Origin of the sequence: Streptomyces caniscabiei, assembly GCF_014930365.1 — a bacterium.
Classification (GTDB): domain Bacteria; phylum Actinomycetota; class Actinomycetes; order Streptomycetales; family Streptomycetaceae; genus Streptomyces; species Streptomyces caniscabiei.
In genome coordinates this window covers 47,044-162,386 of sequence record NZ_JABXWI010000012.1, presented here as the reverse complement: position 1 = coordinate 162,386, position 115,343 = coordinate 47,044, and the positions used below count along the sequence as shown (strand labels likewise).

Annotated in this window: 93 protein-coding genes and 1 pseudogene (1 of these 94 running past the window's edge); 52 read left to right on the top strand and 42 right to left on the bottom strand. The window is 71.9% G+C overall.

Going from position 1 to position 115,343, the window contains the following annotated elements:
- Positions 1-424, bottom strand: the 5' portion of a protein-coding gene (locus HW837_RS31035) for an SIS domain-containing protein (protein WP_193380425.1). It extends 338 nt beyond the left edge of the window; the window shows 424 of its 762 coding nt (coding positions 1-424); it begins with the start codon at positions 422-424; its stop codon lies beyond the left edge, outside the window.
- Between the two features lie 152 nt (positions 425-576).
- Positions 577-738, bottom strand: a complete 162-nt coding sequence (locus tag HW837_RS31030; RefSeq protein WP_159040871.1) for a hypothetical protein — start codon at positions 736-738, stop codon at positions 577-579.
- A 2-nt stretch (positions 739-740) separates the two neighbouring features.
- On the opposite strand from HW837_RS31030, the gene HW837_RS31025 reads away from it, so the two are divergent.
- Both HW837_RS31025 and HW837_RS31020 read left to right on the top strand, forming a co-directional pair.
- Complete coding sequence (locus HW837_RS31025; RefSeq protein WP_033525889.1) at positions 741-1,433, top strand: iron-dependent transcriptional repressor DtxR; 693 nt, start codon at positions 741-743, stop codon at positions 1,431-1,433.
- A gap of 1,027 nt (positions 1,434-2,460) precedes the next feature.
- A complete protein-coding gene (locus HW837_RS31020) occupies positions 2,461-3,333 on the top strand; it encodes an alpha/beta fold hydrolase (protein ID WP_045556079.1) in 873 nt (290 codons plus the stop codon).
- A 258-nt stretch (positions 3,334-3,591) separates the two neighbouring features.
- Here HW837_RS31020 and HW837_RS31015 read toward each other — a convergent pair whose 3' ends face one another.
- Positions 3,592-4,275 carry a bifunctional DNA primase/polymerase gene (locus HW837_RS31015; RefSeq protein WP_045556080.1) on the bottom strand — a complete coding sequence of 228 codons (684 nt, stop codon included), beginning with the start codon at positions 4,273-4,275 and terminating at the stop codon, positions 3,592-3,594.
- A gap of 304 nt (positions 4,276-4,579) precedes the next feature.
- Between HW837_RS31015 and HW837_RS31010 the strand changes: the two genes are divergently transcribed.
- Positions 4,580-5,962, top strand: coding sequence for an NsdA family TPR-like regulatory protein (locus tag HW837_RS31010; RefSeq protein WP_045556081.1), 1,383 nt, complete (start codon positions 4,580-4,582; stop codon positions 5,960-5,962).
- Positions 5,963-6,149: 187 nt separating this feature from the next.
- Entirely contained in the window at positions 6,150-7,952 is a 1,803-nt protein-coding gene (locus HW837_RS31005) for a hypothetical protein (RefSeq protein ID WP_193380396.1), read from the top strand.
- A gap of 305 nt (positions 7,953-8,257) precedes the next feature.
- On the opposite strand, the gene HW837_RS31000 is transcribed toward HW837_RS31005, so the two are convergent.
- Complete coding sequence (locus HW837_RS31000; RefSeq protein ID WP_078853313.1) at positions 8,258-9,562, bottom strand: ABC transporter substrate-binding protein; 1,305 nt, start codon at positions 9,560-9,562, stop codon at positions 8,258-8,260.
- Between the two features lie 128 nt (positions 9,563-9,690).
- On the opposite strand from HW837_RS31000, the gene HW837_RS30995 reads away from it, so the two are divergent.
- Positions 9,691-10,191, top strand: coding sequence for an SCO4402 family protein (locus tag HW837_RS30995; RefSeq protein ID WP_045556084.1), 501 nt, complete (start codon positions 9,691-9,693; stop codon positions 10,189-10,191).
- Between the two features lie 91 nt (positions 10,192-10,282).
- The gene (gene purU, locus HW837_RS30990; RefSeq protein ID WP_045556085.1) at positions 10,283-11,164 is read left to right on the top strand and encodes a formyltetrahydrofolate deformylase; all 882 of its coding nucleotides are present in this window, start codon (positions 10,283-10,285) and stop codon (positions 11,162-11,164) included.
- A gap of 203 nt (positions 11,165-11,367) precedes the next feature.
- Here the strand turns inward: purU and HW837_RS30985 are convergent, their stop codons facing one another.
- Positions 11,368-12,735, bottom strand: coding sequence for a zf-HC2 domain-containing protein (locus tag HW837_RS30985; RefSeq protein WP_237270466.1), 1,368 nt, complete (start codon positions 12,733-12,735; stop codon positions 11,368-11,370).
- Between the two features lie 482 nt (positions 12,736-13,217).
- The gene (locus HW837_RS30980; RefSeq protein ID WP_045556087.1) at positions 13,218-13,799 is read right to left on the bottom strand and encodes a sigma-70 family RNA polymerase sigma factor; all 582 of its coding nucleotides are present in this window, start codon (positions 13,797-13,799) and stop codon (positions 13,218-13,220) included.
- 582 nt (positions 13,800-14,381) lie between these two features.
- On the opposite strand from HW837_RS30980, the gene HW837_RS30975 reads away from it, so the two are divergent.
- The gene (locus tag HW837_RS30975) at positions 14,382-14,789 is read left to right on the top strand and encodes an STAS domain-containing protein (protein ID WP_045556397.1); all 408 of its coding nucleotides are present in this window, start codon (positions 14,382-14,384) and stop codon (positions 14,787-14,789) included.
- 203 nt (positions 14,790-14,992) lie between these two features.
- The gene (locus tag HW837_RS30970; RefSeq protein ID WP_045556088.1) at positions 14,993-15,505 is read left to right on the top strand and encodes an EF-hand domain-containing protein; all 513 of its coding nucleotides are present in this window, start codon (positions 14,993-14,995) and stop codon (positions 15,503-15,505) included.
- A gap of 211 nt (positions 15,506-15,716) precedes the next feature.
- On the opposite strand, the gene HW837_RS30965 is transcribed toward HW837_RS30970, so the two are convergent.
- Positions 15,717-17,216, bottom strand: a complete 1,500-nt coding sequence (locus tag HW837_RS30965; protein ID WP_193380394.1) for a class I adenylate-forming enzyme family protein — start codon at positions 17,214-17,216, stop codon at positions 15,717-15,719.
- A gap of 150 nt (positions 17,217-17,366) precedes the next feature.
- Between HW837_RS30965 and HW837_RS30960 the strand changes: the two genes are divergently transcribed.
- From HW837_RS30960 to HW837_RS30945, 4 genes are all read left to right on the top strand, one after another.
- Positions 17,367-18,572, top strand: coding sequence for an amidohydrolase family protein (locus HW837_RS30960; RefSeq protein WP_045556090.1), 1,206 nt, complete (start codon positions 17,367-17,369; stop codon positions 18,570-18,572).
- Between the two features lie 12 nt (positions 18,573-18,584).
- The gene (locus HW837_RS30955) at positions 18,585-19,736 is read left to right on the top strand and encodes an acyl-CoA dehydrogenase family protein (protein ID WP_193380393.1); all 1,152 of its coding nucleotides are present in this window, start codon (positions 18,585-18,587) and stop codon (positions 19,734-19,736) included.
- A 139-nt stretch (positions 19,737-19,875) separates the two neighbouring features.
- The gene (locus HW837_RS30950) at positions 19,876-20,763 is read left to right on the top strand and encodes an acyl-CoA dehydrogenase family protein (RefSeq protein ID WP_045556092.1); all 888 of its coding nucleotides are present in this window, start codon (positions 19,876-19,878) and stop codon (positions 20,761-20,763) included.
- A 529-nt stretch (positions 20,764-21,292) separates the two neighbouring features.
- Entirely contained in the window at positions 21,293-21,856 is a 564-nt protein-coding gene (locus HW837_RS30945) for an ATP-binding protein (protein WP_045556093.1), read from the top strand.
- 556 nt (positions 21,857-22,412) lie between these two features.
- Here the strand turns inward: HW837_RS30945 and HW837_RS30940 are convergent.
- Positions 22,413-23,354 carry a cyclase family protein gene (locus tag HW837_RS30940; protein ID WP_045556094.1) on the bottom strand — a complete coding sequence of 314 codons (942 nt, stop codon included), beginning with the start codon at positions 23,352-23,354 and terminating at the stop codon, positions 22,413-22,415.
- A 165-nt stretch (positions 23,355-23,519) separates the two neighbouring features.
- Between HW837_RS30940 and HW837_RS30935 the strand changes: the two genes are divergently transcribed.
- The 3 genes from HW837_RS30935 to HW837_RS30925 all read left to right on the top strand — a co-directional run bounded on the left by HW837_RS30935 (position 23,520) and on the right by HW837_RS30925 (position 26,853).
- Entirely contained in the window at positions 23,520-24,431 is a 912-nt protein-coding gene (locus HW837_RS30935; RefSeq protein WP_045556095.1) for an SDR family NAD(P)-dependent oxidoreductase, read from the top strand.
- A 198-nt stretch (positions 24,432-24,629) separates the two neighbouring features.
- Positions 24,630-25,784 (top strand): acyl-CoA dehydrogenase family protein, encoded by a 1,155-nt coding sequence (locus HW837_RS30930; protein WP_193380392.1) that lies wholly within the window; start codon positions 24,630-24,632, stop codon positions 25,782-25,784.
- 19 nt (positions 25,785-25,803) lie between these two features.
- Positions 25,804-26,853 (top strand): Zn-dependent alcohol dehydrogenase, encoded by a 1,050-nt coding sequence (locus HW837_RS30925; RefSeq protein ID WP_193380391.1) that lies wholly within the window; start codon positions 25,804-25,806, stop codon positions 26,851-26,853.
- Here HW837_RS30925 and HW837_RS30920 read toward each other — a convergent pair.
- Positions 26,775-27,986: a GlxA family transcriptional regulator gene (locus HW837_RS30920; RefSeq protein WP_237270452.1), complete on the bottom strand. Its 1,212-nt coding sequence runs from the start codon at positions 27,984-27,986 to the stop codon at positions 26,775-26,777. The two genes, HW837_RS30925 and HW837_RS30920, sit on opposite strands and share 79 nt — an antisense overlap.
- A 71-nt stretch (positions 27,987-28,057) precedes the next feature.
- On the opposite strand from HW837_RS30920, the gene HW837_RS30915 reads away from it, so the two are divergent.
- Together HW837_RS30915 and HW837_RS30910 are read left to right on the top strand one after the other, a co-directional pair.
- The gene (locus HW837_RS30915; RefSeq protein WP_234442440.1) at positions 28,058-29,500 is read left to right on the top strand and encodes an MFS transporter; all 1,443 of its coding nucleotides are present in this window, start codon (positions 28,058-28,060) and stop codon (positions 29,498-29,500) included.
- A gap of 76 nt (positions 29,501-29,576) precedes the next feature.
- The gene (locus HW837_RS30910; protein WP_234442441.1) at positions 29,577-30,134 is read left to right on the top strand and encodes a hypothetical protein; all 558 of its coding nucleotides are present in this window, start codon (positions 29,577-29,579) and stop codon (positions 30,132-30,134) included.
- On the opposite strand, the gene HW837_RS30905 is transcribed toward HW837_RS30910, so the two are convergent.
- The 5 genes from HW837_RS30905 to pglX form a co-directional block, all read right to left on the bottom strand.
- Complete coding sequence (locus tag HW837_RS30905) at positions 30,131-30,838, bottom strand: flavin reductase family protein (RefSeq protein ID WP_237270451.1); 708 nt, start codon at positions 30,836-30,838, stop codon at positions 30,131-30,133. The two genes, HW837_RS30910 and HW837_RS30905, sit on opposite strands and share 4 nt — an antisense overlap.
- Positions 30,839-30,904: 66 nt before the next feature.
- Complete coding sequence (locus HW837_RS30900) at positions 30,905-31,753, bottom strand: enoyl-CoA hydratase/isomerase family protein (RefSeq protein ID WP_193380390.1); 849 nt, start codon at positions 31,751-31,753, stop codon at positions 30,905-30,907.
- Between the two features lie 73 nt (positions 31,754-31,826).
- On the bottom strand, positions 31,827-34,115 hold the full coding sequence (locus HW837_RS30895) for an acetate--CoA ligase family protein (protein ID WP_193380389.1): 2,289 nt from the start codon (positions 34,113-34,115) through the stop codon (positions 31,827-31,829).
- A gap of 232 nt (positions 34,116-34,347) precedes the next feature.
- Positions 34,348-35,571 (bottom strand): flavin-containing monooxygenase, encoded by a 1,224-nt coding sequence (locus HW837_RS30890; protein WP_045556101.1) that lies wholly within the window; start codon positions 35,569-35,571, stop codon positions 34,348-34,350.
- A gap of 186 nt (positions 35,572-35,757) precedes the next feature.
- Entirely contained in the window at positions 35,758-39,324 is a 3,567-nt protein-coding gene (gene pglX / locus HW837_RS30885) for a BREX-2 system adenine-specific DNA-methyltransferase PglX (protein WP_045556102.1), read from the bottom strand.
- A gap of 197 nt (positions 39,325-39,521) precedes the next feature.
- On the opposite strand from pglX, the gene HW837_RS30880 reads away from it, so the two are divergent.
- The 6 genes from HW837_RS30880 (at position 39,522) to HW837_RS30855 (ending at position 43,763) form a co-directional block, all read left to right on the top strand.
- On the top strand, positions 39,522-39,728 hold the full coding sequence (locus HW837_RS30880) for a hypothetical protein (RefSeq protein ID WP_143110715.1): 207 nt from the start codon (positions 39,522-39,524) through the stop codon (positions 39,726-39,728).
- 180 nt (positions 39,729-39,908) lie between these two features.
- Positions 39,909-41,300, top strand: a complete 1,392-nt coding sequence (locus tag HW837_RS30875; RefSeq protein WP_237270465.1) for an AAA family ATPase — start codon at positions 39,909-39,911, stop codon at positions 41,298-41,300.
- Positions 41,301-41,461: 161 nt separating this feature from the next.
- Positions 41,462-41,911 carry a hypothetical protein gene (locus tag HW837_RS30870; protein WP_045556105.1) on the top strand — a complete coding sequence of 150 codons (450 nt, stop codon included), beginning with the start codon at positions 41,462-41,464 and terminating at the stop codon, positions 41,909-41,911.
- Complete coding sequence (locus HW837_RS30865; protein ID WP_045556106.1) at positions 41,911-42,327, top strand: Zn-ribbon domain-containing OB-fold protein; 417 nt, start codon at positions 41,911-41,913, stop codon at positions 42,325-42,327. The genes HW837_RS30870 and HW837_RS30865 overlap by 1 nt, the downstream gene beginning before the upstream one ends.
- A 24-nt stretch (positions 42,328-42,351) precedes the next feature.
- Entirely contained in the window at positions 42,352-42,978 is a 627-nt protein-coding gene (locus HW837_RS30860; RefSeq protein WP_045556107.1) for a GNAT family N-acetyltransferase, read from the top strand.
- Positions 42,975-43,763 (top strand): class I SAM-dependent DNA methyltransferase, encoded by a 789-nt coding sequence (locus tag HW837_RS30855; RefSeq protein ID WP_193380388.1) that lies wholly within the window; start codon positions 42,975-42,977, stop codon positions 43,761-43,763. Before HW837_RS30860 ends, HW837_RS30855 begins: the two co-directional genes overlap by 4 nt.
- 25 nt (positions 43,764-43,788) lie before the next feature.
- On the opposite strand, the gene HW837_RS30850 is transcribed toward HW837_RS30855, so the two are convergent.
- The 3 genes from HW837_RS30850 to HW837_RS30840 all read right to left on the bottom strand — a co-directional run bounded on the left by HW837_RS30850 (position 43,789) and on the right by HW837_RS30840 (position 46,365).
- A complete protein-coding gene (locus HW837_RS30850; protein WP_193380387.1) occupies positions 43,789-44,553 on the bottom strand; it encodes a pyridoxine/pyridoxamine 5'-phosphate oxidase in 765 nt (254 codons plus the stop codon).
- 13 nt (positions 44,554-44,566) lie between these two features.
- Positions 44,567-44,992, bottom strand: coding sequence for a pyridoxamine 5'-phosphate oxidase family protein (locus HW837_RS30845; RefSeq protein ID WP_045556110.1), 426 nt, complete (start codon positions 44,990-44,992; stop codon positions 44,567-44,569).
- 134 nt (positions 44,993-45,126) lie between these two features.
- Positions 45,127-46,365 carry a thiolase C-terminal domain-containing protein gene (locus HW837_RS30840; protein WP_234442442.1) on the bottom strand — a complete coding sequence of 413 codons (1,239 nt, stop codon included), beginning with the start codon at positions 46,363-46,365 and terminating at the stop codon, positions 45,127-45,129.
- Between the two features lie 146 nt (positions 46,366-46,511).
- Between HW837_RS30840 and HW837_RS30835 the strand changes: the two genes are divergently transcribed.
- Both HW837_RS30835 and HW837_RS30830 read left to right on the top strand, forming a co-directional pair.
- On the top strand, positions 46,512-47,858 hold the full coding sequence (locus tag HW837_RS30835; protein ID WP_093789808.1) for an acyl-CoA dehydrogenase family protein: 1,347 nt from the start codon (positions 46,512-46,514) through the stop codon (positions 47,856-47,858).
- A gap of 23 nt (positions 47,859-47,881) precedes the next feature.
- Positions 47,882-48,370, top strand: a complete 489-nt coding sequence (locus HW837_RS30830; protein ID WP_045556111.1) for a nitroreductase/quinone reductase family protein — start codon at positions 47,882-47,884, stop codon at positions 48,368-48,370.
- A gap of 204 nt (positions 48,371-48,574) precedes the next feature.
- Here the strand turns inward: HW837_RS30830 and HW837_RS30825 are convergent, their stop codons facing one another.
- Complete coding sequence (locus HW837_RS30825) at positions 48,575-49,222, bottom strand: TetR family transcriptional regulator (protein WP_045556112.1); 648 nt, start codon at positions 49,220-49,222, stop codon at positions 48,575-48,577.
- Positions 49,223-49,602: 380 nt separating this feature from the next.
- Here HW837_RS30825 and kbpA point away from each other — a divergent pair, with 380 nt between their 5' ends.
- The 4 genes from kbpA to HW837_RS30805 all read left to right on the top strand — a co-directional run bounded on the left by kbpA (position 49,603) and on the right by HW837_RS30805 (position 55,187).
- Positions 49,603-50,538, top strand: coding sequence for an AfsK-binding protein KbpA (kbpA, locus tag HW837_RS30820; protein ID WP_045556113.1), 936 nt, complete (start codon positions 49,603-49,605; stop codon positions 50,536-50,538).
- Positions 50,539-50,854: 316 nt separating this feature from the next.
- Complete coding sequence (locus HW837_RS30815) at positions 50,855-53,194, top strand: outer membrane protein assembly factor BamB family protein (protein WP_045556114.1); 2,340 nt, start codon at positions 50,855-50,857, stop codon at positions 53,192-53,194.
- 165 nt (positions 53,195-53,359) lie between these two features.
- The gene (locus HW837_RS30810) at positions 53,360-53,869 is read left to right on the top strand and encodes a hypothetical protein (RefSeq protein WP_159040872.1); all 510 of its coding nucleotides are present in this window, start codon (positions 53,360-53,362) and stop codon (positions 53,867-53,869) included.
- A gap of 49 nt (positions 53,870-53,918) precedes the next feature.
- Positions 53,919-55,187, top strand: a complete 1,269-nt coding sequence (locus tag HW837_RS30805; RefSeq protein ID WP_193380386.1) for an acyltransferase family protein — start codon at positions 53,919-53,921, stop codon at positions 55,185-55,187.
- A gap of 67 nt (positions 55,188-55,254) precedes the next feature.
- On the opposite strand, the gene HW837_RS30800 is transcribed toward HW837_RS30805, so the two are convergent.
- From HW837_RS30800 to HW837_RS30775, 6 genes are all read right to left on the bottom strand, one after another.
- Positions 55,255-55,533, bottom strand: a complete 279-nt coding sequence (locus HW837_RS30800; protein ID WP_045556117.1) for a DUF6959 family protein — start codon at positions 55,531-55,533, stop codon at positions 55,255-55,257.
- Positions 55,534-55,535: 2 nt separating this feature from the next.
- On the bottom strand, positions 55,536-62,414 hold the full coding sequence (locus tag HW837_RS30795) for a polymorphic toxin-type HINT domain-containing protein (protein WP_193380385.1): 6,879 nt from the start codon (positions 62,412-62,414) through the stop codon (positions 55,536-55,538).
- A 129-nt stretch (positions 62,415-62,543) separates the two neighbouring features.
- Positions 62,544-66,875, bottom strand: coding sequence for a LamG-like jellyroll fold domain-containing protein (locus tag HW837_RS30790; RefSeq protein WP_390623586.1), 4,332 nt, complete (start codon positions 66,873-66,875; stop codon positions 62,544-62,546).
- Positions 66,876-67,151: 276 nt separating this feature from the next.
- Positions 67,152-67,931: an enoyl-CoA hydratase/isomerase family protein gene (locus tag HW837_RS30785; RefSeq protein WP_045556118.1), complete on the bottom strand. Its 780-nt coding sequence runs from the start codon at positions 67,929-67,931 to the stop codon at positions 67,152-67,154.
- Positions 67,928-68,344, bottom strand: a complete 417-nt coding sequence (locus HW837_RS30780) for a Zn-ribbon domain-containing OB-fold protein (protein WP_045556119.1) — start codon at positions 68,342-68,344, stop codon at positions 67,928-67,930. Before HW837_RS30780 ends, HW837_RS30785 begins: the two co-directional genes overlap by 4 nt.
- Positions 68,345-68,356: 12 nt before the next feature.
- A complete protein-coding gene (locus HW837_RS30775; RefSeq protein WP_193380384.1) occupies positions 68,357-69,505 on the bottom strand; it encodes a lipid-transfer protein in 1,149 nt (382 codons plus the stop codon).
- A gap of 174 nt (positions 69,506-69,679) precedes the next feature.
- On the opposite strand from HW837_RS30775, the gene HW837_RS30770 reads away from it, so the two are divergent.
- Positions 69,680-71,368, top strand: a complete 1,689-nt coding sequence (locus HW837_RS30770; protein WP_237270463.1) for a fatty acid--CoA ligase family protein — start codon at positions 69,680-69,682, stop codon at positions 71,366-71,368.
- 271 nt (positions 71,369-71,639) lie between these two features.
- Here the strand turns inward: HW837_RS30770 and HW837_RS30765 are convergent, their stop codons facing one another.
- The 3 genes from HW837_RS30765 to afsR form a co-directional block, all read right to left on the bottom strand.
- Positions 71,640-71,999 carry a DUF6247 family protein gene (locus HW837_RS30765; RefSeq protein ID WP_193380383.1) on the bottom strand — a complete coding sequence of 120 codons (360 nt, stop codon included), beginning with the start codon at positions 71,997-71,999 and terminating at the stop codon, positions 71,640-71,642.
- A 104-nt stretch (positions 72,000-72,103) separates the two neighbouring features.
- Positions 72,104-72,298 carry a regulatory protein AfsS gene (gene afsS, locus HW837_RS30760; RefSeq protein WP_193380382.1) on the bottom strand — a complete coding sequence of 65 codons (195 nt, stop codon included), beginning with the start codon at positions 72,296-72,298 and terminating at the stop codon, positions 72,104-72,106.
- A 206-nt stretch (positions 72,299-72,504) separates the two neighbouring features.
- A complete protein-coding gene (gene afsR, locus HW837_RS30755; RefSeq protein ID WP_237270450.1) occupies positions 72,505-75,447 on the bottom strand; it encodes an SARP-family global regulator AfsR in 2,943 nt (980 codons plus the stop codon).
- Positions 75,448-75,733: 286 nt separating this feature from the next.
- Here afsR and HW837_RS30750 point away from each other — a divergent pair, with 286 nt between their 5' ends.
- Positions 75,734-77,017: an amidohydrolase family protein gene (locus HW837_RS30750; protein WP_193380380.1), complete on the top strand. Its 1,284-nt coding sequence runs from the start codon at positions 75,734-75,736 to the stop codon at positions 77,015-77,017.
- A 29-nt stretch (positions 77,018-77,046) separates the two neighbouring features.
- Complete coding sequence (locus tag HW837_RS30745) at positions 77,047-77,949, top strand: LLM class F420-dependent oxidoreductase (RefSeq protein ID WP_045556406.1); 903 nt, start codon at positions 77,047-77,049, stop codon at positions 77,947-77,949.
- 45 nt (positions 77,950-77,994) lie between these two features.
- Here the strand turns inward: HW837_RS30745 and HW837_RS30740 are convergent, their stop codons facing one another.
- On the bottom strand, positions 77,995-78,774 hold the full coding sequence (locus HW837_RS30740; protein ID WP_390623582.1) for a hypothetical protein: 780 nt from the start codon (positions 78,772-78,774) through the stop codon (positions 77,995-77,997).
- A 359-nt stretch (positions 78,775-79,133) separates the two neighbouring features.
- On the opposite strand from HW837_RS30740, the gene HW837_RS30735 reads away from it, so the two are divergent.
- Positions 79,134-79,889, top strand: coding sequence for a response regulator transcription factor (locus HW837_RS30735; RefSeq protein ID WP_234442443.1), 756 nt, complete (start codon positions 79,134-79,136; stop codon positions 79,887-79,889).
- A gap of 126 nt (positions 79,890-80,015) precedes the next feature.
- On the opposite strand, the gene HW837_RS30730 is transcribed toward HW837_RS30735, so the two are convergent.
- Both HW837_RS30730 and HW837_RS30725 read right to left on the bottom strand, forming a co-directional pair.
- Positions 80,016-80,807 (bottom strand): hypothetical protein, encoded by a 792-nt coding sequence (locus HW837_RS30730; protein WP_093789788.1) that lies wholly within the window; start codon positions 80,805-80,807, stop codon positions 80,016-80,018.
- 106 nt (positions 80,808-80,913) lie between these two features.
- Positions 80,914-81,657 (bottom strand): hypothetical protein, encoded by a 744-nt coding sequence (locus HW837_RS30725; protein ID WP_177261854.1) that lies wholly within the window; start codon positions 81,655-81,657, stop codon positions 80,914-80,916.
- A 197-nt stretch (positions 81,658-81,854) separates the two neighbouring features.
- On the opposite strand from HW837_RS30725, the gene HW837_RS30720 reads away from it, so the two are divergent.
- The 7 genes and pseudogenes from HW837_RS30720 to HW837_RS30690 all read left to right on the top strand — a co-directional run bounded on the left by HW837_RS30720 (position 81,855) and on the right by HW837_RS30690 (position 88,904).
- Positions 81,855-82,607, top strand: a complete 753-nt coding sequence (locus HW837_RS30720) for an SDR family NAD(P)-dependent oxidoreductase (protein ID WP_045556126.1) — start codon at positions 81,855-81,857, stop codon at positions 82,605-82,607.
- 159 nt (positions 82,608-82,766) lie between these two features.
- Positions 82,767-83,885 (top strand): LLM class flavin-dependent oxidoreductase, encoded by a 1,119-nt coding sequence (locus HW837_RS30715; protein ID WP_078853322.1) that lies wholly within the window; start codon positions 82,767-82,769, stop codon positions 83,883-83,885.
- Between the two features lie 132 nt (positions 83,886-84,017).
- Positions 84,018-85,751, top strand: a pseudogene (locus HW837_RS30710) (N-acyl-D-amino-acid deacylase family protein); the annotation flags it as partial.
- On the top strand, positions 85,748-87,238 hold the full coding sequence (locus HW837_RS30705; RefSeq protein WP_193380378.1) for an aldehyde dehydrogenase family protein: 1,491 nt from the start codon (positions 85,748-85,750) through the stop codon (positions 87,236-87,238). The pseudogene HW837_RS30710 and the gene HW837_RS30705, both read left to right, overlap by 4 nt.
- A 52-nt stretch (positions 87,239-87,290) precedes the next feature.
- Positions 87,291-87,947 (top strand): hypothetical protein, encoded by a 657-nt coding sequence (locus HW837_RS30700; protein WP_193380377.1) that lies wholly within the window; start codon positions 87,291-87,293, stop codon positions 87,945-87,947.
- A complete protein-coding gene (locus HW837_RS30695) occupies positions 87,947-88,483 on the top strand; it encodes a P-loop nucleotide/nucleoside kinase family protein (RefSeq protein WP_193380376.1) in 537 nt (178 codons plus the stop codon). The genes HW837_RS30700 and HW837_RS30695 overlap by 1 nt, the downstream gene beginning before the upstream one ends.
- Before the next feature lie 10 nt (positions 88,484-88,493).
- Positions 88,494-88,904 carry a cytidine/deoxycytidylate deaminase family protein gene (locus tag HW837_RS30690; RefSeq protein WP_193380375.1) on the top strand — a complete coding sequence of 137 codons (411 nt, stop codon included), beginning with the start codon at positions 88,494-88,496 and terminating at the stop codon, positions 88,902-88,904.
- Here HW837_RS30690 and HW837_RS30685 read toward each other — a convergent pair whose 3' ends face one another.
- Together HW837_RS30685 and HW837_RS30680 are read right to left on the bottom strand one after the other, a co-directional pair.
- Entirely contained in the window at positions 88,905-89,471 is a 567-nt protein-coding gene (locus HW837_RS30685; RefSeq protein WP_193380374.1) for a hypothetical protein, read from the bottom strand.
- A 119-nt stretch (positions 89,472-89,590) separates the two neighbouring features.
- A complete protein-coding gene (locus tag HW837_RS30680; protein WP_193380373.1) occupies positions 89,591-90,562 on the bottom strand; it encodes a Vgb family protein in 972 nt (323 codons plus the stop codon).
- Positions 90,563-90,750: 188 nt separating this feature from the next.
- Between HW837_RS30680 and HW837_RS30675 the strand changes: the two genes are divergently transcribed.
- From HW837_RS30675 to HW837_RS30665, 3 genes are all read left to right on the top strand, one after another.
- Positions 90,751-91,506, top strand: coding sequence for a class I SAM-dependent methyltransferase (locus HW837_RS30675; protein ID WP_193380372.1), 756 nt, complete (start codon positions 90,751-90,753; stop codon positions 91,504-91,506).
- 49 nt (positions 91,507-91,555) lie between these two features.
- Positions 91,556-92,410 carry an alpha/beta fold hydrolase gene (locus HW837_RS30670; RefSeq protein WP_045556410.1) on the top strand — a complete coding sequence of 285 codons (855 nt, stop codon included), beginning with the start codon at positions 91,556-91,558 and terminating at the stop codon, positions 92,408-92,410.
- A 70-nt stretch (positions 92,411-92,480) separates the two neighbouring features.
- Positions 92,481-92,795, top strand: a complete 315-nt coding sequence (locus HW837_RS30665) for a hypothetical protein (RefSeq protein WP_313895593.1) — start codon at positions 92,481-92,483, stop codon at positions 92,793-92,795.
- Between the two features lie 82 nt (positions 92,796-92,877).
- Here the strand turns inward: HW837_RS30665 and HW837_RS30660 are convergent, their stop codons facing one another.
- Positions 92,878-93,015: a hypothetical protein gene (locus HW837_RS30660; RefSeq protein ID WP_193380371.1), complete on the bottom strand. Its 138-nt coding sequence runs from the start codon at positions 93,013-93,015 to the stop codon at positions 92,878-92,880.
- Between the two features lie 67 nt (positions 93,016-93,082).
- Entirely contained in the window at positions 93,083-93,487 is a 405-nt protein-coding gene (locus HW837_RS30655; RefSeq protein ID WP_045556136.1) for a nitroreductase/quinone reductase family protein, read from the bottom strand.
- Between the two features lie 74 nt (positions 93,488-93,561).
- On the opposite strand from HW837_RS30655, the gene HW837_RS30650 reads away from it, so the two are divergent.
- Positions 93,562-94,554, top strand: coding sequence for an endonuclease/exonuclease/phosphatase family protein (locus HW837_RS30650; protein ID WP_193380370.1), 993 nt, complete (start codon positions 93,562-93,564; stop codon positions 94,552-94,554).
- Between the two features lie 49 nt (positions 94,555-94,603).
- On the opposite strand, the gene HW837_RS30645 is transcribed toward HW837_RS30650, so the two are convergent.
- Entirely contained in the window at positions 94,604-95,434 is an 831-nt protein-coding gene (locus HW837_RS30645) for an SAM-dependent methyltransferase (protein WP_045556137.1), read from the bottom strand.
- A 170-nt stretch (positions 95,435-95,604) separates the two neighbouring features.
- Positions 95,605-97,137, bottom strand: a complete 1,533-nt coding sequence (locus HW837_RS30640; RefSeq protein WP_045556138.1) for a CehA/McbA family metallohydrolase — start codon at positions 97,135-97,137, stop codon at positions 95,605-95,607.
- Between the two features lie 238 nt (positions 97,138-97,375).
- On the opposite strand from HW837_RS30640, the gene HW837_RS30635 reads away from it, so the two are divergent.
- The 3 genes from HW837_RS30635 (at position 97,376) to HW837_RS30625 (ending at position 102,094) form a co-directional block, all read left to right on the top strand.
- A complete protein-coding gene (locus tag HW837_RS30635) occupies positions 97,376-98,245 on the top strand; it encodes a serine hydrolase domain-containing protein (RefSeq protein WP_045556139.1) in 870 nt (289 codons plus the stop codon).
- A 77-nt stretch (positions 98,246-98,322) separates the two neighbouring features.
- Entirely contained in the window at positions 98,323-99,180 is an 858-nt protein-coding gene (locus HW837_RS30630; RefSeq protein WP_045556140.1) for an LLM class F420-dependent oxidoreductase, read from the top strand.
- A 301-nt stretch (positions 99,181-99,481) separates the two neighbouring features.
- On the top strand, positions 99,482-102,094 hold the full coding sequence (locus HW837_RS30625; RefSeq protein WP_045556141.1) for a bifunctional FO biosynthesis protein CofGH: 2,613 nt from the start codon (positions 99,482-99,484) through the stop codon (positions 102,092-102,094).
- Between the two features lie 151 nt (positions 102,095-102,245).
- On the opposite strand, the gene HW837_RS30620 is transcribed toward HW837_RS30625, so the two are convergent.
- Complete coding sequence (locus HW837_RS30620; RefSeq protein WP_045556142.1) at positions 102,246-102,767, bottom strand: DUF2165 domain-containing protein; 522 nt, start codon at positions 102,765-102,767, stop codon at positions 102,246-102,248.
- Positions 102,768-102,886: 119 nt separating this feature from the next.
- Between HW837_RS30620 and HW837_RS48980 the strand changes: the two genes are divergently transcribed.
- Positions 102,887-105,898, top strand: coding sequence for a tetratricopeptide repeat protein (locus tag HW837_RS48980; protein WP_237270449.1), 3,012 nt, complete (start codon positions 102,887-102,889; stop codon positions 105,896-105,898).
- A 65-nt stretch (positions 105,899-105,963) separates the two neighbouring features.
- Here the strand turns inward: HW837_RS48980 and HW837_RS30605 are convergent, their stop codons facing one another.
- Entirely contained in the window at positions 105,964-107,322 is a 1,359-nt protein-coding gene (locus HW837_RS30605) for an FG-GAP-like repeat-containing protein (protein ID WP_045556143.1), read from the bottom strand.
- A 358-nt stretch (positions 107,323-107,680) separates the two neighbouring features.
- Here HW837_RS30605 and HW837_RS30600 point away from each other — a divergent pair, with 358 nt between their 5' ends.
- The 3 genes from HW837_RS30600 (at position 107,681) to cpt (ending at position 109,943) form a co-directional block, all read left to right on the top strand.
- Positions 107,681-108,796: an ADP-ribosylglycohydrolase family protein gene (locus HW837_RS30600; protein ID WP_045556144.1), complete on the top strand. Its 1,116-nt coding sequence runs from the start codon at positions 107,681-107,683 to the stop codon at positions 108,794-108,796.
- A gap of 93 nt (positions 108,797-108,889) precedes the next feature.
- Positions 108,890-109,345 (top strand): GNAT family N-acetyltransferase, encoded by a 456-nt coding sequence (locus HW837_RS30595; RefSeq protein ID WP_045556145.1) that lies wholly within the window; start codon positions 108,890-108,892, stop codon positions 109,343-109,345.
- 37 nt (positions 109,346-109,382) lie between these two features.
- Positions 109,383-109,943, top strand: coding sequence for a chloramphenicol phosphotransferase CPT (cpt, locus tag HW837_RS30590; RefSeq protein WP_093792777.1), 561 nt, complete (start codon positions 109,383-109,385; stop codon positions 109,941-109,943).
- A 95-nt stretch (positions 109,944-110,038) separates the two neighbouring features.
- Here cpt and HW837_RS30585 read toward each other — a convergent pair whose 3' ends face one another.
- Both HW837_RS30585 and HW837_RS30580 read right to left on the bottom strand, forming a co-directional pair.
- The gene (locus tag HW837_RS30585; protein WP_045556147.1) at positions 110,039-111,616 is read right to left on the bottom strand and encodes a sodium:solute symporter family protein; all 1,578 of its coding nucleotides are present in this window, start codon (positions 111,614-111,616) and stop codon (positions 110,039-110,041) included.
- Between the two features lie 222 nt (positions 111,617-111,838).
- Positions 111,839-112,627, bottom strand: a complete 789-nt coding sequence (locus HW837_RS30580; RefSeq protein ID WP_045556148.1) for an SDR family oxidoreductase — start codon at positions 112,625-112,627, stop codon at positions 111,839-111,841.
- A 116-nt stretch (positions 112,628-112,743) separates the two neighbouring features.
- Between HW837_RS30580 and HW837_RS30575 the strand changes: the two genes are divergently transcribed.
- Positions 112,744-113,598, top strand: coding sequence for a hypothetical protein (locus HW837_RS30575; protein ID WP_237270448.1), 855 nt, complete (start codon positions 112,744-112,746; stop codon positions 113,596-113,598).
- A 132-nt stretch (positions 113,599-113,730) separates the two neighbouring features.
- Here the strand turns inward: HW837_RS30575 and HW837_RS30570 are convergent, their stop codons facing one another.
- Both HW837_RS30570 and HW837_RS30565 read right to left on the bottom strand, forming a co-directional pair.
- Positions 113,731-113,922 carry a DUF397 domain-containing protein gene (locus HW837_RS30570; RefSeq protein ID WP_045556149.1) on the bottom strand — a complete coding sequence of 64 codons (192 nt, stop codon included), beginning with the start codon at positions 113,920-113,922 and terminating at the stop codon, positions 113,731-113,733.
- A 306-nt stretch (positions 113,923-114,228) separates the two neighbouring features.
- Positions 114,229-115,086 (bottom strand): helix-turn-helix domain-containing protein, encoded by an 858-nt coding sequence (locus HW837_RS30565; RefSeq protein WP_033531861.1) that lies wholly within the window; start codon positions 115,084-115,086, stop codon positions 114,229-114,231.
- Between the last annotated feature and the right edge of the window lie 257 nt (positions 115,087-115,343).

The window sequence follows — 115,343 nt, the reverse complement described above, 5'->3', positions numbered from 1 at the left end:
TCGCGCCCAGTTCCCGGGCGTGCGAGGCCATCTCGACGGGCAGCGGGTTGCGGCCGGAGAGGGAGATCACCACGAGCAGGTCGCCGGCCCGCAGCGGGCTGCTGTCGAGCACGGCGGTGGCGAGGCCGTCGACGCGTTCCAGTGCCGAGCCGAGGGTCGCGGGCATGACGTCGACGCCGACGGCGCCGGGGACGGCCAGCAGGTTCATCAGCGCGAGTCCGCCGGCGCGGTAGACGAGGTCCTGGGCGGCGAGCGAGGAGTGGCCGGCGCCGAAGGCGAAGAGGCGTCCGCCGGAGACGACCGTGTCCGCGACCATCTCCCCGGCCGCGGTGATCCTCGCGCTCTCCTCGTCCCGTACGCGTTCCAGCAGCCCGATCGCCGCGTCGAGGAACCGCCCACCCGCCGTGCCGCCGTCCAGCCCCATGTGCCGACCCTCCGCCTTCTTCGCGTCCTCGGTGACGCCGATCACGTTAATGGTCTGGACCAGTGGGGTGTCAATACGGTGCGCGGACGGCCTGCGGGCCGGCCCGGCCGTCCGGCCCGTCGGCGGGTCGGCTCCAGAAACGGGGCGCTGGGTCATAAATCGGCCACCTGATCGGAGTCATACCGCCGTCGTTCCCCCGCCGCCACCCGGTTGTCGGTCGGATGCGTAAGAATTGAGTCCAGGGCCAGCGCAGCAAGCCGCAGCACGCCGGTGTGGCCGTCGAAAGCCTCCGGCTGGATCTCATCGAGGGGCACGTATGTCCGGACTGATCGATACGACGGAGATGTATCTCCGCACCATCCTCGAGCTGGAAGAGGAAGGTGTGGTCCCCATGCGTGCCCGGATCGCCGAGCGGCTCGACCAGAGCGGCCCCACGGTGAGCCAGACGGTCGCGCGCATGGAGCGCGACGGCCTGGTGTCCGTCGCCGCGGACCGTCACCTGGAACTCACCGAGGAGGGCCGTCGGCTGGCGACGCGGGTGATGCGCAAGCACCGTCTCGCGGAGTGCCTGCTCGTCGACGTGATCGGTCTGGAGTGGGAGCAGGTCCACGCGGAGGCCTGTCGCTGGGAGCACGTGATGAGCGAGGCGGTCGAGCGCCGCGTCCTGGAGCTGCTGCGCCACCCCACCGAGTCGCCCTACGGCAACCCGATCCCGGGCCTGGAGGAGCTGGGCGAGAAGGACGGCGCGGACCCCTTCCTGGACGAGGGCATGGTGTCGCTGGCCGACCTCGACCCGGGCACGGAGGGCAAGACCGTCGTCGTACGCCGGATCGGCGAGCCCATCCAGACGGACGCCCAGCTGATGTACACGCTGCGTCGCGCGGGCGTCCAGCCCGGTTCCGTGGTGAGCGTGACGGAGGCGGCCGGCGGGGTCCTCGTGGGCAGCGGCGGCGAGGCGGCGGAGCTGGAGGCGGACGTCGCCTCGCACGTGTTCGTGGCCAAGCGCTGACCTCCCGGCCGGAACGCGTCGTCTCGAACTCCGCCGCCCGGCCCAAGCTCACGCTCGCGCCCGGCCGAGGCCCGGCCCAGGCCCACGCCCGGCCCGCACTCGGGCTCGGCCTGCGCCCGCGCCGGGCACCCTAGGCGCGCCGCCCGTCGGTCCGCTCCCGTCGTCCGTGCCGGCTCCTCCACTCCCGGATCCGCCCCGTCGATTCGTGACGCCCTCTGTCGGCCGCTGTTCGAGACGGGTCGGCGGATGTTGGCGGATGTCCGTATCGCCCGCCAACTCCCGATGTGGGAGGGGGAGTTGTGGTGTATTGGGGCGCGTGTACGGGAACCCGTCGAATCCAAGATTCAGTGCGCCGAATCGCAGCGCTCGGGCCGTTCGCGTGCGACGCTTGCGCGTGAGGCATATGACCTGAGGGGCTCTTTGCCGCCCGAGACGAGGATCTCCGGTGGTGAGGGAGGGGGCGGGGCGGATGTGCCGTGGACATGAGGAGGGCCCCGGCGCCGTGTGGCGCCGGGGCCTGTCCTCCCCTGTGCTGACCCGGAGCCCCGAGCTCCCAGGGTCATCCCCTTCGGACCGTTTTCCCCGAGCGGTCCGCCTCCCGTTGAAGATCTCCCCTCGGCGGCGGCGGGCAATCCTTGAGGGAGGTCACTCGAATGAGGGGTGTTGTCGCCAAGAGCGGCATCTTCGAATGTGTATTCGATAACGTGTGCGGCGTGTCGTCGCGTGACCCGCGCCATGACTGATGCGCGAGCCCCACACGTAACGTGTCAACCGATACGCACGCTGTAACACAAGTGCCCGCCGTCCGAGCGGCGCGCACGGCGAGAACGGCGAGTACGGCGAGGAACGGCGGCTGGGGCAACGGCGAGGCGACGGCGATGAGCCAGGGCGGAAGCGACAGCGGATGCACTACGCGAGCAGCAGCACGACAGCGGTACGACAGCAGTTGGGACGAGTGGACCGGCCGGCTCGAAGCGGGAGCGAGAGGCGGGAGCGAGCGGTCCGGGCGGGAGTCTGGGGGGTGCCAATGGTGCGGCGCATCGACGTGACGGGAGCGGGCGGCGTGAGTCTCGCCGCGTGGGAGTTCGGCGACCCGCCCAAGTCCGGCGAGCACGAGCCCCGGCCCGGGGTGCTGTTACTGCACGGCCTCATGGGCCGCGCCTCCCACTGGGCACCCACCGCCCGCTGGCTCTCCGAACGCCGTCGCGCCATAGCGCTCGACCAGCGCGGACACGGCCAGAGCGCGAAGCCCGAGCAGGCCGCGTACACCCGTGAGGCCTACGTCGAGGACGCCGAGGCCGCCGTCGAACAGCTGGGCCTCGCCCCGGTCGTCCTCATAGGCCACGCCATGGGCGCGCTGACCGCCTGGCAGTTGGCCGCCCGCCGTCCCGACCTGGTGAGCGGGCTGATCATCTGCGACATGCGGGCCTCGGCGCTGGGCGCCGCCTCGCAGCGCGAGTGGGAGAACTGGTTCAAGGCCTGGCCGCTGCCGTTCGCGACCCTCGCCGACGTCCGCAAGTGGTTCGGCGAGGACGACCCCTGGGTGGAGCGCCCCAGCCCGTCCCGGGGCGAGTTCTACGCCGAGGTCATGCACGAGGGGCCCGACGGCTGGCGGCCGGTGTTCGACCCCGAGCAGATGCTGACCACCCGTGAGACCTGGGTGTACGACGCGCACTGGGAGGAGCTGACCCAGGTGCGCTGCCCCGCCCTCGTCGTCCGGGGCCTCGACGGGGAGTTGGGGCGCGCCGAGTCCCAGGAGATGGTCCGGGTGCTGCCCCGCGGCCAGTACGCGGAGGTCGCCGACGCGGGGCATCTCGTGCACTACGACCAGCCGGACGCGTGGCGCTCCGCGATCGAGCCGTTCCTGGACGGGCTGGAGGGGGACGGCGCGGTCGGCTGAGGTGCGCCTGATAGCTCGGGGGTGCCTGCTTCGTCGGCGGGTGCGGGTGATTCGTGGTTGCTCGCGCAGTTCCCCGCGCCCCTAAAAGCTTCAGGCCCCTGCGGGCCTGAAAGACCACGGCCCTGCGGGCCTGAAAAGCTTGGGGCGCAGCCCCGGCTTTTCAGGGGCGCGGGGAACTGCGCGAGAAGCCCACGCACCCGCAGCCGCGAAACCGGCCCCAGGCCACGCGCCCGGAGCGCAACCGGCGCGCGCGGAGCGCTACCGCCGCCCATCCCGGCCGCACGCGTACGCGAGCGGCGAGATCAGTTCCTCCGCGTCCGGCAGCCACCGGTTCGCCGGGGTGGGGCGGCGGGCCCACTGCACGGCACCCCGCGACCCGTACCGCGTCGGCGGAGCGGCCACGAACTCGCCCTCGCCCAGCGCCTTGAGATCGAGCGCGAGCGGCGACCAGCCCAACTTCCGTACCAGATCGGGGACTTTGACCGACGCGCCCGGCAGCACGAAGAACTGCATGCGGCGGTCCGGGGTCCAGGTCACCGGACCGAGCGTCAGCTCCATGCGTTCCATGCGGGCCAGCGCCAGCAGACCGGCGGTCTCGGGAACGTCGATCGTGTCGAACGTACGGCCGGTCGGCAGCAGGATCGACGCGGTGGGCTGCTTCGACCACAGACGGCGTGCGACGGTCGCACTGCCTGTCGCCTGGGTCGCCCAGTCCTCGCGCGCCGGGTGCGCGCCGGGGGTGGCGCACGCTGTGTTGCCGCAGGAGCAGATCTGCACCCCGTCGACGGCTTCCAGCCAAGTGCCGGGGAACACGTCCCAGTGGCGCTCTTCGGCGTATCGAACGGCGGTGTCCAGCAGCGATTCGCCACGCTGCTTCGGGATTTGGGCAGCTTCAGGGCCCGCGATGGTCTCTTCCACGATGAACACAACTCTAGCGGTCATCAGGGGTTACGGATGTCACATGCGCGGGGGAGAGCATCGCCGACGGGGCCGGGGCGCATGGGTGCATGCCCGGGGGCGCGCGGGAGGGATCACGGAGTGAGCCGGGTAGCCACGTGTGGGGTACAGCATCCGTGTTTACCCCGGCAATCCTGGCATGTCTCGCATCTTCGGTATGTCGGCGGGGCATTGATCTTCGAGGCCGGATCTTTTCGATACGCGGGTACACGTATGCGACAGGGCGCGGTCACTGAAGGCACGTCAACTCGGTGCGTGGGCAAGGCACCACAGCCACAGGGGGTACGCAATGGCCGCGAGGCCGCTCGTCGCCAGGCAGCCGAACGAACGACTGCAGGCGCTCATCCAGGAAGCGGGTTGTTCCAACGCGGGGCTGGCCCGGCGGGTCAACATGTGCGGCGCGGAGCACGGACTCGACCTCCGCTACGACAAGACGTCCGTCGCGCGCTGGCTGCGAGGACAGCAGCCGCGGGGGCGGGCGCCCGCGATCATCGCCGAGGCCCTCGGCCGCAAGCTGGGCCGCACGGTCACCATCGACGAGATCGGCATGGCCAACGGCAAGAACCTGGCGTCGGGCGTCGGTCTGCAGTTCTCGCCGACGGTGCTGGGAGCGATCGAGCAGGTCTGTGAGCTGTGGCGCAGTGACGTGGGGCGGCGGGACTTCCTCTCCGGGTCGTCCGTGGCCGCCTCCGCCCTGGTCGAGCCCAGCCGTGACTGGCTGATCTCGGCGCCGGACTCCCAGGTGGCCCGCTCGGCGGGGCCCCGGGTGGGGCTCTCCGACGTGGCGGCCGTGCGGGCGATGACCCAGGCGCTCGTGGACCTCGACCACCAGTACGGCAGCGGGCACGTCCGGCCGGTCGTCGTGCACTACCTCAACAGCGTCGTCTCGGGGCTGCTGGCCGGCTCCTACCGGGAGGCCGTGGGGCGGGAGTTGTTCGCGGCGGTCGCCCGACTGACCGAGCTCGCGGGGTACATGGCCGTCGACACCGGCCAACCCGGGCTCGCCCAGCGGTACTACATCCAGGCGCTCCGTCTCGCCCAGGCCGCGGGCGACCGCGGGTACGGCGGCTATGTCCTCGCCGCGTCCATGAGTCATCTCGCCGCGCAGCTCGGAAACCCGCGGGAGATCGCGCAGTTGGCGCGCGCGGCGCAGGAAGGGGCGCGGGGGCGGGCGACTCCGCGCGCGGAGTCGATGTTCCACGCGGCGGAGGCGCGCGGGCACGCGTTGCTGGGCGACGCGCGCGGCGCGCAGGCGGCCGCAGGGCGGGCCGTCGAGGCGCTGGAGGCGGCGGAGCCGTCGTCCGGGGACGACCCGGTGTGGATCAAGCACTTCGACGAGGCCTATCTGGCCGACGAGTTGGCGCACTGCCACCGGGACCTCGGACAGGCGGAGGCGGCGGCACGGCAGGCCGAGGAGTCGTTGGCCAAGCATCCTCGGTCGCGGGCGCGGCGGCGGGCGATCGGGTACGTGCTGCTCGCCACGGCACAGGTGCAGCAGCGGGAGGTCGAGCAGGCCTGCCACACCGGGCTGAAAGCCGTGGAGCTGCTGGGGTCGCTGCGGTCGAACCGGGGCGCCGACTACCTGGAGGACTTCCAGCAGCGGCTGGAGCCGTTCCGGGAGGAGGCGGTGGTCAGGGAGTTCGGGGCGCGGATGGACCTGCAGGCGGCGTAGAGCGCTCCGGGTGGGGTACCCAGGTCGTTCGCGCGGCTGCGGGTGAGGTATGGCTGAGCGCGCCGTTCCCCGCGCCCCTGAGGGGGGCTTCGCCCCCTCCTCGGGGCGCGGGTGGTGCGTGGGGTGTCGTGCGGACCCGGTAGCGTGAGTCGACGATTCCGCAAGTCCCCCATTCGTAGGAGTCTCGGTGACGCAGAGTGGACAGGGCGAGGAGCCCTCGGCGCGGACCGCGCGCGAAGGCATCGTGCTGCCCTCGGACGGTGGGGCGCCGCTCCACCCGAGCGATCTGCCGCCGGCCCCGCTGCCGCCGGCCCCGCCTCAGCCGTGGGACCAGCAGCGGCAGTGGGGCTCCCCGGAGACCGCGGCGCCCGCCCAGCCGCAGGCCGACCAGTGGAACAGCGCGCCTCCCGCGCCGGAGTGGGGAGCGCACGGGGCGCAGGACGCGTACGGCACGCAGGGCGGGCACACCGGATACGGCGCGTACGGCGCGTACGGCGCTCAGGGCGACCCGGCCGGTCAGGCGTACGGCCACGCCCAGGGCGACGCGTCCGGTCAGGCGTACGGCCATGCCCAGGGCGACACCGCCGGGCCGGCCTACGGCACCCAGGGTGGGATGCCGTTGCCGCCCGAGGGGGCGTACGGGGGCGCGGGGTACGGCACGGCGGGTGCGCCGTTGCCGCCGGTCGCGGGGGAGGTGAGCGTGCCGTCGGCCGGTGCGTCGCCGCTGCCGCCGCAGAGCGCGCCGCTGCCGCCCGTGGACGAGGGGGCCACCCAGTACATCCCGTTCGTGCCGGCGGTCGGGCCCGTGCCGGTCGACGAGGGCGCGACGCAGTTCATACCCCCGGTGGCCGCGCAGGCGCCCGCCGCCGAGGCCGCCACGCAGTTCCTGCCGCCGGTCGGGCCGGGCGCGCTGCCGCCGGAGGCGTCGGGGGACGCGACGACGTATCTGGGGCGGGTGCCGGACAACGGCGCCGGTCCCCTGCCGCCGACCGCGAACCCGGCGCAGACCGTGCCCGGGGCGCCCGCCGGGAACCCGGACGCGGAGGCGACGCAGTACATACCGCCGGTGGCCGCGCAGGCGCAGCCGCGGCCCCAGTCGTACGGCGCGCCGGGGACGCAGCAGGGCCAGCAGCAGCCGGACGTGTTCGACAGCCTCTTCCGGGACGGGCCGGGCGCCGGTGGCGCCGCCGGGTCCACCCAGCAGATGCCGAAGATCGACCACGGTCCCGCCCAGCAGCCGCCGAGGAGCCAGGGCGGGCCCGGCGGACCCGGTGGTCACGCGGGGCACGGGGGCCACGGCGGTCACGGTGGGCAGTCCGGACGGGCCTCCGGGAGACGGGAGAGCGGGGGCGGCGGGGGCGGTCGTACGAGATCGCGTGTGCCGTTGATCGCGCTCGTCGGCGTGGGGATCGCGGTGCTCGGGATCGGGGCGGGCGCGCTGATGGCCGGTTCGGGGGACGAGTCCGCGCCGAGCGGCGACAAGCCCGTGGCGGCGACCGGGGCGCCCGAGGAGTCGGCGTCCGCGTCGGTGGACCCGGCGCGGGAGCAGGCGGTCGCGCTCGACAAGCTGCTGGCGGACAGCGGCGACAGCCGGAACAGCGTGATCAAGGCCGTCGCCGACATCAAGTCCTGCTCCAACCTGGGCCAGGCCGCCACCGATCTGCGGGACGCGGCGAAGCAGCGCAACGACCTGGTCACCCGGCTCGGCGGGCTGTCGGTCGACCAGCTGCCGGACCACGAGGCCCTGACGACCTCGCTGACCAAGGCGTGGAAGGCCTCGGCCGCCGCCGACAACCACTACGCGGCGTGGGCGGACCAGACCGCCGGCAAGAAGGGCTGCAAGAAGGGCCAGGCCCGCAACACCGGCCAGACCCAGGCGGGCAACCAGGCGAGCGGCACGGCCAGCGCCGAGAAGACCAAGGCCGCCGAACTCTGGAACAAGATCGCCAAGACCTACACCCTGACCGAACGCCAGGCGGTCCAGCTGTAGGGCCGGGGGCGCCCGAGCCGGAGCTGACGCCGAGTTCGAGGCCGGGACCGGGACGGGGCCGTATCCGGGGCCGACGGCGAAACGGCCGCAGGCCCGTCCGCGTCCCCCGGCGGCGGCCGCTCCAGCCACTCAGCCGCTCGCGCGGCGGGACGCGCGGTCGCAGCCCCGCTCAAGCGTCAAGCGCGGTCGCGGCCCTCGCTCAAGGCCGGAAACAACCGGGCGGTCGGACCCGAACCCGAAGCCGCCCCCCGCTTACGCACACGCCCCCCGGCGAGCCCGTCCGCTGTCGACGTGCAGGGCCGTGGTCAGTTCTCCGCTTCCACCAGCGTCTTCTCCACGTTCACGAAGTCCCGTCGGGCCGCGACCAGTTGGCCCTTGCGGACGATCTGGAAGGTGACCTCGGGGTTGATGAGGCGGGGGAAGCCGGCGGAGGCGATGAGGTCCTCGAAGCGCCAGCTCAGGGGTGGGGTCAGGCCGCCGGTGGTGACCTTCAGGCCGCCGTCGAGGACGCGCCGGATCGCCTGCGAGGTCACCTCCCCGTCGCCGATCTTCTCGAGGGCGGCCGTGAGGACGGTGTACGCGATCCAGGTCGTCTGCACGCCCGGGTCCGCGGGGTCGATCCGGTTGTCGCCGAACGCGTGCTCCCGGATCACCTCCTTCATCCGGTCCCACCGCTTGTCGCTCTCCACCGGGTACCAGCCGGTGACGTACGCCCCCTCGTACGGCCCCGACCTGCCCCCGGTCGCGTCGATCACCGTCTGGTCGACGCTGCCCAGCACCGTCCCCGTACGGACCTCGGGGAAGTCCGCGCGATCCCGGCGGAAGGAGTCCATGAACGTGAAGGTGCGGTCGCCCAGGGCCGGGACCACGCACCCCTCCGTGCCCGCCCGCGTGCTGGCCCGCCGCAGCGCCTCCCGGGCGTGCCCCCCGTACTCGGTCGCGTCCTCGGCCGCCAGCTGGTCCTCGGCGCCGCCGTGGCCTCGGGACCGCAGCCCCGAGTCCAGCAGCAGCGGCAGCTGGTCGCCGGCTATCGAGTCGGGGCGGACGAGGGCGACCGGGCCGCAGTCCTCGGCGAGCTGTTCGCCGAGGCCGGCCATCAGGGAGGCCTGGCCGCCGTTGACCGGGTACGACAGCGCGCTGGCGAACTCGTCGTCGGTGACGCCGTAGCCGCCGATGTAGGGGATGCCCGCCGACTCCAGCGGGGCGAGGAAGGAGCGGCCGTGCTGGCTGTAGGAGCCGACGACCGCGACGACGTCCTCGTCGGCGGCGCGGCGGGCGCACTTCGCGGCCGTCACGGTGTCGTTGTGGTCGTTGCAGGTGAGGATCTTCAGCTCGCGGCCGTTGATGCCGCCGCCCGCGTTGATCCAGCGGGCGTACGCCTTGGCCATCGCGGGCATGCCGGGCTTGTTGGTGGCGGCCGTCTTCTCCGGGGCCCAGGTCATGACGGTGACGGGGCCGTCCCCGGTACCCCCCGTGGTACCGGGGATGACCCCGCACCCGGCGACGAGTGAGGCACACGCCGCCAGCGTGGTGGCTCTGACCAGGCGTTTGGCGAGGCCTGTGGGATGGCCTGGGGGCTGAGGTGTCCGTCGTGCCTGGAAGCCAGTCATGGCTCCGCACGATTCCGCCATATCCCCAACCCGGGCGTGACAGATGGTCAACACGGGGTGACCAGGAGGTGAATTACGAGGAGCTACGATCGTATTTTCGAGTGGTTTCAGAGAGGAACGAGCGATCGATGACCGTCCAAGGTCCGGAGACCCCTTCCCGTCGTGGGCGTCGCTCATCCACCATGGGCGGCATGCCACTGAACGACATGCCGTGGTGGCGCTGGCGCAGCAATGTGCGCTCCGCGCTGCACATGCTCTCCGACCCCGCGTTCCAGCAGAACGTCTGGCTGGCGGGTGTCGACGGGTACGGGGACGTCACCGACGCCGTGTACCGCCTGGTCGAGGACACCTGGCTGGACAACTGGTCCGCCGAGAAGTACGTCGGCACGATCTTCCGTGACGCCCAGGAGGCGGCCCTCGTCGACACGGCCGTGCTGCGCGTGCTGCGGATCATGCACCAGGTCGGACCGGACGCGCCCGTCTCCGCGTACCTCGACCACGAGGCCTGGCCCGAGGCCGTCCGCGCCGCCCGCGAGGCCCACGTCCGCCTCTCGGCGAGCGACGGCGAGGACCCGGACACCCCGCCGCGCACGCTCGAAGTGCTGCGGATCATGACCAGGGCGGCCTAGGCAGGGCCTGCCCGGCAGTGGCAAGGGGCGCCGCGGTCCGGTCTTCGGGACGGTTGCCGACATGGGTACGCCATATGGGACCCTGTCGGGCATGAACGAGCAGTCCACCCGAGCCGCGGCACCCGCCGACCAGTACGTCCTCACCCTCGCCTGCCCCGACAAGCCGGGCATCGTGCACGCCGTGTCGAGCTACCTCTTCATGACCGGCGGAAACATCGAGGACAGTCAGCAGTTCGGCGACCACGACACGGGTCTGTTCTTCATGCGCGTCCACTTCTCGGCGGACGCCCCGGTGAACGTGGACAAGCTGCGGGCCAGCTTCGCGGCGATCGGTGACTCCTTCCGGATGGACTGGCAGATCAACCGGGCCGACGAGAAGATGCGCATCGTCCTGATGGTCAGCAGGTTCGGGCACTGCCTGAACGACCTGCTCTTCCGGGCGAGCACGGGCGCGCTGCCGGTCGAGGTCGCGGCCGTGGTCTCCAACCACACCGACTTCGCCGAGCTGGTCGGGTCGTACGACATCCCCTTCCACCACATCCCGGTGACCAAGGACACCAAGGCGGACGCCGAGGCGCGGCTGCTGGAGATCGTGCGCGAGGAGAACGTCGAGCTGGTCGTCCTCGCCCGCTATATGCAGGTCCTCTCCGACGACCTCTGCAAGCAGCTCAGCGGGCGCATCATCAACATCCACCACTCCTTCCTGCCGAGCTTCAAGGGCGCGAAGCCGTACCACCAGGCGCACACGCGCGGTGTGAAGCTGATCGGCGCGACGGCGCACTACGTCACCGCCGACCTCGACGAGGGGCCGATCATCGAGCAGGAGGTCGAGCGGGTGGGCCACGGGGTGACTCCCGAGGGGCTCGTCGCGGTCGGGCGTGACGTGGAGTGCCAGGCGCTGGCGCGGGCGGTCAAGTGGCACGCCGAGCGACGCATCCTGATGAACGGGCGCCGGACGGTCGTCTTCGCGTAGGGGCTCCGCTAGGGGCTCCGCCGGGCTGGGGCGCCTCACGGTCGGGGGCGTCTGAGGTGTGGCGGGTGCGGGTCCGTCGTGGCTGGTCGCGCAGTTCCCCGCGCCCCTTTGAGGGCCGGTGGTGCTCGGTGCGGGTTTGTTCGCGCGGCTGCGCCCCGGCGAGCGTCGGGGGTGAGACCTCCCGCCCTGCCCAGTCCCGACCCCTACATGCGGCTCAGGGCCGCCGCCGCGAACAGTACGTCCCTGATGGCCTCCCGGTCGCCGCCCTGCCCGGCGGCCGCCTCCTCCGGAGGTACGTGTCCGGCGGCGAGACGGCAGAACTCGACGCCGTCCAGGGCCACGTGGGCCACCTCGTGATCGGCGGAGCCGAGGGCGGCGGGGGAGTCGAGGGGGATCAGCCACTCGCCGCCGCCGGAGCCCTCGATCTCCAGGCGGAGACTGCGGCCGGGGGCACCGGCCGGTACGAGGTGGCGGCCGGGCGGGGGCGGGGATGCGAGGCCGGTCCGGCGGCGCTCGGCCAGCGACAGCGGCAGCATGCGGGCCGCCAGGTCGATCATGCCGTGCAGATGACGGCCGGAGGGCGGCTCGTACGGATAGGCCACGGCCTCCGCGATGTCCTCCGCGTGGATCCAGCACTCGAACGCCCGATCGAGCATCGCGTCCTGGAGGGGCAACTCGAAGCCGCCGTACGAGACCGCCGGCCGGCCCGGGGCGTCGTCGGAGCCGTCGGGGCCGCCGCCCGTGAACGAGGTCGTACGGACGATGTCGTGGCTCTGCTGCCGCCAGGGGGCGCGAAGGGCGCGGGTGGGCGGGAAGTGGGACGCCTTCCAGTACGCCTCGGTGCGTGCCGCCGGGGAGACCCCGACGGGAGGCTCGTCCGGGCCGGGTTCGAGTGAACCGAGCGGGTCGTCCAGGCCCAGCGCCGCGGCGACGAGCCCGTCGACGGAGAGCAGATGGGCGATGACCCCGGCGACGGTCGTACGACGGCTGACCGGGCCCGCGCCCTCGAACCAGCGCAGCCGTACGGGGGCGTGCCAGTCGGCGGCGTCGATGTCCTGGAGCAGGGCGTCCAGCCGGGCCGTCTCCGCGTCGTACGGGGCGGCCCAGCGGGGGACGGGGATGCGGGGCGGGCGGCGGCCGAGGCAGACCTCCAGGACCTGGGTGCGCAGGGCCGGGTCGAGGTCGAGGCTCTCCGGCGGGTGCAGCAGCCCCACGGCTTCCCGCAGCCGCCGCGCCTCGTCCGCGCAGCCCCCGCACACCCCGAGATGCTCCTCCACGGCCAGCGCCTCCTCCGCGGAACACACGGCCAGCGCCCAGGCCCCGAGCAGCGCCTTCAGCACCTGGTGCTCCAGCACGAGGGGGGAGAGGGACAGAGAGGGGGACGGAGAGCCGGGTGCGTCGGAAGCGGCCGGAGGTGTGGAGGGGTCGGGAGAGCCAGGTGGGGTTGAAGGGTCCGGGGGGACGGAGGGGTCGGGCTGTTCCGACGAGGCTGACGGCACGGAGGTTCCGGACGGTGCGGAGGGGCCGGGCGCCGGGGTGGGGTCGTCCGGCGGCTCGGGTGGGGCTGACATGGCCGAGGGGGCCGACGGGGCCGGTGGGGCCGACGGGGCCGGTGGGGTGGCCGGGGGCGCCTCGGGGGTGGGGTTCGGCATGACGTCGGGCAGAGGCATTCCGGTGTCCTCCACGGAGGTGCGCGGCAGCGGTATCCGGGGCGGCCCCACCGGTTCGTCACCGCCACCGCCCGTGCCCCCGGCCGGCCCACTCGGCCCGCCGGCGCCGCCGGCGGCACCTGGCCGCGCGGATCCGCCCGGCCCACTCGGTACGTCCGGCCCATCTGTGCCGGCGGGTCCGCCTGTGCCGTCGGGCCTACCTGCGCCGTCGGGCCCGTCCACGCCGGCCCTCCCGCCCGCGCCGGTCCTCCCGTCGGCGTCGTCCGTCCCGCCGGTGCCGCTGGACTCGGGCGAAGCGAGGTCGGGGGACGAGTCCGAGGCCGGGGTTTCCCGGTTCTCCGGCTCGTGCTGCCCGTGCGGCCCTTGCGGGCTGGGGGTGGTGGTCATGTGAGGGGCCCGGGTTCGGGTGGGGTGCCGGAGGGGCGCGTGTCGTGGGCGGTGGAGAGGAGCTGGAGGCCGAGGCGGAGCCTGCGTCGGGCCTCGTCCTCGGTGACGCCCAGGTCGGTGGCGGTCTGGCGGTAGTCGCGGCGCTGGAAATAGGCCAGGTCCAGAGCGGCCCGCAGCGGCGCGGGCATGGCCTGCACGATGTAGTCGGCGCGGGCCGCCACCGACGCCCGGTGGACCTTGCGTTCCAGGTCCTCCGTCGTGCCCTCGCCGCCCCGGGCGAGCGCCGCGGTCTCGGTGGCCCGCAGCCGCTGCACCGCGAGACGGTGGGTCAGCGCCGCCACCCAGGACCGCAGGGGCCCCTGCTTGGGGTCGTACTCCTCGGGGCTCTCCCAGAGCCGGAGGAACACCTCGCGGGTGATGCCGTCGGCGCCCCGCTCGTCGCCGAGGACACGGTGGGCCAGCCCGTGCACGAGGGACGCGAACCGGTCGTACAGCTCACCGAGCGCCGCCGCCTCGCCGCGCGCCAGCCGCTGCTGCATCTTGCGGTCCCAGCGGGGCGGTGCGTCCATCGTCGCCATACGGCCCCCTCACCCTGCTCTCACCTGCGCCGTTCCTGAATGCCCGCCCGGTCGGGCGCCGGCCGGACGTCTGCCGGACGTCTGCCGGACGACGGCCGGCCCCAGTCCGTTTCCGGCCTGCTTCCAGCCTGCATCCGGTCCGCTTCCGGCCCGATTCCAGCCTGTGCGTACCGACGTCCCGAATGTAGTCGGCACCGCTGACCGCGCACGCCCCTTTATGGCAATGCGCGCCCCTCGCGAGGCCGGAGGTGGTATGCACCTCACGAGTAAGCCGTTTCCACACCGCCCACGTGGGCGTCCGCCCGCCTTTCGTATGCCTGTACGACCATATGAGGCGTCTGATCTGCGCGAATCTGCCCGGGCGAGGCCCGTATGAGTCCGCATCGGATCGATACCGAGGTGATTCGTGATCAATCTTCGATCAGATGTGACCGTACTCGATGGAAATCGCACCGAAAAGGCCCTGGAAATGGCTCGCTTACCCCGCGCTTTCGGCGGGCCGCGGGTGTTTCATGGAACGACGGCGGGGCAGCCGCGCAGCAGGAAGCGGTGCAGTGGCTTCCGGTTCGGCGACTGAGAGGCATCGCGGTGGCGTTCGAAGTGACCGACGGGGAGCAAGGCGAGTGGGCCGTGCTGCACGTGTCCGGAGAGATGGATCTGGTCACGTCGCCCGTGCTCCGCCAGCGGGTGCACGAGGCGGTGGCCGACGGCCGTCGAAGTCTCGTCCTCGACCTCTCCGCCGTCGTCTTCTGCGACTCCAGCGGCGTGGGCGTACTGGTCGCCACCCGCCGTCTGATGCGGTCCTGCCGGGGCCGGCTCCGGCTGATCCTCCCCGCCGACGGCCACGCGGGCGGCGGCCCGGCCGAGGGAGCGCACGTCAACCGCGTCCTCGCCGCGCTCGGCGTCCGCCGCCTCTTCGACGTCCACCCGGACGTCCCCTCGGCGGTCGCGCCGGACGCCGACGATCAGGCCGACCCTCTGTCGGCCTGACCTCTCACCCTCCCCGCACCCTCCCTGTGAGCAGTACGTACGTATGAGCCGTCCCACGTGGTGGTGTCCCGGCGGGCACACAGTTGTCCCGGAATTCCCGCAGTCTTGGTACAAGCGCCGCTTTCACGCTCCGTCCCGGCCGCTGACGTCGTACGCTCCGTCCGAGAAGCACCCCACTTGACGTAAGGCGGGCCCGAAGAGACATGGTCAGCAGCGAGTACGAGCGCAGGATCGCCGCCCGGTTCGCCACCTTCGACCAGGACGGCAACGGCTGGATCGACCGCGAGGACTTCAGCGCGGCGAGCAAGGCGGTTCTCAACGAGTTCGGCACCACCGCCCGTTCGGACAAGGGCCAGGCCCTGTACGGCGGCGCCGAGGCCTTCTGGCAGGGCATGGCCGGCATAGCGGACCGGGACGGCGACCAGCGCATCACCCGGGACGAGTTCGTGAACGGCGCGGTCAAGCGGCTGCGCGACAACCCCGACCGTTTCGCCGAGATCGCCCGCCCCTTCCTGCACGCGGCGCTCGCCGTCGCGGACGCCGACGGGGACGGCAAGGCCACGGTCGAGGAGACCGCCCGGGTCCTCAAGGCCCTCGGCGCCTCCGAGGAGACCGCCGCCGCGGCCGCCGCCACCCTCGACACCGACGCCGACGGCAAGGTGGACGAGGTGGAGGTCGTCAACGCGTTCGCGCGCTACTTCACCGTGCCCGAGTAGTCCTGCGGCGCGGGCATCGCCACGGTCGGGCAGGACCCGCGAGCGGCCGGCGGCCGTCGGCGATCGGTCGCACTCGCTCGTGCGCGGTCAGCGGTCGCTCGCCCCTAGTCCGCACCCGATCGCGCGCGGACCGCGACCGATCGGGCGCGGTCAAGCGGTGGTCGGCAGCGGTCGCGGCGGTCGCGGCGGTCGCGGTCGCGCGGTCACGCGGTCACGCGAAGCGTTCGCGCAGCTTGTACTTGAGTACCTTCCGCAGGGTGTCGTTGCGCGGAAGGGCGTCCACCACCTCCAGCCGCTCCGGCAGTTTGTGCACGGACAGCCCTTTCGCGCGCAGCCAGTCGGTGACGTCCGGCAGGGTCAGCGCCTCGGCCCCCGGCGGCTGTTCGACGACCGCGCACACCCGCTCCCCGCGCTCCGGGTCCGGCAGCCCGATCACCGCCACGTCCTGGACGGCCGGATGGCCGTGCAGCAGGTCCTCGATCTCCTTGGCCGAGATGTTCTCGCCCTTGCGGATGATGACGTCCTTGAGGCGGCCGGTCAGCACCAGATGCCCGCTGTCGGTGAGACGCCCGAGGTCGCCGGTGAGGAAGAACCCGTCCTCGTCGAAGGCCGCCGCCGACTGCGCCGGATCCAGATACCCCTGACAGACGGCCTCCCCGCGCAACCGCACCTCCCCGTCCGCCGCGATCCGGATCTCCATCCCCTCCGGTGGCCGCCCCTCCGTCGTCGCCAGGTTCTCCACCGAGTCGTCCGGCGCCCCCATCGTGATCATCGGCACCTCCGTCATGCCGTACCCGTGGGTGAGCTGGACCCCCATCTCCCGTACGACCGCGTGGTGCAGCTCGGGCGGCTTCGGGGCCCCGCCGCCCGCGAGCAGCCGCAGGGACGGGACGACCGGCTCGCCCGGCTGCTTGCGCTGCTCGGTCAGGAACATGGAGTAGAACGCCGTCGATCCGCCCGCCACGGTCACCCCGTGCTTGCGGTACCCCTCCAGCGCGGCCGGCAGCGCGAAGTGCTCGAACAGCACGGCCGGGAAGCCGTACAGCAGGAGCATCACCATGTAGTCGGGGCCGCCTATGTGCGCGTACGGGAAGGCGATCGAGCCGACATCGTCCGCGGTGAGCCGGAGCGCGTGGGCGAGGCAGGAGCCGCCCGCGATCAGGGAACGGTCCGTGTGCAGGACGCCCTTGGGGTCGGAGGTGGTGCCCGAGGTCCAGTAGATCCAGCGGACGGAGGTGCCGTCGGCGGGCGGGGCGGGGAGCGCCGCGGGGTCGCCCTCCGGGAGGGCGTCGTACGCCTCGAAGATCCCGCGCGCGCCCAGCCGTCGCGCCATCCCGGTGTGGTCGAAGCCCCGCCACTCGCCGGGTACGGCGAAGAACTCGGCCCGCGACTCGCGGAGCGCGAAGCCGACCTCGCGGTCGCGGTAGAAGGGGATGACCGGGGACTGGACGGCGCCGAGGCGGGCCAGGGCGAAGGAGAGCAGGACGGTCTCGATGCGGGTGGGCAGCTGCCAGGCGACGACCGTGCCGGGTCGTACGCCCCTGTCGTACAGCCCGGCCGCCACCCGCTCGGCGCGGACCCGCAGTTCGCCGAAGCTCAGGGTGCGGTCGTCCTGGAGGAGAGCGGGCCGGTCGGGGGTGAGGCCGGCGCGGCGGTCGAGGAGTTCCCAGAGGGTGCGGGAGTCGCTGAGCGCATGGGCGGTGTCGGTCACGGCGGAGCCCCCTGCCGATTCAGCTGACGGTGTGTCAGATCGTGGGCAGAGCGTAGGGCCGGGCGCCTTGTCGGTCCAGGGGTGCGCCACTAGCCTGCTGGAGAGGACCTAACTGACGGTCCGTCAGAAATGGCTCGGTGGAGGGGACCCATGACCGAACTGCCCCGCATCATCAGCGTCGACGACCATGTGATCGAGCCCGCACACCTCTTCGAGACCTGGCTGCCGGAGAAGTACCGCGACCGGGGCCCGAAGCCCCTCACCGCCGGGATCGGCGAGCTCGCGTACGTCGGGGGCAAGTACCAGATCACGATGGACCCGGACGGACCGCCGACCGACTGGTGGATCTACGAGGACCTCAAGTTCCCGTACAAGCGGAACATCGCGGCCGTCGGGTTCGACCGGGACGAGATGACGCTGGAGGGCATCACCCGCGAGGAGATGCGGCGCGGCTGCTGGGACCCGAAGGCGCGGCTGGCGGACATGGACCTCAACCACGTCGAGGGCTCGCTCTGCTTCCCGACCTTCCCCCGCTTCTGCGGGCAGACCTTCGCCGAGGCGCACGACAAGGAAGTGGCCCTGGCCTGTGTCCGCGCCTACAACGACTGGATGGTCGAGGAGTGGTGCGGCGACAGCGGCGGCCGGCTCATCCCGCTCTGTCTGATCCCCCTGTGGGACATCGACCTCGCCGTCGCGGAGATCGAGCGGAACGCCGCCCGGGGCGTCCGGGCCGTCACCTTCTCCGAGATCCCCACCTACCTCGGCCTGCCCTCCATCCACTCCGGCTACTGGGACCCCTTCTTCGCCGCCTGCCAGGAGACCGGCACGGTCGTCAACATGCACATCGGCTCCAGCTCCCAGATGCCGGCCGCCTCCCCCGACGCACCCCCCGCCGTCCAGGCCTCGCTCTCCTTCAACAACGCGATGGCCTCGATGATGGACTTCCTCTTCAGCGGGGTCCTGGTGAAGTTCCCGACCCTCAAACTCGCCTACAGCGAGGGGCAGATGGGCTGGATCCCGTACGCCCTGGAACGCGCCGACGACGTCTGGGAGGAGCACCGCGCCTGGGGCGGGGTGCGCGACCTGATCCCCGAGCCGCCGTCGACGTACTACTACCGGCAGATGTTCTGCTGCTTCTTCCGCGACAAGCACGGGGTCGCCTCGCTGGACGTCGTGGGCCGGGACAACGCGACCTTCGAGACCGACTACCCGCACGTCGACTCGACCTTCCCGCACACCAAGGAGGTCGCCCTCGACCATGTGAAGGGCCTCGACGACGAGACGGTCTACAAGCTGATGCGGGGCAACGCCATCCGCATGCTCGACCTGGACCTCGACCGCCACCTCGGCCGGTAGGGGCCCGGGGCGATGGATCTCGCGTACAGCGCGGAGGAGGAGGCGTTCCGGGCGCGGCTGCGGGAGTGGCTGGCGAAGACGCTCCCCTCGCTGCCGCCGAAGCCGTCGCCCGACGACTGGCCGGGGCGGCGCGCCTACGACCTCGGCTGGCAGCGCACGCTGTACGACGCCGGGTACGGCGAGGTCCACTGGGACGCCTCCCCGACCACCCGGCTGATCTTCCTGGAGGAGACCGAGCGGGCGGGCGCTCCGTATGTGGGGGCGGGGTTCGTCGGGCTGCTGCACGCCGGGCCCACGATCGCCGCCGAGGGCACGGCCGAGCAGCGGGCGCGCTGGCTGCCGCCGATCCTGCGGGGCGAGGAGGTGTGGTGCCAGGGGTTCAGCGAACCGGACGCCGGGTCGGACCTCGCGTCGCTGCGCACGCGGGCGCGACGGGACGGCGATGCGTACGTGGTCAGCGGGTCCAAGATCTGGACCTCGCACGCGGAGGTCGCCGACTGGTGCGAACTGCTCGTGCGCACGGACGGGGAGGCGCCGAAGCACCGGGGCATCTCCTGGCTGGCGATGCCGATGGACGCGCCCGGCGTGACCGTACGTCCGCTGCGCACGCTCGCCGGTTCCACGGAGTTCGCGGAGGTGTTCCTGGACGACGTGCGGGTGCCGGTCGCCAACCGCGTGGGCGCGGAGAACGACGGCTGGCGCGTGACGATGGTGACGCTGTCGTTCGAACGGGGCACGGCGTTCGTGGGCGAAGTGGTCGCGTGTCGGCGCGTGTTGGCCGAGGTGGCGCGGGAGGCGCGGGCGAACGGGGCCTGGGACGACTCCGGTGTACGGCGGCGGCTCGGGCGGTCGAACGCGGAGTTCCGGGCGCTGTGGCGGCTCACACAGTGGAACGTGAGCGAGGGGGAGGCCTCCGGCGGGGTGCGGGGGGCCACCGGCGGGGTGCCGGGGGTGGGGGGTTCGGTGTTCAAGCTGCGGTATTCGCGGGCGCGGCAGGAGTTGTTCGAGCTGGCGGCGGAGGTGCTGGGGCCGGACGCGCTCGATCTGGGGCGTGGGTGGGTGCTGGATCGGCTCAGTTCGTTGTCGTACACGATCGCCGCGGGGACGTCCGAGATTCAGCGGAACATCGTGGGGGAGCGGATTCTCGGGCTGCCGAAGGGGTGAGGAGGAGCGGGGGCGCCTAGTGGGGTGGGGGTGACTGTTTCGTCGGCGGGTTCGGGTGCGTGTGGTTGCTCGCGCAGTTCCCCGCGCCCCTTTGGGGCCCGCGGCGTTGTGCTCGGGGGCTATGAGGGGCTGGTGGCTTATGCGGTTTCTGCTCAGTGAGGATCAGGTCGCTCTGCGGGCCGGTGTGCGGGAGGTGTTGGCGCGGCGCTTCGGGGCGGAGCAGCTGCGGGCCGCCGTCGACGGGGGCGGCGTGCTGGACCGGGGGCTGTGGCGGGAGTTGGGTGCGGCGGGGTTCTTCTCGCTGTGTCTGTCCGAGGCGGAGGGCGGGATCGGGCTCGGGGTGCCGGAGGCGGTGGTGGTGTTCGAGGAGGCGGGGCGGGCGCTGTTGCCCGGGCCGCTGGTGGCCACGCATCTCGCCGCGGGGCGGGTGCCGGGGGCGGCGACGGGGGAGGCCGTCGTGACGGCTGTCGGGGGCGGGGGGTTGGTGGAGTGGCTGGACGAAGCGGACGTGGTGGTGGGGTCCGTGGAAGGGGCCGTGGCGTTGCGGTCGGTGGACCCGTTGACGCCGTTGCACCGGGTGCCCGGGGCGGACCCCGCCGCCCGTCTCGATGATCTGTTCGTACTGCTCACCGCAGCCGAGCAGTTGGGCACGGCGGTCCGGGCCTGCGAGGCCGCCGTGCAACACGCCCGGACGCGGGAGCAGTTCGGGCGGCCGATCGGGGCGTTCCAGGCGGTCAAGCACATCTGCGCCGAACTGCTGGTGCGGGTGGAGGTCGCCCGGGTCGCGGTGTACGCGGCGGCCGTGACCGTCGACCCGGTGGACATCGCGGCGGCTCGGCTGCTCGCCGACGAGGCGGCGGTGCGCGGTGCCCGCGACTCCCTTCAGGTCCACGGCGGTTCGGGGTTCACCTGGGAGGCCGACGTACACCTGTGTCTGAAGCGGGCGTGGGTGCGGGCGGAACGTGGCGGATCGATCACGGAGAGTGAGGAGTTGTTGGCGCGGGAACTGCTGAGCGAGGCGAGTTGAGGGCCCTGACCAGGGTGAAGACGGAAATCCGTGGCAGTGGCGCGGCCGAATGTCGCGGAACGTGGCATACCGGAATTACCGAGCGTTGATACCGTGTTGTGTCCTAGGCGTGACTTGTCACGGCCTGGAGTCGGAGTTCCGCTCCGGTACCTTCTGGTGGATGCGAGTGGTTCCGAGGTCGAGCCGAGTCGGTGTTGCCCCTGTGGCGGCCCCGGATCCGGCGGTGCCCGGCACTCGTGAAGTGGGCCGGAGTCTCGACGCCCCGGTCTGTTCGACTCCCCGCGATGAGCGTCGCACAGTATGCCGTACGCGTACTCCTTCGCGCTGGAATATGCCCGAAGCGCTTGTTGGGGTGACTGTACGTCAACCATGCTGTCCGGTAAGGGGATCACGTTCCGTGATCCCGGTGCCGACGGTGTCGACGGCGGTGGCGTCGGCCAGGCAGCAGATGACCACGATCGTGGCCCCTGAGGGGCGTGCGGCGATGTGTCCGCCGGTTCGGATGGTGTGAGCGGTGCAGGTGCTTCAAGTGCAGCTGGAGATCCGGCCCGACCCCGCAGAGGTGGGTCGCGCACGGAGATGGGCCCGTGCACGGCTCTCCGGGTCCGGGATAGGGGACGACGAGCCGCTCGCCGAGACGCTGATCCTCCTCGTCTCCGAGCTGGTCACCAACGCGGTCGTGCACACCGGCCGTCCGGCGGTGCTGCGGCTGCAGTTGTCCGGGTGTCGTGACGGGGCGATCGGCAAGGTCCGCCTGGAGGTCGCCGACGGCAACGCGTGTCCGCCGGCCCCGCGGTGTGCCGACGGTGACGAGACGGGCGGGCGCGGTCTCGCCCTCGTCGACGTCCTCGCGGACCGCTGGGGCTGGACCCACGAGGGCGTCGGCAAGCGGATCTGGTGCGAGCTGGACCGGGTGGTGCCCGGAGCTTCCGGGGCGGCGAGTGGGGCGGGCGCCTCCGGGGCCGGCGGCGGAATGGTCGGCGGCGGCGCGGTGACCCACACGGTCTATCCGGCGTGCAGCGCGGTGACGGGTGTCGCGGCGGTGGCCCGGGAGAGCCTGGCCTGCGACGGGTTGGCGTTCGAGGCGGTCTAGGGGCAACGTTCGTCCGCCGTGCGAACGTTGCCTGCCGCGGCACTGGAGCGCGGCCCGGGCCGTGAGGCGCACTCGGGCGCCCGGCTTCGCGTCGCACACGCCGCGCGCGAGCGCACGACGTGCGACGGTTGCCCGGTGGTGGCCGCGTCGTGCGCCGGACTTGCTTCCGTGCTCACCGTCGCGACGCCGGTTTCGTCCGCCTCGTCCCCGAACGGCTATTGACGTCTGGTGTCCGTTTGATCACGCTTGTGTTCAGCGATTCGCCGCGAGGGGACGACGAGGGTCTCGGTGACGGAGGCCCTCGGCGAGCGTGGGTCGTGATTCGGCGCCGGCTCCCCGCAGGGCCCAAGGGCGGGGCGGGCGTGCCGAAGCCGGATGGCGGCGCGCGGTGCCGTGCTCGGGGCGGGCAACGGCGCGCCGCCAGCCGACTCCACCGCCGGCCGACGCCACTGCCGGTCGACGCCACTGCCGGGCGACCCTGCCGCCGACCGACTCCACCGCCGGCGGACACCACTGCCGGGCGACTCCGCCGCCGGCCGACTCCGAGGGTGCGGCCCTACAGGATGGCGATCGGGGCCACCGGTGTGCCCGTCGCTCCGACGAACGGCTCCGGCATCGCCGAGAGCAGGAAGTCGTACCGCCCCGCTTGTCCACAGGCTGTGGACAACTCCTCCAGATTCCAGTTCTGCCCCTGCGGCATGCCCATCTCGACCAGGTCGAGCGCGTGCACCGGCAGCCACAGATCCTCGACCTCCGGCGGGAAGATCTCGAACGTCAGCGTGTCATTGGCGACGGCCGCCACGTCACGCGCGTGGAACCACTCGGGGGTACGCAGCGACAGCCCCGGCGACGGGAACGCGTACGCGTGCTTGTCCCCGGTGAGATAGGTGCGGATCTGTCCGGTGCGGACCAGGACGATGTCGCCCGCGCGGACCCGGGTGCCCGCCAACTCCTCGGCCGCGTCCAGGTCTTCGGGGGTGACGGCGTGGCCGCCGGGCAGCTGGTCGTCGCCGAGCCCGAGGGCGCGTGGAACGTCCAGCAGAACGCCGCGCGAGACGATGTGCCGCGCCTTGTCGATGCCGGCGAAGGCCGCGCCGCCGTGCGGGGTGATCGTGTTCGCGGGGCGGCCGTTGTAGATCCGGCCCGAGTGTGAGACATGGGTGAGCGCGTCCCAGTGCGTGGCCGCCTGGAGCCCCATGGTCACCGCGTCGTCGCTGCACGCGACCGTGCCCGGACCGAAGATCTCCTGGTTGATCTGCACCATCGCGTGCAGCGGATTCACCCGGCCCGGCATCATCCCCGTCTGCACGCCGTCCTGTTGCAGGGGCAGTGCGAGCGGGACGCGGCGACCGGAGCGCACCGACGCGGCCGCCTCCCGCACGACCTCGTCGGTGATCAGGTTGAGGGTGCCGATCTCGTCGTCGGCCCCCCAACGCCCCCAGTTGTTCACGCGCTTGGCGATGTCCGTGAACGCGGCGAACTCCGTGGGTGATGACATCGGGCCTCCCCGAGGGCTTGTGGTGGCGTATCCGGCGGGCCGTAGAATCGCCGTACGAGCAATCTAACGACCCGTCAGATGACGGTGCATCAGGTAACAGTGCATCAGATAGCGGGCCACGGACAGCGGTTCGTCCGAGCGATGTGATGAGGGGAAGGGCTCGGGGTGGGAAATTTCCTGGCAGGCAAGGTCGTCGCCGTCACCGGAGCGGGGCGGGGGATCGGCCGGGCGGTGGCCCTCGGCGCCGCCGCCGAGGGCGCTCGGGTCGTCGTCAACGACTACGGCGTCTCCGTCGACGGCTCCGAACCCACCAGTTCCGTCGCCGAGACCGTCGTCAAGGAGATCGAGGGGGCCGGCGGCGAGGCGGTCGCCGTCGCCGACGACATCTCCACGATGGCCGGTGGCCAGCGGGTCGTGGACACGGCGGTCGAGGCGTACGGACGGATCGACGGGGTCGTGTGCGTCGCCGGCATCCTGCGGGAGCGGATGCTGTTCAACATGGCCGAGGACGAGTGGGATCCGGTGATCGCCACCCACCTCAAGGGCACGTTCACGGTGTTCCGGGCCGCGTCCGCCGTCATGCGCAGGCAACGGGCCGGGACGCTGATCGGGTTCACCAGCGGCAACCACCAGGGGTCCGTGTCGCAGGCCAACTACAGCGCGGCCAAGGGCGGGATCATCTCGCTGGTGCGGAGCGCGGCGCTCGGCCTGCACCGGTACGGGGTGACCGCGAACGCGGTGGCGCCGGTCGCGCGGACGCGGATGTCGGCGGGGGTGCCGATGGAGCTGACCGAGATCGGTGAGCCGGAGGAGGTGGCCGCGTTCGTGGTGTACCTGCTGTCCGAGCGGGCCCGGGCGGCGGGGATCACCGGGCAGGTGTACACGGTCGCCGGGCCGAAGATCGCGGTGTGGGCGCAGCCGAGGGAGTTGCGTGCCGCGTACGCCGAAGGGGGCTGGACGCCGGAGAGGATCGCGGAGTTTCTGCCGGGGGCGGTGGGGGTGGATCCGATGCCGATGCTGGAGCGGGTGGAGGGGATGGCTGCGGCTGCGGCGGCGGGGCGGCGGCCGAACGCGTGAGGGCCCTGCCGAACGGGGCGCGTTGTCGGGTGCGGGTGAGTGGGGGCTGGTCGCGCAGTTCCCCGCGCCCCTCAAAAAGCAGGGGCTGCGCCCCGTGCATTTTGCCTTTGGGGGCGCGGGGAACTGCGCGAGAAGCCCCATCGGACCCGCACCCGACACCGCACCGATATCACCCGCGGCGGTCATCTTGGAGGCGGCATGGACTTCGGGTTCGGTGATGAGGACGAGGCCTTCCGGGCGGAGGCGCGGGCGTGGTTGGGGGCGCACGCCGGGGTGGGAGAGGACCGGCGCGCCTGGGAGCGGACGCTCGGCGCCGCCGGATGGATCGGGCTCGGCTGGGCCGAGGACGGGTACGGGAACCGCACGGCCACCCTCGTCCGACAAGTCGTGTGGGCCGAGGAGTACGCGCGGGCCGACGTACCCGCCCGGTCCGGCCACATCGGAGAGAAGCTGCTCGCGCCGACGCTGATCGCGTTCGGGAGCGAGGAACAGAAGCGGCGGTTCCTGCCGCCGATCGCGCGCGGTGACGAACTCTGGTGCCAGGGATACAGCGAGCCCGGCGCCGGGTCCGACCTCGCCGGCGTGCGGACCAGGGCGGAGCGGGCGGACGACGGGTCGTACCGGATCACCGGACAGAAGATCTGGACCTCGCTCGCCCACGAGGCCGACTGGTGCTTCGTGCTGGCCCGTACCGAGCCGGGCTCCGAACGCCACCACGGGCTGTCGCTGCTGCTCGTGCCGATGGACCAGCCGGGCCGGATCGAGGTGCGGCCCATCCGGCAGCTGACCGGGACGAGCGAGTTCAACGAGGTGTTCTTCGACGGGGCGCACGCCCGCGCGGAGCATGTCGTCGGGGGCGAGGGCAACGGCTGGCGGGTGGCCATGGGGCTGCTCGGCTTCGAACGCGGGGTGTCGACGCTCGCCCAGCAGATCGGGTTCGAGGAGGAGTTGAAGGACGTCGTACGGGCCGCCGTCGACAGCGGGGCGGTGGACGACGCCGTCGTACGCGACCGACTCGTACGGCAGTGGGCCGAGTTGAGGACCATGCGGTGGAACGCCCTGCGGACGCTCGGCGGGGCGGAGGGCGGCGCGGAGCCGGGCGCGCCGAGTGTGGCCAAGCTGCTGTGGGGGCGGTGGCACCGGCGGCTCGGGGAGCTGGCGATGGAGGTGCGGGGCGCGCGGGCGGCCGTAGGACCACGGGAGTGGTCGGCGGCGGAACCGTACGCACTGGACCCGTTCCAGCACCTGTTCCTGTTCAGCCGGGCCGACACCATCTACGGCGGTTCGGACGAGGTGCAGCGCACGATCATCGCCGAGCGGGTGCTCGGTCTGCCGAGGGAGCCGAGAGGCTGAGACGCCGAGAGGTGAGGCCATGCGCGGAGTGGTGTTCGACGGGAAGCGGGCCGAGGTCGTCGACGATCTGGCCGTGCGCGGGCCGGGGCCCGGTGAGGTGCGGGTGGCGATCTCGGCCGCCGGGCTCTGCCACAGCGATCTGTCGGTGGTGGACGGGACGATTCCGTTCCCCGTTCCCGTGGTGCTCGGGCACGAGGGGGCGGGAGTCGTCGCGGAGGTCGGGGCGGGGGTCCGGCATGTCCGGCCCGGGGACCACGTCGCCCTGTCCACCCTCGCCAACTGCGGGGCCTGCGCCGACTGCGACCGGGGGCGGCCGACCATGTGCCGGCGGGCGATCGGGCGCCCCACACGGCCGTTCTCGCGGGGCGGGCGGGAGGTGTTCCAGTTCGCCGCGAACTCCGCCTTCGCGGAGGAGACGGTGGTCAAGGCCGTGCAGGCCGTACGGATCCCGGACGACATCCCGCTGACCTCCGCCGCGCTCATCGGGTGCGGTGTGCTGACCGGGGTGGGGGCGGTGCTCAACCGGGCCCGCGTCGACCGGGGGGACGGTGTCGTCGTCATCGGGGCCGGTGGGATCGGGCTGAACGTGGTGCAGGGCGCGCGGATCGCGGGGGCGACCCGGATCGTGGCCGTGGACGCGAACCCGGAGAAGGAGGCGGTGGCGCGGCGGTTCGGGGCCACACACTTCCTGACGTCGGTGGAAGGGGTGCGGGACATCCTCCCCACCGGCGCCGACCACGCGTTCGAGTGCGTCGGCCGGGTCGAGCTCATCCGCCAGGCCGTCGACCTGCTGGACCGGCACGGGCAGGCGATCCTGCTCGGCGTGCCGGCCGCGACCGCCGAGGCCTCCTTCCTCGTCTCCTCCCTCTACCTGGACAAGTCGATCCTGGGCTGCCGCTACGGCTCCTCCCGACCGCAGCGGGACATCGCCCTCTACGCCGACCTGTACCGGGAAGGGCGCCTGCTCCTCGACGAGCTGGTCACGGCCACCTATCCGGTGGAGGACTTCGCGAAGGCGGCGGAGGACGCGGGGGAGGGGCGCGTGGCCCGGGCAGTGCTCACGTTCTGAGCGGTTCCGGTGGCCGTGGGGGCGTGGTTGGTGGCGATGGTCTCGGTCGTGGCTCCGGGGGTGCGGGCCGCGCGGAACGTCCGTCGGTACGCCGTCGGGGTCACCCCCAGCGCCCCCTGAAGGTGCTGCCGCATGGACTGGGCGGTGCCGAAGCCCGCGTCGTGGGCGACCTGGTCGATGGTGAGGTCGGTGGATTCCAGAAGGTGGCGGGCGCGTTCGACGCGCTGCTGGGTGAGCCACTGGCCCGGGCTGACACCGGCCTCCTCGCGGAAGCGGCGGGTGAACGTACGGACGGACATGGACTCCCGCGCGGCCATGTCCCGGAGCTGGATCGGCTCGTGGAGCCGCCCCAGGGCCCACGCGCGGGCGGCGGTTGTGGTCCCGGTCTGCGGCTCGGGCAGCGGCCGCTGGATGTACTGGGCCTGGCCGCCGTCCCGGTGCGGCGGCACGACCGTGCGCCGGGCCACGTCGTTGGCGACGCCGGTGCCGTGGTCGCGCCGTACGAGATGCAGGCACAGGTCGATGCCGGCCGCGACGCCCGCCGAGGTGAGAACGTCCCCGTCGTCGATGAAGAGGACGTCCGCGTCGACCCGGACCTTCGGGAAGAGCCGCTGGAAGTGCTCGGCGAGGGACCAGTGCGTGGTCGCCGGGCGGCCGTCGAGGAAGCCGGCCGCCGCCAGGACGTAGCCGCCGTTGCAGATGGAGACCAGCCGGGTGCCGGGGCGGATGTGGGCGAGGGCGGCGGCCAGTTCGGGGGTGAGGACGCCGGCTTCGTAGACCGGGCCGAGTTCGTACGAGGCGGGGACGACGACCGTGTCGGCGGTGGCGAGGGCCTCCGGGCCGTTCGGGACGAGGATCTCGAAGTCGGCGTCCGTGGCCACCGGGCCGGGCGGCCGGATCGAGCACGTGACGGTCTCGTACAGCGGTGTCCCCGCCGCGTCGCGCGCCCTGCCGAAGATGCGCTGCGGGATACCGAGCTCGAAGGGGAGCAGGCCGTCGAGCGCGAGCACGACCACGCGGTGCGGGGGCGCGGGGCGCGGGGCGGTGGTCGGCCGCGGGGTGGTGGGGCTCGTGGCGGGGGTGGGGCGCGTGGCGGGGGTGGGGGTGCGCTCGGCGGAGGGGGCGGCGGCCATGGCCCGATCCTAGCGAACGCTGTCCCTTCGGCCACTCGTCCGGAATGCCCGCAGGTCGGAAGCTTGACGTCATGCCCCAGACAGCCGACGACGCGGCCGAGTCCCGCCCCGCCGCCGAGTCCCGCCCAGCCGTCACGGACGGGTCCGCCGCCGGCGTCGCCGCCGCCGCAGCCGTGCCGCAGGCGCCCGTGGACCACCGCCCGCCCGGCGTCGGTCCCCGTGTCGGACGTGGCGGTCTTCGTCCCGGCCGCCGTCGGGGCCGCGTCCACCGCGCCTGGTTCGTCGCCGCCGTCACCTTCGTCACGATCATCGGCGCGGCGGCCTTCCGTTCGCTGCCGGGCCTGCTGATCGATCCGTTGCACGCGGAATTCGACTGGTCGCGCGGCACGATCGCGTCGGCGGTCTCGATCAACCTGGCGCTGTACGGACTGACCGCCCCCTTCGCCGCCGCCCTGATGGACCGCTTCGGCATCCGCCGGGTCGTCGCGGTGGCGCTGACGGTGATCGCGGCCGGGGCCGGGGCGACGGTGTGGATGACGTCGGCCTGGCAGCTGATGCTCTGCTGGGGTCTGCTGGTGGGGCTGGGGTCGGGTTCGATGGCGCTGGCGTTCGCGGCGACCGTCACCGACCGCTGGTTCACCGAACGGCGTGGTCTGGTCTCGGGCATCCTGACCGCGGCCTCGGCGTCCGGGCAGCTGATCTTCCTGCCGCTGCTGTCGTGGATCGTCTCCGAGCGCGGCTGGCGGCCCGCGTCCGTCACCGTGGCGCTCGCCGCGCTGGCCGTCGTGCCCTTCGTCTGGCTGCTGCTGCGCGACCACCCGGCGGACGTGGGGCTGAAGCCTTACGGGGCGCGGGAGTTCGTACCGAAGCCGGGGCCGGTGCAGGGGGCGGCGAAGCGGGCGGTGAGGGTGCTGCTGTCGGCGATGCGGACGGGGCCGTTCTGGCTGCTGGCCGGTACGTTCGCGATCTGCGGGGCCTCGACCAACGGCCTGATCCAGACCCACTTCGTGCCCGCCGCCCACGACCACGGCATGCCGATCACGGCGGCGGCCTCGCTGCTGGCGGTCATCGGGGTCTTCGACGTCCTCGGCACGATCGCCTCGGGCTGGTTCACGGACCGCTTCGACTCACGGCGGCTGCTGGCGGTGTACTACGCGTTCCGCGGTGTCTCGCTCCTCTTCCTCCCGATGCTCCTCGCACCCGCCGTCCACCTCCCGATGATCTTCTTCATCGTCTTCTACGGTCTCGACTGGGTCGCCACCGTCCCGCCCACCATGGCGCTGTGCCGCGAGCACTACGGCGAGGACAGCGCCATCGTCTTCGGCTGGGTCCTGGCGTCCCACCAGGTCGGCGCCGCCCTCGTCGCCTTCCTCGGCGGCCTCGCCCGCGACGTCTTCGGCGGGTACGACGTGGTCTGGTACGCCTCGGGGGCGCTGTGCGCGGCGGCGGCGCTGATGGCACTGGTGATACGGCGACGGCCGGTGGGGAGGGTGGGGGTGGCGGTGGGGGCCTGAGGGTCCGGGGCGGACGCGCCGGGAAACCGTGCGGCACAACCGATTCGGTCGTGGCACCCTCCCTGTAGGGGGAGGGATGCTGGTGATGTCCATGGCGGCGACAGCCGGGGTGCCGGACGAGGACGGGGGCGAGAACGGGACTCGCGCGGGCGCGGCGCCGTCCGCTGTCTCGATGGCGGTACTGGGTGTGGAGGGCGGGCTGTCGTGCGCCGTTCTCCTGCTGGTCGGGATCGACTCGGGGCGGGCATCCGCGGCGTCCTTCGGGGTGCTCCTGCTCTCTCCGCTGCTGCTCCTCCTCATCCTCTTCGCTGCCGCCCTCATGACCGTGGCGTACGTGCTCCCGGCCGTGGCGCTCGCCCACTGGACGGCGCGGCAGGTCACCGGGCGTGTCGCGTGGTGGTGGATCCCGCCCGCCTGCACCCTCTGGGTGCTTCCCGCCCTGGCCGTACCGTCCTGGCTGCTCCCCGGCCTCGCGTTCTACGCGGCGGCGGTGCCTCCGGCCCTGATCACTCACCACACCCTGCTACGCGCCGACATGGGTCGTCCCGTCCAGCCCTGCGCGGCGATCATCCTCTGGGGCACGCTGGCCACACTGTGTCTGCTGCTCGTGGGCGTGGCGATGGCGGCGGCCTAGTCGAGCGTGAAGGCGCCGAAGCGGCCCCGGTGGAACAGCAGTGGTGGTGTCGCTTCGGGGGCGGTGCCCAGGGACTCCACGCGGCCCACCACGATCAGGTGGTCGCCGCCGGGGTGTACGGCGTGGATCGTGCAGTCGATCCAGGCGGGGGCTCCGGTGAGGCGCGGGGAGCCCGTCGCGGGGGCCGGGGTGTGGGCCACGCCGGCGAACTTGTCCGCACCGCTCACCGCGAACCGCCGGCACAACTCGCCCTGTTCCGCGCCGAGTACGTTCACGCAGAACACACCCGCGCTGGCGATCCGGGGCCAGGTCGTCGACGTACGGCCGACCATGAAGACCACGAGGGGCGGGTCCAGGGAGAGCGCGGAGAAGGACTGGCAGGCGAAGCCGGCCGGGGGCGGGACCGCCGGGGTCGGGGTGCCCGATTCCGGCAGGGTCCCGGCGGCCCCCGGGGCTCCCGCGGTTTCCGGGGTCGCCGCGGCCCCTGGGGCCGTGATCACCGTGACCCCCGTCGCGAAGTTGCCCAGTACGCGGCGGAACTCGGCCTGGTCGACCGGTGCCCGTTCGTGCTCGCCGACACAGCGCAGGTCGGGGCGGGGCAGGGCGTCGACGACCGGTGGCGCGTGCGTCGCCCCGCGCCCCCTGTCCGCCGGAGCCGCTCTCAGATAGCGGACGGCGGCGGCCGCCATTCCCGCGTGTCCCATCACGTGAGTCATTAGAGCTGACGACCCGTCAGAAGTGAAGGCTCGTGCCGAGCCTCTCCTCGCTCGTCAGCGGCCCTCGTAGCGGGGGTTCCGCCGTTCCACGAAGCTCGCCACGCCCTCCTGGGCGTCTGCCGTCGTCATGTTGATCTCCTGCGCGGCGGCCTCGGCGGCGAAGGCGGTGGCGCGGTCGGTGTCGAGGGAGGTGTTGACCAGGTGTTTGGCCAGGGCGATGGCGCGGGTGGGGCCGGCGGCGAGGCGTTCGGCCCACTCGCGGGCCGTCTTCTCCAGGTCCTGGGCGGGGACGACACGGTTCACGAGGCCGAGGCGATGCGCGTCGGCGGCGGACAGGGCGTCGCCGAAGAACATCAGCTCCTTCGCCCGCTGGAGTCCGACGAGGCGGGGGAGGAGGTACGCGCCGCCCCCGTCGGGGACCAGCCCGCGCCGGACGAACACCTCGATGAAACGGGCCCCTTCGGCCGCGAGGACGAGGTCGCAGGCGAGGGCGAGGTGCGCGCCGAGGCCGGCGGCGGTGCCGTTCACCGCCGCGATCACCGGCTTCTCGCAGTCGAGGACGGCCGCGGTAAGCCGCTGGGCGCCGAGGCGGATCATCCGCGCCACGTCACCGGCCACCCGCGCCACGTCGCCGGGCACCCGCTCCCCACCGTCCGTCGCCGAGCCCCGCAGGTCCGCGCCCGCGCAGAAGCCGCGGCCCGTGGCCGTGATCACCACCGCGCGCACGGCGGGGTCGACAGAGGCCTCGGAGAGGAGGTGGATGAGGCGTTCTCGCTGGTCGGGGGTGATGGCGTTCATCGCCTCGGGGCGGTTGAGGGTGATCCACGAGACGGCGTTGTCAGTGGCGTGCAGTATCAATGAGTCACGGGATTTTTCGGGATGTTCAAGGGGGGAAGCGGACATGTGGGTGCTCCGATTCTTACGGGTAGTGATGGTTCTCCTGGGTGTGTGGGGTGGCTTCCGCGCGCGTCGGCGCTCAGCGGCACACCGCCAGCGCGTCCAGGGCCACCGCCCCCTGCCCCCTCGGCAGCACCATCAGCGGGTTGATGTCCAGCTCCGCTATCTGGTCCCCGAGTTCGAGCGCCATGCGCTGCACGCGGAGCACGACCTCCACGAGGGCGTCCACGTCGGCCGGGGGAGCACCGCGCACCCCGTCCAGCAGGGCCCGCCCGCGCAGTTCGGCGAGCATGGCGTGGGCCTGGTCCTCGCCGAAGGGCGGCACGCGTACGGCCGAGTCGCGGAGCACCTCCACGAGGACCCCGCCGAGGCCCACCGTGACCGTGGGCCCGAAGAGGTCGTCGTGGGTCATGCCCACGACCATCTCCACGCCCCGCTCGACCATCTGGCACACCAGTACCCCGTCGAGGGAGACGTCCTCGTAGCGGGCGATGTCGGTGAGTTCGCGATAGGCGTCGCGGATCTGGCTCGCGGAGGTCAGGCCGATCTTCACCAGGCCGAGCTCCGTCTTGTGGGCGATGCTCGCGCCGGACGCCTTCATCACCACCGGGTAGCCGACGAGGCTCGCCGCGCGTACGGCCGCCGCCGCGCTGGTCACCAACTGCTCGCGCGGCACGCGGATGCCGTACGCGCGCAGCAACTGCTTGGCCGCGTGCTCGCTCAGCTGCTGCCCCGGCCGCATCAGTGCCTGCGCCTTGCGGAAGGAGGGCGAGGGGGAGCGGGGCGCCTCGTCGAAGGGGGAGCGGTAGGCGGCGGTGAAGCGGGAGTGGTCGAGGTGGGCGCGGACGGCCGTGATGCAGTTGGCGAAGGTGCGGAAGGTCGCCACCCTGGACGACCCGAGCAGTGTCTCGCGGTACGCGGCCTCGGTGCCCACCGGCGACCCCCACACCACGCACACCAGCTTGTCCGTCCGCTCCGCCGCGGCCACCAGGTCCTGGGCGAGCTTGTCGCTCATCGGAGGGAAGGGGCCGGTGATGGGACAGATCAGCACGCCCACGGCGGGGTCGTCGAGGATCGCGTCGAGGATGCGGGGCCCGCGCCAGTCGCCCACGGGATGGCCCCCGTTGTCGACGGGGTTGGCCACGCTCAGATAGTCGGGGATCCACTGGTGCAGCTCGGCCTGCTTGGCCTCGGAGAGTGTGGGGAGGGGCAGTCCGGCCTCGGTGGCCAGGTCGGCGAAGTGCGCGCCCGTGCCGCCCGAGATCGAATAGACGACGACGCCTTCGGGCCGGGGTACGGCCGTCCTGGGTACGCCCGTCGCCGGTACGGCTGACCCGGGCGCGGCCCTCGTCGTGCGGCGGGCCCGTGCCAGCAGGGTGGCCGTGTCCTGGAGTTCGTCGAGCCCGTCGACGCGGATCACTCCGTACTGCCGCATCGCCGCGTCGACCACCGCGTCCGCGCCGGTGAGCTTGCCGGTGTGGGAGGCGGCGGTGCGGGCGCCGGTCTCGGTGCGGCCGACCTTGACGGCGACGACGGGGACACCGCGGCGGGCTGCCCGGTCGGCGGCGAGGAGGAAGGCGCGGCCGTCCTTGAGGCCCTCGACGTAGGCGGCGATGGCGCCCACCTCGGGGCGCTCGGCGAAGTAGGAGATGAAGTCGGCGGTCTCCAGGTCGGCCTCGTTGCCGGTGGGGGCCCAGTGGGAGAGGCGGATGCCGATTTCCTGGAGGGAGAAGACGGGGCGGCCCTGGTGGCCGGACTGGGTGATGAGCGCGATGGCCGGCCCGTCGAGGTCCTCCCTGAACCGCTCGAAGGCGTTGAGGTTGGTGTTGGGGCCGAGCAGCCGCAGCCCGTCGGCTCGGGCTACGGCGTCGGCCAGCCGCTCCTGGGCGGCGGCGCCCTCCGCGCCGGTCTCGGCGAAGCCGGAGGCGAAGGCGACGGCGAACTTCACCTTGGCCTCGGCCAGTTCGCCGATCAGGGGAAGGGGGTCGGAGACGAGCAGTACGGCGAGGTCGACCTGTTCGGGCAGGGCGGCGACGGAAGGGGCGCAGGGGATGCCGAAGACCGACTCACGGGTGGGGTGCACGGGGTGGAGCCGGGCGCCGACGCGTTCGGACCAGGCGAGCAGTTGCCGGGTGATCCCGGTGTTCGGCCGGCCCTCCGCGTCCGAGGCGCCGACTACGGCGACGGCCTCCGGGCGGAAGAAACGGTCCAGGTCGGGGACGTCGGCGTACAGCGGGCGTCCGCTGACGTCCAGGTCGCCGGCCTCGGCGGGCCTGCCGTGCACGGCCTGTGCGGGGTGCTCGCCGCACGCGATGGCCCGGGCCCGGCGGGAGTCGGTGGTGAGGGTGCCGTGGGTTGATCCAAGCATCGGTCCGCCCGCTCCTGTGTGACAGCCAATTCAGTGACGTGGTGACGTTCACGTACCTGACGACACGTCAGATTTCAGACTACTGAACTGACGCTGTGTCAGGAATGGGTGTGCGAGCAAAGTTACGCGGCAGTAAGGAGGTTGTACCCATGCGGGGCGGAGGTCAGACCTGTGACCGGATCCGTCCATGGGTGAGTCCATGGGCGACGATCCGGTGGTGGCAGGCGGGCGGTCAGCGTTCCGTGCGGATGCGTACCGTGATCGCGTCGAGCGTGGCGACCCCGCCGGTCTTCGCGACCGCCTTGGCGATCTTCTCGGCGTCGAGGGCGAGTTCGCGGAGCATGCCGCTGATGGGGTTGGTGAAGCCGGTGAAGTACAGGCCGGGTGCGCTCGCGGGGGTGCGGGCGCCGCGGACGACGGGCTTCCCCCGGCCGTCGAGCACGTCGAGGTGTCCGACGAGTCCTTCCAGGCCGCGCCGGTAGCCGGTGGCGGCGATCACGGCGTCGGCCGCGACGCGGGTGCCGTCGCCGAGGACGACCTTGCCGTCCTCGAACCCCTCGACCGGGCCGACGATCTCGACCTGCCCCTTGCGTACGGCGTCGATGAGGCCGACGTCCTGCACGGGGACGGAGCCCTCGTGCACACGGGAGTAGAGGCCGGTGTCGGGGCGGGCCAGGCCGTGCGCCGAGAGGTCGGGCACGCTGAGCTTCGCCATCGGCTTGGCGAGCCGGTCCACGAGGGCGACCGGCAGTCGCCGTACGAGGACGCCCGTGTACTGGGCCGCCCACCCGGCGGTCGACCGGCGCACGATGTGCGGGGCCGTCCGCACCGCGAGCCGTACGCGCGCCGCCCCGCCCTCGACGAGGTCGACGGCGATCTCGGCGCCGGTGTTGCCGACGCCGACGACGAGGACGTCCCGGCCGGCGTAGGGCTTCGGGTTGCGGTACTGGGCGGCGTGCACCAGCTCGCCCTCGAACGAGTCGCGGCCGGGCCAGTCGGGGATGTGGGGCGTGTGGTTGTAGCCGGTGGCGACGACCACCGCGCCGCCGGTCAGCTCGCGGCCGCCGGTGGCGTGCAGCAGCCAGCCGGTGCCGTCCGGGCCGCGCTCGACCCGGGACACCTCGACGCCCGTCACGATCTCCAGCTGGTGCACCTCGGCGTACTTCTCCAGGTACCGCACCACGTTGTCCCGCGACACCCACCGGCCGAAGCGGCGCGGCATGGACAGGCCGGGCAGCCCCGACAGCCGCCGGGTGGTGTGCAGGTGCAGCCGGTCGTAGTGCCGCCGCCAGGACGAGCCGACCGCGTCCGACTTCTCCAGCACCACGGCCCGCACCCCCTGCGCCCGCAGCGCGTGCGCGACGGCCAGCCCGCCGGGTCCGCCGCCGATCACGTAGACGGGGTGGTCGGAGGACGCAGGGGTCGCGGGTCCCGCGGGTGCACTGGAATCGGCCATGTGCCTGAGCGTATTCACACCCTCACTTGTTGGGTCTCGGTCAAGCCCGGAATTGGTTGCGGATTGATCACGGGTGTGGGAGGGGTGGGTGGGGCCTGTGGCGTAGGTCTCCTGGTATGTGGACGGACGGTGGCGGCGCCTGCGGCTCACGGCGCGCTTCGGGAGACCACGCCGAAGTCCTTCCTCCTACGCCCCCTTGCGCGGCCGTCCTCGTCGGGGAGCCGCGGGTCGCCATGAACGCACGTCCTGGACGGACAGGCCGAGCCGGGCGAGGTGGCGCGTGTAGCTCTCCCGCAACTGCTCGTCGCCGTCGGACGCCCTGACCGGACCGAGGCCGCGGTCCACCGCGGTGACCCAGGGCAGCACCTCCGTGAGAGCCGAGAGCAACGGCAGAGCGAACTCGGGCCGGTGCGCGTGGGCGTGGGCTTCCGCCTCCAGGATGTCGAGCAGCACCTCCGTTCGCTCACGGGCGTCCCAGCCCGCCCAGCCCAGCAGGGTCGTCGAGGACAGGGAGGAGATGGAGGAGGCGAACGAGGTGAAGCGCTCGTTCGGCAGGTCGAACTTGCCGCGTTGTTTCCAGTAGGACGACTTGAGGAAGTCCGCGGAGGTGAAGCGGGGCGGCTCCTGCGGGGCCGCCGTGTCGGCGCGGCCCCGCATGTCGTCCCGCAGCTGGGACTCCCACAGCTCCTCCCAGGCGCGGCGCTTGGTGAGGCCCGACGGTTTGTACCGGAGCGGTGCCGCCTGGGGAACGTGTTCGGTGGCGAGCAGGTCCAGCAGAACGCTGACCGTGCTTCTGTCGTCCGCGTCGGTCAGTTCCGCGTAGAGCGAGAGCAGCGCGAGGAACTCCTCGTCGTCTTCGAGTAGTTCGCACAGTTCCCGTACGGTCCGTGCGACCGGGCGACGACCGGTCGGCACGGCTTCGAACCACAGCCGATCCGCTTCGCAGCGGTCGAGCAGCCTTTCGCGAAGGATGTCCCGGACGGTGGCGTTCCAGTCGGGCGCGATCCAGCGATGCTTGTACTCGGGCTGCTCCAACAGCGCCAGGAACCCGTTCTGCGCGATGGCGTCGACGCGTCGCTGTACGAGGTCCCGGTACGGGGCCGGCCAGTGTTCGGGAACCTCGGTCGTGGGGACCGCCTCGTGGCGCGTGAACCACTTGGCCTCTGGATCGTCGGAGAACCACGGCGCGCTCGTCCCGCCGCTCGCGATCCTTCTGGCGAGCGCGATCTCGAACGCGCGCTCACCGACTCTCAGAGGAGGCGGATCGACGACGGCGGTCAGCCCCTCGGCGTCGTCGACGATGCCGTAGGACGCGTATACCTGCCAGTCCAGTTCTTCCTGGAGCGCGATCATGCGGGCCCGGATCGAGAACCAGCGGTCCTGGGCCGAGCGGAGTGTGCGCGCCGTGAGAGGCGTGTCCGGGGCCGACAGCTCCGACAGGCAGTCGGCCGACTCGGTGGCCAGCCCGTCGAGGTGCTCCGCCGGCGCGAGGGGCATGGTGCGGGGGAGGGGAAGGTCGAGCAGACGGCCGGCCGTGAACTCGTAGATCTTCTCCCAGGCCTCGCCGCCTCGGAGGGTGTCGATGTGCGCCTGCCCCTTGCTCTGACTCACCTGCTTCAGCCAGAAGCACACGGCCGAACTGTTGAGAGTTCCGAGAAGCTTGAGGTGGGACGATTCCGTCGCGCTCGGCGGAAGTTTGATCACCGGTGCCGAGTTCAGGGGTACGGCACCGCCGCGGAGAACGGTGAAGTGCGGATGGGTGGAGACCCAGGGGAAGACGATCGACCAAGGGTGCGCGTCCCAGTCCAGCGCGAACTGGTGCCAGTCGTACCACGGCGACGACTTGTTGGTCCCGCGGCGGTGTGCCAGCACGGTGCGGTACGGCCACAGGCGCCGTCGATGCCGTGGACAGAGGTCCAGGTCGACGAGTTCCCTGCCGTTCCCGGTGCGGGGGAAGAACGCCTCCAAGGGTGCCCGTGAGGACCAGTCGCGGACCTCGGAGCCGGTCAGTACCCGGATGGTCGCGGCCTCCTCCACGCCGTACCGTCGGAACGAGGCGGGGGTGGAACAGAACAGGTCGTCGGAGCCGGTGTTGGCCGCGTACCCGATACGCGCGACGCGTTCGCGAAGCCGCTCCCCCTTCTCCATGAGGCGCAGCACGTGCCGGGCCGCCGACGGTGTGAGGCTCCAGGGGAAGACGCTCAGCTCTCCGCGTTCCTGGAAGTAGGACTCGGCCCAGTGGTCCGTCGTGCCGGGGGCGAACGCCAGCCGTCGCAGCGACTGCCAGACCGGTGCCTGCGCCGGCACCTGCGGCAGGTGCGTCTCGCCACGGAGGCCGACGACGAGGAGAACAGGTTCGTGGGGTGCGGGGACGCTGTTCCGGCCGACGAGGATGACGGTGGGCGCGCCGTGGCCGGGGATGTAGGCCCCGGAGGTGTCGATGACATGGGAGAGCCGCACCCGTGGCAGGAAACGCTCGATGAGCCTGCGGCCGAATTCGCGCTTCATGAAGGAGTTGACCGTCAGGAGACCGACCCGCCCTGAGGACGGGCCGGGCAGTGCCAGACGGAAGGCCAGTTCCGTGAAGGGGACCGAGAGGGTGTAGGGCCCCTCGCAGCTCTCGTAGGCGTCGCGGTAGGCAGTGAAGAGGGCCTTGTCCTTGACGGTGAGGTAGGGGGGATTGCTCGTTACCACGTGGTACGAGGCGGGGCGCAGCAGGCCGTGGCGCTCCGCGTATGCGTCGATGTCGGTCGGCGATCCGAAGCCGGTGGGCTGCGGGGGCGCCACGTGGCCGCCGGGCGCGGGACCGAGAGCATCACTGTCGGGACCGTGCAGCAGCGCGTCCCCGGTAGCCACCACCAGCGGGAGGTCCGGGACGTCGTCCAAGGTCTGGGCCCGCCCGGTGTCCATGGCGGCCATCAGCAGTCGGAAACGCGTGATGCTGACGGCGCAGGGGTCGATGTCGCAGCCGTGGACCGACGCCAGGGCCCGGGCGGCCCGCTGCCAGGGGCTCATCCCGGGGCGGGCGTCGGCCCAGCGGCGGCACAGGCGGGTGTACGCGGCGAGCAGGAATCCGCCGGACCCACAGGCGGGGTCGATCATCCGGAACCCGGCCGGCCCGGGCGCCGCCCCGTGCTCGTGCAGCGCCGCCTCGAGTGTGAGGTCGTGAATCAGCTCGACCACGAAGTCCGGAGTGGCGACCAGGCCGTGGGACTTGCGTGCCTGGTCGCTCAGGTCCATGTACAGGTCCGCAAGGAATCGCGTGTCGCGTGAGGCGTCCTCGAAGTCGTGGACGAGGAGCCCCTCCGGGGTCCGGCGACGCCAGAAGTCGACGAGCGCCCGGCTCGCCTCGGGGCCCGGCCGCATCCGCCACATCGGGTGACTGCTCCTGCTGAAGACCGAGGCCATCGCGGGATGGGAAGACAGGCGGTCCACGGCCGAGAGGATCGGATCGTTCGCCGCGTCGTCCGCGCCCGGCTCCCAGCGTCCCGCGAAGGGAAGTCCGAGGAGTCCGTTGTCCTCACAGAACCGGATCATCACGGTGGCCAGGACCCAGCCGGTGGCGACCTGTGAGACCTGCTCCTGCAGCCAGGCCTTCCATGTCGACGCCGTCAGCCTCTGCTCGACGGCGGCCCCGTACTCGGCCCGCATCCTTTCGACGGCGGGATCGGAGGGGGCGCGCGTGCCCAGATCATGCTCGATCTCCACCCTGATCCGCCGCAGGTCCCTGAGCAGGTCGGCGCGAGAGAGCATTGCCCCTCTTCTTTCTCGGTCGGACAGCAGGTCATTGCCGGTCGCGTCGGCACTTCATCCTGGTAGCGAGGTTATCACCGCGAGAGTGTCGTAAATAGTGGAGAGTGTTGGCGTGACTCCTCTACCCTTGTCACTGGAACGGCCGTCGATCGGCGGCCGTGTCGGCGGAATTCGGCGCAGTGGAAGAGGTGTGCCCCATGGAGGGGAACGACAGAGCGCTCAGAGGGGTCTGGCTGGCGCTCATCCTGCTGGGATCCTTGGTGGGTGCCGTTCTCGCGGCGGGCGCCGTCCGGGCGGTCGGCGGGGAGGTGGTCGTCGTGCTGGCGACGGGAGGGGGTGCGTTCTTGGGGCTGGCCACCCTGGGGCTCACGGCCAGGAAGTTCCTGACCGAGTCGGGCTCATAAGGAGTACAGTTCTTAGGGGTACGGTCCTAAGGACTCGAAGGGGGTCTCGTGAGGCGTCAGGCAGGGTTGGTCAAACCTCCGCACGTGTTCGACCGCGCACCCGAGTGGGAGGCGCTCGTCGCTTTCGTGGAACGGCCCTTGCCGCAGGCCATGCTCGGGGTCGTCAGCGGTCGCCGCCGGATGGGGAAGACCTATTTGCTGAGGGCCTTGGTCGAGCAGTACGGGGGCTTCTACTTCGGTGCCACGGCGGGCACCGCCACCGAGTCGCTGCGGCAGTTCGGTGCCGCCCTGGCCGAGTACGTGGGCTCTCCGGCGCCCTTCTCCTTCGCGACGTGGGACGACGCCGTCTCCTCTCTCTTCGGCATCGCCTCTCCGGACGGGAGGGGGGCGGGCGAGGCGACCACGCGTCTCGTCGTCATCGACGAGTTCCCCTACCTGGCGAAGGTCGCTCCCGAACTTCCCTCCCTCATCCAGCGCGAGATCGATCGCCATCAGACACGGGAGAGCCGCATGCGGCTCCTCCTCTGTGGTTCGGCGATGTCGGTGATGGGCGGGCTGCTGGCGAGCACGGCCCCCCTGCGGGGCCGGGCCCAGCTCGAACTCGTCGTGCGGCCTTTCGGCTACCGGCCGGCCGCGGAGTTCTGGGGCGTTGCCGATGAGCCCGCCCTCGCGGCCCGACTGCACGCCGTGGTCGGTGGTACGCCCGCGTACCGCCGCCAGTTCCTGGCGGACGACGTCCCCGAGAACCTGGCGGCGTTCGACGACTGGATCTGCCGTACGGTCCTCTCGCCGTTCAGTCCGCTCTTCCGGGAAGCGCGTTATCTGCTCGCGGAGGAGGCTGACATCCGGGACACGGCCCTGTACCACTCCGTCCTGGCGGCTGTGGCGCAGGGCAACACGACGCGTGGCGGGATCGCCGGGTACATCGGCCGGAAGGCTGTCGACATCTCGCACCCGCTCAACGTCCTCGAGGACAGCCACCTCCTGGTTCGTGAGGCCGACATCTTCCGTGCGGGCAAGTCGCAGTACCGCATCGTCGAACCGCTGATCAACTTTTACGAGGCGGTCATGCGTCCTGCCTGGGCCCGGCTGGAGAGCGGTCAGGCCGCGGAGGTGTGGGGGCAGGCGGCCGAGCGGTTCGCGGCACAGGTGGCCGGACCGCATTTCGAGGCCGTCTGCCGCGAGTATGTGATCGGGCCGGGACGGTCGTTGCTCAGTAGGTCGCTGGGTGAGGTCGGCAGCGGCATCGTGACTGACTCGGCGGAACGCCGGCAGCTGCAGGTGGATGTGGCGGTCGTCGAGCCGGGTTCTGGGGGGCGGCGACCGTCGGTTGCCCTCCTGGGAGAAGCGAAGTGGGGCACCGTGCTGGGTGTCGGCCATCTGGAGCGGCTGAGCCGGGCCCGTGAACTGCTGACGGGCCGGGGGTTCGACACGGCCCACTGCGGGCTGGCGTTCTTCAGCGCCGCGGGATTCAGCGACTCACTGCGCGCTGCGGCGGAGCGAGGTGGCCTGCTGCTCGTCGGTCTCGACGAGTTGTACGGGCGGGCCATGCCGGTCGGGTTCGTGCCCTGAGGCGTAGGGCGGACGCCCTCGCGGGTGCGGGTGCGGGTGCGGGTGCGGGCAGGGCCCCGGGTTCTGTCGGCCTGTCCGTGCCTCTTGCGCATCCATCTCCCTTCCGCTGAACTGACGATCCGTCAGAAACCCGTGTGGGTGCGCGCGGAAGGGCGAAGTCCATGGAGACGATCTGGCTCAGCGGTGCCGAATGGGTGGCCGTGCTGCGTATCGGGCTCGGGCTGTGGTGGCTGGAGAGTTGGCGGCACAAGGACAAGAGGGCCTGGTTCGAGGAGGGGACCGGCATCGCCTGGGCGGCCGGGGTCGCGGAGAAGCACCGGTGGGCGGCGGTGCGCGGGGGGTTCGACGTGGTGGTCAGGCCTCGGCAGCGGGTCATGGCCTATGTCGTCGTCTACGCCGAACTCGCCCTCGGCCTCGGGCTGATCCTCGGGTTCCTCACGCCGATCGCGCTCGTCGGCGGGCTGGTGCTCAACCTCCTCTATCTCGTGCTGATGATCCACGACTGGGCCGAGCAGGGGCAGAACTCGATGATGGCGCTCATCTCGGTGGTGGCGCTGTTCGGGATGTCCTGGCAGACGTGGTCCCTGGACAGCGCGTTCGGGTTGTTCTAGTGGGGGCCCGGTTCGATCTGCCGGAGGTCGACGGTCTCAGTCGTACGTACTGGGATGCCGCGTCCGACGGGCGGCTGCTGCTGCGGCGTTGCGGGGCGGCGGGATGCGGGCGCGCCCATCACTATCCGCGCGAGTTCTGCCCGTACTGCTGGAGCGAGGACGTGCGATGGGAGGAGGCCTCCGGACGCGCCGTGCTCTACACCTGGTCCGTCGTCCACCGCAACGACCTGCCGCCCTTCGGGGAGCGGACGCCGTACGTCCCCGCCGTCGTCGACCTCGTCGAGGGGCCGCGGATGATGACCGAGGTCGTGGAGTGGGAGGAGGGGGGAGGGGAACTGCGCGCGGGGGCGGGGCTCCAGGTCGCCTTCCGGGAGAGCGGGGGGTTCGTGGTGCCCGTATTTCGCGTGCGGGCGTGAGGGGCCCGGCGTTTCAATGGGGGTGTGAGCCGTACTGATGAGCGATCCTCCGGCCCGTTCCCAGACCCTCCCGACGCGTCCTCTGTCGAGCCGCGGGGGCACGGGCTGCGGCTGTGCTCCTGGGACGCCGAGTCCGACGCCGATGTCGAGGCGTGGCTGCGGGGGCGTACCGATCCCGACTTCCGGCGGTGGAACACGCCCCTGGTGTGGGACGAGACCTTCGAGGGCGCCAGGCAGTCGCTGCGGCGGCGGGCCGAGTCCGACGCGGAGGGCACGACCGTGGCCTTCCGGATCACGGACGCGGAGAGCGGCGCGACCCTCGGGCAGGTCGGGCTGAGCGGGATCGACGCGTTCATGCGCAGGGCCGTCATCGGGTACTGGGTGCTGCCCGAGGCCCGTGGCCGCAGGGTCGCCACCCGGGCCCTCGACCTAGCCGCCCGCTGGACCTTCACCGAACTCGGCATCCACCGGCTCGAACTCGACCACGTCGTCGGCCATGCCGCGTCCTGCCGTATCGCCGAGCTGTGCGGGTTCCGGTACGAGGGGCTCCTGCGCGGGGCGGCGTTCGCCGAGGGGCGCCAGGACGCCTTCCGGGACGCCCACCTGCACGCACGACTGGCCACCGACCCGGCCCCGGAGGGGATCCGATGAGTGAGCTGTACGAAGAAGTCGACGATCCCGACGGGTACTTCGGGGAAGCCGTCGCCGCCCACTACGACGGCGCCCCGGACGACCCCTCCGACGAGGTGTTCGGCCCGGAGGCCGTGGACCCCGTGGTGGACCTGATCGCCGGTCTCGCGGGCGGGCCGGGAGCCGAAGGGGGCGCGCGGGCACTGGAGTTCGGCGTCGGCACCGGGCGGATCGCGCTGCCGCTCGCCCGGCGGGGCGTGCCCGTGCACGGCATCGACCTGTCGCGGGCCATGGTCCGGCGGATGCGGGCCAAGCCGGGCGGCGAGGACATCGGGGTCACCATCGGGGACTTCGCGACGACCCGGGTCGGGGGCCCCGGTTTCACGGTCGCCTACCTGGTCTTCAACACGATCAACAACCTGCTCACGCAGGACGCCCAGGTGGACTGCTTCCGCAACGCCGCCGCGCACCTCGTGCCCGGCGGCCGTTTCGTGATCGAGGTCGGGGTGCCGGACCTGCGCAGGCTGCCGCCGGGGCAGAACGCGGTGCCGTTCCGGGTCGGGCCGACCCGGCTGGGGTTCGACACGTACGACGTCGCGACGCAGGGCCTGCGGTCGCACCACATGATGGTCGTCGACGGGCGGACGGTGTACCGGACGATTCCGTTCCGGTACGTCTGGCCGGCCGAGCTGGATCTGATGGCCCGGCTCGCCGGGATGCGGCTGCGGGACCGGTGGGCGGGGTGGAAGGGGGAGCCCTTCACGCACGACAGCACCGCGCATGTGTCCGTGTGGGAGAAGGTCTGAGGGCCGAGGGAGGCACAGGGCAAGGTCAGGGCCAGAGCAGCGCCTTCGCCCAACCGTCGCCATCCCGGCGGTAGTCGAGGCGTACGTGTCGACGCCGTGCGTCGCCCTGGAAGAACTCCACCTCGTCCGGTTCCACGACGTACGCCGTCCAGGACGGCACCGGCACGTCCGGGTCCCGCTCGGCCCGCGCCCAGGCGGCCTCCGAGGCGCGCTCCAACTCCTCGTACGAGGGCAGGACTTCGCTCTGGTGACCCACGAGCGCGGCGGCCAGCGCACCCGTCGAGCGGGCGTGCAGGTCGGCGTGGGCGACCTCGGCGGGCTCGACCGTGACACGGCCCCGCACCCGTACCTGGCGGCCGAGGAGGGGCCAGTAGAAGCCGAGGGAGGCGTACGGCCGGTGCGCGAGCTGGCGGCCCTTGCGGCTTCCGGCGTGGGAGGCGAAGTGCCAGCCGCGCGCGTCCACGTCGTGCAGCATCACCGTACGGACGTCCGGGCGCCCCTCCGCGTCCGCCGTGGCCAGCGACATCGTGTGCGGCTCCACCTCCCCGGCCGCCACGACCTCGCCGAACCAGGTCGAGAAGAGCGGCACCGGCTCGGCGGGGGCCGTGGCCGGGTCGAACAGCGGCAGCGCGCTGACCTGCGGATCCCAGACGCGCAGGCCGCGCAGCGTCTGGACGAACTCGGACGACGGGCAGGGCGCGGGTGCGGCCCCGGCCTCGGCCTGGGGCGGGGACCCGGCCTGGGACTGGTCCTGCGACTGGGCCTGGGGCCGGGAAGGGGGATCGATCATGGGTGGGACGGTCTCACACCGTGCCCAGGTCGGACGAGACCCACCGCTCGGGCCGCATGTGGATGACGACCTGGTCGCCGTGGTTCGCGGAGGAGAACTCGACATAGCCGTCGACCTTCTCGGGCGGTAGGTAGCGCGCGGTGATCTCCCGGAGCTCGTCGAGGGTGGCGGGGGTCGTGTCGGTGACGGGGCCCTCGACGGAGACGTAGCGGATCGTGGGTTCCAGCCGCTCGATCATCAGGGTGAAGCGTCCGGCGGTCTGGATCAGCCGGTTCTTGCGGGAGTCCCGACCGGTCATGACCCAGATGTCACCGCCGGGCTCGTACTGGTACCAGATCGGCACCGTCAGCGGGGCCCGCCCCTCTCCCGCGTCCACTGCCAACGCGGCCACGTGCGCCTCGGCCAGAAACTCCTCGCGCTCCTTGCGGGACAGTGCCATGCCACTTCCTCCGGGATGCCTCGGGATGTCGGCGCCTGCGAGTCGGTTCAGCGCACCGGCCCCGCTCCCTATTCCGGACCACGCGCCTTGTCCCCGGACCACGCGCCTCCCGGCCTCCCAGGACCTCCGGTCCTTCACTCCCGCCCCAGGACCACCGTCCCCGAGGAGCAGAACCAGCCGCCCGTGCCCGAGGCGACCGCCAGGCGGGGGAGGTCGCCGGTGCGGGTGCGGATCTGGCGGGCGTCGGCCTCGCCGCGTAGTTGGCGTACGGCCTCGACGAGGAGGAAGAGGCCGCGCATCCCGGGGTGCTGGGCGGAGAGGCCGCCGCCGTCGGTGTTGACGGGGAGGTCGCCGGTCAGGGTCAGACGGTCCTTCTCCACGAACGCCCCGCCCTCCCCCTTGGCGCAGAACCCGAGGTCCTCCAGGGTCACCAGGGTCATGTACGTGAAGGCGTCGTAGATCTCGGCGAAGTCGATCTCGGAGGGGCGCACTCCGGCGCGTTCGAAGGCCAGGCGCCCGCTGACCGCCGCCGGGGAGACGGTGAAGTCGGGCCACTCGGACATGGTCGTGTGGGAGGTGTACTCACCGGTGCCGAGGATCCAAACGGGCGTGGTCGGCCGGCAGTCCCGTACGTACTCCTCGGCCGCCAGCACGACCGCCGCGCCGCCGTCGGAGCGGATGCAGCAGTGCAGCTTGGTGAAGGGGTCGGCGATCGGCGCGGACGACAGCACGTCGTCGACGGTGATCGGGGTGCGGAACATGGCCTCGGGGTTCGCCGCCGCGTTCGTCCGGGCCTGCACGGCCACCGAGGCCAGCTGTTCCAGCGTCGTGCCGTACTCGTGCATGTGGCGGCGCGCGGCCATGGCGTACTTGGCTATCAGGGTGTGCCCGTAGGGGACCTCGTACTGGAGCGGGCCGCGCGCGCCGAAGGAGAGGTTGCCGGTCCGGCGGCCCGCCTTGACGTCCGCGCGGGCCGTGGAGCCGTAGACGAGGAGGACGACGTTCGCGTGGCCGGCGGCGATCGCGTCCGCCGCGTGGGCCGCCATGACCTCCCAGGTCGAGCCGCCGACGGAGGTGGAGTCCACCCAGGTGGGCCGCAGCCCCAGGTACTCCGCCACCTCCACCGGCGCCAGCGTCCCCAGTCCGGCCGAGGCGAGGCCGTCGATGGCCGAGCGCTCCAGCCCCGCGTCGGCGAGGGCCCGGCGGGCCGCCTGCGCGTGGAGGGCGTACGGGGTCGCGTCGTCCACCCGGCCGCAGTCGGAGAGGGCGACGCCGACGATCGCGACGTTCCGGCCGGTGTTCCGCGTGGCGCTCCGCGTGGGGTTCTGCGTGGGGTTCTGTGTGGGCTTCTGTGTGGCAGGCACAGCGGTCATGAATCTGACGGTACATCAGATAAGCGAGGCTGCCGCCCTGTGCGGTAACTCCATGCGGCAACCCTGTGCTTCACTCGCCATCGCCCCTAATATGACGGACCGTCAGATCTGGAGAACGTTGGCTGGGAACCGAAGGGGGACCGCCCATGGACGCCCGCTTCACCGCCGAGCAGGAGGAGATCCGGCGCACCGTGAGGGAGTTGCTGCTCAAGCGCTGTGGTCCGGAGGAGGTCCGGGCCGCCGTGCGGACGGGGGAGGGGTACGACGGCGGGCTGTGGGCCGCCCTCTCCGACCAGCTCGGCCTGCCGGGGCTCGCGCTCCCCGAGGCGTACGGCGGCGTCGGATGTTCGGTGACCGAACTTGCGCTGTCGGTGGAGGAGTTGGGGCGGTCGCTCGCACCTTCGCCCCTGCTGTCCAGCTCCGTCCTCGTGGCCCCCTTGATCCTCGCTCTCGGCACCGAGCGGCAGCGCGCCGAGCTGCTGCCGCCGCTCGCCTCCGGCCGGCTCACCGCCGCCCTCGCGGTACCGGGCGGCGCCCTGCCCATCGCACTGGCCCTGACCGCCGACAACCAGGGCGCGTGGTCCGGCGGTGGCCGGGCCGGCGGCGTCCAGGCGCGCCGGGCCGGGGACGGGTGGCGGCTGTACGGGGAGGCCGGGCAGGTCCTCGACGGGCACAGCGCGGGGCTGCTGGTCGTCGCCGCGCACGCCGGGGGGTACGCCCGCTCGCGGACGCTGCTGTTCCTGGTGCGGGCGGGGGAGGAGGACAGCGGTGGTGGTGGCGGGGCCGCTTCCGGGGTCGTACGGGTGCGGCTGACCTCCCTCGACGAGACGCGACCGGTGGCCCGGCTCGAACTGCGCGATGTGCGAGCCGAGTTGCTGGGCGACGACGACACGGCGGACATACCGGCCGCCCTGGCCGGTGTCGGGGAGGCGGCGGCCGCCGTGCTCGCCGCGGAGGCCGTGGGCGCGGCCGACCGGGCGTTGGAGCGGACGGTGGCGTATGTACGGCAGCGGGAGCAGTTCGGGCGGCCGATCGGGTCGTTCCAGGCGGTGAAGCACCGGCTCGCGGATGTCTACGTGGGGGTGCGGGCCGCCCGGTCGGCGGCGTACTACGCGGCCTGGGCGGCCGCGGCCGACTCCCCAGGAACGGACGGTCGTGGCCGGCGGGGCGGTGAACGGGTCGGCGGGCTGGCCCTCGCCCAGGCCCTGGAGGCCCTGCGGGTGGCCGCAGGGGAGGGGATCCAGCTCCACGGGGGGATCGGGTTCACCTGGGAGCACGAGGCGCAGTCGTACTTCAAACGGGCGGCGGGGGACGAGCTGCTCTTCGGGCCGGTGCACCGGCTGCGGGGGCGGGCGGCCGACGCGGCGGGGGTCTTCACGGGCGAGGGCGGGGAGCACGAGGGCCGGGAACGTGACGGCCGGGGTGGTGGTGGGCGGGCCCCCGGTGGGCGGGAGCTCGACGGACAGGGCGTACGCGAGGAGGTGCGGGGCTGATGGCTGCGAGGGGTACGGCGGGGATGACCGACGGGATCAAGGACATGGGCGTACGGCTGGTGCAGAAGGTGTCCTCGGCACCCGCGTTCGCCCGGGTCGCGCCGCACGTCATACCCGCCCTGGACCGGGCGGTGCACCGGGTCACCCGGGGCCGTGTGCTGCTCAGCGCGCAGTTGCTGCCCGGGGTCGTCCTGACCGCGACCGGCGCGCGCAGCGGGGTGCCGCGTCGTACGCCGCTGGCCTGTATGCCCGAGGCGGAGGGCGGCAGTTGGATCCTCGTGGGGTCGAACTTCGGCCGCCCCGGCCATCCCGCCTGGAGCGCCAACCTGCTGGCCCATCCAGACGCCGAGATCAACTGGAAGGGGCAGGACATCCCCGTCACCGCGCATCTGCTGGCGGGCGCGGAACGGGCCGCCGTCTGGCAGGAGTTGCTGCGGTTCTGGCCGCCCTACGCGACGTACCAGGCCCGGATCGACCGGGAGATACGGGTGTTCCGGATCGTACGGCGCTGAGCCGCGGGCCGGATGAGTCGCGGGCTGTGTCCGCCGCGGGCCGGGTGAGCCATGGGCCGGGTGAGTCGCGGGTCCCGAACGGGGCGTGGGTCCCGAACGGGGCGTGGGTCCCGGTCCCCTGAACGCGGCAGGCGGCACTCCTCGGGTGAGGGTGCCGTCTGCGTGACAGGAATCGCGTCCGGGGGCGTGCCCGGGGGCTCCTGCCTACTTCGTGGGCTTCTTGCCGGTGATGCCCAGGTGGACCAACAGGGCCAGGTTGGGCTTCAGTTCGGCCTGCTTCACGCCCCAGGACTGGAAGCCCTTCTGGTGGCCGGAGACCGAGGCGAGCATGGCGACCAGGGAACCGGCCAGGGCCCCCGGGTTCACGTCCTTGTCGACGCGGCCCTTGGCCTGGAGTTCGGCGACCGTCTCCGAGAGGGAGTTGGTGACCGAGTTCAGGATCTTCATGCGGATCTTGTAGAAGCGTTTGTCGCCCTCGGCGGCGCCCAGGTCGACGACGCGGAGGATGGCGTCGTTCTTGCGCCAGAACTCCAGGAAGCCGTCGACGAGTTCCTGGGCGGTCTGCCAGCCGGCCTTGCCGACCCAGGAGCGGCCTTCGAGCAGGCGCGTCAACGTGGCGCCCTCGGTGGCCATTTGCTCGGCGATCTCCAGGACGGCGCCCTCGACGTCCGGGAAGTACTGGTAGAAGGTCGCGGGTGAAGTGCCCGCCTTCCGGGCGACATCAATGACTTTGACGTCCCGGTAGGGCGACGAGCTGAGCATCTCGCTGAGGCAGTCGAGCAGCTTCTGCCGGGTCGCCTGCCCTCGTCGGCCGGCCACGCGGCCGTCGACGGTACGCACTTGTCCTGTCATGCCGTCAGCTTACCGAGGGGTGATCGGAGCGCGATTCGGCCGACTGCAAATGGGGAGTGTGGGCTTCACCAAGGGGTTCGTGCGGTGGGCATCAGGGGGCTTGGCCATTTTCTTTCGCCCCCGCCGCCCTTACCCGTCCCTTCCCCAGGGGCTGCCGCCCCTTCGACCCCGCCCTCGGTGCGTTCTTCGGGTGCGGGTGGGTGGGGCTTCTCGCGCAGTTCCCCGCGCCCCTGAAGGGGCCTTCGGCCCTTCATCGACACGAACCACCCGCACCCGGCGATGCACAGGCACCCCCATCCCACCCCCCGTCGGCGACAGAGCGTCGCGCGGTCGGACGCGCCCCGCGCGCGTGTCGGCTCGTGCGCCCTTACCTTGGCGTCATGGCCGATGAGACCGGGGGCGTCGCCGGGACGGGAAACGCTCCGTATCCCGAGGGCGTGCCCTGTTGGGTGGACGCCCAGCTGCCCGACGTCGAGGCGGGCAAGCGGTTCTACGGCGAACTCTTCGGGTGGACCTTCTCGGTGGCCCCCGGAGACGGCGCGCACGAGGTGTGGGCGCACCTCGACGGCGCCCCCGTCGCCGCCCTCGCCCCCAAGCCCGACGGCCGCCTCCCCACCGTGTGGACCGTCCACTTCGCTACCCCGGACGCGGTCGCCCTCACCGCCCGGATCGTCGCGGCCGGCGGCCAGGTGATCACCCCGCCGACACCGGTCGGCGGCCTCGGCACGGCCGCGCTCGCCACGGACCCGGAGAGCGCGGTCTTCGGCCTCTGGCAGGGCGCCGCGCACCCCGGCTTCGGCCGGCGTCACGAGCCCGGCACGTTCGCGTGGGCCGAGCTGTACACCCGTGACACCAAGGCCGCCAACTCCTTCTACGCGCACCTCTTCCACGACGCCCTCTTCGGCCCGGACGCCACCCCCGACTTCGGCCGCGCCACGCTCACGGACGTCTTCCCGGCGGAGATGCCTCCGCATTTCCTGGTCCACTTCCGGACGGAGGACCGCGAGGCCGCGCTCGGCGCGGTCAGCCGGCTCGGGGGCCGGGTGCAGGTGCCGCCCTTCGACACCTCGTACGGAAATGTGGCGGTCGTCACGGACAATCAAGGCGCGTCGTTCGCGCTGCTCCAGCAGAGGGACGACAACGGCTGGTGGGAGGCCCCGCGGGCGGCGGATCAGGTCGAACAGCGTCCGGACGAACTGCGGCAACAGGGGGACGACCAGCGCGAGGACGAGGCGCGGCCGGAGGGGGAACGTACGGAGAACGGCCCGGAGGACGACGCTGACCAGCGGGAAGAGCGCGGAGGCGGGGGTCGCTGACGGCTCTCGGGTGGGGCGGCGGTCGGGTCGTCGCGCGGGGCGCGCAGGGGGCGCCGGGCGGACGGACGTACGGGGTTGTGCGCCGGTGGTACGCGGTCCGCCGCACTGTCCCACCATCCGGGCTCCCACTTCCCGAGGGGCGGACAACGTGGTTTTGTCCTGAGACACCCCGTTCCGCACCCGGGTTCGCAACCTGCCCCCGGTAGCAGGAAGAATCGGGGTGCGTGCCGCCATGGCGGTGCGGTGGTGAGACGCTGCACGGGGGTCGCGCGCACAACGTGGGTGACGCGGTCCGTACGGGGAGGTGGCAGGGCAAGTGGTGGATCAGCTGACGCAGCACGATCCGCGGCGGATCGGGCCGTTCGAGGTGCTGGGACGGCTGGGGGCCGGCGGCATGGGGCTGGTCTATCTGGCGCGCTCCGCGTCGGGTCGGCGCGTGGCGATCAAGACCGTGCGGACCGAGCTCGCGGAGGACCAGCTCTTCCGGGTCCGTTTCACGCGTGAGGTCGAGGCGGCCCGCGCGGTGTCCGGCTTCTACACGGCGGCCGTGGTCGACGCCGACCCGCGGGCCGCCGTGCCGTGGCTGGCGACCGCGTACGTCCCCGCGCCCTCGCTCGAGGAGATAGTGAACGACTGCGGGCCCATGCCGGTCCAGGCCGTCCGCTGGCTCGCCGCGGGCGTGGCCGAAGCCCTCCAGTCCATCCACGGCGCCGGACTCGTGCACCGCGACCTGAAGCCGTCCAACGTGCTCGTCGTCGAGGACGGGCCGCGCGTGATCGACTTCGGTATCGCCTCCGGTGTATCGAACACGCGTTTGACGATGACGAACGTCGCCGTCGGCACCCCGGCGTACATGTCGCCCGAACAGGCGAAGGACTCGCGGAGCGTGACCGGCGCGAGCGACGTCTTCTCGCTCGGCTCGATGCTGGTGTTCGCCGCCACCGGGCACGCGCCCTTCCACGGCGCCAACCCCGTCGAGACCGTGTTCATGCTGCTGCGCGAGGGCCCCGACCTCGCCGGCCTGCCGGACGAGCTGCGCCCCCTCATCGAGTCCTGTATGCAGATGGACCCGACCGCGCGGCCGGGCCCCGCCGACCTCCAGGCGCAGCTCGCGCCCCACCTCTTCGGCTCCGGCTCGGACGACAGCGGTACGGCGTCGGCGTGGCTGCCCGAGAAGGCGGTCAGCCTGATCGAGACGCGCCGGGGCGGACGCCCGGCGCCCAAGGCGCAGAACACCGGCGGCCGCAGCGGAGGTGGCGCCCGCCCCGCGCCCGTACCCCCGCCGCCGCCCTCGTACGACCCCGCGCCCGTCCCGTCCGGCGCCCCCGACACCGGGCCGGTGCGGCTCGCCGGCGGTCAGGTCCCCATCGGGCCCGGCCCGCGCGTCGCCGACGCCCGTGCCGCCGCCGTGAAGGCGCCCCCTCCCGAGGCCGGTCTCGCCGCGTCCTGGTCCCGGCCGCGCGCCGGCGTGAACGGCGCCGACCCCGCGCCCGCCGTGGCCCCGCCCGCCCCGGAACCGGCCGCCTCCGGCTGGCGCCCCTGGCGTTTCCGCATGTCGAACGATGTCTGGGGCACCCCGTCGGTGGCCGGCGACCTCGTCTACGTCACCTCCTTCGAGGTGCACGCCCTGGACGTGGCCACCGGGCGGCGCCGCTTCAAGACGCGCGACGTCGCGTGGTCGATGGCGGTCGCGGACGGACGTATCCACGCCTCCGACGGCCCGACCCTCTTCGCGCTCGACGCCCGCGAGGGCGCCGACCTGTGGCGGCTGTCCACCGAGGCGTGGGTGTACTCGCTGAAGGCCGACCGGGGCACGGTGGTCACCGCCACCCGGGGCGGCGGTGTCCAGGGCTGGGAGGCCTCCAACGGGCAGAAGCTGTGGGAGCTCACCGGCGCGCAGACCGACTTCGAGTCCCCGGAGGCCGGGCCGGTCGTCCAGGACGGCACGGTGTACATCTGGAAGGACGCCCGGCTGCGCGCGCTTGAGGCCCGTACGGGTGAGGAGCGCTGGTCGTACCCCATCGGCGACGCGGCCTCCTGCGGCGGCGTCCCGGTGAGGCTGACCCCGGCCTCCGACGGCTATGTCTACATCGCCGCCGGGAGCCGCGTCCTCGCCGTCGACATCGCCGGCGGCCATGTCCGCTGGCACTTCGAGGCCCCGGCGGTCTTCCTGTCCGCCCCCACGTTCGCGCCGGGCCCCGCCGTCACGGGCGGCGGGGTCTACCTCGCCGACTACCTCGGCACGGTCTACGCCCTCGACGCGACCGACGGCCGCGACCGCTGGCGCATCGCGACGGAGTCCCGCTCCTCGCTGGAGCCGGTCCTGGTGGCCGCCGGGCACGTCCACGTCGGCAGCGGCAAGGGGCTCTACACCCTCGACGCGGTCACGGGCACGCCGAAGTGGCGCTTCCAGGCGGGCGGCGAGATCGTGGGCGCGCCGTCGGTGGCGGAGGGCCGCATCCACTTCGGTTCGACCGACCACCTCCTGTACACGCTGAAGGCCGACGACGGCCGCCTCCGCTGGAAGCTCGCGACCGGCGGCGAGATCACCGGCTCGCCGGTCGTCAAGGACGGCGTCGTGTACGCGTGCAGCAAGGACCGCTGCGTGTACGCCCTGGATGCGGAGAAGGGGACGGGCACGGCGCGCACGACGTAGGCCGCGCGGCGGTGGACGGCCGCGCGGCGGTGGACGGCCCCGCGCGGACCGGGACACGGCCCGCGGCCGAAACCGGTATGGTGTCGTGCACCTGTCACCGCCGCGGTTGTTCCGTTTGCGTGCCTGTGACATCAAATCGACGCTACTCAACGGGGGTTGAGCAACGTGAAATCTCGTCATGTCCGAGCCGTCGCCGTATTCGGCATCGTCGTCTTCGCTCTCACCGGGGCCCGCGGCTCCGGCGGGGGAGGCTGCTCGGGAGGCTCGTCCTCCTCGTCCAGCTCCAGCAGCGGCGGCTCCAGCAGCGGAGGATCCGACAGCGGCTCCACGTCCACCTCGGGCGGCAGCACCACCGTGGGGACGGGCGGCTCGTCGAGCTCCCAGCGCGGCGCCGCGAGGGACCTGAAGATCGAGACCTGCACCTACGACAACGGCCTCGTCTCCCGGGTCCGCGCCACCAACAGCAGCTCCACCAGCACCTACTCGTACGAGTTCGACCTGGAGTTCACGGACGCGAGCGGCACCGTGCTGCACACCGCCGAGGACAACAGCATCCCGTCGGTGCCGCCGGGCGAGTCCGCCACCGTCGATGTGAAGGCGCCCGCCGGCACGGTCGACGACGGCGCGAGCGGCGGCAGCTGCAAGCTGACCGACCTGGAGCGCTCCTCCTTCTGAGCCGGGTCGACAACTGAACACCGGAGAAGAACTGCACATGAGAGCGGGTATGAGGTCCTCACTCGCCGCGACGCCCCGGACGGTTCCGTCCGGGGCGTCGCGGCTCGGCTGGCTGGACGCCTTGCGCGGCATCGCCGCGCTCGTCGTGGTGTTCGACCACTCGTCGTACTCCTTCATGGCGGAGTTCCGCCGGGAGTTGATGCCGGAGTTCAACACCAGCCGCTACGGCATCATGGTGTTCTTCCTGGTCAGCGGCTACATCATCCCCGCGTCGCTGGAACGCCGGGGCTGTGTGAGGACGTTCTGGACGGGCCGTCTGTTCCGGATCTACCCGCTGTGCGCGGCCGTCGTCGCCGGTCTGATCGCGGCCGACCACCTGGGCGTGGCGGAGATCCGGGACTTCGGCGGGCAGAGCCTCGCCTCGGTGGCGGTGGCCCATCTCACCCTGTTCCAGGAGCTGTTGGGCACCCCCAATCTCCTCCTCGTCCTGTGGACCCTCTCGTACGAGATGGCCTTCTACCTGCTGGTCGTCGGGCTGTTCACGGTGCGTCAGCACCGGCGCTCGGGCCTGGTCGCCGTCACCCTGGCGGGGTTCGCCGCGCTGAGCGTGGCGGCCGGGTTCACGCTCCCGGCGTCCGCCCTCTCCGAGGAGTTCGGCACCGGCCGGCTGATCGCCCTCGCGGCGGTCGTGATGGTCGTCGCCATCTGCTGCGCGAGCACCGGGTCGACCGTGCTGCGGGTGTTCGGGGGGTTGCTGGGTGGGGTCCTCGCCCTGTCCCTGGTCGCCCTCAACGGGACGGTCCCGGTGTGGGAAGGGCTGGTGATCCTCGCTGTGATGTTCCTCGGTACGGCCGTGTACCGGGCCGACACCGGGCAGAGCGGCTGGGCGTGGGCGGGATGCGCTGCGGCCCTGGTGGTCGCCTGCGCGGTGGGGAGCGCGTATGTCGACGGCGACGGGGGCCACTTCACCCGGCGCGCCTGGATCGTGTCCTTCCTGCTGGCCGTGGCCACCTTCGGCATCGGGCTGGCGGTGCGCCGCCGGCGGATCCCGCGTCTGCTCACGTTCCTGGGCACGATCAGCTACTCGGTCTACCTGGTGCATCCGCTGCTGCTGGCGGTGAGCGACGGCACGATCGGCCGCCGCCGCCACGACGACCTCGTCCTCGAAGTGGCTTTCTACGCGGTGCTGTTGCCGGTGTGCGTGCTGACGTACTACTGCGTCGAGGCACCGGCCCAGCGATGGGGGCGCCGCCTGACACGCCGCGACGCCCCGGACCGGGTGGGGTCCGGGGCGTCGGTGTCGGAGCGAGTGGGTTAGACAGGTGCACCGCGGATGCCTCGCCGGAAGAGATCCGGCGAGGCATCCGTGACAGGTGGAGCTCGTCTCAGCGCACGTAAGGGAGGTCGAATCCGGCCTCGCGCGAAGCCGATTCATACGTCGACAGCATCGACGCGACCGTTGACCGGATCTCCCCCAAGGAAAAGCCTGCCTCCTCCAGGTCTCCCGAACCCAGATGTTCGGCCAACTCCTCGACGGCCTCCTGAAGCACCTTCAGAGAGTCTCCCTGTACGGCCAGTGCCGGATAGCGGCGGTTCGGCAGACCGACCACCGCGTAGTTTCCCGAGACGGCCAGGACCGTGGCTGAGGTTTCCTGTTCGTTCATCCCTAACCCTGTGGATAGAAGGTGATATGGGGCCTGCTGGTGTCGAGCGGCCCGGTGAAGATGTCCTGCCGCCGCCCGACGCCCAGTGTGACGTCGGCCTTTGGCAGCGAGCTCGACACGGAGTGCTTCTTACGGCTGTTGATGCCCGTGATCACATAGTCCCAGTCGGACTCGCCATGCCATCCCTTCGGGTTCGACGACGACCGCGGCCCCAGTGTCCGGCTACCGACAACCGAGATCGGCTTCCCGATCCGGTTCGCGGCGTTCTGGATCCGAGCCCTCTCCGATCCGGAGAGATTCGCCATGTTCGCGCCTGCCCCGACGGACGGCCCACAGGCCGGCGTCGAGTTGTGCACGAGGACCGGTGTCTCTCCCGCCAGCACGTAGTACGTGTGAAGGTCCGCCACGGTGAGGTTGTGCACCGTGGCCGACTGGGTCCACTGACGGACGCCGGTGATCCGGACGACGGTTCCGTCGGACGCGTCGAGTCGCTCTCCGACCTTCAGGTCCGTGGCGTCGACCCAGGCGCCGAGTTCCGGGACCCAGAAGGGGTGACCGGCTGTCGCGGTGACCGAAGCGGTGTTCTTCCCGCCACCGGTCTCGAGGGACAGGGTGATCCTGACCAGGTCCTTCCGGCCCTCGCCGGCGATCTCGGCGGTGACCGTCTTGACGGTGGTGCGGCCCGTCCTGGGATCCGTGGCGAGGACCTTGTCCCCGGTCCGCACGTCCTCGATGGCCTTGGTCGTGCCGTCGGCCATGAGCACGTGGGTGCCCGGGACGAAGCTGTTGCAGGGCTTCACGGCGCCGCGGGCTCCGCCCACGTAGGCCAGCAGCGCGGTGGCGACGACGTCCTTGATGACGTTGCCCCGGGCGACGGCCGCGGCCTTCTCGTTGCACTCCTCGGCGTTGTAGACGCAGTAGGTGGCCGCGAGTTCCTTGGCCTTCTCGACGTCCTTGCCGCCGTGGAGGACGTACAGGTAGGCCTGACGGCATCCCTCACGCCCGTAGCAGGCAGTGCCCTCCTGGCCCTTCTGTGACGACTCGTAGACCGGGTTGTACCAGAAGTCGTCCGTGAACTCCCCGTTCATCCGGGGGGACCAGTACTGGTCCGCCAGGACGTCGATGTCGTTCGTCACCGGGGTGTTCGCCGTCACCCAGTACTTCTTCGCCGCCTGGGAGCGCTTGTAGATGTTGCCGCGGCGGTAGTCGGTCGTGCCGGACTTCGGGTCGTAGCCGACTTCCTTCTGGGTCTTCTTGCTGCAGTTCGCGAGGGAGTACTGGCAGGAGTTGGGCTTGGACCCGATCTCCGTGCCCGCCGGGTCGGAGTGGGTCAGCGGGTTGTTGTTGGCGTAGGTGTAGCCGTGCATCTGCTGCGGGTCGGTGGCCGTGAAGACCGGGTCGACCGACAGGAAGCGGCCCAGGGCGGGGTCGTACTCGCGGGCGCCGAGGTGGGTGAGGCCGGTGGCTTTGTCGATCGTGCCGCCCACGAAGCCCTTGGTGCCGGGCCAGTTGGTCGGCTCGGTGCCGCGCGGCCCGCCGAAGGGCAGGGTACGGCGCTGGGTCAGGGCCTGGGTGGTCGCGTCCACGGACAGCTGGGCCGTGCCGTGGTGGTCGGCCAGGGCGAAGGAGATCTTCCCGTCGTTGGCCTGGACGGCCGTGTGGCCGCCGCCGAGGTCGAAGTAGCGGGTGCCCTTGGGGGCTGTGGACCCCTTGGCCAGGGTGACCTCCGTGGCGCCGAGGTACAGCGTCGTCTCGGTCGGCGTCCGGCCGATCAGCCGGTTGCCCTCCGTGTCGTACAGATACTCGGTGACCTTGTCGCTACCGCCCTCCACGGGTTCGGTGACCTTCGTCAGATGGCCCTCGGTGTCCCAGTCCAGGGTCTGGGAGGTGCCGTCGGCCAGCAGCCGGGTGTGGGTGTTGCCCGCGTCGTCGTAGCCGAAGCTGTCAGTGGACTTCACGGTCCCGGTGGTGTTGTCCACCGAGGTCAGCGCGTGCGGGCGCACGGCACCCGGGTCCGGGTAGTGGTACTCCCGCTCGGTGTCGGAGCCGCCGGCCGTGGTGGCGTGCTCGGTCTCGGTGAGCCGGTTGCCGACCTTGTCGTAGGTGTAGGACGTCCAGTACGGGGCCGGGCCGCCCACCGCACCCGTGGTGGGAGTGGCGACACAGCCAGTCGTCGACTGGGCCCAGGCCTCCTTCACCCGGCCGAGGTGGTCGTAGGTGAAGCACTGGTTGTCGGTGCCGGAGCGGGAGGTGTCGGAGACGGACAGGACATTGCCGGCCTCGTCGTACTTGTAGGTGTTGAACTGGTCGACACCCGAGACGTCCTGGCGGTCCACCCGCGAGGTCTCGAGCCGCTGGGTGCCCCACTGGTAGGTGTTGGTCTCGTACGTCGCCTTTCCGCCGTTCGCGGCCAGGGAGTACTGCAACGGCTTGCCGGTGAGGCTGTAGCTGGTGCTCGCGGTCAGGTTCAGCGGGCCGCTGATCCCGACGGGCCGCAGCGTGCGGTCCTCGTAGGTGTAGGTGACGGTGTTCGCGGCCAGGTCACCGGCCTTGGGGTAGCCGACGCCCTGGACCGTGCCCGAGTCGTTGTACGTGGTCGCCGAGAGGTAGGTGCCCTGGAGGCCCCCCTCGGAGGACGGGATGGTGACGGAGGTGCGCAGCGGACGGTACAGCCGGTCGTAGGCGACGACGCTCGACTTGTACTCCTGGCCGCCGCTGAAGCGGGAGCTGGAGGCGAGCTGGCCCTTGGCACCGCTGATCGTGTCGTACACCCACTTGGCGCGGAGCGTCCCGGAGGACGAGTTGTCCCGCATCTCGGTCTTGCGGCCCAGACCGTCGTAGACGTAGGCCAGGGTGCCCTGCGGGTTCCTGGAGAGGGTCATCTGGGACCGGTCGTCGTAGTCCAGGTGCCCGGCGCCCTTGTCCGGGTCCGTGGTGTCGGTGAGCCGGCCCATCAGGTCGTACTTCCACGTCCAGGCGTTGCCCGCCGGGTCATTGACCTTCGTCAGTTCACCGCGCGGCGAGTAGTCGTACGACGTGGTGTCGTAGGCCGCGTCGGCTGAACGCGAGTGCAGCTGGCGCAGTTCGGTGGTGCGGCCTCGGGCGTCGACGACGGTGGTCTGCGCGGTGCCGCCGACGGGCGGGATGACCGTGGTGCGGTCGCCGCCGTAGAGGGTCCTGGTGACGCCGAGGACAGCTCCGCCGTCGCCGTTGCCGGCGATCTGCTTCATCTCGGTCACCCGGCCGAGGCCGTCGTAGGTGTACCGGCTCTGGGTCTCCACGCTCAGCGCGTCAGCGGGCTTGAAGAGCGTGCTCGACGGCGCGGCGGTGATGTAGTAGGTGGCGAACTCCTTCGCGGTCAACCCGCGTTCGTCGTAGAAGGTGTCCGCGAGGAGCGTCCCTCCGCCCGGGCCGGGTTCCTGTGTCTGGCGGGGCCGCAGGAAGCCGTCGTAGAGGGTGTAGCTGGTGTCCTGCGCACCCGAGTTGCCGATGGTCTTCGTGCCCACCGCGACCGGCTTGCCGTCGGTGATCGTGTAGGTGAACTCGTAGCTCGGGGTCTGGCCCGTTGTCCGGTCCGGCAGCCACACCTTCGTGGCGCGGCCCAACGCGTCGTATGCGTAGGTCGTGACCTTGCTGTTGGTGTCGGTCTCGGTGAGCGGCAGCCCCCGCAGCGCCTCGTAGGTGGTGCTTGAGGTCTGTGCCGTCGTGCTGTCGCCCGCGGTGGCGGGCGGGGTGGTCACCGTGCTGCTCGTCGCGAAGCCCGTGGCCGGGGTGTACGCGGTGGTGGTGGTCCGTCCGCCGGTGCGGGCGGTCCGGGTGAGTGCGCCGGCGGCGGTGACGGTGACGTCGGCGGTCAGGTCGGTGGTGGTCAGCGCCCGGCCGTAGCCGTCGAAGGTGGAGCTGGACTCCAGGTAGACCGCGCTGGTGCCGTTGTACGTCTTGAGCTTCGCGGTCCTGGTGGCGTCGCCCTTGGTCGCCGCGGCGCCGTACGCCCCGCCGTCGTAGGCGGTGCGGACGTCGGAGATGACGTCGTCCGGCCGGTTGGTGGTGGCGTCGCACGCCTTGGCGACCGTCTCGACCCGTGCCGGGGTGGCCAGGGGGACGCTGCCGGTGACATAGGTGGTGCGGGTGCACTGGTTGTCGGCGGCGGTCGTCGTGTCGCCCAGGTCCTCGCTCTGCACGACCAGGCCGGTGGCGGGGTCGTGGGTCTCGGAACCCGAGGTGGTGCGCCACTTGGCGCCGGCGCCGTCGTCCAGCGAGGTCCACGACTTGGAGGAGGCGGTGCCGGTGAAGTTCGCGGTGACCGTGCCCCAGTCGCGGACCTTCTTCGCGGTCTCCTTGTACCAGGGGCGGCTCACCGACTTCTCGAGGACCTTGCCGCCGGGACCGGAGTAGGTGACGGTCTTGTAGGCGAAGCCGGCCTGCGACTCGTGGTCGGTGATCGGGTCGCCCTCGCCCGAGTCGAGGGTGACGGAGACGCTCTTGGTGCCGCCGGAGGGCTCCTTGCGGTCGCCGTCCATGCCGCGCAGGAAGTACGAGTCCTGCTGCGTCTTCATGGCCGAGGCGCCGCCCTGGCCGCCCGTGCGTACCCGCACGTGGCCGTAACCGCGCCACTGCGACCAGGTCCGCAGCTTGGCCTTGGACATCCCGTCGTCATCGTCGTAGTGCCAGGCGGCGCCGTCCAGGTAGTCGTACATGGTGACCTGGTCGGGCGAGCCGCCCGTGCGGTCGGTCGCGGTGACCGTGTCGACGACGTACTTGTTGAACCACTGCAGCTCGGGGTCGTCGCTCGAACTGCCGCCGATGTACTGCGGGAAGCAGCGGGTGGTGTTCGTCTGCGGGGTCGGCAGCGCGTCGAAGTCGCAGACCGGGGCGGAGTAGTTGACGTCGACCTGGCCGCCCGAGTCGTCGGCGATCGTGGACAGCCGGTCCTTGATGTACGGGGCGTAGCCGTCGCCGGTCTTGTCCAGCCGGTTGGCCAACTGGGTGTAGGCGAAGGTGGTCTTCGGCAGGGTGATCGAGGCCGTGCCGTCATGGCCGGTGCGCTGGACGGAGTCGAGCAGCAGCTGGTAGTCGGTGTCGGCCATGCCCCAGCGGTGGGTCAGCTTCCAGGAGTCGACGTTGTCGTAGGCGCTGCCGTCATAGACCTGGGTGGCGACCTCGGTGAGCCGCTTGCGGGTGAAGAACGCCGGGGAGTACCGGCCGTCGTCGCAGTCGGTGCCCGCCTCGCAGTTCAGGTCCCAGGGGGTGTCGTACCAGTACTGGGAGTCCGAGGAGATGGACGAGCAGGTGGTGGAGCTGTCGGCGATGCACCGCTCGCTGCTGGTGAGGTCGACCTTGGCCAGCGCCTTCGCCGAGTACATGGCGGTGGACTTCAGCCCGTACTCGACGCGGTCCAGGGTGCCGCCGCGGACGTACGGGGTGTCGTCGGCGGCGGTCACGTTGCGGCCGTAGGAGTTGGTCTCCTTGTCGTAGTAGTACGCGACCGCGTTGCCGCGCCGGTCCACGACGTAGTCCAGGTTCCAGCGCCAGCCCTGCTGGCACCAGGACGACGCGAACGTCGAGGCGTTGCAGGGTTCGTCGGCGTTGTTGCCGAAGACCGGCACCGTCCACGTCGAGTCCGTGGTCTCGTTGCCGCTCGCCCAGCCCGGCAGGCGGTTGTAGCCGAAGAAGTACCTCGTGCCGTCGGGTGTGGTGACCCGCCAGTACTCGTCGTTGCGGGCGCCGTTGGAGCGCACGTCGGACGACGAGCCGTAGATCCGGTCGATCTTCGTGCCGTCGTCGTTCTGCAGCTTCCAGGAGTTGGTCCCGTTGGGCACCAACTCGCCGCCGGAGCCGTTCAGCGACAGGGTGGCGTTGTCGTACGCCCAGCACAGGTCGCCCGGCTCCTTGCCGTCGGCGTTGGTCGCCCCGTCCTTCTCGCAGCTCTTGTAGCTGCGTTCGATGAATCCGGGCGCCAGGTCGAAGCCGTCGCCGACCCAGGACGCCTGGTTGTTGCTGTTGCCGGTCCGGCCGTCGACACCGCCGGAGGAGTACGACAGTCCGACCTGCGGCGTCAGCCCGCCGGGCACCTTCGGCACCGCCATGTCGTACGACCAGGCGAACGAGCCGCTGCTCAGGTCCGTGTTCCAGGTCGAGGAGGCCGACAGGGACGTGGCCTTGTAGTCACCCTTGTCGCTGCTCGCCGACGCGGTCGCCGCCAGCACGGTCGCCGTGCCGGCGCTGAGGGCGACCGACTTCGTTGTCAGGGTCTGCTTGTCGGTGTCGTTGACGGTCTCCAGCGGCCGCGTGGTGCGGCACTTGGCCTTCTGCGGTGTGGTGAGTGCGCAGGCGGGGAGCTGGACGAGGCCGAGGCGGTCGGCGTAGCCGCCGCCGTAGAGGCCGGCGAAGGAGGAGTAGTCGAGTCCGGCGCGGACCTTGCCGGTGTGCTGCTTGGTGTTCTGCTGGGGTGTCAGGGTGAAGACGGGGCCGTCGACGCCGGTCTTGCGTGCGGCCTTCTTGGACAGGGTGCGCACGGTGTAGGTGCCGCCGGCGGCGTCCGAGGTCTTCTTGACGCGGGTGTCCAGGGTAAGGGGGAGTCCCTCGACCCGGGTGGTGTCCTTGTCGAGGGTGACCGTCGCGCTGGTCGCCTTGGGCCAGCTGGTGGCCGGGGCCTTGGCAGGAGTGCGGGGGCCCTTCGTGACCGTGCGCGGTACGGCCTTGCCGGCCGGGCCGCCGGCGACGGGGTCCTCGGCCTGCGGCAGCGCGGGCTTGCGCCAGGCCGGCTGGGCGACGGCGGGAACGCCGGACGCCTGTATCAGCGTGCCGGTCAGCACGGTGGCGGAGGCGAGTGCCACCCACCGCCACGGCCGGCCCGTTCTCCTGCGTGGTCTGGTCGTCATCCGAGTCTTTTCCTCCCGTTGGGTGCTCCGCGGGCAGGGGAGAGCCAGGTGCGGCGGAGCGAAGAAGTCAGTCGGGGAACGGGGCCGGCCGCGTACGGCGGCGGGCCCCGTTCCCGATGAGCGAGCCGGTCAGTCGCCGTTGGGGACGGCGGTCTCCACGCCCGGCATGCCGACGGCGAGGTGGTCGATCTGGGTCTCGGTCAGCGCGCCCTGGAAGACCCAGACGTCGGAGAGCGACCCGGGGAAGTACTGACTCGACGTGGTACCCGTCGTGTCCCGGCCGAGCTGCAGCGTCTTCCCGGCCTTGTACGTCAGCACGTCGTCGGCCCACGAGACGGTGTCGGCGCAGCTCGCGTCGTCCTGCACCCCGTCCTCGTCGGCGTCGGCGCAGGCGGTCTCCTGGAGTTCGCCGTTGACGTAGAGGCGGACCTCCTTGGAGAACCCGTCGTAGACCAGGGCCAGATGGTTCCAGTCGGTCGGGCTGTAGAACATGCCGTTGCCGACGTCGGAGACCGCGGCGCTGTCGCTGTCGGAGTCGGCCGTGGCGATCCGCCAGCGGCCCGGATCGGTCGCCGGGGTGGCGCTGGGCTCGTAGCGCACCGCGAAAGCGCTCTTCTTGGCTCCCGGAGCGCTGATGACCGTGACCGGGCTCGTCGGGGTGGCGGCCGTCTGGACGTAGGCGCTGACCGTGAAGCTGGCAGCGGTGTCGACCGGGACCACGGAGGCCGCGGCGTAGTCGTTGGTGCCGTCGAGGGTGACCGCGCCGTCGACCCAGCCCGAGCCCGTCTGGGCGCCGTTGTAGAGGGTCATGGCGTTGGCGGCGGACGAGGCGTCCGGCGACGTCAGCGGCGTACCGGTGGCCGTCTCGAACTTCCAGCGGCCCTTGACCACCGCGCGCTGCTTGAACAGCTGCTGCACCTCGCCGGCCGACACCGGACGGTCGAAGAGCCGTACGTCGTCGATCTGGCCCGGGAAGAACGAGGTGGGCGTCCGCTCGAACGCGCTGGCGCCGATCTGCACCGCGCCCCCGGCGTACCAGGTGGAGGTCGTGGCGGTGGTGCCGGCCAGGGTGCCGTTGACGTACAGCGAGAGCTTGTCGGCCACCGTGTCCTGCACGCCGACCAGGTGCGTCCACTCACCGCCGTAGGCCGTGGTGCCCTCGGGCTGCATGGCCCGCACCACCGTGGAGTCGGCGGTGTCGGCGCTGTGCTGGTTGAACACCCAGCGGTCGTAGGCACTGGAGTAGTACAGCTCCGGACCCGTCACCGTGGCGCCGATCTGCGAGGCGACCGTGGCGGCGTGGTTCGGCTTGGTCTTCGGCAGCTTCACCCAGGCCGAGACGGCGTAGCTGTACGAGGTGTTGATGTGCGGGCCGCTCGTGACGGCGTAGTCGTCGGTGCCGTCCAGGGTGAGGGCGTTGCCGTCCACCCCTGCCGTGCCCGCGGTGGCCCCGCCCTTGAGGACCGCGGGGTTCACATCGGCCCGGCCGCTCAGCGCGGTCGCGTCGGCGGCGTCGTCCATGGGGAAGACCGCTCGGGCCGGACGGCCGGCGCCGATCGAGTTCGCGCTGTAGAGGGTGGACACCTCGGCCGCCGACAGCGGCTTCTCGTAGGTCCTCACCTCGTCGATGGACCCGGGGAAGAACGAGGTCACGGCGCCGTTCAGATGGCTGCCGCCGATCATCATGCCGCGCCGGGCGTTCCACGCCGTGCTGTAGGCCGTGGTGCCGGCCAGGGTGCCGTTGACGAACAGCTTCAGCTGCTGCTCACCGGCGGCGTACACACCGACCAGATGCGTCCACTCCCCGGCCTTGGCCCCGCCCGCGGCGGCCTGCATGGCCCGGACGGGAGTGGCGCTGGTGGTGTCCGCGCTGTACTGGTTGAACACCCAGCGGTCGTAGCCCTTGGAGTAGTACAGCTCGAAGCCCGGCGCGTTGTTGCCTCGCTGGGAGGCGACGACCGCCCCGGTGGACGGCATCGCCGACAGCTTCACCCACGCCGACACCGAGAAGCTCACATCGGTGTTGATGGTGGCGACGTCGGTGGCGGCGTAGTCGTCGACGCCGTCGAACTGCACGGCCTTGCCGATCTTGCCCTCCACGTCCCGGGTCGGGCCGCCGTACAGGATCGCGGTCTGCTCGGGTGCGCTGCCCGCCGCCTGGGTGGCGCCGGCCGCCTCGTCCATCGACCAGTTGGCGCGTTCGAGCTGCCCGGCCTTGACGCGGAACTGGTAGGTGCGGATCTCGGAGCCGTTGCCGGCGGCGTCGAAGGAGCGGGCGGTGAAGGTGTTGAGGCCCGGCTTGAGCGGCAGTACCGGCACCGTCTTGGCCGCGCCGCCCGAGGTGGTGACCGTGTTGGCGGAGACCGGGTCGCCGTTGATGCCGTACCAGTACTTCGTCACGTCGGAGACGGCCCCGGTGATCACGAAGTTGCCGTACTGGCCCACCCCGTCGTACCAGGGGTCCTCGGGGTCCTCCGGGTTGGAGGCCGGGTAGATGTTGGAGGAGATCGTCGGGGCCTTCGGCACGCTCGTGTCGTACACGAAGTAGCAGGAGGTCGCGTCACCCGTGTACGACCAGGGCGAGGACTGGGCCCCGTCGTAGGAACGGACGTACCAGTTGATCGTCTTGTTCTTGGGGAGGGTGGACGGCAGGGTGATCGAGAAGTCCGAGCCGGACTTCTTCGCCCCCGTCAGCCCCGACCTCCAGCGGGTCACCGAGCCCTTGCCGTCACCGGTGTCCCAGCTGGCCGCGAACTCGACCTTGACGGTGTCACCGTCGGGGTCGGTGATGTCGTTCGCGTAGATCTTGCCCAGGGAGCGCACACGCGCGGCGTTCTCGGGCTTCTTGCACGTACCGCCGTACTCCATGACCAGCTGCGACATCTTGACCTGCGGCGGCGGCCGGTTGTACTGCACGCGCAGATAGGCGTCGTCCGAGAACCGCTTCCAGCCGTAGGCGTCGGACTCGCTCGCCGCCCGCATGCCGAAGGTCATCGTCGACCACTTCTTGTCCGCCGCCAACTGGATCGCGGACTTCACGTCGAACTCGGCGTCCTTCGCGGCGCAGCCGGTGTATCCGTAGGCGAAGGAGGCCGTCCTGAGGTGGTCGATCCAGAAGCCGGAGGCGTTCTGCGAGTTCCAGGTCGTCGACGAGGAGATGTCCTTGGTGCGCCACAGTTCCACGCTCCGGTCGGAGCAGGACGCCGACCAGGTGTTGCGGACCACGAACTCCGCCTGCAGCACGGTCCGGCCCGCGAACTTCGACGTCGGGATGCGGTAGAAGAGCCGCTTGGTGTCGTGCGGCGCGCAGTAGGCCCAGTTGCAGTAACCGAGGCCCGCGTCCGACTCGCCGTTGAACTTCCACTGCGGCGACGACGCCCAGTACTCGGAGGCCATCGTCCACGCCGACGCCTTCGGGGAGTACCACTGCGGGTCGATGAACACGGGGTACACCGTGTCCTTGCCCCGGAGCACGTCGCGGTCGGGCGTCAGCACCAACTCGTCCTGCGCGGCGGGGACGTCCACACCCACCGGTGCCACGTTCGCCGACTCCGCGGCGCTGGTCTCCGGGTCGTCGGCGCCGTCCTCGACGGCGGTGGCGGAGGCGGTGAGGGCGGTCGTCGTGGTGCCCGTGGTGGCCGAGCGCGGTGCGGACCGCGCCGACGCCTTCGAGGCGCTCCCGGCGGAGGGCCGCGTCGAGGACTCCTCCGTGGTGCCGGGTGCCTGGTCGCTGGAGTCCCACATCACCGGGCGAGGGGCTTCGAAGACCGCGCTTCCCGCGCCCTCGTCGATCGCCGCCAGGCCGCCGCCGTCGGTCTCCTCGACCCGCATGCCGCCCGCGTCCAGTTCCAGACGGAGTTCGTTCAGCTCCGTACTCGCCGCCGCCTCAGCCGACTTGACGACCAGCAACTGGGTGAAGCCGTCCTGCTGCGCCGTCATGCGCAGGTCCACGTCCGGCAGGACGTCCGGGTAGGTGACGGTGTTCCCGCTCAGTTCCGGAGCGGGCAGCTTCTCGGGCCAGGACAAGGCGAGTTCCCGGCCGTTCTTGATCATGCGCACAAGCGGGTCGGTACCCCCGCCCGAGAACGTCAGCCCGACGGTGGTGGCCTTGGGTGCCACGGTGCCGTTCGCGCCGCGCGCCAGCGTGGTGTCGATGTCCTGCCACTCGCCGTTCACCCTCGTCCGCACCGGTCGCAGGTGCTCCCGGGCCTCCAGGTGACCCTCCGGAGTGGCGAACACCTCACTGCTCTCACCGCGCATCGAGGTGATCTCCACGGGCTTGCCCGTGCGCGCGGCCTTGGCCAGTGCCTTGGCGTCCTCGCCCGCTTCGGCTTCGGCGGACTCGTCGGCCGCCCCGGCCGTGTCAGCGGACGCGGCGGTCCTGGCGGCGTCGACGGCAGAGGCGCCGGCACTCCCGCCGGCCACCGCCATCGCGCCCTCCGATGTGCTCGCCGCCAACATCAGGGCTGCGGAAAGCACCACGCCGGCTCTGCGGAGCCGACGTCTTCCCCCGTAAATATTCATATGTTTTATCCCCCGCCGAACGGCGTCGAGCTATGACTGGATATGTGCGATCAAGAGGTCGAGCGATCAGGTCGCAACATACGAGCAACTCCAGCCTCTTAACCAGAGACTCACATGGGGACAAAGTTCATGAGTGACACAATCAAGTGAACCCGGCGTGTGAAACAGTTCACGTTTCATTCGCGAATTGTCCGTGATTCAAGGTGTCCCTCCTCATCGCGTCCGATGTCCACTCTGCCGCCGCGATGCGAACAACTCCTCTTGTTGTCGCCGCGGTTGGTTGCCCAGTGAGATCAGGTGCGGGGCGTACGCGAGTGCGTGTGTTCGTGTCGCCTCCCGTGCCGCCCAGCAGGCCCGTACCGTGCCCTGGACGGCCTCCGTCGGACACGCGGCGACGATCTCAGCGCACCGCACGGCCGCGGCGACCGACTCGCCGGGTTCCGTCACCTCCGACACCAGCCCCACCTCGTGCGCCCGCCGGGCCGACATCCGCTCGGCGGTGCCCAGCAGCGCCATGCGGGTGGCCTCCCCGTACGGCATGCGCTGGGCCATCAGGATCGACTCGAAGGCGCTGACCATGCCGTAGCTGGTGTGGGGGTCGAAGAAGGTGGCGGCGGGGTCGGCGACGAGGAACTCCGCCTCGCCCAGCAGATAGAAGGCCCCGCCGCAGGCCATGCCGTTCACGGCCGCGATCAGCGGTTTCCAGCAGTCGTTGGACTTCGGGCCGATCCTGAGGAGGGGATCCTCGATCGTGTACGGGGAGTTCGGCTGCGGGACGGCTCCCGCCGCGTCCCGGTCGAGGCCCGTGCAGAAGGCGCGCTCACCCGCGCCGGTCACGACGACCGCCCGTACCGCGTCGTCGTATCTCGACTCCTGCCAGAAGCAGGTGAGTTGCTCGGCCGTCGGCAGATCGATCGCGTTCAGTCGCTCCGGGCGGTCCAGGGTCAGCAGGGCCACGCCCGTCGCCTTGTCCGTCGTCGTGCGCAGGGTCACGGCCGCTCCAGCACCCATTGGGGCAGGCCGGTGGAGGTGAACACCACCTGCACCCGCGCGCCGATCCGGATCCGCTCGGCCGGTACCGAGTCCAGGCGGGCGCCCGGCCCGCTCACCAGGCTGCCGACCAGGCGGATGCGGGGCGCGTCGGCCAGCTCGACGAGGACGACGTGGTACGGGGCCTGCTCGGCGTAGTCGGGGAGGAGCGGTGGGTGCGGGCGGACGTACGACCAGATCCGGCCCCGCCCCGAGACCCGGCGCCACTCGGCCGCGAAGGAGCGGCAGTGCGGGCAGCAGGGGCGTGGCGGGAAGCGGAGTTCGCCGCAGTCGGCGCACGCCTGGATCCGCAGTTCGCCCCGCGCGGCGTACTCCCAGAAGGGGGCGCCGTCGTCGTCCACCACCGGTGTCAGCATGTCCTCGACTCCTCAGTTCCTCAGCAGCAGCGCGGAGGTCGGTACCCCTTCGCCCGCCGTGACCAGACAGGTCGCCGCGCCGGGCACCTGGGCGGTGCTCGTGCCGCGCAGTTGCCGGACGCCCTCGTTGATCAGGTTGAAGCCGTGCACATAGGCCTCGCTGAGGCCGCCCCCGGAGGTGTTCAGGGGGAGCCGGCCGCCGGTCTCCAGGGCGCCGCCCTCGGTGAACGCGCCGCCCTCGCCGCGCGCGCAGAAGCCGTACCCCTCCAGCGACAGCGGGATCAGGGCGGTGAACGCGTCGTAGATCTGGGCGACGTCGACGTCGTCCGGGGTGACGTCGGCGTGCTTCCAGAGGTGCCGGGCGGCGGTCCAGGCGGGGCCGGTCAGCGGGTCGTCGTTCCAGTAGTTGACCATGCCGTGGTGCTGGGCCGGCAGGCCCTGGGCGGCGGAGTGGACGTAGACGGGGGTCCGGCGGCAGTCGCGGGCGCGCTCGGCGGAGACCACGACGCAGGCCAACGCCCCGTCGGTCTCCAGGCAGTTGTCGAAGAGGCAGAGGGGTTCGCTGATCCAGCGGGAGTTCATGTACATCTCCCGGGTCAGCGGGCGCTCGTACATGATCGCGGCGGGGTTCTGGTTCGCCCGGTTGCGGCAGGCGAGGGCCACGTTGAAGAGGTGGTCGCGGGTGGTGCCGTACTCGTGCATGTGGCGGCGGGCCAGCATGGCTATCTCGTCGGCGGGCCGCAGCAGGCCGTAGGGGCGGGTCCACTGGGCCGGGGTGGGGAGTTGGACCGTGGTGTTCTTCCACGGGCGGGGGCCGGAGCCGCGTTTGCGGGACCGCCAGGCGACCCCGACCGTGGCCTGGCCGGTGGCGATCGCGGCGGCGAGATGCGCGACCGTGGCGCACGAACCGCCGCCGCCGTAGCCGACCTTGCTGAAGAAGGTGAGGTCGCCGAGGCCGAGCGCCTTCGCCACCTCGACCTCGTCCGTCTCCTCCATCGTGTACGAGGCGAGCGCGTCGACCTCGTCCGGCGCGATCCCGGCGTCGTCGAGGGCGGCGAGGATCGACCGGCATGCCAACGCCCGCTCAGTTTCGGGGAGTTGCTTGGCGAAGGGGGTCTGCCCGATGCCGACGATCGCTGTCGCGTCCTTGAGCACGGCCATGAGGCACACCTCCGCACCGGGTGGCGGAGCGCACCTCCGCACAGGGCCTGTTCGGCTGCTGACAGTCCGTCAGGGTACAGCTAATCTGACGGACAGTCAGCTACGGATGTCCGGCTGACGATCGGGCGCTTGAACACCGGTTCTCGGGTACGGAGGCCTGCTGTGAGCGGTGACATGGAGGGACGGCGCGGTGACCGGGAGGGGCCGCGCGGTGACCTGGTCGGGAGGCGCGGTGACCTGGAGTGGGGGACCGTCGCCGGGCTGGTCCGCGCGGCGGCCCGGCGGTACGCCGGGGTCGAGGCCGTCGTCGACGGACGTACCCGGGTGTCGTACGCGGAGCTGGGCGCCCGGGTGGAGCGCGCGGCGGCGGCGTGCGTCGCGAACGGGGTGCGGGTCGGCGACCGGGTCGCCCTCTGGGCCCCGAACTCCCTCGACTGGATCGTCGCCGCGCTCGGCGCGGTCTCGGCGGGCGCGGTCCTCGTCCCGCTGAACACCCGCTTCAAGGGCGGTGAGGCCGCGGATGTGCTGGCGCGCAGCCGGGCGAAGCTGCTGTTCGTCACCGGCACCTTCCTCGGCACCTCGTACGTGGCCTCGCTCCGGCGCGCGGCGGGCGCGGACGGCGGGCGGCTGCGGGCGCCGGGGGCCGGCAGCGTGTGCGGACGGCCGGGGCCGCTGCCCGGACTCCCGCATCTGGAGCAGGCGGTGGTGCTCTCGGACGACGCCCCCGCCGACTTCCGCACCTGGAAGGACTTCCTCGCGAGCGGCGACGGGGTGACCGCGCAGGAGGTGCGGGCCCGCTCCGACCGGCTGACGGGCGACTCCCCGTCCGACATCATCTTCACCTCCGGCACGACCGGCCGCCCCAAGGGCGCGGTGATCACCCATGCGCAGACCCTGCGCGCGTACGAGGTGTGGAGCGAGCTGGCCGGGCTCCGGCAGGGCGACCGCTATCTGATCGTGAACCCGTTCTTCCACACCTTCGGCTACAAGGCCGGGGTGATCGCCTGCCTGATGCGGGGCGCGACGATGATCCCGCAGCCGGTGTTCAACGTGGAGACGGCGATGGCCAACGTGGCGGCCGAGCGGGTCTCGGTCCTGCCCGGCCCGCCGACCCTCCACCAGTCCCTCCTGGACCACCCCGCCCGCGACGACTACGACCTGAGCGCGCTGCGGCTGGTGGTGACGGGCGCGGCGGTGGTCCCGCTCCGGCTCGTCGAACGGCTGCGGGCCGAACTCCGCGTCGACACCGTGCTGACCGCGTACGGCCTGTCCGAGGCGTCCGGCATCGTCACGATGTGCCGGCGCGGCGACGAGCCGTCGGTGATCGCGTCGACGTCCGGCCGGGCGGTCCCCGGGACTGAGGTGCGCGTCGTCGATCCGCTGGGCTCCCCCCTGCCGGCCGGTGCGCCCGGGGAGGTGCTCGTCCGCGGCTTCAACGTGATGCGCGGCTACTTCGAGGACCCCGCCGAGACCGCCCGCGCGGTCACCGCCGACGGCTGGCTGCGCACCGGCGACATCGGCGTGCTGGACGAGGACGGCAACCTGCGGATCACCGACCGCCTCAAGGACATGTTCATCGTCGGCGGCTTCAACGCGTATCCCGCGGAGATCGAGCAACTCCTCGGCCTCCACCCCGATGTCGCGGACGTGGCGGTCGTCGGCGTCCCCGACCCCCGCCTCGGCGAGGTCGGCAGGGCGTTCGTCGTCCGCCGCCCCGACTCCCTGGTGACCGCCGATGACCTCATCGCGTGGTCCCGCCGGGAGATGGCCAACTACAAGGTGCCGCGGTCGGTGACCTTCGTGGGCGAGCTGCCGCGGAACGCGAGCGGGAAGGTGGTGAAGGGGGAGTTGCGGGGGTGGTGAGGGGCGGGGGTAGAGGCGCGGGGGCGGCCTGGTGGGGGCGGCCTGGTGGGGGCGGCCGGGTGGGGTGGCCTGGTGGGGGTGGTCGTTCGGGAGTGGTCGGGCGGGGGTGGAGGTGCGGGAGTGGTTGGGCCGGTGGGACCCGGTCTCGGCTCAACTGCCGCCCTCCTGTCGTGCGGTTGCCGCCCGGCCGCTGCGCAGTCTCCGCTTGGCCGCCGCCCGGCCGCTGCTCAGTCCCTGCTTGGCCGCCGCCCAGCCGTCGTCCGGCTTCCGATCAGTCGCTGCTCAGTGACTCCCGCGCCGCTGTGTGGAGGGCGTGGATCTCGTTCATGGCCTCGCGCCAGGCGGGGTCGTCGGGGGCCACGGTGCGTGCGGTGTGCTCGGCGGTGCGCAGGCGCTCGGCGGCGGCCGGGACGCGGGCGATCTCGACCGCCACGGCCCAGGTGTCGAGGAACCGGGTGATCGGGCCGAGGCTGCCCGTGCGGGCCGCCAGGGTGATGGCCTCGTCCTTCTGCCGTTCCATCTCGCCCACGCGATGCGGGGCGACCTGTTCCAGGGCCGCGCGCAGCGCGGGCGGGGTCCTCTCCGGCCGTGCGACGACGGAGGCACCGGATCCGACACGCGCTGCGATCATCCTGGTCCCCTTCCTCGATGGTGCCGGAACCGGCCACCGGACATGCCTCGGCCGCGGTGGCTCCCCCTCCGCGCCACCGCGGCCGATCCCCGTCGGGCAAAGGTCTACTTCTTGCCGCCCAGGTCCAGGGCGGGCGGAGCCGGCGTGTGCTGGTCCATCATGGTGATCTCCGGGTCCTCGCTCGGCGGGGCCGGCGTGTGCTGGTCCAGCGGGGTGATCGCGCCGTCCTTGCCGGGCGGAGCGGGCGTGTGCTGGTCCATCGTGGTGATCTCCGGGTCCTGCTTCTTCTTGTCGCTCATAGCTGGAACTCCCCGTGAGTGAGCGGTGTTTCTCGGCGGAAGCGCCCGTTCGGCAACTCCCCCGGGGGTCGCCGAACGGGCGTTTCGAGTGACCTCGGGTCATTCATGAGGCCCTGTGGATCCGCCTGCCCCCCGACGCGACGGATCGATGACCTGAGACTGTCAGCCGCTCATAAACGTTCGATGAACGTCCCGCCCCAGGCGTGTCACGCCGCCGCGAGCGGGTGGAGCAGCCCGCGCACCTCCGCCGCCTCGGACGAGCCGGACTGCTCGTACATCGTGAGCGCCTCGCGCCAGCAGGCACGGGCCCGGTCCGACTGGCCGAGGGCCACCAGGGCCCTGCCCAGCAGGGTCAGGGCGTTGGCCCTCATCCAGTCGCCGCCGATGCAGCCGATCGCCAGCGCCTGTTCGGCGTGCCGGGCGGCCTGCGCGGGGCGACGGGCCGCCAGGTGGACCTGGGCCACCCGGAAATGAGTCGTCCCCTCCCAGAGCCGCTGACGGTTCTCGGTGAAGATCCGCAGTGCCGCGTCGAGCTGCTCCAGGGCCTCCGGGAGCCGGCCCGCCTGCGTGAGCACGGTCCCCGAGGCATAGCGGGCGTTGGCGATGCGTAGGGACAGGCCCAGCTCGTCGTAGATCTCCACGCCTCGCTGGGCGAGCTCGACCGCCCTGGCGGTGCGGCCCATCGAGGCGAGAGAACGAGACAGGTTGCACACCGCGCTGGCCTCGCCGGGCTTGTTGCCGTCCGCCTGGAACGCCTCGATGGCCCTGAGCAGGAAGACCTCGGCGTCCGGGAAGCGGGCGGTGCAGTTGGCGATGATGCCCAGCTGGTTGGGGGCGGTGCCGCTCGTCCAGGGGTCCTCAGCCGTCCCGTTCACGAGATCGGCGCGCGCGGCCTCCTGCTCCGCCTCGTCGAAACGCCCCGCCTGGCTGAGGACCTGCGCCAGCGTGATGCGTGCCCGGGTCTCGGCGTGCGCGTCCCCGAGCGCCGCGGCCGCGTCCCGAGCGGCGAGCGCGGTCGTTTCGTAGCGGCGCGAACCGGCGCCGGACTCGGCCAGATCGATGGTGGCCAGCAGGAGGTCGACGGCCCGCCGCAGTGTGGATGCCCCCAGGGACTGCTGCACGCACGCGAGCAGCGGCTCCGCCTCCGCGTGCAGCCAGTCCAGCGCGTCCGAGGCGGAGGCGAACTCCCGGCCGGCGTACTGGCTCCTCTCCAGATGCGCGACCGTCCGGTCCCCGGGCCGCTCGATCGCGTACACCCGCGTCGCCGTCGCCAGATAGAAGTCCAGCAGCCGTGACATCGCCGCCGTCCGCTCGCTCGGCGGCTGTTCGTCGCGTTCGGCGCATGCACGCGCGTAGAGGCGGACGAGATCGTGGAAGCGGTAGCGGCCGGGGGCGGCGGATTCCAGGAGGGAGGTGTCGACGAGGGTCTCCAGGACGTCCTCGGTGTCGTCCGGCGGCAGGTCCAGTACGGCGGCCGCGGCGGCCAGGGAGATGTCCGGGCCGTCCGCGAGGCCGAGGAGGCGAAAGGCGCGGGCCTGGGCGGGCTCGAGCTGGCCGTAGCCCAGCTCGAAGGTGGCCTTCACGGCCAGGTCCCCGGCCTGCAGCTCGTCCAGCCGGCGCCGCTCGTCGGCGAGTTTGGCGGCGAGGACGGAGACCGTCCACGTCCTGCGCGCCGCCAGGCGGGACGCGGCGATACGGATGGCCAGCGGCAGGAAACCGCAGGCCGCGACGACGTCGAGCGCGGCCTCGCGCTCCGCCGCGACGCGCTCCTGGCCGACGATCTTCGTGAAGAGTTGCAACGCCTCGTCCGGCGACATCACGTCGAGGTCGACGAGGTGGGCGCCAGCCAGGTCCACCATCCGTACCCGGGCGGTGACCAGGGCCGCGCACCCCGCCGTGCCGGGCAGCAGCGGACGTACCTGGGCCGCGTCGCGCGCGTTGTCGAGCAGGACCAGGACCCGGCGGCCGTCCAGCACCGACCGGTACAGCGCGGCCCGCTCCTCCAGGGAGTCCGGGATCGCGGAGTCGGCGGTGCCGAGCGCCCGCAGGAACGAGCCGAGGACCGTCTCCGGCTCGGCGGGGCGGGAGCCGGCGCCCTGGAGGTCGACGTACAGCTGTCCGTCGGGGAAGGCCGACCGGGCCCGGTGGGCCACGTGCACGGCGAGCGTCGTCTTGCCCACGCCGCCGATACCCGCCAGCGCGGACACCGACATCACCTGGCCCTCGGCGCCGGACGCCTCCGTCAGCACCGCGCTCAGGGCGTTCACGAAGGCGGCGCGTCCGGTGAAGTCCGGAACCGTGGCGGGCAGTTGGGCGGGCCGTACGGGGGTCGCGCCGGTCTCCGGGGCGAGGGGTGCGGAGGGCTCCGCGAGACCGGGGTCCGCCTGGAGGATGCGCTGCTGCAACCCGCGCAGGTCCGGACGGGGGTCCACGCCCAGTTCGTCGGCGAGCAGGCGGCGGGTGTCGGCGTAGACAGCCAGGGCCTCCGCCTGCCGGCCGCTGCGGTACAGCGCCAGCATCAGCAGTTCGCGCAGTCGCTCCCGCAACGGGTGTGCGGCGGTGAGCGCGGTCAGCTCGGAGACCGCCTCCGCGTGGCAGCCCTGCTCCAGGTCCATGTCCAGCCGGGACTCGACCAGTTGGAGCCGCCACTCCTCCAGACGGGCCCGCTGGGTCTCCGCGTACGGCCCCGGCACGCTCGCCAGTACCTCCCCGTCCCACAGCCCGAGCGCCTCGTTCAGCAGTGCGCGGGCCTGGCACAGATCCCCGGAGGACCGGGCCTTGTCGGCGTCGGCGGCCAGTTCCTGGGCCACGGCCAGGTCCAGCGCGCCGCCGGGCAGCGCGCGGACCGCGTAGCCGCCGGACTCGCTGACCAGGACGCCGGGGGTGAGCACCTTGCGCAGCCGGGAGGCGTACGTGCGGACCGCCGCCAGCGCCTGCGAGGGCGGGTCGTCGCCCCACAGCGCGTCGATCAGCTCGTGCGCGGTGGCCGTACGGCCCTCACGCAGCAACAGCGCGGCCAGCAGGGCGCGTTGCTGGGGCGAACCGGTGGCCAGGGGCTCGGCGCCGCGCCAGGCCCGCACCGGTCCGAGCACGGCGAAGCGCAACTCGTCCGACAAGTGGGGGGCCGGTTCCGGAGCCGGGGCGTCCATGGCAGCCCTTTGCTCCGGCACGCGAGGCACACCGCTCTCCGGCACTCCCGGTTCACCACCCATCGACGTCCCCCAAGCCTCCTTGTTACCCGAGCCAGTTTGCCTTGTTCATGGCGGATCCGTCAGCCGTGGGAGAGCTCGATCACAGGGAGCGACGGGGGATGTCACCAGGCCCACACAGGGTTTCCTCACCCATGCGCGCTCGGCGAAGGGGAGGCGGGCGGAGGCCCGGAGAGTCACGGCCGCATTACTGACGGACCGTCAGATCAGCGCTACCGTGACGGACATGGACACCTTGGAGACGAGCGCCACGGATCCCGACAGCCCCACCCCCGCACCCGCCCCCTTCCCGAAGATCATCTCCGTCGACGACCACACGGTGGAGCCCCCGCACGTCTGGCAGGACCGGCTCCCCAAGAAGTACCTGGACACGGGCCCCCGGGTGGTCCGAGCGCCGCTGAAGGAGATGACGTTCCTCGGCGGCCGCTTCAAGCCCGTGATGGGCGCCCCCGGCGACGACGGCCCCATCGGCGACTGGTGGGTCTACGAGGACCTGCACCGCCCGCTGACCCGCCTCGACACCGCCGTCGGCTACTCCAGGGACGAGATCAAGCTGGAGATCATCACGTACGAGCAGATGCGCCCGGGCTCGTACGACGTCGCGCAGCGGCTCGCCGACATGGACGTCAACCACGTCCAGTCGGCCCTCTGCTTCCCGACCTTCCCGCGCTTCTGCGGCCAGACCTTCACCGAGGCCGCGGACCGTGAACTGGGGCTGCTCGGCGTCCGGGCGTACAACGACTGGATGGTGGAGGAGTGGTGCGGCCCCGAGGCGCGGGGGCGGCTCATCCCGCTCACCCTCATCCCGCTGTGGGACGCGGAGCTGGCGGCGGCGGAGGTGCGCAGGAACGCGGCGCGCGGCGTCCGGGCGGTGGCCTTCTCCGAGATACCCCCGCACCTGGGCCTCCCCTCCGTCCACACCGACGACTGGGACCCCTTCCTCGCCGCCTGCGACGAGACCGGCACGGTCGTCGCCATGCACATCGGCTCCTCCAGCCGTATGCCCTCCACCTCAGCGGACGCGCCGCCCGCCGTCGGCTCCACCATCACCTTCGCCAACTGCTGCTTCTCGATGGTCGACTGGCTGATGAGCGGCAAGTTCGAGCGCTTCCCGAACCTCAGGGTCATGTACGCCGAGGGCCAGATCGGCTGGATCCCGTACATCCTGGAGCGCGCGGACGTCGTCTGGGAGGAGAACCGTGGCTGGGGCGGCGTCGCGGACAAGGTCCACCGCCCGCCGTCGGAACTGTTCGCCGACCACGTCTACGGCTGCTTCTTCGACGACGCGTTCGGGCTCCGCAACCTGGACGCGATCGGCGTCGGCAACGTCCTCTACGAGACCGACTACCCCCACTCCGACTCCACCTGGCCCGAGTCCCGCCAGGTCGGCGAGGCCCAGATGGGCCACCTGGACCCGGACGTGGTGGACCGGATCGTGCGCCGGAACGCGATCGAACTGCTGGGGCTGACGGAGGACGGGTTGTGGGCGGGGCCGGGGAGCGCGCGTTGACCGGGGGTGGGGCCGGGCTCCGCTACGGGATGCAGCTCCCCGTCCAGTCCCAGAGCACCCTCTACGCCGAGCCCTGGGAGGCGGGCGCCGGGGCGGCGGAGCTGGGGGAGGTCGCGCGGGCCGCCGATCGGGCGGGGTTCGCGTATCTCGCCGTCTGCGACCATGTCGCCATCCCGCGCCGTCTCGCGCCCGCGATGGGCACGGTCTGGTACGACCCGGTCGCCACGCTCGCCCACCTGGCCGCCGTCACCGAACGGGTGCGGCTGCTCAGCCATGTCGCGGTCGTCGGCCTGCGCCACCCGCTCCTCACGGCGAAGCAGTACGCCACCCTCGACCACCTCTCCGGCGGCCGGCTGATCCTCGGGGTGGGCGCCGGGCACGTACGGGAGGAGTTCGAGGCGCTGGGGGTGGACTTCGACCGGCGGGGAGCGGTCCTGGACGAGTGCCTGGACGCTCTGCGCGCGGCGCTCGGACCCGACGAATTCCCGTCCCACCACGGCAAGTTGTACGACTTCGAGGATCTGGGCCAGCGGCCCCGCCCGGCCCAGGACCGCGTCCCGGTGTGGGTCGGCGGCTCGTCCCCCGCCGCCGTCCGCCGGGCCGCCGTCCGGGGCGACGGCTGGCTGCCGCAGGGCGACCCGCGCGACCGCCTCCCGGCCCAGATCGCCCGGCTCCGGCGGCTGCGGGAGGAGGTCGGCGCCACCGGCCCCTTCACCGTCGGCGCGATCACCGAGCCGCTGTACGTGGGCGAGCCGGGATGGGACGTGGGGCGCCGCACCCTCACCGGGAGCCCGGCCGCGATCGCCGAGTCCTTGCGCGCGTACGGGGCGATGGGCGTGGATCAGATCCAGGTGCGGTTCCGGAGCCGCGACGCCGCTGAACTCAACGACCAGATGGGCCAGTTCGGTGAATCGGTGGCTCCACTGCTGTGAGGGGCCGGGGTGCGGAGAGCCTGCCGCCGGCCCCCGGTGGAGCGGTCACCGCCGCGGCCTCATCAGGCGCAGGTCATGCCCCCAGTCGTCCAGTACCGCTCCGTGCCCGGCGTCCCGGGCCACGGCCTCGACCCGGGTGAACAGGTCGCGCTGTGCGGGCACGTCGCCCGTCGCCGCGATGTGGGACACGGTGCCGAGGAGGTGGCCGGTGTCCCAATCGGGGAGCGGGAAGCGGGACAGCTCCCAGTGCAGGTACTTGTTGTACGGGCGGGGGCGTCGGTCGAGGGCGAAGAGGAGTTCCAGGAGGAAGCGGACGCTGTCGGCGGCGTCCAGGCGGGCCGCGAGAGGGAGGCCGTCGCGGGCATTCTTGACCGAGCGGTACAGGGAGTTGGCGTAGGCGTCGAGGTACGCGGCCGCCTCCCCGTGGGCCTCGTCGGCGTCGAGCCGGGCTTTGGCGGACAGGATCCGGTCGATCCCTCCGTCCAGCCGGTCGAGCACGACCCGGGCGCGAGCGAGGGCGTACCGCTCGAAGCCGGGCATCCCGGCGGCGCGGAACGCGTCGAGGGTGAGGACGACGAGATCGAGGCCCGGCGTGCGGTGTCCCGCGAACCGGGTGAGCTCCGTCGTCGCGCCGTCGGCGAGGACGACGTACAGATCGTGGTCGGAGTGCTCGGTGGTCATGCCCTCATGGGCTCGGGAGCCCTTGAGGACGAGGCCGACGACAGCGGGGTCGGCGGTGGCGAGTTCGACGAACGCGTCGTAGGGCACGGCAGGGGACGTGCCGTAGGGCATCTCGTGGGACATGAAGGGCCGCTCAGCGGTCATGGCGTGATCTCCGGTGTCATGGACGACGGGTATGCCGAACCGGGCGGCCCAGGGACTCGTCGGGGGCGCCCGCACCCTCTGTGGTGGCGCTCGGCCACCGCCCGGCAGATCAACGCACGCCCGGACCCTACCGCCCGCCCGGCCGCCTCACCAGTCCAGGCTCCACGCGCGTCCCGGTCGACGACCACCTGAACTCGCGCTTGACGTAGGGGAGTTCGGGACAGCCAGGTTTCGGCCGTCGCCGCGACCGGGGCGGCAACCTGTCAGACAGCTCGGCTTTTCGTCCTTGAAACTTCGAACAACTGACGCCGGAGTCACGTATGTAGGGGAGTCATGGCTTCGGCGGAAGGACACGCGAGGTGCGATCCCCCCGGCACGTCAGAACGTCCCAGCACGCAGGCACCCCCGTTTCAGCTGTTACCGCACGCCCCTCCCACCTCCCGGCACACCCGCCCCGCCGGCCGGCGCCCTCGTCCCCGGGCCTGTCGGTCGCCCTGGCCTGTGCCCCGGGCCGGTGGCCGCACGACGACTGGCCGGCCCCCGACGACCGGTACGTCAGCAGCGCGCTCCTCGTCCCGCCGCCCTACCGTGAACTCCGCGAGACCGAGGCGGACGTCGTGGTCCTGCGCTGCGAGGACCCCTCGGAGTCGTTCGCGGGGCTGCTGAAGGCCATGGGGTCCATGAGCGCCCCGGTGATCGTCGTCAGCCCCCGGCAGGATCCCGACACGGTGGTGGGGGTGTTCCGGGGCGGGGCCGGCTATCTGGTCGAGGGCGACTACTGCACCTGCATGCTGTCCTCCGCGGTCGTGGCCGCCACGGTCGGCCACACGTACTTCTCGCCCGTGGCCTGCGCCGTCATCCGCGACGCGGCACGGCGGCTGCCGGAGCACGGGCAGGAGACGGAACGCCTGCGCTCCCTGCTCTCGCCCCGCGAACGCCAGATCATGGAGCTGCTCTCCACCGGCCTCGGCGCCCAGGAGATCGGCCTGCGGCTGACGCTGAGCGAGAAGACCGTCCGCAACAACCTCAGCAACATCTACGCCAAGCTGGACGCCCGCGGCAGTACCGAAGCCGTGCTGCGCTGGCTGGGAGCGGCCCCCGGAGTTCGCATATGAGAACGCCCGATTGACCGTATTCGGGAACGCATAGGGAACACACGGGCGGTCCTTTCGGCGACCCAAAAGATAATCCCCCGCGCTGAGCACGGGGGATTACTCGGTTTTCCTTCAGGAGCGCAGCCGCTACTGAACGGTGACTTCGGAGAGCGGTATCTCGATGTCGGTCACGTTCGCGCCACCCTCGTCGAATCCGGGTTCGGCGCGGACGCTTCCCTCACTGTTGAGGATGCCGTTCGCCTGGGGCGTGTCGCACTTCACGTTGCGCAGCCACAGACGGCCGTCCGGCGTTCCGCTGGGCAGCAGTTGCGGGTAGAACACGTGGACGCTGGTGGCGTTCTCGCTGGGCGAGAAGAACACCTTCTGGCCGTCCTGGGCCTCCTTGTAGGTGGCTTTGAGGAAGCCGCTCACGTCCGTGCGCTTGTGGGACCACATGAAGAAGGCGACGTGGTCCGCCTTGACCGTGTCGGACCGGGAGAAGGAGAACGACGAGGTGGTGTCGTCGCGCTTGATGTTGAACTCCTGGGTGGCGAACTTGACGCCGATCTCGAAGACGGAACTCGCCAGTTTCGTGCTGCCGTCCGTGTTGAAGCCGTCCTCCAGCTGAATGACGCGCGTCACGGACGCCGTGCCGCTGAAGGTCTTGGTCGCCGCGGTGCTGACCCCGCAGTTGTCGGTCACCGAGGTGACCCGCTCGTTGGGGCCGAGGCTGTCGCGCTTGACCTGGACGTCGACGAACTCGCAGTTCTCCAGTTTGTCCGAGTCCGTGCGGCAGTCGGTGGCCACCTCGTCGGGGGTGGCGGCGCCCGCGCTGTACATCAGCGGGACGGCCAGTCCGAGGGCGACGACCGGCGCCAGCGCGAGGGTGATGCGCTTCTTCTTGCTGCGGTGGTTGCCGCTGCGCCCGGTGCGTGTCATGTGCGTCTCCTGCGAGGAAAGGTGGGGAGGAAAGAGCTGGTGGGGGGAGGGGGAGTGGGGGAGTGGGGAGAGGGGAGAGGAGGTGGGGGGAGCGGGGGATGGGAGGTCAGCAGTCCTCCAGGACGACCTTCGTGGTGCCGTCGGCGAGGCCGGGCGTGCCCGCGGCGCTCTCGAGGATGACCGGGCCCTCGACGACCTCCGGGGCCACGAGGTTCTGCTCGGGGGAGGGGTTCACGGCGAAGCTGCCGGGGTTGGCGTCGATCCGTACGCGCCATTCGCCGGTCATGCGCTGCATCTTCGGCGTGAACGTCACGTGCATCACCTTGCCGACGGGGACCTCCCGCTGTTCCGACTCGCTGGCGGTGGCCGTCTTGATCGTCATGTCCAGCGTGCCCTTGTGCTTCACCCAGCCGCCGCTCAGGGCTCCGAAGAGACCGCCGAGGGCACCCTGCTGGGTCGCGGTGTACTTGCCCTCGCCCTGGCCCACGGCCTTCGAGAACTCGGTGGTCACCTTCGACGGTTCGGTGGCGTTGGGCTCGCAGTTCGGGAAGTCCACGGTGACCTTCTCCGTGGGGCCGTCGAACGTCTCGAATTTCGTCTCGACGAAATCGCAATTGTCGGACTCGAAGCTCGGGCCGGCCACCGGGTGGCCCCCGAAATCGAAGATGTCCTGCTGCTTGCCGTTCAGTACCTCGGCCCGCTCGCACTTCTTGATGATCTGTTCCGCCGTCAACTCCTCAGCCGCGCTGGCCGACGGCAGAAGCACGGCGGCGACAGCCGTACCTGTCACGAGCGAGGCTCCGATCGCCAGGTACCGGACCTTTTTGTTCTTGAAGCGCCTCTTCGCCATGACGGGCTCTCTCCTTGAGTGTTGCTTTACCTTCTGCTGAAGGAATATTGGGGCTCCGTACATGACATCGACAGGGTCAAATGTCCCTACTCGTAGGTCACTTGAGATCGCATATGCAAGCACTGCCCCCGCATCTGACGAATCGTCAGCTGGAGAGGTACCCTGACCTCGGCCAACGCACCGCGAAGGGAGTCCACATGGGCAAGCTCGACGGACGTGTCGTCCTCGTCACAGGCGCCGCGCGCGGCCAGGGCGAGCAGGAGGCCAGGCTGTTCCGGGCCGAGGGGGCGCGGGTGGTCGTCGCCGACGTCCTCGATGACCAGGGGGAGGCCCTCGCCAAGGAGATCGGCGCGCTCTACGTCCACCTGGACGTCAGCCGCGAGGACGACTGGCGGGACGCCGTGGCCGCCGCCAAGGGGGCGTACGGCCGCGTCGACGGGCTGGTCAACAACGCCGGTGTGCTGCGCTTCAACTCCCTCGTCGACACCCCGCTCGACGAGTTCATGCAGGTGGTGCGGGTCAACCAGGTCGGTGTCTTCCTCGGCATCAAGACCCTGGCCCCCGAGATCGAGGCGGCCGGCGGCGGCACCGTCGTCAACACCGCCTCGTACACCGGGATGACGGGCATGGCGTACGTCGGCGCGTACGCCGCGACCAAGCACGCCATCGTCGGTCTCACCCGGGTCGCCGCGCTGGAGCTGGCCCGCAAGGGCATCCGGGTCAACGCGGTCTGCCCCGGCGCCGTCGACACCGCGATGACCGACCCGGGCGACGAGGTGTCCGCCGAGGCCGTCGACAAGCTCTACCGCAAGCGCATCCCGCTCGGCCGGATCGGCCGCCCCGAGGAGGTCGCCCGCCTCGCACTCTTTCTCTCCTGCGCCGACTCCTCCTACATCACCGGGCAGCCGTTCGTGATCGACGGGGGCTGGCTGGCCGGCGTGAGCCTCTGACCGCCCCCGGCTCCCTCCCTTCGCGGGCCATGTATCTGACGGCACGTCAGCTATTGACGCTCCACGGGGCCGGTGGAACAGTCGGCCGTGTCGATATCTGACGTACAGTCAGAAACAGTCGTGACGACTGCCGGGTATGGCTGAGGACGGTGAACCTCCTTGGAATTCGGGCTCTTTGTACAGGGATACGTGGGCAAGCGGGCCGAGACCGACCCCCTCGCGGAGCACAAGGCGCTGATGGAGGAGACCGAGTACGTCATCCAGGCCGACAAGTCCGGCTTCAAGTACGCCTGGGCCTCCGAACACCACTTCCTGGAGGAGTACTCGCACCTGTCGGCCAACGACGTCTTCCTCGGCTACCTGGCGCACGCGACGGACCGGATCCACCTCGGCTCCGGCATCTTCAACCCGCTGGCCCAGGTCAACCACCCCGTGAAGGTCGCCGAGAAGGTCACCATGCTCGACCACCTCACCGAGGGCCGGTTCGAGTTCGGCAGCGGGCGCGGGGCCGGCTCGCACGAGATCCTCGGGTTCATCCCCGGGGTGACCGACATGAACTACACCAAGGAGATCTGGGAAGAGACCATCGCCGAGTTCCCCAAGATGTGGCTCCAGGACGAGTACGTCGGCTTCCAGGGCAAGCACTGGTCGCTGCCGCCGCGCAAGATCCTGCCCAAGCCGTACGGGAAGTCGCACCCCGCGATGTGGTACGCCGCCGGGTCGCCGCCCTCGTACTCCATGGCCGCCCGCAAAGGCCTCGGGGTGCTCGGCTTCAGTGTGCAGAAGGTCTCCGACATGGAGTGGGTGCTGGAGAAGTACAAGACGGCGATCGTCGACGCGGAGCCCATCGGGGACTTCGTCAACGACAACGTGATGGTGACGACGACCGCGATCTGCGCGCCCACGCACGACGAGGCGGTACGCATCGCCGTGAGCGGCGGGCTGCACTATCTGCCCTCGCTCGTCTTCCGGTACCACGACACGTTCCCCCGGCCCGACGGCTTCCCCGTCTGGCCGGAGACGCTGCCCGAGTACAACGAGGAGTTCATCGAACTGCTCATCGAGGAAGAGCTGTTGATCTGCGGGGACCCGGACGAGGTCTTCCGGCAGTGCAAGCGGTGGGAGCAGGCCGGGGCGGATCAGTTGAGCTTCGGGTTGCCGGTGGGGGTGCCGAAGGAGGAGACCCTCCAGACGATCCGGCTGGTGGGGGAGCACGTGATCCCGAAGATCGACACGGATCCAGTGCATCGGACTTCGCGGTTCCGCGCGGCGGGTTGACGTTTGTACGGCGGCTACGGGTGGGCGGGGGCTGGTCGCGCCCACGCGGCGGAGCCGCATGTCGACACAGCCCCGCGCCCCTGACCGGCACGGGCGGCACCCACATTCTCACCAGGCACCCGGAAGGAGCGAGTCGTGCTCGACCATGTCATCAAAGGTGTGACCGTCGTCGACGGGACCGGCGCGCCCGCGTACACCGCTGACGTCGGCATACGGGACGGACGGATCGCCGTCATCGGGACCGTCACCGAGGACGCCCGTACGTCCGAGGACGCGACCGGGCTCGTGCTCGCGCCCGGGTTCGTCGACCCCCATACCCACTACGACGCGCAGCTGTTCTGGGACCCGTACGCGACGCCGTCGCTCAACCACGGGGTGACCACGGTCGCGGGCGGCAACTGCGGGTTCACGCTCGCGCCCCTCAACCCCGACCGTCCCGAGGACGCGGACTACACGCGGCGGATGATGTCCAAGGTCGAGGGGATGTCGCTCGTCGCGCTGGAGGAGGGGGCTCCCTGGACCTGGAGTGGCTTCGGGGAGTACCTGGACGCGCTCGAAGGACGGATCGCGGTCAACGCCGGGTTCATGGTGGGGCACTGCGCGCTGCGGCGGTACGTGATGGGGCCGGACGCCATCGGAGGACAGCCCAGCGCCGAGCAACTGGACTCCATGCTGCGGCTGTTCCACGAGGCGATGGACGCGGGGGCCTGGGGCCTGTCGACCACGCAGTCCTCGACGCACAGCGACGGGGACGGGCAGCCGGTCGCCTCCCGGCACGCCGAGCCCGCCGAACTCATCGCGCTCTCCCGGGCGGTGGGCGAGCACGAGGGAACCCAGATCGAGGCGATCGTCGCCGGCTGCCTGGACCAGTTCAGCGACGACGAGATCGACCTCTTCGTCGAGATGAGCGCGGTCGCCGGGCGCCCCCTCAACTGGAACGTCCTCACCATCGACTCCGCCGTCCCCGAGCGCGTGCCGAGGCAGCTGGAGGCGAGCGAGCGGGCCCGGAAGGCGGGCGGCCGGGTCGTCGCGCTGACCATGCCGATCCTCACCCCGATGAACATGTCGCTGGGCACGTTCTGCGCGCTGAACCTCATCCCCGGCTGGGGGCCGATCCTGGGCCTGCCGGTACCCGAACGGATCGAGCGGCTCCGCGACCCCGACGTGCGGGCGGAGATGCTGCGCCGGGCGGACTCGAAGGAGGCGGGCGTCTTCCGGCGGCTCGCCAACTTCGGCCGCTACGTCATCGGCGACACCTACAGCGCGGCCAACGAGGGCCTCACCGGACGGGTCGTGCGGGACATCGCCGCCGAGCGGGGGCAGGAACCGTTCGAGTGCCTGGTGGAGATCTGCGCCGCCGACGACCTCCGTACGGTCCTGTGGCCCATGCCCACCGACAACGACCCCGACTCCTGGACGCTGCGCGCCGAGACCTGGCGGCACGAGGACGTCCTCCTCGGCGGCTCCGACGCCGGCGCCCACCTGGACCGCATGTGCGGCGCCCCGTACACCACCCGGTTCATCGGCGACTGTCTGCGCGGCCGGAAGCTCGTCGGTCTCGAGCAGGCGGTGAAGATGCTCACGGACGACCCGGCGCGCCTCTTCGGCCTGCGGGAACGGGGCCAGGTGCGGGAGGGGTGGCATGCGGACCTCGTCCTCTTCGACCCGGAGCGCGTCGACGCCGGCAAGGCCACCCTGGTGCACGACCTGCCGGGTGACAGCCCGCGCCTCGACTCCAGGGCGATCGGCATACGGGCGGTCTGGGTCAACGGCGTCGAGGCGATCCGCGACGACGTGGTGACCGGCGCCGTCCCCGGCAAGGTCCTGCGCAGCGGGCGCGACACCCGCACGGTGAGCACGCGGTGAGCCGGCCGGGGCCTTCGGAAGGGGCTGCCGAGAAGTCCTCGGAGCGGCGGCGGCTGTTCATCGGCGGCTCCTGGGTCGAGCCCGACGGCGGGCACTACCCGGTGGTCGACCCGGCGACGGAGGAGGTCGTCGGGTGGGCGCCCGAGGCCTCGCGGGAACAGGTGCACGCGGCGGCCGCCGCCGCCCGGGAGGCCTTCGGCCCGTGGTCGAGGACGCCGGCCGCGGAACGGGCCGCGATCCTCGCCCGCACGGCGGACCACATACGGCGCCACCTCGTGCCGTACGCCGACCTCGCGCAGGCCGAGAGCGGTGCGACGACCGGGACGGCGCGGGGCATGCAGGTCGGCGTGGGCGCCGCCCGTTTCCAGCGGTACGCACGCGTGGAGCCGGTGGAGGAGCCGATCGCGCCTCAGATCAACGAGGCCGGGCCCTTCGGCAGGGCGGCCGTGATGGGCGCCCTCGCGGTGCGCCAGCCCGTGGGCGTGGTCACCTGCGTCACCTCGTACAACAACCCCTGGGCCAACCCGGCGGGCAAGATCGCGCCCGCCCTCGCCATGGGCAACACGGTGGTCGTGAAGCCGGCCCCGCAGGACCCGCTCTCCGTCCTCCGCATGGCGGAGGCCCTGGAGGCCGCCGGTGTCCCGCCGGGTGTGGTGAACGTGGTGACCGGCTCGGGGCCGGACGTCGGTGAGGCCGCCGTGGACTCACCGGACGTCGACATGGTCAGTTTCACCGGCTCCACGGCCGTCGGTCGGCGGATCGCGGAGGCCTGCGGGCGCGGGATGAAGCGCCAGCTGATGGAACTGGGCGGGAAGGGCGCGGCGGTCGTCTTCGACGACGCGGACCTCGGCGCGGCCGTGGCCGGCATCGCCACGACCTTCACCTTCTACAGCGGACAGATCTGCACGGCGCCGACGCGGGTGATCGCGCAGCGAGGCGTGTACGACCGCCTGGTGACCCAACTGGCCGCCTACGCGGCCCGGTTGTCGGTCGGCGATCCGCGCGCGCCGGGCACGGTGGTGGGGCCGGTGATCTCGGCGGCCCACCGCGACCGCGTCGAGTCGTACGTCGAACTGGGCCGCAAGGAGGGCGCGCGGGTGGTGGCGGGGGGTGAACGGCCGCCGTACGAACGGGGTTTCTGGGTGGCGCCGACCCTGCTGGCGGACTGCACGCCCGATATGCGGGTCGTCCGCGAGGAGATCTTCGGGCCGGTCGTCGTCGTCCTCCCCTTCGACGACGAGGACCAGGCCGTCGCCCTCGCCGACGACAGCGACTACGGCCTCATCGACTACGTCTGGTCCGGCGACGTCGCCCGGGCGTTCCGGGTGGCCCGGCGCCTGCGCGCGGGCGGCGTGGGGGTGAACACGGTCGGCCGCAACATGGAGGCGCCGTTCGGGGGCTTCAAGCAGAGCGGGGTGGGGCGAGACGTGGGCTCGTACGCGCTGCACGCGTACAGCGAGACGCAGGCGATCGTCTGGCCGGGGTGATCCGTCGTACGCCGCCTGTCCTCGGCGACGCCGCCCACGCGATGATGTCCGCATGCGTGGTACTGGTGAGTCTCGGCGGCGCCCTCTGCTCTACCTGGACGTCGACGGGCCCTTGAACCCGTACGCGGCGAAGCCGGAGCGGCGGCCCGCCGGGTACGCCACGCACCGGATGAAGCCGCAGGGCTGGCTCGACCAGCATCCGGGTGAACCGGCGGCGTACGTCAAGCCGTTGCGGGTGTGGCTGAACGAGGAGCACGGGCGGCGACTGCTGGAGCTGGGGCGCCTGTACGACCTGGTGTGGGCGACGACGTGGGGCGCCGAGGCCAACACGTACATCGGACCGGTGCTGGGGCTGCCGGAACTGCCGGTGGTGGAGTGGCCGGGGGAGGCGGAACGGGCGGGGGTGGCGGAGCGGTCAGGGACCGGGGCGCGGCCGGGGGACCCGGGGGCCGACGGTGCGTCCTGGCCGGTCGGCCTGTTCTGGAAGACACCGCATCTCGTCGAGCACGCGACGGGGCGCCCGTTCGCGTGGGTGGACGACGAACTGACCGCCATCGACCGCACCTTCGTCACCCGACGCCACGGACCACACGCCCTGCTGCACCGCGTCGACCCCCGACTGGGCCTGCGCGAACCGGACTTCACGGCGTTGGCCGAGTTCGCCCGGACAGCCGGGCGGCGCGGGGAGGACACGCGTACGGTCGGCTGATGATCGTCTGGGTGAACGGCGCCTTCGGGAGCGGCAAGAGTACGTTGGTGGAGGAGCTGCGGGGGCGGTGGCCCGACGCGCTGGTCTTCGATCCGGAGGTGATCGGCTACGTGCTGCGCGAGATCGTGGAGGTGCCGACCGGGGACTTCCAGGATCTGCGGCTGTGGCGGCGGCAGGTGGCCGGGTTCCTGGTGGGGCTGGCGGAGGAGTACGGGCGGCGGACGGTGCTGGTGCCGATGACCTTGGTGAACCCCGCCTACGTGGCCGAGGTGTTCGGCGCGCTCGGGGCGGCCGGCATTCCCCTCCACCACTTCTTCCTCCGGGTCCCCGAGGCCGTGCTGACCGCCCGCATCGACGGCCGTGGCTTCACCCCGGACGACCCCGAGCAGGACGAACGGGTCCGTCGGTGGTGCAAGGACCGCATCGCGGTGTGCGCGGCCGCTGCCGACACCCTCCCCTCCGACACGGTGTTCCTGGACGGCGAGGCGAGCCCGGCGGAGCTGGCTGAGCTGGTGCTCGGGCGGGTGGGCGGGTGAGGCTGGGGGGATGACCTCGCAGACCCGCCCCGTCGACCACGAACTCATCCGCGCCGCGGCCCATGTCGCCCGCACGCGCTGCCGCGGCGACAACCACACCATGGCGGCCGCGGCCCGCGCCCGGGACGGTCGGATCGTGACCGCCGTGAACGCCTATCACTTCACCGGAGGACCCTGCGCCGAGCTGGTCCTGATCGGCGCCGCCGCCGCCCAGGGCGCCTACGAGCTGGACATGATCGTCGCCGTGGGCGACCGCGACCGAGGGGTGGTGCCACCGTGCGGCCGGTGCCGACAGGTCCTGCTCGACTACTTCCCCGCCCTCGGGGTCATCGTCGGTGAGGACGACCGCCTGCGCACCGTCCCCATCACCGACCTGCTGCCCGAGACCTACGTGTGGGCCGACCACCAGCTCGACACCTAGCTAGCCGCTGAACTCCTGCTCCGTCGGCTCGCCCCGGTCCATCGACAGGGACCACTGCACCCCTGAGGTGGCGGTGACGGAGACCGTGCCCGCGCGCTCCGCGTCGTCGACGGCGAACTCGTTGCTGATGTTCGTCACTTCGTCGTCGAGGCACTCCATGGGGAACGAGTTGCCCATGGGCCGGAGTACGACCTCGATGGTGCCCTTGCCTTCGCAGCTCACGGTGACGGACAGGGCCCCTCCCTCACCCTTCCTCGCCGCCCGGAACTCCAGGTGCGCGCTGCCCCGGGTCCGGTTCTGACGCAGGACGACGCCGTCGGTCACGGGGCCGGGGGCCCGATACGCCAACTCGCGTGGTGCGTCGCCGTCGAGACTGTCCCTGCCCTCGCGGCCGCCCCCGGCTTCGTTCGCCTTCGCCTGCGTCCGCTCGGCGGATCGTCCTGGCCGCCTGTCATCGCCGGACTCGGACGAGCAGGCGGTGGTGGAGAGGAGTGCGGCGGCGGACAGGAGCGCCAGCGCCAAAGTGGTGGCGCGGGCGCGGCGCGGCCCGCGTGGTGCACGTGACATGAACAACCCCCGTTTTTGGCCCAGTTGGTGGTGGGCGAGAGCGTGATCGTGACACCGGGGCGAGAGGGGTGACAAGGCGGCGGGGTGGGTTCAGAGGAGAATCTGAGGTTGCTGTTGGCTCACTCCTGGAAGCGCGCCTCCACGCGGGCCAGGGAGCCTGTCTCCAGGGCCGTCCACACGGCGCCGTCCGGGCCCAGGGTGATTCCGTGAGGCTCCGAGGAGGGCGTCGGCAGGTCGTACTCGTGGAGTTCGTGGAGTTCGTGCATCTCGTGCGGTTCGGGGTGCGCGGCGTCGTAGGTGATCCGGCCGACGCGGTTCGCACCCCACTCCGTGAACCAGCAAGCACCACCGGACCCGGCCCCGGCCACTCCCTCCGCCTCGGCGACGATGGCGTGCGGGCGGCACCCCCGGTCCGGCAGCGGGAACTCGTCGATCTTGCCGTCCGTGGTGATCCGCCCGATCTGACCCGCCCCGATCTCCACGAACCACAGGGCCCCGTCACCACCGGCGGCGATGCCCACGGGCCCGGCGCCCGGCGTCGGCAGCGGGTGGACCGTGACCTCCCCGTCCAGGGTGATCGCACCGATGGCGTTGGCCTGGTTCATCGTGAACCACAGCCGACCGTCCGACCCGGCCGCGATGGCCGACGCGAACGCCCCGGTGAGCGGGAGCGGGAACTCGGTGATCTCCCCGTCAGTCGTGATCCGGCCGATCCGGTCGACCCCCGACTCCGTGAACCACAACGCGTCGTCCGCGCCGACCGCGATCCCGAACGGTCCCGCGTCCGGCGTCGGCAGCGCGAAGGACGTCACCTCGCCGGCCGTGCTGATCCGCCCGATCCGATGCCCCCGGAACTCGGTGAACCACAGCGCGCCGTCCGGCCCGGAGGTGATGACGGACGGCCCGCCGGTCGTCGTTTCCAGGGCGTACGACGTGACCTCACCGTCGAGCGCGAACCGACCGATCCGCCCGGCGTGGACCAACGTGAACCACAATGCGCCGTCCGGCCCGGTCGTGACACCGTACGGCCCGGCCTCGGCGTCGGAGACGGCGAACTCCGTGATGGACACGGTCTTCTGGCGATCAGGCATGGGGTGGACTCCTCGGTCAGCGGTCAGCGGTCAGCGGTCAGCGGTCAGCGGTCAGCGATCGTCTCGGCGGTCGGCGGTCGGGCGGTCGGGCGGTCGATCGTCCGTGACCACCTTCCATGGGGCGCCTGTGCCGTGTCGCGCGAATTCCGCCCGCATCGGGGGCCGTTGGGCAGGGCAGGGGTGACGGCATGGGTGACGAGATCTTCCGCGACCCGCGGCTGGCCGGGCTCTACGATCCGCTCGACCCCGACCGCGGCGACCTGGACGCCTATCTGCTCCTCGCGGAGGAGTTCGGCGCGAGGCAGGTGCTGGACATCGGCTGTGGGACGGGGGTGTTCGCGTTGCTGCTGGCGGAGCGTGGGGTGGACGTCGTCGGGGTCGACCCGGCCGGTGCCTCCCTCGATGTCGCGCGGGCCAAACCCGGGGCGGAACGGGTCCGTTGGATCCACGGTGACGCGACGGTCCTTCCCCCGCTCCAGGTCGACCTCGTCACGATGACGGCCAACGCGGCGCAGGAGATCGTCGACCCGGAGCTGTGGCGGCGGACCCTCGCGGCGGCGCACGAGGCGCTGCGGCCGGGCGGTCGGCTCGTTTTCGAGACCCGCGACCCGGCGGGACGGGCGTGGGAGACGTGGAACCGCGAGGCGTCGTACGGGGTGACCGACGTTCCGGGCGTCGGCACCGTCGAGAGCTGGGTGGAACTGACCGGCATCACCGGCCCTTTGGTGTCGTTCCGCTGGCACTACGTCCTCGACGGGACCGGTGGCGCCGCCGGGGGCGAGGCGGTGACCCTCACCTCCGACTCCACCCTCAGATTCCGCGAACGGGGCGAGGTCGAGGCGGATCTGCTCGCGCACGGCTACACGGTCGAGGACGTACGGGACGCTCCCGACCGGCCCGGGAAGGAGCTCGTGTTCGTGGCGTGTCGGCCAACGTCGTCCTGACCGATTCGCTGCTTTTGCTCTGCTCTGTCGCTCGGGCAGAGTCATGACCATGGAGCGCGTGGAGTGCATGGTGCCGGTGGAGGCCGGCGAGGTCTGGGCGGACGCCTCGGGGCCGCCGAGGGCGACGGGTTCGGGGGCGGACGAGCCGCCGCCGGTGGTGCTGCTGCACCCGGGCGTCGGGGACTCGCGCGTCTGGGACCGCGTGCTGACGGGTGCGGACGCGGGGACGGGTGTGGGAGCCCGCGCGGGCGGGCTGGGCCGTGGCCGCTACCGGGTGATCCGGTACGACGCGCGCGGGTTCGGCAGATCGCCGCGGCCGGGGACGTCGTACACGCAGGTGGGTGATCTGCGGGCGGTGCTGGACCACTTCGGCGTGGACCGTGCGGTGCTCGTCGGGTCGAGCATGGGCGGCTCGACCGCGATCAGTTTCGCCCTGGCGGAGCCGGAGCGGGTGGCGGCGCTGGGCCTGGTGGTGCCGGGGGTCAGCGGCTATGCGGGCCTGGAGTCGGCCGAGCTGACCGAGGAGATCGGCCGGCTCGCCAAGGAGGGCGACCTGGACGGCCTGGTCGCTCTCGGGCTGGGGCTGTGGGGCGGGGCGGGGCCGAGCCCGGACGTCGAGGCCGACGCGGCGCTGCGGGCGGCGATCCCGGCGTGGTTCACGACGTACGGCCACGAGGCGCCGCCGCCACCGGCCTTCGACCGTCTCGGCGACCTGGACCTCCCCGCCGCCGTCCTCCTCGGCGAGAAGGACCAGCCCGAGGTCGTCCGCTGCAACGAGGAGATCGCCGCGCGCATCCCCCACTGCCGCCTCGTCCGCCTGCCGTCCGCCGACCACTTCCCGACCCTTCGTGACCCGGACGCGGTACGGCACTTCGTCGAGGACCTGTACGCGCGTCTGGGGTGAGCCGCGGTGGGACGTGTGTGGGGCCGGGGCGGGGACACGAGTCCGGGGGCGGGGCGTGGCGGGGCGTGGCGTGGCGGGGCGAGGCAACCCGTCCGTCGTCACGGCGGTCCTCTCGGTCATGGAACTCGATCCGGACCTCTGCGTGACCGTCCCCGAGGGCTTCGACGACTCGGACGCCGAGTCGCAGGTGCACCCCATGGCCAGAAAACTCTTCCCCGCCACCACGGCCGCGGACGCCTTCCGCAAGGCCCACGAGTGGGTGGGCGCACACGACGTCTTCCTGGTCGACGTCTCCTGGGCCCACGCCCACGACGAGCCCGAGCCCTACGTCCTGACCATCTACTTCACCTTCGAGGAGTCCCGGGACCAATCTGACCAGCCCTGACCCACCCGACCGACCCGACCGGCTCCCGCCCGCCCTCAGCCACGGCAGCGAGCGAGGAGCAACTCGCCCTCGTCACCCAGCATCAGGCGGTCACGGCGGAAGAGCAGCCCCCGTTGGCGGTCTCGTACGGGCCCGAGAAGTCCGCCTCCTCGACGAGGAAGGCGAACTCCACCCGTCCCTCGGACCGGACCTCGGCGGCCAGGTTCCCCCGATGCCCCATGCCGCGATGGTCCGCCCTCCGGCGCACCGGCGGAAGAGGGCGGACCCGCGGGCCGGATCGGTCGGCGTCAGGCGTCGTGGTCGCGCAGATCCACCCGTACCGTCAGCAGGTGGGAGCCCAGGACGCGTACCGCTGTGCTGTTGGCGCGGGGGAGGGTGCGCAGACGGGCGATCGGGTCGTCGTCCGGGAGGAGGTGGGCCGTGCCCGTGTGCCAGCGGCCCCGGATGCGGACGCGGACCGACGGGTCGGCCTTGATGTTGCGGATGTAGTGGGACCTCTCGCCGTACTCGGAGACCAGCCAGAACGCGTCGCCGACACGGCGGCCGCCGATGGGGGTGCGGCGCGGGAGGCCGGACGTGCGGCCGGTCGTCTCCAGCAGGGTCTGGAGGGGGACCCTGCGCAGCAGGGGGTTGGCGACGTGACGCTGCAAGGCCGTCACGAGGCGTTGCTTCAGATCCGTTTCGCGGGACATCGGCGTGGTTCTCCTCGGCGCGTGGGAGGTACGGAGTACAGGATCGGGTACGGGGCGAAGGTGGTGGGTGGCCGGTGCGGGTCGTGACGTGGAACCTGTGGTGGCGGTTCGGGCCGTGGCAGGAGCGGCAGAAGGCGATCCTCGCCGTGCTGCGTGAACTGCGGCCCGATGTCGTGGGGTTGCAGGAGGTCTGGGAGCAGGCGGGCGACGAGCAGACGGGTGACGAGCAGGCGGGCGACGGGGTGGAGAGCGGCGAGGGCGTGGAGAGCGGCGAGGGGAATCTCGCCGGCTGGCTCGCCCGGGAACTCGGCATGCACTGGGCCTGGGGCGAGTACGGCGACGCCGAGCGCTGGCAGCGGCGGATCGGCGACCCGCGTGTCGGGATCGGCACCGCCGTGCTCAGCCGGTGGCCCGTGCTGGAGCGGGACGCCATCGGGCTGCCGACGGCGGAGGGCGGCAGCGGGCGCGGCGCGCTCTACGCCCTCCTCGACGCACCCGGCGCGCCCGTCCCCTTCTTCACCGCGCACCTCAGCTCCGAGACCGGAGCGTCCGCGCAGCGCTGCCGACAGGTCACCGCGCTGGCCGAGTTCGTGGCCCGGCACCACGGCGGCCCCACCGGCGACGCCGGCCGAACCGGCGGCCACCCGCCCGTGATCACCGGTGACTTCAACGCCTGGCCCGACTCCGACGAGGTCCGGCTGTTCGGCGGCTACAAGACCGCGCCCGCCGTCCCCGGACAGTACTTCTTCGACGTCTGGGAGTACGCCGAGCCGGGCGCCCCCTCGGCCACCTGGGACCTCGCCAACCCGTACGTCGCCGGTTCGCACGGGCCGAGCGTACGGGTCGACTACATCCACGTCGGACCGCCGGGCCCCGGCGGACTCGGCCACGTACGCGCCGTCCGCAGAGCGGGCGAAGGCCCCGTCGACGGCGTCTGGCCCTCCGACCACACGGCCGTCGTCGCGGACCTGGCCGATTCGGCCGACGCGCCCGAGCGGCGGAACGGGGGCGGGCCCGAACCCACCGGCCGGCCCGAACCCACCGGCCGGGCCGGGGCGCAGGCCTGACCGCCTCGCCGCCCGCCCCGCGCCCGCCCCCGCTCCCGCCCGACGTGCCCTACGGCTTCCGGCCCACCCCGCCGTGCTGGCCGATCGGCTTCGGCTCGCCCGTCGTCGTGTCGTCCGGGTGCCACAGGGGCACGGAGACGACGCCCGGGGCGAGCAGGTCGAGGCCGTCGAAGTAGCCGGTGATCTGGTCGATCGGGCGCAGGAAGTACGGGACGGCGCCCGTCTCGTTGTAGCCGTCCTGGGCGCGCTCGTAGTCCGGATCGGTGCCGCGGGAGCCCTCGTTGATGTTGAGATAGCTGCCGGAGGGAAGGCCGGCGAGCAGGCGGCGGACGATGTCACGGGCCTCCTCGTACTCGGCGACATGGCCCAGGATGCCGCTGAGGATCAGCGCCGTCGGCTGCGACAGGTCCAGCGTCCTGGACGCGGCCTCCAGGATGCGCTCCGGTTCGTAGAGGCTCGCGTCGACGTACGCGGTGGCGCCCTCGGGGGAGGAGTAGAGCAGCGCGCGGGCGTGCGCGAGGACCATCGGGTCGTTGTCGACGTAGACGATCCGTGCCTCCGGCGCGCTGCGCTGGGCGACCTGGTGGGTGTTGTCGGCCGTGGGCAGCCCGGTGCCGACGTCCAGGAACTGCCGGACGCCCTCCACCTCCACCAGGTGCCGGATGCTGCGCCGCAGGTACGCGCGGCTGCTGCGGGCGATGGTGACGATGCCGGGGAAGGCGCCGGCGTACGCGTCGCCGGCCGCCTCGTCCACCGGGTAGTTGTCCTTGCCGCCCAGCCAGTAGTTCCAGATGCGGGCGGAGGCGGGCACCGAGGTGTCGACCTTCTCCTTCGCCGCCGGAGCCGCCGCCGGGTCGGGCGTGGTCGCGTGATCGGTCATGGGCGCCGTCTCCTGTCGCCGTGCAGGTGCGTCGGCACACAGACAGACGCACACATGGTGTCGAGCCAAACCTAAAGCCCAACACGAGTATTTCGTACGAGGGTTCCCCCTACCGTCCCCGCATCTTCCTGCTGGCCACCATCGCGCGGCAGCCGGCGAGCCCCCGGCCGCTATCGCCGCCCCAGGAAGATCGGGTTGGTGAAGGCCGCCAGCGGGCCCGGGAAGCCCGGAACGATCGGGGGCCGGCGGACCTCGGCGCGTACGTACGCCGCGTACGAAGCCGTCGTACGCCACTCGGCCGCGCCCGCTCCGGACTCCGGGATCGCGGGCGAGGTGAACAGGACACCCTGGTCGGTCACGAAGCGGATGGTGCAGCCGGCGGAGCCCGTCGCCTCCAGGGAGACGGTGACCGGGGTGTCGGCGTCGACCGGCAACCGCTCCCCGATGCCCGCGTGTTCGCCCCGCGCCCCGGACGCCGTGAACGACACGGACACGTCCTTGGACTCGGCGACGTACGAGCGGCCCGCCCGCAGCCCCTCCTGGATCGCCTCCCGGCTCAACTCGTCGGCCAGGACGACCGTCTGGGGCCGCCCGACGGGGTCGGGGTCGCGGTGCGCGTCGCTGTTGCCCATCGCGGGGATCCAGTCCCGGCGGCCCTCTCGCACGCCCGCGACCAGCATGCCGTCCCAGTCGGCGAGCGCCACCTCGTCCTCCGGCGAGTAGGCGCCGTTCCACACCTCCACCGCGTCCGCCTCGCCGAAGCCGAACTTCCAGTTGCAGCCGATGCAGGTGGCGTGCGGATGGGCCGGGACGACCAGGCCCCCGGCGCGGCGGATCTGTCGCGCGTACTTGCCGAAGCGGTTGTCCCGGGCCCGGTAGCGCCAGTCGACGAACGTGCCCGGGTCGATGCCGAGCGCCACCACGTGCCCGTTGCGCGTGGTGACCTCCTCGCCCAGCATGATCAGCAGGTCGTCACCCGCGTGCTCGGCCCAATGGGCGTGCGCGGACTGGGTGTTGTGCTCCGAGCTGTTGATGAAGTCCAGGCCGGCGGCACGGGCGAGGGCCGCCAGCTCGGCGGGGGTGCGGCGGCCGTCGGAGTACCAGGAGTGGAGGTGGCAGTCGCCCCGGTACCAGGCCCGGCCCCGCCCCTTGGCCCGCTCCGGCGGGTACACCGGCTTCACGGCCGCGGCCGGGCGGCCGTACGTCAGGGTGATCGTGATCTCGTACGGCAGCCCGTCCGGTGCCACCGTGTACGGGCCCAGCGCGATGTGCCAGGTGCCGGGGCGCACGGGGCCCGGGAGGTAGCCCGGGGTCGCCTCGTCCGTCCGGATGAAGAACTCCGTGCGCGCGCCGCCCGACCAGCCCCGGAACCCCTTGCCGCCCAGCTCGGTGCCGCGTTCGTCGAAGACACCGATGTCGAGCGCGTTGCCCATGGTGCCGGCCGGGACGGTCGTCCTCTCGTAGCTGTAGGACACCCTCAACTCCCGTACGCCCGGCGGCACTTCCACCGGCAGATACACGAAATCGGGGGAGCCGGTGGGGAGGGTTCCCCTGATCGTCCTCGTCTCCTGCTCGCCGTCCGCGGCCTCGGCGCCGCTCGTCCCAAAGGTCACGCTTCCCAACGTAAGCGCGGCCGCGGCCGACGTCACGAACAGCGCGCGCCTTCCCATTCCGTTCCCGTCACCGTGGTGGTCGTCGCACATGCTGCTGCTCCCCGGTCGGTCGTGAGTGACATGGCGTGGGTGGTGCTGCCTGTGGTGCGTGTCACCTTCGTATGCGGTGGTGAACTGTGGGGCAAGGGAAGGGAATCGCCAGTTTTCGATACGGCTCCTCCGCCGGGGGAGCCACCGCCGCACCGCCGGGCCCGAGCCCATGCCCGGCCCCGGCCCCGGCCCCGACCCCAACCCCGGCCCCGGCCGACGAGAGAGCAGGAGAGCGCGCGTGCGGACCCCGACCTGTCTGCTGGGCGGAGCCGGTGTCACCGACCGGGTCACGTACGGCCATGACGCGGACCGGTTCGTGGAGATCGGTTCCCTCACCAAGGTGCTCACGGGCACCGTCCTCGCCCGGCTGGCGACGGCGGGGGACCTGGGTTTCGACACCCCGCTGGAGGAGTGCCTCGACGAGGTGCCGAGGGGGACCGGCATCACCCTCCTGCACCTCGCCGAGCACACCTCGGGCCTGCCCCGGCTGCCCGTCGGGCTCACCGGCCCGCCCACCGCCCCGCCCGACGACCCGTACGCCGGGTTCACGGAGACGGCCCTGAGGGAGTCGCTGCGCGACCTGGACCGGCTGACGGCCGGGCGGACGGGCCGCGAGGAGTACTCCAACCTCGGCTACGCCGTGCTCGGGCTGGCGCTCACCACCGTCACCGGGTGCTCGTACCAGCGACTGGTGGACACTCACGTCCTGGTGCCGCTCGGGCTGGGCGCGGGGTCGATGACGGCGACGCCGCCGGAGGAGCGACGGCTCGTGCCGCGCGATCTGTTCGGCCGGCCCCGCCCGCTGTGGACGATGACCGGCGCGATCCTGCCGGCCGGCGGTCTGTGGTCCAGCTGCCGGACGCTGGCGGACCTCGTGGTCGCCCTGCTCGTGGAACGCCGCCTCGGCGAACCGGCGCCCTCCTGGCAGCGGGGCCCCTCGCTGCGGTGGCACGACGGCGCCACCCGCGGCTCGTCGGTCGTGGCCGCCGCGTACGACGACGGCCGCTGGATCCTGGTCCACCGCCTCGGCGACGTGACCGCCACGGCCAAGAAGGCCAAGCACACCCTCCGCACGCTCACGGCTCCACCGCCAGGGGAAGACCCCTAGGGGGCCGACCAGCCGGCTCCCCTATGTGCCGACCGGTCGGTATGGACATCCTTGTCCCGAGCGGCTAGAGATGACACATGCGCATCTCCGTGACGATCTTCCTCACCGACGAGACGATCACTCCGACCCGGCTCGCCCGTGAGCTGGAGCAACGCGGTTTCGCGGGGCTCTACCTCCCCGAGCACACCCACATCCCCGTCGAGCGGAGGACCCCGTACCCGGCCGGCGGCGACCTGCCGCGCGAGTACGGCCGTACCCTCGACCCCTTCGTCGCGCTCGGCCAGGCCGCGGCCGTCACCGAGCGACTGGGGCTCGGCACCGGGATCACCCTGGTCGCCCAGCACGACCCGATCGACCTCGCGAAGCAGATCGCGACCGTCGACCACCTCTCCGGAGGCCGCCTCACCCTCGGCCTCGGCTACGGCTGGAACATCGAGGAGGCCGCCGACCACGGGGTCGAGTGGAGCACCCGGCGCGAGCTGGTGCGTGACCGCATGGCGCTGATGCGGGCGCTGTGGTCGGAGGAACCGACGGCGTACGACGGGGAGTTCGGGAGCGTGCGGGCGAGTACCGCGTATCCGAAGCCGGTGCGGAAGGCGCGGGGGCCGGTGGTGGGGCCGCGCACGCTGATCGGTGGGGCCGCGGGGCCGAAGCTGTTCGCGCACATCGCCGAGTACGCGGACGGGTGGCTGCCGATCGGCGGGCGGGGGCTCGGGGACGCGCTGCCGGCGCTGCGGGCGGCGTGGGCGGACGCGGGGCGCGATCCCGCGGGGTTGCAGGTCGTGCCGTACGCCGTGCAGCCGAGTGCGGGGAAGCTGGCGTACTACGCGGAGCTGGGCATCGAGGAGGCCGTGGTGCAGTTGCCTCCGGCGGGGGAGGCGGAGGTGCTGGGGCTGCTGGACGAGTACGGGGCGTTCTTGGGGGAGGGTGCCTAATAGCTCGGGGGTGCGGGTTCGTCGGCGGGTGCGGGTGCGTGGGGGCTGGTCGCGCAGTTCCCCGCGCCCCTGAAAGCCGGGGCTGCGCCCCGTGCTTTTCACCCTGCCGCCCTGCCGACCCGTCGCCCTTCAGGCCCGCAGGGGCCTGGTCTTTCAGGCCCGCAGGGGCCTGGTCTTTCAGGGGCGCGGGGAACTGCGCGAGAAGCCCCACCGGAGCCGCACCCGCCCACGAAACAGGCACCCCCCGAGCTAGCAGGCGCCCACCCCACCGGCGGAGCCAAGCCGCTCGTATGCTCGACGAATGACGACTTCCGCGACCTCTGGAAACGGACCCACCGGCCCCGACGGCTCCCCCGGCCCCACCGAGAACTCGATGCGGCGCGCGCTCAAACGCGCCCGCGACGGCGTGGCGCTCGACGTGAGCGAGGCGGCGGTGCTGCTCCAGGCGCGCGGCGCGGACCTGGAGGACCTCGCCGCGTCGGCGGCCCGGGTGCGGGACGCGGGGCTCGCGGAGGCCGGGCGGCCCGGTGTCATCACGTACTCGAAGAGCGTCTTCATCCCGCTCACCCGCCTCTGCCGGGACAAATGCCACTACTGCACCTTCGTCACCGTCCCGGGCAAGCTGCGCCGCGCCGGCCACGGGATGTTCATGTCGCCGGACGAGGTGCTGGACGTGGCCCGCAAGGGCGCCGCGCTCGGCTGCAAGGAAGCGCTGATCACGCTCGGCGACAAGCCGGAGGACCGCTGGCCGGAGGCGCGCGAGTGGCTCGACGCGCACGGCTACGACGACACGATCGCGTACGTCCGCGCCATCTCCATCCGCATCCTGGAGGAGACGGGCCTCCTCCCGCACCTCAACCCCGGCGTCATGAGCTGGACGGACTTCCAGCGGCTCAAGCCTGTCGCGCCCTCCATGGGCATGATGCTGGAGACGACCGCGACCCGCCTGTGGTCCGAGCCGGGCGGCCCCCACCACGGCTCCCCGGACAAGGAACCGGCGGTCCGGCTGCGGGTGCTGGAGGACGCGGGCCGCTCCTCGGTCCCCTTCACCTCCGGTGTCCTCATCGGCATCGGCGAGACGTACGAGGAACGCGCGGAGTCCCTCTTCGCCCTCCGCAAGGTCTCCCGGGCCTACCACGGCATCCAGGAACTGATCATCCAGAACTTCCGCGCCAAGCCGGACACCGCGATGCGCGGCATGCCGGACGCGGAGCTGGACGAGCTGGTCGCCACGGTGGCCGTCGCCCGGCACCTCATGGGCCCGGCGGGCTGCATCCAGGCCCCGCCGAACCTCGTCGACAGCGAGTACGAGCGGCTGATCGGCGCCGGGATCGACGACTGGGGCGGGGTCTCCCCCCTCACCATCGACCATGTGAACCCCGAGCGCCCCTGGCCGCAGATCGAGGAACTCACCGAACGCTCCCGCGCCGCCGGCTTCGAACTGCGCGAACGGCTGTGCGTGTACCCGGAGTTCGTTTCGCGCGGCGAGCCCTGGCTCGACCCGCGCCTCCTGCCGCACGTACGGGCCCTGGCCGACCCGGAGACCGGGCTCGCGCGCCCGGACGCCGTGGTGGAGGGCCACCCGTGGCAGGAGCCCGAGGAGGTCTTCGTCGCCACGGGCCGCACGGACCTGCACACCGCCGTCGACACCGAGGGCCGTACCGGCGACCGCCGCGAGGACTTCGACTCCGTCTACGGCGACTGGGGCGCCCTGCGCGAGGCGGCGGCGCCCGGCATGACCCCCGAGCGCATCGACACGGACGTACGGGCGGCGCTGGCGACGGCGGCCGACGACCCGACGAAGCTGACGGACGCCGAGGCGCTCGCCCTGCTGCACGCGGACGGACCGGCGCTGGACGCGCTCACCCGGATCGCGGACGACGTCCGCAAATCGGCGGTCGGCGACGACGTCACGTACATCGTCACCCGGAACATCAACTTCACCAACGTCTGCTACACCGGCTGCCGCTTCTGCGCCTTCGCGCAGCGCCGCACGGACGCCGACGCGTACACGCTCTCCCTCGACCAGGTCGCCGACCGCGCCCAGCAGGCCTGGGACCTCGGCGCGGTCGAGGTCTGCATGCAGGGCGGCATCCACCCCGACCTGCCGGGCACCGCGTACTTCGACATCGCGAAGGCCGTCAAGACCCGCGTCCCCGGCATGCACGTCCACGCCTTCTCCCCGATGGAGGTGGTGAACGGCGCGACCCGCACCGGGACGTCGATCCGCGAGTGGCTGACGGCCGCGAAGGAGGCGGGCCTGGACACCATCCCCGGCACGGCGGCGGAGATCCTGGACGACGAGGTCCGCTGGGTCCTGACCAAGGGCAAACTGCCGACGGCGACCTGGATCGAGGTGGTGACGACCGCCCACGAGCTGGGCATCCGCTCCTCCTCGACGATGATGTACGGCCACGTCGACCAGCCCCGCCACTGGCTCGGCCACCTCCGCACGCTGGCCGGCATCCAGCAACGGACCGGCGGCTTCACGGAGTTCGTGACCCTGCCCTTCATCCACACCAACGCGCCCGTGTACCTGGCGGGCATCTCCCGCCCCGGCCCGACGATGCGCGACAACCGCGCCGTCACCGCCATGGCCCGCCTCCTCCTCCACCCCTGGATCCCCAACATCCAGACCAGCTGGGTCAAACTCGGCACGGAGGGCGCGGCCGAGATGCTCCGTTCGGGCGCCAACGACCTGGGCGGCACCCTGATGGAGGAGACCATCTCCCGCATGGCGGGCTCCTCCTACGGCTCCTACAAGTCGGTCAAGGACCTGATCGCCGTCGCCGACGCGGCCGACCGGCCCGCGAGGCCCCGCACGACCCTGTACGGCGAGGTCCCGGAGGAACGGCAACGCGCGGCGGCGGCCTCCGACGGCCACCTGCCGGAACTGCTGCCGGTACTGGACTGACCCACCTGCGGGAGACCGGAGGGAACAACGGGAACCCCCGAACTGCCGGCGGTCCGGTGACCGCCGGCAGCGGGGGAGGGTGGTGCGGGAGGTCTGTCGGCCGGTCGGTGCGGGAGGTCTGTCGGCCGGCCGGTCGGTCGGGCGTGGGGGCTCAGTTCGTCCTGGGCTCGTTCGTCGGCAGGTACGTCACCAGCAGCACCACTCCGCTCAGCAGGAACACGCGGAGGGCGGCGTCGAGGCCGTTCCAGTCGCTGGACTGCCACATGACGAACCATTCGCCGCCGATGGCCATGAAGCCGGCGCCGAAGAGGAGGAGGACCATGAGGAGGCCCAGGGTGCTGTAGCGGCGGGCCGTGTGGAAGGTGCGGTGGCCGAGGGCCCTGGCCCAGAACCAGGTGGCGGCGACGAGCAGCAGCGCCGCGACGGTCTCCCAGACGATGATGAGGACGTACGCCGCGTCCTGGACGCCCTTCGACTCGATGGCCCGCCACATCAGGTCCTCGTCCTTGAACGTGGTGTCCATGGCGAAGACATGGCGGACGAACTGCTGGTTCGTACCGAAGTCGGTGATGTTGCTGAACGCGACGAGCGCCATGTAGAGGGCGACCGTGCCGACGAGCAACGTGGAGGCGAGGGGAAGAAGTGAGCCGCGGGGGGTCTGGGATTCAGCCATGGTCCAACTATGTGCGTGAGCATGGATCATCCCCAGGTGTTTTTCGGCGCGTTGGATCACAATGAGACCCGCCGCTGGCGGAAAACCGTGAAGCACCGAGGAAGGCCGGAGGAGTTCGCATGGGCCGCGCGCAGCCGCCGATTCCCACGATGCAGGAGCTGATCCGGCGGCGCACCCGCCAGGGCTTCGTCGGCCGGGGCAGCGAACGGGCCGCGTTTCGCGCCAACTTCGATCTGCCCATCGAGGACGAGCGACGTCGCTTCCTCTTCCACGTACGCGGCAACGCAGGCATCGGAAAGACCTTCCTGGCAAGGGAGTTGGAGCAGATCGCCCAGGAGCGCGGCGCCCTCACCGCGTACCTCGACGACGGCGTCGGCAGCGTCCCTGAGGCCATGGCCGTCATCGCGGACCGCTTCGCCCGGCAGGGACACCGGTGCAAGGACCTGGAACGGCTGCTGGCCGCGCACCGGGAGCGGCGGTACGAGGCGGAACTGGCCGCGGTCACCTTCGCGGAGCCGGACACGGACGCGGACACGGATGCGGCGGGGGCGGCGGGGCCCGGCGCGCCGGCCGGCGCGGGGCGGCGGTCAGGTGCCACCGGTGCCGCCGAGCCGTCCGCCACGAGCCTGGCCGCCGCCCGGGCGACGCTCGTCGCACTCGGCCTCGTCCCCGTGGTCGGCCCCTTCGCGGGGGCCGTCGACCCGGCCGAACTCGTGCGCCAGGCCGCCCGGTTGCGCGCGGGCCTCGGTGCGCGGGCGCGCGGCCACGAGGACGCCGAGCTGCTGCTCGCCCCCGAACTCGTCCTCACACCCGCGCTGTTGGAGGAGCTGGGCACGGTCGCCTCCGAAGTGCCCTGGCTCGTCCTCCTCTTCGACACCTACGAACGGACCGGCGCCTTCCTCGACCCGTGGCTCCACGACCTCGTCTCCGGCGACCGCTACGGCCCCCTCCCCGGCAACGTCGTCCTCGTCACGGCGGGCCGGCACCCCCTCGACGCCGCCCGCTGGGGCGGCCTCACCGACTTCCTCCTCGACCTGCCCCTGCGGCCCTTCACGGAGACCGAGTCACGCGGCCTCCTCGCCGCCAAGGGCGTCCTCGCCGAGCCCGTCGTCGACGAAGTGCTGCGGCTCACCGGCGGATTGCCCGTCCTGGTCTCCACCCTCGCCGAGGCCCGACCCGCCGACCTCGACGACCTCGCCGACACGGGCGACGCCAGCGCCGTGGCCGTGGAGCGCTTCCTGAAGTGGGAGACGGACCCGGTACGCCGGGCCGCCGCGCTGACCTGCGCGCTGCCCCGCTGGCTGGACACGGACGTCTTCCGGGTGACGGTCGCGGGTGCGGCGACCGAGACGGACGGCCGCGCCGGTCCGGGCGGGGGCGTCGATCCGGGCGGGCGTGGGGGTTCAGGCGACGGCGGCCGTCCGGACCGAGGCCCCCGCCCGGATGACGGCGGCGGTCCAGATGGTGGCGGCCGTCCGCATGGCGGCGGCCGTCCGGACGGTGGCCGGGCTACCGGCACAGCGGCGAACGGCGGTCGCGGCGCCGGGGCGGATGCGGGCGACGCTCGTGCCCCCGGCGCGGATGCGGGCGACCGGTACGCCCCCGGCGCAGGGGCGTCCGGCTACGCCGACGCCGGTCACGTCGACGCCGGTCACGTCGACCCCGGCTCCGACGCGCTGTTCACCTGGCTGCGTGCCCTCCCCTTCGTCACCGACCGCGGGGACCGGGTCGTGTTCCACGACGTCGTACGGGCACCGATGGTCCGGTTGCAGCGGCTGCGCTCCCCCCGGCTCTGGAGCGAGCGGCACCGGCGGCTGGCGGACGCGTTCGCCGGATGGCGGGCGGGGATCGAGGCCGCAGGGGAGACCGAGGCCGGCCCGCCGGACTCGGAGTCGCGGGACGGGAGGTCGCCGGACAGCCGGTCGCGCGAGCGGGAGTGGTGGGGTGGTGAGCGGTGGCGGGAGCTGCGGCTCGCCGAGGCGTACCACCGGCTGTGCGCGGGGGAGCGCGGGGCGCTCGCGGGGGTGCTGCGCGCGGTCGTGGACGCGTGCGGGGAGGGGGAGGCGGTGGCCCGGCGGTGGGCCGAGGCCCTCACACAGGCGGGCCAGGACGCCGCCGACGAGGACGCCGAACGCTGGGGGCGCGAGCTGCTGGGCGCGCTGGAGCGCGGCGGTGTCCACGACGCGCTGGGAGCCCTGCTGCTCCGGGCCGGTCTCGACGCACGGCGGGAGGCGCGGGCGCGGGCCCTGCGGGGCCGGGCGCTGCACCGGGAGGGGGCGCACGAGCGGGCGGTGACCGAGTACGACCGGGCGCTCGCCCTCGACCCCGACTCGGCCGCGGCGTGGCAGGGCAGGGCGGTCGCCCGGGCGCACACCGGGGACTACGCCGGGGCCGTGGCCGACCTCGACCGCGCCGACGCGCTCGCCCCCGACGACGTGACCACCCTCGTCCTGCGGGGCGACTACCACCGCCTCCTCGGCGACCTCGACGCGGCGGTCGCCGACCTCGACCGGGCGGTGGCCCTGGACCCCGTACGCCGCTCGACGTGGGCCTCGCGGGGAGCCGCCCGGCACGCGCAGGGCCGCCTCGACGAGGCCCTCGCGGACCTGGACCGCGCCCTGGAGCTGGACGGGGCGTACGTGTGGGCCCTGATGCGCCGGGCGCGTGTACGACGCTCCCGGGGCGAGCACGAGCGGCAGCTGGCCGACCTGCACCACGCCGTGGCCCTCGATCCGGACGCCCCCCTGCCGCGCTGCGAACGGGCGGACGCCCTGCGCGGCGTCGACCGCGACGAGGAGGCCCTGGCCGACTACGACCGCGCCATCGCGCTCAACCCGCTGTACGCCTCCGCGTACGCCGGCCGGGGCGTCTCCCGCGCCAAGCTCGGCCGCCACGACGCGGCCCTCACCGACCTCGACACCGCCCTGGCTCTCTTCCCCGACTACCCCTGGGCCCTGCGCCACCGCGCGGCCCTCCACCTCGAACTCGGCGACGCGGAGCGGGCGTCGGCCGACGCGGGGCGGGCCCGGGAGCTGCGCCCCGGTGACGTGACGATCGAGGACCTGCACACCCGGGCCGCGCGAGCGGCGGCGACGACGGCCCGTACGACCCCGGGCCGACCGTCGCAGTGAGGTGCGGGGCAGGGGGAGGGGAGGGGAGGGGCCCCGCCACCCGCCCCGCGCCCCGCGCGGGCGCCCTACCTCGCGAATCCCAGCCCGAACCGGGCCCCCTTCTCCGGTGCCTTGAGCGTGGCCGGGCCGAAGGAGGTGATGTTGGTGGTGACCAGGCCGTTCTTCGAGCCGCGGAAGAGCCAGGCCGCGCCGGAGTCCTGGAGGGTGCCGTCCTCCCCGGGCGCGCCGACGGCGAGGTCCGCGCGGTTGTTGGCGTTGACGTCGAGGAGCGAGACGGCCGCGCCGAAGGTGTCGCCGGTCTCGGAGGCGCCGGGGACCCCGGGGTCGGACTGGTCGAAGGCCTGGGCGCCGGTGCCGGTGAGACCGGAGGCACCGCCCTTCAGCAGGACGACCGACCCGGCGTCCACGACGGAGCCGATGTCCTCGCCGGGGACGCCGACCGCGATGTCGGGGTAGCCGTCGCCGGTCACGTCACCGGCCGCCACGGAGTAGCCGAACTGGTCGCCGCCGTACTGGTCGAAGTGGTCCGCGTCGCTCTCGCCGACACCCGGGACGCCCTTGGTGTCCTGGGTGATCCTCGTCGTACGGGTGGAGGGGCCCTTCGCGGAGCCGTAGACGACGCGGACGTTGCCGGCCTCGTCCGTCATCACCTCGGCGATGTGGCCGACCTCGCGGGAGACGTAGTCGCCGTAGCCGTCCAGGTTCACGTCGGCGACGACGCCGCCGAGCGTGAAGTAGCCGGTGGATCCGGCGGTCTGGCTCACCCCGGTCGCGGTGCCCGGGCGCCACTGGGCCTGGTACGCCTTCTCCTCGAAGCCGCCGGTGGTGATCAGGTCGTCCTTGCCGTCGCCGTTCATGTCGCCGACGGTGATCTCCCAGATCTCGTCGTGCTCGTCGATCTCGATGGAGGAGACGGAGGCGGGGACGCCGTCCCGGGTGAAGGGGCCGAGCTGGATCCGCAGGCCGCCCTGGCCGGTGGTGACGAGGTCGCCCTTGCCGTCGCCGTTGAAGTCGCCGTCGACGGCCCGGTGGACCCGGCCGGGGAAGGCGGTCGCCGAGGTCAGGCCCTTCGCCGAGCCCCACAGGATCACGTCGGCCTCGTTGAAGCCGCCCACCGCGAGATCGGTGTAGCCGTCGCCGTCGAGGTCGCGCGCGGCTGTGGTGTTGCCGAAGAAGGTGCCCGCCTTCGTGGCTTCCGGGAGCCACGCGGTGGTGCGCGAGAGGACCTGGGGGTGGGCGGTGTCGGCGCCCGCGGCGGAGCCGTACACGACCGAGACGTGACCGGCGCTCTCGGCGCCCGCGACGCTCGCGTAGGGCGCGTCGATCACCAGGTCGGCGAAGCCGTCGCCGTTGAAGTCGCTGATCGGCGCCTTCGGCACCGCCGCGGCGGGCGTGGCGGCGACCAGCGGTACGACCGGCAACACGGCGGCGACGACGGCCGCGGCCGCACCGCCCCGAAGGCCGCTCCGAAGGGTGCTCCGAAGGCCGCCCCGGGGGCCGTTCCGAAGGCTTTCACGACGGCTGCGGCGAGGTCTGCTGCTCAGGGGCACGGATTCTCCAGTTCTCCGGGAATTGAGCCCGGTTACGGCGGCTGTTCACATCCGTCCGTTTGACGCCTGGAGTCGATCAACGGTTGTGGCGCACAAGACGTTCGGCGCCCCTCTGGAGCCCCGAAGCGACCATTCCCGTTCCATTACAGTGCTGGACTGTCGAGCCGTACGGGCGTACGGATGTACTGACGTACTGACGTACGGGTCGGGCAGGGGCCGTGAGGAGGCCGGGGTGGGTGCGACAGCCGGTGCCGTCTGGGGGCGTGTCGAGCAGCAGGACTTCCGCAGCCGGGTGCGCGGAACGCTGCTGGGCGCGGCCATGGGCGACGCGCTGGGCGCGCCGGTCGACCAGCTCACCCTGGCGCAGATCGGGGAGGCGTACGGCCCGGAGCGGCTGACCGACCTGGCCTCCGCGTACGGCCGACGCGGCGCGATCACCGACCTCACACAGCTCACCCTGTTCACCGTCGACGGCCTGATCCGCGCCCAGGTGCGCCGGGACACCGGCGTCTGGCACCCGCCGACCGATCTGCACCGGGCGTATCTGCGCTGGGCGGCGACCCAGCGGGACTGGGGGCCCGACGAACGCCGCAAGGACGACGGCTGGCTCGCGCGCGAGGAGTGGCTCTACGCGCGCCGCGACCCCTCCCTGATCTGTCTCCTCGGCTTCGCCGACGGGACCATGGGCACCCTCGACGCCCCCAAGAACCCGGGCGCGTCCGGCGCCGAGGCCGCCGCCCGCTCGGCGCCGTTCGGCCTGCTCGTCGGCTGGGAGCCCCAACTGGTCTTCCAACTGGCCGTGGAGTGCGCGGCCCAGACCCACGGCCACCCGACCGCGTATCTGTCCGCCGGCTCGTACGCCGTCATCGTGCACGCCCTCGCGCGCGGGGAGAGCCTGGACGCCGCCGTCCAGAAGACCCTGGTGCTGCTGGCCGCCCGCCCCGGTCACCAGCCCGTCGCCGACGCCCTGCAACAGGCCGTCGCCGCCGTACGCCAGGGCCCGCCGTCGCCCGTCGTCGTCGAGCAGCTCTCCGGCGACGGCTGTGCCGCCGGGGTCCTGTCCGTCGCCGTGTACTGCGCCCTGGTCGGCGAGGACATACGCCAGGGCCTGTGCCTCGCGGTCAACCACGGGGGCCCTTCGGGGGCCGCGGGTGCCCTGACGGGCGGCCTCCTCGGCGCCCTCCACGGCGAGACGGCCCTGCCGCCCGCCTGGCTCGCCGAACTGGAGGGCCGCCCCACGATCCTCGTCCTCGCCGACGACTTCGCCCTGGAAATGACCCAGGGCCCGGCCCTCCACGCCCCCACAGGAGCAGTCCCGGGCTGGCTGACCCGCTACCCCCGAGCCTGACCCGACGCCCCACAACCCCCGGCCCACCCCGAAGGGGCGCGAGGAACCGCGCGCCCAGCCACCACGCACGCGCACCCGACAGAACAACGGATCATGGCTGACTGGAACATACGTCCCGCATCGCCGACGGACGCCGCCCCCATCGCCGAGCTGCGCGCCGTCGTCATGCGGCCCGACCTCGAACGCCTCGGCCGCTACGACCCCCACCGCGTCCGCCGACGCTTCCGCGACGCCTTCGACCCGACCCACACCTGGATCATCGAGGTCGCCGGCACCTTCGCCGGCTGCGTGGCCCTCCGCCCGGCCGCCGACGCCCACTGGCTGGAGCACTTCTACCTCGCCCCCCACCTCCAGGGCACCGGAATGGGCACGGCCGTCCTGCGCACCCTCCTCACCCGCTGCGACCACGACGGCGTGACGGTCCGCCTGAACGTCCTCCAGGGCAGCCCCGCCAGACGCCTCTACGAACGCCACGGCTTCCACCTGGAACGCGAGGACCCGGTGGACGTGTTCATGCTCCGCACACCCACGCCACCCGCACGGAAATAGGTTTCGTACCGCGGCCGAGCTGCCCTACCGTGACCCGATGACCACCCGGATGATCATCCTCAACGGCGGTTCCAGCTCCGGCAAGTCCGGCATCGTGAGGTGCCTCCAGGCCGAACTGCCGGACCAGTGGCTCGCCTTCGGCGCAGACTCCCTCATCGACGCCATGCCGGCGAGGATGCAGACCTCGGACGGCGGCATCGAGATCTCCGCCGACGGCGAGGTCGCCATCGGAGCGGACTTCCGCGCCCTGGAACAGGCCTGGGCCCGGGGCGTCGTGGCCATGGCCCGCGCGGGCGCCCGCATCGTCGTCGACGACATCTTCCTCGGCGGAGCCGCCTCCCAGCAGCGCTGGCAGAACATCCTCGACCTGGACGGTTCCGACGGCTCCGGCGCCCCCTTGGACGTCCTCTGGGTCGGCGTCCGCTGCGCCCCCGACGTGGCCGCCGCCCGCGAGACCGCCCGCGGCGACCGCGTCCGGGGCATGGCCGCCGCCCAGGCGGACCTCGTCCACCGGGGCGTCCACTACGACCTCGAAGTCGAGACCACTCACACCGAGTCCCTCACCTGCGCCCGCACGATCGCCACCCACCTCCGCTGACCCCGCCGCAGCCGCGAGGGCCGCCCCCGGCCCCCGGGAACGGCCCCCACCACTTCCGCGCCGGCCGCCCCCTCAGGGTCCGGCCGCGCGACGCCTCAGACCCCGCTGGGGCTCGACGCGTCCTTCCCCTGGGCCGGCACCGGAGCGACGGCCCCGGCTCCGCCCCGGCCGTCGCCGTCGCCGTCCGAGTTGATCGTCTCGATGATCGCGAGCCGCTCGGGTGTGTCCTCCGGCTTGATGAAGCCGATGACGATGTACAGGACCAGCGAGACGGCCAGCGGGATGGACACCTGGAACTGGAGCGGCACGCCGCCGTCGATGTTCCAGTGGATCGGGTAGTTCACCAGCCAGAAGGCGAACAGCCCGCACGCCCAGCTGGTGAGCGCCGCCGTCGGACCGGACCGGCGGAACGGCCGCAGCAGGCCGAGCATCATCGGGATGGCCATCGGACCCATCAGCCCGGCCACCCACTTGATCACGACGGTGATGATGTCCTTGAAGGCGGGCGAGTTGACCTGGGTCGCCGCCGCCATGGACAGACCGAGGAAGACGACCGTCGTGATCCGGGCGACCCGCAGCCCCTGCCCCTCGCTCCAGCTCCGCGCCCGGCGCCAGATCACCGGCGCGCAGTCCCGCGTGAAGACGGCCGCGATGGCGTTCGCGTCGGACGAGCACATGGCCATCGTGTGGGAGAAGAAGCCGACGATGACGAGGCCCAACAGGCCGTGCGGCAGCAGCTGTTCGGTCATCAGGGCGTACGAGTCGGAGCCGTCGCCCTTCTCCGACGTCACCAGCAGCGGCGACATCCACATCGGGAAGAACAGCACCAGCGGCCAGACCAGCCACAGCGCCGCCGACAGCCGGGCGGAGCGCTCGGCCTCGTACGGGGTCGCCGTGGCCATGTAGCGCTGGGCCTGGTTGAGCATGCCGCCGTTGTACTCGAAGAGCTTGATGAACAGGAAGGCGAGCAGGAAGATCGTGCCGTAGGGGCCCACCAGCGGCTCCGCGTGCCCGTCCAGCTTCGGGTGGTCCCACACGCCGAAGAAGCCGCCGTAGTCGCCCAGTTTGCCCACCACGGCGATGAACATGGCGATACCGGCGAGCAGTTGGATGACGAACTGCCCCAACTCGGTGAGCGCGTCCGCCCAGAGGCCGCCGATCGTGCAGTAGACGGCGGTGATCGTGCCGGTGATCAGGATGCCCTGGTTCAGGGACACGCCCGTGAAGACCGACAGCAGGGTCGCGATCGCGGCCCACTTGGCGCCGACGTCCACGATCTTCAGCAGCATGCCGGACCAGGCCAACGCCTGCTGGGTGCCCAGGTTGTAGCGGTTCTTCAGGTATTCGAGCGGGGAGGCTACATGCAGCCGTGAACGCAGCCGGTTGATGCGCGGCGCGAACAGCTTGGAGCCGATGGCGATGCCGAGGGCGATCGGGAACGACCAGGTCACGAAGGAGGTGACGCCGTAGGTGTAGGCGATGCTGGCGTAGCCGGTGAACATGACGGCGCTGTAGCCCGACATGTGGTGCGAGATGCCGGAGAGCCACCAGGGCATTTTGCCGCCGGCGGTGAAGAAGTCGCTGACGTTGTCCACGCGCTTGTGCGACCAGACGCCGATCGCGACCATCACACCGAAGTAACCGATGAGCACGGCCCAGTCGAGACTATTCATGGGCCCCCTTCCAGGGTCCGCCGCCAGGTTCAGACTTGGGTCAGGCATGTGAACTCTGGGTTCGGTGGCATGCCCACGGCAAGGAAGTGGAAGGTCAAGAGCAGGCAAAGAAGTTCCGAGCGATGACTTGCGTTTATGTATATGAATCCCCGAGTGGCCGAAAAGGATCACTCGCGTGCGGGGTGGGACCTTGGACGGAGCGAGGGCGGGCCGACAGGCCGGTCAGCGCATCAGTTCGCCCGCGTTGACGAGCAGCGACTGGCCCGTGATCGCCCGTGCGCGGTCGGACGCCAGGAAGGCCGCCGCGTCCGCCACGTCCCCGTCCGTGGCCAGCTCCGGCAGGGCCATCCGCTCGGTCAGCCGGCCCAGCACCTCCGCCTCCGGCACCCCCTCGCCGTGCGCCGTGAACCGGACGTACGCCTCGACCGGCGGCCCCCACATCCAGCCCGGCAGCACGGTGTTGACCCGGATCCGGTACGGCCCCAGCTCCCGGGCCAGCGAGTACATCGCACTGGTCAGCGCGCCCTTGGACGCCGCGTACGCGGCCTGCCGCACCTGCGAGGGCGCGGCCACCGACGACTGCGTGCCGATGATGACGACCGACCCGCCGCCCGCCGCCTTCAGGCCGGGCAGACAGGCCCGGGTCATCCGCAGGGTGCCCAGCAGGTTCACGTCGAGGACCGCTTGCCAGGTGGTGAAGTCGGCGTCCTCCAGGCCCCCGAAGTAGCTGTCCCAGGCCGCCACGTGCACCACCGCGTGCACACCCCCGAACCGCTCCCGCGCCAGCGCCGCGAGCGCCGCGCACTGCGCCTCGTCGGTGATGTCGGTCGCCCGGTACGCCGTGTGCGCGCCGTCCGGGTCCACGTCCGCCGCGGCCTTGGCGAGATTCGCCTCCGTACGCGCCCCCAGCACGGCGTTCCCGCCGTCCCGGACGACCGCTGCGGCGACCCGCTGGCCCAGTCCGGGACCGACTCCCGAGACGACGACGGTCCTTCCCGCGAGCAGTGACATCGGAGACCTCCCGGCCCTGGCGCATTATCTGACGGAGCGTCAGAGTATGGGCGACCGCAGACGGACGGAAGGGGAAGCGCATGGGCGAGGGAAAGCACATGAGCGAGGGGAAGCGCATGAGTGGACGCGAGCCGGGCGAGGACACCCGCAGCGCCACGTACGCCGAACTGGCCGCCGTCGGCCCCTACGGCGTCCGCCCCGGCCACGCCCTGATCACGATGGTCGAGCCGCACCCGGGCCACGAGTACGCGTACAACCGCTGGTACGAGGACGACCACTACTACGCGGGCGCGATGGCCATGCCCTGGATGTTCGCCGGACGCCGCTGGGTCGCCACCCGCGACCTCCAACTCCTGCGCGCCCCCGAGAAGTCGGCGGTCGCCCAGCCGGTCACCGCCGGCTGCTACCTCTCCACGTACTGGATCACCGACGGCCGCTACGACGACCACATGCGGTGGACCGTCGCCATCAACAAACGGCTGAATCGCGACGCCCGCGTCTACCAGGACCGTACGCATGTCTTCACCGCGTTCCAGGACCACGAGGCGACCGTCTACCGCGACGGCGCCGCCGGGCCGCGTGACGTCCACGCCCTCGACCACCCGTACGCGGGCCTCGTGCTCCAGGTCGTCGACGCCGAAGGGCCGGAGGAGCGGACGGAGTTGCTGGAGTGGCTGCGGGCCCGCCAGCTCCCGAAGCGGCTCGCCGGCTCACCGGCCGCGATGGTCACGGTCTTCCGGCCCACTCCGCTGCCCCTCGACCGGATGTCGTACGTGAAGCAGGTCGAGGGCGTCGACACCCGCCTCACCCTCCTCTGGTTCCTGGAGGCCGACCCACGCGACTGCTGGGAGGCGACCTTCGGCGGACTCGGGGAGGCGATCGCCGAAGGCGGGCTGGGGAGGCTGGAGTTGCTGGCCCCGTTCGTCCCCACGGTGCCGGGAACGGACCGGTACGTGGACCGGCTGCGCTAGACGGGCCCCTCGGCCGCGTCCGGTCAAAGGCCGAGCCCCCTCGGCCAGGACGGCGGGCCGGTCGAGAGGGCTCTTTCGGTGGTGCTTGTGCGGTTGTCGTTCAGGCGCTCGATCGAGGGCCGGAACCGTACGTCAGGCCTTGACCGAGGAGACGAAGGTGTTCCACGCGTCGGCGGGGAACGCCAGGGTGGGACCGTCGGTGACCTTGGAGTCCCGGACCGCCATGGCCGACAGGACGGGGGACTTGATCTCGACGCACGCGCCGTTTCCCTGGGAGTAGGAGGACTTGACCCACCTGTCCGTGGCGCCTTGCTGAATTGCCATTTCTGCTCCGGTGCTGGTTCGTCACTGAGTTGCTGTCGCCGCGCCGCGGGTTCCCTACGGAACCCGCGGTTCGGTTTGCGCCAAGACTGCTGACCTCCTGGCGTGATCGACGCTACTCGTCAGCATCGGCAGACGAAGCGACTATTCACTCGTGCGGGTGGCATATTCCAATATGGTCTTCCGTTGAAGCATGTGGAGGGTGTATCTTCCGGCGCTTCCTCGTTCAGGAGTTCTCCAGGGCGTCTGGAATCGCCCCGAGGGTCGAGAAGCGAGGCCCTGTCCGGGAGTTCGCCGCTGTGCGCAACGTCAGCGCGCGTATTCCTTCGCGACGTTCTCGATGAACTGCCGCGACTGCTCCACGTTCAGCGCCTGCGCCCGCAGATGCTCGTACATGACGGTGTACTTCTGTACGTCGTGCGGCTTCTCCAGGTAGAGGTCGCTGGTGACCCCTTCGATGTACACGACACTCGAATCGGCCGCGTCGACGAACTCCAGGATGGCGTACTGGCCGTTGATGCCCGGATGGGCTCCGACCTCGAACGGCAGTACCTGCACCGTGACATGCGGGACCTGGGACAACTCGATGAGGTGCTCCAGCTGTTCACGCATCACCGACCGGGATCCCACCACCCGGCGCAGGGCCGCCTCGTCCAACACCGTCCACAGCCGCAGCGGGTTGGTGTCGGTGGTGACCCGGTCCTGGCGCCGTATGCGCACCTCCACGCGCTTGTCGATCTCCGTCGTCGACGTCTCCGGCAGCGCGCCCCTGATGATGGCCTCGGCGTACGGGCGGCTCTGCAGCAGCCCGGGGACGACCTGGGGGTCGTAGACCCGCAGCGACTCCGCGTCGGTCTCCAGGCCGATGTAGACGCTGTACGGTACGTCCCCGAACGCGTGCCACCAGCCCTGCTGACGGGAGTCCTTGGCCATCTGCATCAGGGAGTCGACGACTCTCTGGTCCTCGACCTCGTAGACCCCGCAGAGGTCGCGGACGTCGCGCTGACTGATGGAGCGGCGGCCGTTCTCCAGGCGGCTGATCTTCGACTGGGAGACCAGCAGCCGCTCGGCGACCTCTTCGGCGGTCATGCCCTTGAGCTCGCGGAGCCGACGCAGCTCCTGGCCCAACCGGCGTCGCCTGACGGTGGGATTGACATTGGACGCCACGGGACGTGCACCTCCGGCTGCGTGCCTCTACTTTGCGTATCTGCTGCTGAGCAGATTGCCACCAAGGTGCTGAGTACCGCTGGAAAACAGCGGATATGCGCTGTGCACGCGCCGTTTGCGCCGGTGTTTTCCCGCCGTGGAGGGATCCCCGCCGGATGTTCGCCGGAACGGCTGCGCGACGGGCGGACGTAGGGCGTACGTAGGGCGCGCGCCGGGCGCGCGCCGGGATGCTGATCCGGCGTCCGGTGGCGGGCGCG

Bases quoted from the DNA above. Each gene is read 5' to 3' on its own strand.
- HW837_RS31025 (WP_033525889.1), top strand. From the start codon at position 741: ATGTCCGGACTGATCGATACGACGGAGATGTATCTCCGCACCATCCTC.
- HW837_RS31020 (WP_045556079.1), top strand. From the start codon at position 2,461: ATGGTGCGGCGCATCGACGTGACGGGAGCGGGCGGCGTGAGTCTCGCC.
- HW837_RS31015 (WP_045556080.1), bottom strand. From the start codon at position 4,275: ATGACCGCTAGAGTTGTGTTCATCGTGGAAGAGACCATCGCGGGCCCT.
- HW837_RS31010 (WP_045556081.1), top strand. From the start codon at position 4,580: ATGGCCGCGAGGCCGCTCGTCGCCAGGCAGCCGAACGAACGACTGCAG.
- HW837_RS31000 (WP_078853313.1), bottom strand. From the start codon at position 9,562: ATGACTGGCTTCCAGGCACGACGGACACCTCAGCCCCCAGGCCATCCC.
- HW837_RS30995 (WP_045556084.1), top strand. From the start codon at position 9,691: ATGACCGTCCAAGGTCCGGAGACCCCTTCCCGTCGTGGGCGTCGCTCA.
- purU (WP_045556085.1), top strand. From the start codon at position 10,283: ATGAACGAGCAGTCCACCCGAGCCGCGGCACCCGCCGACCAGTACGTC.
- HW837_RS30985 (WP_237270466.1), bottom strand. From the start codon at position 12,735: ATGTCAGCCCCACCCGAGCCGCCGGACGACCCCACCCCGGCGCCCGGC.
- HW837_RS30980 (WP_045556087.1), bottom strand. From the start codon at position 13,799: ATGGCGACGATGGACGCACCGCCCCGCTGGGACCGCAAGATGCAGCAG.
- HW837_RS30970 (WP_045556088.1), top strand. From the start codon at position 14,993: ATGGTCAGCAGCGAGTACGAGCGCAGGATCGCCGCCCGGTTCGCCACC.
- HW837_RS30960 (WP_045556090.1), top strand. From the start codon at position 17,367: ATGACCGAACTGCCCCGCATCATCAGCGTCGACGACCATGTGATCGAG.
- HW837_RS30955 (WP_193380393.1), top strand. From the start codon at position 18,585: ATGGATCTCGCGTACAGCGCGGAGGAGGAGGCGTTCCGGGCGCGGCTG.
- HW837_RS30950 (WP_045556092.1), top strand. From the start codon at position 19,876: ATGCGGTTTCTGCTCAGTGAGGATCAGGTCGCTCTGCGGGCCGGTGTG.
- HW837_RS30940 (WP_045556094.1), bottom strand. From the start codon at position 23,354: ATGTCATCACCCACGGAGTTCGCCGCGTTCACGGACATCGCCAAGCGC.
- HW837_RS30930 (WP_193380392.1), top strand. From the start codon at position 24,630: ATGGACTTCGGGTTCGGTGATGAGGACGAGGCCTTCCGGGCGGAGGCG.
- HW837_RS30925 (WP_193380391.1), top strand. From the start codon at position 25,804: ATGCGCGGAGTGGTGTTCGACGGGAAGCGGGCCGAGGTCGTCGACGAT.
- HW837_RS30920 (WP_237270452.1), bottom strand. From the start codon at position 27,986: ATGGCCGCCGCCCCCTCCGCCGAGCGCACCCCCACCCCCGCCACGCGC.
- HW837_RS30915 (WP_234442440.1), top strand. From the start codon at position 28,058: ATGCCCCAGACAGCCGACGACGCGGCCGAGTCCCGCCCCGCCGCCGAG.
- HW837_RS30910 (WP_234442441.1), top strand. From the start codon at position 29,577: ATGCTGGTGATGTCCATGGCGGCGACAGCCGGGGTGCCGGACGAGGAC.
- HW837_RS30905 (WP_237270451.1), bottom strand. From the start codon at position 30,838: ATGGGACACGCGGGAATGGCGGCCGCCGCCGTCCGCTATCTGAGAGCG.
- HW837_RS30900 (WP_193380390.1), bottom strand. From the start codon at position 31,753: ATGTCCGCTTCCCCCCTTGAACATCCCGAAAAATCCCGTGACTCATTG.
- HW837_RS30895 (WP_193380389.1), bottom strand. From the start codon at position 34,115: ATGCTTGGATCAACCCACGGCACCCTCACCACCGACTCCCGCCGGGCC.
- HW837_RS30890 (WP_045556101.1), bottom strand. From the start codon at position 35,571: ATGGCCGATTCCAGTGCACCCGCGGGACCCGCGACCCCTGCGTCCTCC.
- pglX (WP_045556102.1), bottom strand. From the start codon at position 39,324: ATGCTCTCTCGCGCCGACCTGCTCAGGGACCTGCGGCGGATCAGGGTG.
- HW837_RS30880 (WP_143110715.1), top strand. From the start codon at position 39,522: ATGGAGGGGAACGACAGAGCGCTCAGAGGGGTCTGGCTGGCGCTCATC.
- HW837_RS30875 (WP_237270465.1), top strand. From the start codon at position 39,909: ATGGGGAAGACCTATTTGCTGAGGGCCTTGGTCGAGCAGTACGGGGGC.
- HW837_RS30870 (WP_045556105.1), top strand. From the start codon at position 41,462: ATGGAGACGATCTGGCTCAGCGGTGCCGAATGGGTGGCCGTGCTGCGT.
- HW837_RS30855 (WP_193380388.1), top strand. From the start codon at position 42,975: ATGAGTGAGCTGTACGAAGAAGTCGACGATCCCGACGGGTACTTCGGG.
- HW837_RS30850 (WP_193380387.1), bottom strand. From the start codon at position 44,553: ATGATCGATCCCCCTTCCCGGCCCCAGGCCCAGTCGCAGGACCAGTCC.
- HW837_RS30845 (WP_045556110.1), bottom strand. From the start codon at position 44,992: ATGGCACTGTCCCGCAAGGAGCGCGAGGAGTTTCTGGCCGAGGCGCAC.
- HW837_RS30840 (WP_234442442.1), bottom strand. From the start codon at position 46,365: ATGACCGCTGTGCCTGCCACACAGAAGCCCACACAGAACCCCACGCAG.
- HW837_RS30835 (WP_093789808.1), top strand. From the start codon at position 46,512: ATGGACGCCCGCTTCACCGCCGAGCAGGAGGAGATCCGGCGCACCGTG.
- HW837_RS30830 (WP_045556111.1), top strand. From the start codon at position 47,882: ATGACCGACGGGATCAAGGACATGGGCGTACGGCTGGTGCAGAAGGTG.
- HW837_RS30825 (WP_045556112.1), bottom strand. From the start codon at position 49,222: ATGACAGGACAAGTGCGTACCGTCGACGGCCGCGTGGCCGGCCGACGA.
- kbpA (WP_045556113.1), top strand. From the start codon at position 49,603: ATGGCCGATGAGACCGGGGGCGTCGCCGGGACGGGAAACGCTCCGTAT.
- HW837_RS30805 (WP_193380386.1), top strand. From the start codon at position 53,919: ATGAGGTCCTCACTCGCCGCGACGCCCCGGACGGTTCCGTCCGGGGCG.
- HW837_RS30800 (WP_045556117.1), bottom strand. From the start codon at position 55,533: ATGAACGAACAGGAAACCTCAGCCACGGTCCTGGCCGTCTCGGGAAAC.
- HW837_RS30795 (WP_193380385.1), bottom strand. From the start codon at position 62,414: ATGACGACCAGACCACGCAGGAGAACGGGCCGGCCGTGGCGGTGGGTG.
- HW837_RS30790 (WP_390623586.1), bottom strand. From the start codon at position 66,875: ATGTTGGCGGCGAGCACATCGGAGGGCGCGATGGCGGTGGCCGGCGGG.
- HW837_RS30780 (WP_045556119.1), bottom strand. From the start codon at position 68,344: ATGCTGACACCGGTGGTGGACGACGACGGCGCCCCCTTCTGGGAGTAC.
- HW837_RS30775 (WP_193380384.1), bottom strand. From the start codon at position 69,505: ATGGCCGTGCTCAAGGACGCGACAGCGATCGTCGGCATCGGGCAGACC.
- HW837_RS30770 (WP_237270463.1), top strand. From the start codon at position 69,680: ATGGAGGGACGGCGCGGTGACCGGGAGGGGCCGCGCGGTGACCTGGTC.
- HW837_RS30765 (WP_193380383.1), bottom strand. From the start codon at position 71,999: ATGATCGCAGCGCGTGTCGGATCCGGTGCCTCCGTCGTCGCACGGCCG.
- afsS (WP_193380382.1), bottom strand. From the start codon at position 72,298: ATGAGCGACAAGAAGAAGCAGGACCCGGAGATCACCACGATGGACCAG.
- afsR (WP_237270450.1), bottom strand. From the start codon at position 75,447: ATGGACGCCCCGGCTCCGGAACCGGCCCCCCACTTGTCGGACGAGTTG.
- HW837_RS30750 (WP_193380380.1), top strand. From the start codon at position 75,734: ATGGACACCTTGGAGACGAGCGCCACGGATCCCGACAGCCCCACCCCC.
- HW837_RS30745 (WP_045556406.1), top strand. From the start codon at position 77,047: ATGCAGCTCCCCGTCCAGTCCCAGAGCACCCTCTACGCCGAGCCCTGG.
- HW837_RS30740 (WP_390623582.1), bottom strand. From the start codon at position 78,774: ATGACCGCTGAGCGGCCCTTCATGTCCCACGAGATGCCCTACGGCACG.
- HW837_RS30730 (WP_093789788.1), bottom strand. From the start codon at position 80,807: ATGACACGCACCGGGCGCAGCGGCAACCACCGCAGCAAGAAGAAGCGC.
- HW837_RS30725 (WP_177261854.1), bottom strand. From the start codon at position 81,657: ATGGCGAAGAGGCGCTTCAAGAACAAAAAGGTCCGGTACCTGGCGATC.
- HW837_RS30720 (WP_045556126.1), top strand. From the start codon at position 81,855: ATGGGCAAGCTCGACGGACGTGTCGTCCTCGTCACAGGCGCCGCGCGC.
- HW837_RS30700 (WP_193380377.1), top strand. From the start codon at position 87,291: ATGCGTGGTACTGGTGAGTCTCGGCGGCGCCCTCTGCTCTACCTGGAC.
- HW837_RS30695 (WP_193380376.1), top strand. From the start codon at position 87,947: ATGATCGTCTGGGTGAACGGCGCCTTCGGGAGCGGCAAGAGTACGTTG.
- HW837_RS30690 (WP_193380375.1), top strand. From the start codon at position 88,494: ATGACCTCGCAGACCCGCCCCGTCGACCACGAACTCATCCGCGCCGCG.
- HW837_RS30685 (WP_193380374.1), bottom strand. From the start codon at position 89,471: ATGTCACGTGCACCACGCGGGCCGCGCCGCGCCCGCGCCACCACTTTG.
- HW837_RS30680 (WP_193380373.1), bottom strand. From the start codon at position 90,562: ATGCCTGATCGCCAGAAGACCGTGTCCATCACGGAGTTCGCCGTCTCC.
- HW837_RS30675 (WP_193380372.1), top strand. From the start codon at position 90,751: ATGGGTGACGAGATCTTCCGCGACCCGCGGCTGGCCGGGCTCTACGAT.
- HW837_RS30670 (WP_045556410.1), top strand. From the start codon at position 91,556: ATGGAGCGCGTGGAGTGCATGGTGCCGGTGGAGGCCGGCGAGGTCTGG.
- HW837_RS30660 (WP_193380371.1), bottom strand. From the start codon at position 93,015: ATGGGGCATCGGGGGAACCTGGCCGCCGAGGTCCGGTCCGAGGGACGG.
- HW837_RS30655 (WP_045556136.1), bottom strand. From the start codon at position 93,487: ATGTCCCGCGAAACGGATCTGAAGCAACGCCTCGTGACGGCCTTGCAG.
- HW837_RS30645 (WP_045556137.1), bottom strand. From the start codon at position 95,434: ATGACCGATCACGCGACCACGCCCGACCCGGCGGCGGCTCCGGCGGCG.
- HW837_RS30640 (WP_045556138.1), bottom strand. From the start codon at position 97,137: ATGTGCGACGACCACCACGGTGACGGGAACGGAATGGGAAGGCGCGCG.
- HW837_RS30630 (WP_045556140.1), top strand. From the start codon at position 98,323: ATGCGCATCTCCGTGACGATCTTCCTCACCGACGAGACGATCACTCCG.
- HW837_RS30625 (WP_045556141.1), top strand. From the start codon at position 99,482: ATGACGACTTCCGCGACCTCTGGAAACGGACCCACCGGCCCCGACGGC.
- HW837_RS30620 (WP_045556142.1), bottom strand. From the start codon at position 102,767: ATGGCTGAATCCCAGACCCCCCGCGGCTCACTTCTTCCCCTCGCCTCC.
- HW837_RS48980 (WP_237270449.1), top strand. From the start codon at position 102,887: ATGGGCCGCGCGCAGCCGCCGATTCCCACGATGCAGGAGCTGATCCGG.
- HW837_RS30595 (WP_045556145.1), top strand. From the start codon at position 108,890: ATGGCTGACTGGAACATACGTCCCGCATCGCCGACGGACGCCGCCCCC.
- cpt (WP_093792777.1), top strand. From the start codon at position 109,383: ATGACCACCCGGATGATCATCCTCAACGGCGGTTCCAGCTCCGGCAAG.
- HW837_RS30585 (WP_045556147.1), bottom strand. From the start codon at position 111,616: ATGAATAGTCTCGACTGGGCCGTGCTCATCGGTTACTTCGGTGTGATG.
- HW837_RS30580 (WP_045556148.1), bottom strand. From the start codon at position 112,627: ATGTCACTGCTCGCGGGAAGGACCGTCGTCGTCTCGGGAGTCGGTCCC.
- HW837_RS30575 (WP_237270448.1), top strand. From the start codon at position 112,744: ATGAGTGGACGCGAGCCGGGCGAGGACACCCGCAGCGCCACGTACGCC.
- HW837_RS30570 (WP_045556149.1), bottom strand. From the start codon at position 113,922: ATGGCAATTCAGCAAGGCGCCACGGACAGGTGGGTCAAGTCCTCCTAC.